Genomic DNA, 115,343 nt, shown 5'->3' with positions numbered 1-115,343 from the left:
GCGGATAAAATATATTTTTACACGCTAATCCACAATCGACCGGTATGGGAAGCGGGTATCAAGGAGTTAGAGGCATCAGGATGCTTGACAGGAATAGAGTTTGCGATGTCATCACAGGACGTGCAGGTGTATCACGATGGAAGGGTTCACATTGTATACTGACTTAGGGATTAATAATCGTAAGACAGTAGCTCTCTATGACCTCTGGTAGTGAGCTGCTAATCTATACTAACTTACACTGGGTTGGAATTAATCAACCCTCATTTGATATTTCTATAAATTCATTTACTTATGCCAGCTCTAGTAGTTGGCTTTTTTGTGTGTTTACCTGATTTATATAAGTTTGACAAGCGTATTGCCGTACTGTATAGTCAAATTATGCATTATAATATGCTGTATATTACGTGAATACGGAGGGCTAATGACTAATATTGGTGTATATCTCAAAGAAAGCAGAAAGCAGGCAAATTTCAGGACACAAGAAAATTTAGCCAATTACACTCTACTTTCCCAAGCACTTATAAGCAGAGCAGAGGCTTCAAAGATTCGCCCCAATGACGAGACTCTTATGATTCTTGCAATAGCACTTAACTTGGACTATAGGGAACTACTCACTAGATCCAAGCCACGAACGGATGAGGATCTCGGAATAATACTTGAACAAGAAAAGATAGACAAGAAATTGTTTGAATCAGTGGTTTCTATCTTCACCTATCTCCTGAAAAATGACGATAGCAAGCTCCAAACACGTTTTTTTAATGGGCCACTAAAGCTAATAAAAGGGGAGATTCTGAACGGGGTTAAGTACAGGTTAGAGAAAGCACAAGAGCACTTGAGAGATACGGCTTCAGTAAAAGAAGAAACATATACTTACATTGCTCGAAGAGAATCAACACGGATGTTTTATTCTGTATCGAGAGGCTTTGCAGAGGGCTTTCGAGCCGTTCTACTTAAAAAAATAGAAGAGTTCACTCAATCAGAATACTCTGATTCTGAACACGTTCCCAAAGAAGTCATTGAGTTAACTGATACAACTAGACTGTTTTCGATCGACGGTGAATTGCTTTCTGAAAGAGAAGTATATTCGATCATTGAACATCATCTAACTTCACGGCGAATTGAAGAAATGTTTGTCCAGAAAAAATGAGGATTAACTTGAGGCGCAGGTTGAGATGCTTACTTCTCAATTAGCAACATTGAGCAAGCTGCAGGAGTGTTAACAAAAGAATACCCTCCCTTGACACGAACAGAATACTTGGTTACTATTGCTCTTGCAAGAAGTCTTATCTATATTCCCTGCCAACGATGTTGGTTGTGGCGATCCTCTGATCGTTTATACGAAACCGTCGTTACCTAATGGTAATTGTACTTGAAGGGCCTCCTTTTAGGGGGTCCTTATTCTATTTATTAGAGAAATTGTATAATGTAAACTAAAGGAAGAAATTAGCCGATATAAATATCGTTATAGTAAAAAGCTCACAAATACGAATTATACCCTGGGAGGTAACATGAAAGACAAACTTAAAGGACTAATTATCGGAATGGCCATTGGCACGGTGGTCACTGGCGCAACGGCGTATGCTGCTGGTGGAAAAATGATTGAAGTCTTCTATAGTGTCAATGACATTAAGGTGGATCACATATCTAAAATGCCCAAAGGCGATCTAAAACCCTTTTTATACAATGGGAGTACATTTGTACCTTTGGCTTTTATGAGTAATGCACTTGGACAGCCTGTGAAATGGGATGCTAAGAATAAGACGGTGCTGATCGGAGAGGACCATGGGGAAAAAATAATATATCCTGGGAAAGATATCAAACCGATGAATACTCAATCTGCACTGGGGATCTATAATACCTTTGAAGTTGTCTATGGTGGACCGACTGTTACAGATAACATCGGAAATGAGTATTCTAACTATCATACATATCGCTTTTCATCCAATCGGGACAATTGGATTTACGACGAATATTATCTCAATGGTCAATATAGCGAATTCAAAGCTACAGCAGGATTATTTGAAAGATTCAAAAATTCACTCGATACGCTTACACTCACAATTACTTTAGACGGGAAGGAAGCTTATTCGCATAAATTTAAAGCTGGAGATCCACCTACTGAAATCAATGTTAATTTAAAGAACGCTTCTAAAATGAAAATTCAAGTATCAAATGGTGATGGTTCCGAGATGTCTGCTTTAGGTCTATTTGATGGCTTTTTTACGAAGTAGCCAACATTAGATCAAACTTTAAATAACACTCTCTCGAGTTCAAAGGCAGGTATAAAACAAACGTGTTGAAACGAGAAGATTTAACTAGACGTGTCCTCTCCTGTATTGGATGGCTTAAAAACTATGTTGAACTTAATAATGTGAACACTCTAACCGACATCAATAAATACTGTGAGGACTTCCTGGTTCCCATACTGAACAGAACTTATGGTCTGAGATTGGTGAATCTGAATCAGATAAAAGTTAATTTTCCAGCTGTGGACTTGGGGGATTACGATTCACGTATTTGCTACCAGGTAAGTTCAACCGTTGACGTGAAAAAGATAGAGGAAACACTAAACACTTATGACATAAATGGTCTTTATAGTAGTTTTGACGAGATCTATCTATTTATGCTGGGTACTAGGAAAAAGTATAGGAAGGAACTGCAGTATGATACATTTTCCTTTGATTACAAAAGGAATATCAAAGACTTCACGGATTTATCGCGAGATATACTCAGCAAAGAAATAGATGAACTTAAAGAAATTGTTGATTTGCTGGAATCTGAAATGTCTGGAAACAACAATATTGATGATCAGATAAAACTCATTATTACTGATGAACTTACTACTAATTATTCAACTTTGTTTAAGCAAGTAATCAGGACTAAAGATGTGGAATTGAGATTTAGAGATGTTCTTAACCTAATTACGCCAGAAGTATTTGGTTCAGAAAAGTTCTTCTTTATGTTGACCTTTATGAGACTGAAAACAACTGTTTATGACAAACATGAGCAGTTACTAATTAAGCATCCGTCCGGTTATACAAGGAAACTAATAGAAATCTATAATCAATTTAGAAAACTCAACTCGTATGATGACCTTTTCCATATGAGGAGAGATGAATACAGAGATCTAGTACGAGTACTTCAACCTATCTTAAATAATTTTATTGTCAAACCCCCAGTGAGCGATTGACTACGGCCGTAAGATTAACACGAATGGTTGGTCTATATACCTAAATAAGTAGGGGTGAGATCGTTGAATAATCATGGTACCGGACACTAAACAGAAGGTTAATATAACACTAGGGGTACTGAGTGTGGAACACAGCTCGTTACATCAAGAAATGGAGGTCGGTCTTAAGCCGGCCTTTATTTCTATTTTGGTGATTAGATTCTGTATCATTCCTAAGGAGGATTAGGCATGTCAAAAGCGGATGATGAGTGTTCGTTTATGGATGAGGTAGCTCAGTATGAGAAAGAAAATCCAATTAATTTCGAATCTATTGGTAGAGAGATGCTTAAACAGGCAGAGAGAAGTGTTAGATCTAGCGGGGAAAAGTATCGATACAAAAATCAATTGAGAAATATTACGCATAATGAGATCCGGGATCATGTTGCGAAGAAAATGAAAAAGTTGTTCTCATCTACACTAGTGGAGATTGAATCAACCCTAGTAAAAGGCAGGATTGACATATTAGCAGTAGATCGGAACAATCGTTATGTGGGGGTTGAAATCAAAAAGTTAGCAAACAAGGCCGAGCTTAGACAATTTCAGCAATATAACAAAGAATTGAGGGAGAAATACGGGCCTGATAGTATGTTAATTGTTCTAGCTTCAGGATATACTCCTGGTTTATTAGAGTCCGATTTGAGTGGAATTCATTTTTGGAGATACGAAATCTGGTGGAAGATCCAAACGTATAAAACTAAAGAGGATAAATATCTGATTGATGAATTGCGTGTTCAATAATTAGAAGAAGATGGGGGGTTAATTAACAAGTTATTTGAAGATAAGATTCGTTTGAAGCAGCAGTCTAATGATAGAGGTTACTGGAAGAAAAGATAGTATAATCGATACCTGTCAAAAGGCTCAGAAGCGTTATTAAGCTGTTTAACCGATTCGGAGTGTTTGGTATAGGGATTGTAATTAAAATCAACGAGACGGGTTGTCGGATCGACTAACAAGCTATTTATAGCAGTTTATTGGATTGAATCATTTATCATACATACACTATTTGACCTTATAAGGGAGAGGATCTGAAATGGAAATAGCCATGTTAGCTAATCAAGACATTGATATTCTAAAGGAATGGTCAAAATTAAGGAGTAATGGACATTCAATAGATTCCGCTATTGATACCCTTGAGGAGAATTATCGAATACATTCTGATAAGCATGGATTTAGATGTAAGTGTTGCGATCAAGAAGTAACCATGGTATTACGCAAAGGTTCTCCACATTTTCGTCATCAAGGAGAACGCTGCCCGAGTGCAGATAATTATAAATCGTATATCAAGCGTGTTAATAACTATGAGACAAAGGAAATTCATACTGTCGGACGTATTATTTTAAAAGTTTATCTGGAAGGGCAGTTAAAAATTAAAGGAATTACCGTTGAAGATGGTTACATGTATCGGACATTACTAAAAATAGTGCCTGATTTTATTATAACATTTCCAGACGGCCGACAGTGGGCTATTGATTACGTGACTGGAAAGAAGCAAGACGACATTTACCGGAATTACATTAACAAAAGGACGAATACATACAAAGAATTTGGATTCACTCCATTTTATTTTATAGACTCTTCGTGGATTGCTGCGCACCCCGAGCATTCCATGATCACGCTCTATTTGGCGGAAAATCAAATGAGGGTAACAAGCTCAAAAGATCGAATGTGGAGTAACTTTATTCAGGAGTACTATGATACCTTTGGGGAGGAGTTTGTGCATCGTGAATTATTTAGAACATCAAGTATCAAGAAACTTGATCCGGATCTTAATATCTATAGCCTAGCTTACGTCAATCCCAATGAAGGCTTAGCATGGATTCAGCGGTTAATCCCGTATTCCAAAAAATTCGGTTATCATGTTCACAGGTCCACATTGTCACTGGATCAAGTGACTACGTTATCTGCAGATATGGATGAGTTTCAATGGTGGGATGAGAATGAAGATCAGGTCATGATTGATACGTTGAATCAGCTAAGTGCAGCATTTGAAAATGAATATGAAATACCTCAAACCGAAACTGAAGCAGCAATCTCATTAGGCGATAATTTTCAGGCGACAGCCGCTTTAGACACTATTAATGGATTTTATTTGAATGGGCTAGCCAATACTCCTTCTTCTTCGGCTCAAACCGTTTTGGAGCTAATCAATGAAAATATGGATGTAACGATGGCCAAAGACCTAGTAGAAATCATTAAAAATCTCAAGTCACAAATGAGTAGAGAAGACCTTGATTTAATCCGAGCTAAAGCCCGTTCAGTAATGGGGAAGTTAAGTGAACATAGAAATCTCCCATGGGAATTAAGGGAGGTATTAATTGAAATTGCACTGATAACTTAATGAAGTATTAATTCAATATAATAGGAGTTAACAGTAGTAAGAGTCAGTGTTTCTGATTTAATTTATGAGTACCTAAATAAAGTTTTTATACAATCTTAAAATAGAGAGGGAATGTTTAGAAAATGAGCTGGGAAAGTAGTGAAACTCGTGAGCCGTGCAAATGAGGGAAGGGATTCAATTGAACACTACTTGGTCAGATGACTGGAATCGATTTGAATATAGCACAAGAATACAATGTGATGAATGTAGAAAAAATTTTACTAAGTACGTTTATGAATATATAGATTCAGGTATGTCAGAGTATTCCACATGTTGGGTTGATAAGAAGCTTTATAGCTTATTTAAGAAGAAAGAAACAGAGTTTAAAGAGTTTAATGACCAAATCATTAAGCAATGTAACGAATATATGCGTAAAGAATATTTAACTAGATGGCTTGCAATTTTTAGTGATGTCCCCCACACAAAGAAAGCTGTTTGGGAATTGTTTAAAAAGTTTTGAATCACTCAATACAGCTACAAAACATTTTGCACTCACACTGACAAAAAATACTTAACAGAATTAATAGAGAGCAAGGTGGTATATGGAAACAAACACATCATCCTTCCAGCGATAGGAATTGAACATGATGAATTTTTAGACAGTTGTCGAGATAAAGTGAAGGAATATCAAAAAGCTAGAGACGATGCGAAAAGAGAAATGATGAAATCTTCATTCAGATAAATATGCTGTCTTATTGTAACGTTCTAAAATTTACTCGTAAGAATGATAAAAATTTTTTATTTTGGGGAGTAAAATATATATCACCTTTATAAGTCGCTTTTTGCGACTTTATTTATTTTAAACAGGAGAGTCTCTCTTCTACTGAACTGGAAGAGTCCTACCGTTACTTCCTTCCTGATGTATGTCTTACCTTCGAAAGTAACAATATCTGCATTAAGCAGCCACAGTAAGATTTTCTTGATCTTGTTCATTATTAATACCTCTTTCATCTATACAAGTTGAGATCCAGGTGGTTTGATTTGTATTCGGATTCTGTTTTGAATGATACGGTTTGGATACATACATACATCATAGAGATCGACGATGGCAATCTTAAGGTGCGCGCTTTGTTGAGATAAACAAATTCTGATTATTTTGTCTTCAAAAGCTTTAAAGTAAATTTATTGTAAAACGGATTATCCTTATTTACAATAATAATTGAGTTGAAAGCTATTATTCGCAGGGGGTGTTTTGATGAAACGAACAGGTATGAAGAGAGCATTGGATCGACTTGGACGTATTGTACTTCCTAAAGAAATGAGGGAGACCATGGATATTCATATTGGTGATCCACTTGAGTTTTTCATTGAAGGACAAGAGTTGATATTAAGAAAGTACAAATCAACAATGTGTGTGTTTTGCGGTGATCCAGGTACAGATATTTACTTTAAGGAGCAATTCATATGCCCGGCGTGTTCCCAAGAATTAAAGCAACCATCTGACAATCCTCAACAATTCCCCATTCAGCCAGTAAATTCATCGGCATCCTCAAAACATTCAAGCCCTAATTTTTATGAAAACAATGGATCTAATTACGAAACAAAAAATATAGAGAAGGACGAATACTCTAAACTCAGTAAAAAAACTGCCATAAAACTTATACAGTTAAAAGAAATTATTGAACATCATCCTTATCTTTCACAACAAGAAACTGCCGAGAGAATGGGTATCAGTCAAGGCCGCGTATCCCAGCTAAAAAAACTTCTTTGACGTGCGAGAATAACTGTTAAAAAAGGAGGTTCATCTTATGAAACAAGTTTTTGTTTATAAGGAAGGCGAGGATTATTCTGGTATCAATATTTTAAAAAAATACACACACATTAGAGCATTCCATGGATGTAGGACAAACAGTCTAAATAGTTATTATACAGAAGGAATTATACCCTTAACAAAAGAAAGGGCATACGAGCAAATTCAAACAATTCTAAAGTCAAAAAAATATATCAGCGAAGAGAGAATTATGACCACTTTCAATCAATTATGGACCGAGCCAAATCGAGTATGGTTTGCTATTACTAAAGAAGAAATTGTTAAAAGATCAGGGCATTATCTACTCTATGGTAGTGAATTTATCAACTCTGTTTTTGCACAGTTTTATCTAAGAGATGAGTTGAAAAAGAATGGAAAACCAACTATCTTTGCATGTGATGTTCCTCTAGATTTTATAGGAAAGCCTTTTATAGAAAATATAATAGATAGTTTAAGAACAAAAGAATCACTAAATCATTTGTCTTTTATGATTTACGGAAAACTATCTTCAGATGATATTGTTTCTCATGAGCATCCTGATAGTAGCAAGATTTATGATCCTTATCCTTATTAGTTAGAATTTACAGCGCATTCCCAATGAGAAAGTTAGTGGGGAAGTTTCTTGCGAGGTAAAGTGAGAGATCGTGAGTGGATGCCATACGCGCATAACATTCTAGGGCAGTAGCTACACCTTTGATTAAGAAAAAAGTTTCGTAGCAAGCGAAAACCCACCTCATAAGGTTGGACGCCTGACGGTGGGTTTCGCTTGAGATATTATATTTAGTTCATGCGCGCCGTGGTAAACCACAGCCTTTAGGGTCTGAAGAGTCTATACCGTTGGTAACTCGGTAGCAGTATAAGTCTTTTTTTTATAACACAGTTTGCAGAGAATTCTATAATTAAAGGTTAGGCTTTCAATTGGATATACATGTGCTTTTATGCCGAGATATCAAAAATAAATGGTATAATTATTATATTAAATTTGCGCTGGGTGTTGGTCGAATTAATAAAACGGGTACGATTAACTAAACTACCACATTCCAATTCCTATCATTCGTATTGTGCAAATCGTAGCGTTATTTAAGCTGAAACGACTTTAAAGAAATAGACGTGCTGTTTTGTGCTGCTTATCTAATTGATCCATTTCATACTAATTTAAAAAGAGGCAGGGTGAAACATATGGTAAAGTATGCTTACAAAGATAAGGCAAGGACAGTGAAAGTCTTAGCGAGAGAGGCTTTGAAAGAAGATAAAGAACGTGAATTCTACTGCCCGAATCATTTATGTGAGGCTATAATGAAAATTGTTATTAAGGAAGGCGTTTCTGCATCTTTTTTCAGAGGACACGGACACTTAGATGATTGCGTCCATTACACAAGATCGAACAGTTTTAAACCGGGTAAGTTTAACGAGCAAGCGTTTGACTTCAAAAATGCACTGATGTCTCTAACCCGTGCGGGAAGATCACAATCAAATAAACTAACCCCCAATAATCACAGCAATGGCCCTGCAGTAGACAAGCCTTTAAGAACCATCCGTCAAATCTATGATATGTGTACGTGGCACAACGATTGTTCTGATACGTACAACGGAGTAATGGTGGGACACATGTTGCTTAATGATGATAGTGCAAAAATGTATACGAGTGGAGTGGAAGGTTTGCGGTTGATAGAAGCCAAAAGAAAGCCGAAGAAATTCTATGTCCCAGAAAAAATGGAAATCCATTTAATTGCACCGATAGCACAAAAGAAATACACATTCATTCTAAAATTTGCTGATGCAAAATTATATAGAGAGATTAAAGACTGGATATATGCCAATATGAATTACATATTCGTTATAGCAGGAGACTGGGCTTCATCAAACAGTTCAAATGTTTTCTCTGCCCATATATCTTCAAAGAATCAGATGACGATGATCAAGTAAGGTAAATCTAATATGCTCATAACTGCTGAGATTGACAGAGGAATGAACACATGAAATTACTTCAACCTCACCAAATACCTAGTTACTATCTTTACTTATTCATGCATAGTTGGAAGAGTGTTTGTGTGTTGATAGATAATTTAAATAATGTTAAAGTTACGATAACAACTGAATATCTATAAATTGCGAAGCACGCGATTATCCTAACATAGGGATAATTGCGTGCTTATTTTGTTTTTATTTGTAGTCAGCAACAACAACAACAACAGCAGCAAACCAAACACCACATCTCATCAGGAAGTAGCAAACGGTAGTCAAAGTTTATCAATACGTCAGAGGGAGGGGATCGTGAGCATGGCAAGGTTGAGGGAGTTTTTAGAATCAGTTGAGAACTCGCAGATGAAGCAGTAATTAGGACATCCTTTATTACAGAAGGGTTTCCAACACAAAATTACTCATATGGTGGCTACGAAAGCCGCGCTATGGGTGGAACGGAGTTAAATATGTACGGTAACGATATGGGGAAGAGTCCTAAATTCACTTTTTTGAGAGATTCACATATTAAGGAAATCACCAATCCGGAAGTGATAAACGATTTAAAAGAGATTGAAGAAATTTTCCGGAAAGAAAATGAGAATTTGGACGGGTGGCGACTAGAAGAGATCCCTACAGCTGGTTGTTATTGTTTCACGAATAGTAAAGAGGAATCCTTAACTTTTGGAAATTATTTCAATGATGACGGTAAAATGGTTCCGTCATATGTAGATTTAGAATCCAATGAACAGGAAGCATCGTCCATAAGAGAATCAATTCTCAAAAACGCATGATTCTTAACATATCGGGAGGAAGGGATGGTCAAAAATGAATGAGATATATGAGAGGGTCATTGAAGAATTTAGTAAACATGAATGTTACGTTGGCGATGATGAATTAATTCATGCTGTTCTCGCAGAATGTGAAATTTCGAATTCCGAACTGAGTGATTTAATGAAGTATTTGACAGAAGAGTATAACCGTTCAGGTAACGACAAAGTAGAGCAGCTGCAGTACGGTATCAACTTTATTTTCGAAGCACAAGAAATGGGTTACACCGTAGGTTATCCATCAATATATATCAAGACCACTGCGAGTGAACCTAATTGATTAGAATGTAATTCATGATCCCTAGTTAAGGTTAGTGCTGCTTATTTTTCCGCTTTAATCTAGTGGATTGGGAACAATTTCAGTAGCTGTTTTTTTATCGCATTATTCCATCGAACTTGAACTACGAAGGTAAGGAGTTAAATTTTAATGATCATTAAAGTTATGAGCAATTATTATCGTGTGGGTAGCAATCCGGAAAATATCCTCTTACAGGAACTAAATAAAAATAGAAAGCGGGTGTATTAAGTTGAATAGATTGAAAAGAGTACTTAACCTGATGCTTGCTTTGATCATTACCGTGTCAGGAATTACATTTTTCCCAAGTAGTACGCAAGCCGCTGTCATGCACAAGTGGGGTAAATACACCGCTAAGGAGGGGTATGTTAGCTCATTAACAAGAACTCAAGCTAGTGCAGGTTACTTTAGCTTAAACGGATATAACTCTTATCAGGTTAATCCAACTACTGGAGAAATCACTCTATCTGGTAGGGGCATTTGGAATAATGGGTACGTTTACGACGATATTGGACTAAAAGATCAGATTGGCTATTTTTGGCTGTCAGGTGATGATAATGGTACTTACGAAAAGGGAACAATCACTTCAAAACTAGCTCCTATAAAAGGCGAGTTCGTGGAGAATGTATATAGCAATAGTCCCAACACGTATCCTAAAGCAGCAAAACATAGTGATGGATTCTGGTATGATTATGTAGGAAGTGTCAACAATACAGCACCTGTAGTCGCATTAACCTCCTCTGGAGATAAGTCATTATATAATGATACAGGTAGTTTCAGTATAACTGGTACAGTTCAAGACGTTGATAACAACACGGTAAACGTGTACGCCTATGTTGGAGGTGTTAAGAAATCTATAGATGTCTCTGATACAGCGGTAGCGAAGACTTGGACATTAACTTGGGAGTCTAGTGAGTTACCTGTGGGTACATATACAACTCCAGCAATATATGCTAACGATGGTATGGAAGTCAAAGCCGTGAACTATGAGGGTAAAGTAATCATACAGCAACAAATCTATTACTACTGGAGCAAATTTAGGGTAACTAAAACCTTACCTTACAGCTGGAGTAAGTGGAACTATGACGCAGAACCAAATATACCAGGATACTACACAGGTTTTTCTGTAGATGAGGGTAGTAGAACTTCCAAAATCGAAGGTACTTACTTCTATCACCTGAGCGCTTCACAACCTGTAGGATATACAACCCACTTTAACAACCCAAACAATATAATCAGATGGACTAGATTAAGTGATAGATCTTACACACAAGAAGACCTGTACTGGACTTCTCAAGGTAGTCAGTCCATTAAAGGTTCTTTAATGGAAGCTAACATTAAGGCAACACAAAATACGTATCCTATAGATGGAGTGCATACCGATGGGTACTGGTACACTCGCGTTGGCTTAATACCTAACACGAATCCAGTGGTTAGTGTAACCCAGTCAGGTAATCAGTCTATAAACTTAAAAACGGGAAATGATACGTTAACTGTTTCAGGTACTGTCTCTGATGTAGATAATGATACCTTATCCATATCCGCGAGCATCGGTGGGGTAGAGAAACAAATAGTTGTAAGTCAAACTAAGGATACTAAGGCTTGGTCTCTTGTCTGGCGTACATCCGAGTTTAGTAATAGTGGTACTTTCAGTAGGCCGGCTATTACAGTGGTGGACGGTAAGGGAGGAGTCTCTACAGCAACATACACAGGAAATCTATCCGTAGACACAAATGCTTTGTACTACTGGGATAAGTATAGTACCAAGAATCAGATAACAGGTTACAGGGAATCTAGAGGTACAACGTATAAAAGTGATATTTCTAATATTTCAGGGTACAGAAACTACACTTTTAATAGTACCACCGGTGATTTTTCTGGTGTGGGTCAGTATGAAACGGCCCCAACTTACCCAACTTGGGCAGGTACTAGATTATTTGCAATAGGTTATAAAAGTATGACAGAGTATGCAGTTACTAATCTAGAGCAAACTCAAGTTACACGCTATGAAGCTGTAGCTAATACAACAGTAAAAGTTAAAGATACCTTACAGCAGAGTAACATACTTGATATTGATAAGACCTATCCTGATGATGGTTTACACACAGATGGGTATTGGTATACCAAAAAGTCAACTACAAATATGCCCCCCGTACTTGTAGTAGATAATTCTGATCAAATGATCGGTACAGCAGCTGAGAAAATCAGCTTGAAGGGTACCGCATTTGATTCAGATGGAGACGAAATTTCCATTTCAGCAACTTTAAATGGAATTACTAAATCAACGAGTATTACAGGGGCTGGAATTTGGCAACTTGATTGGTCAGTCAATGAAGTTCCGGAAGGAACATATACCAATGTAAAAATTAACGGAAATGATGGGAATCAAGGCACGGACGCAATAACCTACAACGGAAGAATCATATTTGATAAAGTAGCTCCTGGAAACCCAGAGGTAACCTTATCTGAAAACACATGGACAAACAAAGATGTGAAGCTGATAGCTAAGCATGGGGTCGATGTTGGCAGTGGTGCGAATTACACGGAATATACGAGAGACGGAGAAACATGGAACCAGTACAATGATCCTGTAGTCATCGGAGATTCCGGAGAATGGACATACCAGTTCCGTACAACGGACAAGGCAGGGAATGTTGGCCAATCAACGGAAGTCACTGTGCGAATTGATAAGCAAGTACCCACAGCACCAGAGTTGATCTTGTCTGAGGAATCCTATACACAAGATCCGGTAACGATTAGCCTGAAGAATGGAACAGATGACCTGAGCGGCGTAGAACGGACAGAGGTTAAAGTAGGGACAGGAAATTGGACATTCTATAATGGGAAAATGATTGTCGATGAGGAAGGAGAAACAGAAGTATTGGCGCGGACGATTGATGTCGCAGGTAATATCAGTCCTGAAGCAACTGCAAAGGTCCTCATCGATCGCACTGCACCGACAGAGCCGAGTTATACTCTCTCAGAGAGCCAATGGACAAACAAAGATGTGACATTCCAACTAAATGGTAGTCAAGATGCATCGGAAGTATATTACGAGTATAAAATTGGCGATAGTCCTTACGTTAGGGGTGACAGTGGCTCCTTTACAGAATCAGGTGAGCATACAATTACAGCTCGCGCCGTGGATGCAGTAGGGCTCATCAGTCCGGAGACTCAATTCGATATCCGAATTGACAAGGAACTACCTGATGTGGATTATGCACCTAATGGACTGCAATGGTCGCTGCAGGGTACCGATGTTCAAATTAAGGCATCTGATAGGTTGTCGGGTGTAATTGAACCGGTATATGTAGAGATTAGTCAAAGCGAACAACCGAGTGAAGCATGGCAGGTAATGCCAGACAACGGCAAAGTGACCATAGAGGACAAAGAAGGCATCTGGTATGTGCATACACAAGTGAAAGACAAAGCTGGAAATATCGGTACACATACGTCCAACCCATATCAAGTACAGAAGGCACCCGATGCCCCAACACTGGAAGCAACAGCAATCAGTGCTTCTGAAGTCAAACTAAGCTGGGATTTACCTGGCGGAAATCGATACACATCAGGCTACACGTATACCATCAAAAACATGAATACCGGTATAGAGAAGATATTGGAGTATCCGGTTCATGAATACGTGGACCAGCAGCTACAAGGTGGTCAAATTTATAACTATCAGCTGACGATTCGAAATCATGTCGGGTCAGTGGAGACACAAGCCTCTGCACTAACATATCCAGCTAGTCCTGGAGTCGAAATCAGCCCTGTCTTTCGGACACCAGGAGAAATGTTGATTAACATAGATCCTGTACCGACTGCAACCAATTATCGCTTGAAGTTGATTGATAACCAAGGTGATATTATAGAAAACGGATTAGTTTCAAGCACTCAAAAAGCATTAACTGGACTAATTCCAGGAAGCAGCTACACGGTTCAAGTATCAGCAATTAATGATAGTGGTGAGGGCTTGGCTACTGGTGTCGGATTTTTAACCCTTCCGGAAACGCCAATGGGATTTACAGCTATTGAAATTAAAGAAGATAGCGTAATTTCAGAGTGGCAGAGCGTTACCACGGCAACCTATTATGATCTTTATCGTAATAACGCCCTCTTGTATAACGGGGGAGATCTAAACTATAAAGATACTGGCTTAACCCCTGGAACAGAGTATGAATACGTAGTGGCAGCTGGAAATGAAACGGGCGAAGGTGATGTCTCGGAACCTTTGAATGTAATGACCTTGCCTGAACAGGATAACTCCCTACAAATGCTCGGTTTTAGTACAACAGGATTCACAGCTCAATGGAACGGCGTACCAAGCGGAATCAAGTATCACCTTCAGGTGTATGATCTCGAACAAAATCTTGTTGCCGAGTATCAAGGTCCAAATCTGGAATATACGGCTTCAGGACTTGAACCAGGAAAGGAATACAGCGTGTCACTGGTAGCTTTCAATCGAACAGGTGCAGGAAAAGCGAAAATTGTAAGGACAGTGACATTACCGAGTAATGTTGAATCTGTACAAGTTACTGGAATTGGAGAAACGGAAGCAGAATTCAACATTTCATCCGTGACAGGTGCAACCCATTATAAAATTGAACTGAATGGAGAAGAATTCCTGACGAATGATCTCAACTATGTTTTGTCACCGCTTCAAGGTAGCACGGAATATAGCGGGACCGTTCAAGCAGGTAATAGCTCCGGTTGGAGTGAACCGACAGCATTCAGCTTCTTGACTAGACCGGTGCGACCAGCATTACTGACGGTGAAGACTTTCAGTGAAACGGGGATGACATTAACCTGGGAAGAAGATAAAACGGCGTCTCGCTACTGGATCACGGATGAGCAAGGTAATACAACGGAAGTAACAGGATCGGAATTTGACGTTGCGGACTTGCAACCAGGGTCAGAATACCGCTTTAAAGTAGCAACCGAAAATGCGACTGGCATAGGTTCTGAATCTGAGATCGTGTGGAGTACCCGAACCGAAGCGCCAGAACTAGAACGAGTGGATGTACAAAATTTAGATGCAACATTAAGTTGGACTGAACCCCATGGAGCTTTGAGATATGAGATTACAGATAAAGCAACAGGTCAAGTGTATTACAGCGGATCGGAACCCGTTGCACTCCTTACACAGTTGCAAGTGGGATATGTGTATAATTTAACGTTATCAGCCTTCAATAAAACGGACCACGCGTCAAAAGGTGTTCTTGTGAAACTGGTGACTCGAGCTGAACTGAACAATAGCAATGTCAAAATTACTAATGTGAAGTCTCACTCCGTAACAATGGAGATCGAGACAGCAGGACAGGAAATCCAAGAGTTCTCCATTTTACGAAATGGTGTGAAAATTACGACGGTAGAAGCAGGAAGCCAAGTGAGCTATACAGACACTGAGGTGGAACCAGGTAAAAAATATGAGTATGAGATCGTGCCAGTAAATGAGGGCGGCGAAGGAAAAGGTGTTAAATTGACTGCATTAACGGCAACGAAGCCCGTGTCAGCTCCAGAGGTGAAATCAGGGGATGATTGGGTAGAAATTAGTTTCCAAGCCGTAGAGCAAGCAAATGAGTATGTGGTCCTGGATAAGAATGGAACCGAATTATGGCGTGGAGATACCTCGCCGATCCGTCTTGAAGGGCTGGAGCCAGGAACAAAAACTATTTTGAACATTGTGACAGAGAATGCAGCAGGGTATCCATCAGCGCCGGTGTCAGTCCCTGTGTGGACTCTACCATCAGTGCCTACGGGTATTGAGTCAAGTGCTTCAGAGAGATCCATTACGCTCATCTTCAGCAATGTGATGAATACAAAAGACTTAACTGAATTTGTGATTTATAAAGCTGGGAAGGAAGTAGGACGTGTAGGTGCTGGGGAAAAATCTTGGACAGATAAAAATCTTACACCTAATACCAAGCATGTATACGAAGTGAGGGCTGTAAATCTTGGAGGAGAGAGTACGAAGGGGATAAAAGTGGAACAAACCACGAAACAGGAACAACCTGTAAATACAGGCAGCCCTTCAGTTCCAACCCCTCAGACAAATCATGATAAAGATTCAGACAAGCCTGAAAACGACAAACCTGATGATGATGTTAAAGGAGATCAGCAGGATAATGAGCAGTCTGGATCGGTATCGGGTGTGTTTAAAGATGTGTCCGATTCAAGTTTTGCTAAGAATGAGATCGAAACCTTAGCGAAAGATGGTGTCATAAAGGGCATTAGCACAAATGCATTTGCCCCGAATAAAGAGATCACACGTATGGAATTTGCTGCATTAATTGCGCGTGTCCTAAACGCCAGTCCTGATGAATCCATCACAATGCCGTTCCAGGATGTTAAAGATACTGCATGGTATATAACTGAACTAAATGCGGTTGTTGTTAATGGTATTGCAAAAGGATTCAATAGCACTGAATTCCGACCGAATGCAGTAGTTAATCGAGAACAGGCTGCAAAGATGTTGGTCAATGTGTTGATTAAGGAAGGCGTAACATCGTCAACTACAGCTCAACAATTTTCTGATAATTCGGATATTGCAGTATGGGCATTAGAAGATGTAAAAATGGCAACAGCGCAGAAATTTGTACAAGGGTATCCGGACAATACCTTCCGGCCGAAACACGGACTGACACGTGCTGAGGCAGCTGTAATGATCTTCCGTTTACGCGATCATTTAAATTCAATTTCAAAATGAAACGAACATGCTACACAAAGAACCATATGGTAAGCTGAATGCACGACTTTGCAGTGAAAGAATGGTTTAGAGACTGGTCTTCGTAGGTTCACTAATCATGTAGATCACACACAATAGGACGGCGACGGCCGTCCTATTTGTCTATCTCTGGAAGTATGATGTCCCCATCACGTGTTGAAACATGGCAAGGGAATGTACGGCCATACCGTCCCTAGAGCTCTCTAAGCGTGAGTTTATAGGATTTATCCACTCAAGCCGGTCGAGCGTAAACATTAGTGTTTATCGATATAATCGGCGTAGCTCTACCGGAGATGGCCAATCCAATCAACTTCAATATATGTTGATAGATAATATATTTAATGTTAGAGTATCTTTAACTGAATAACTAAAATATTGCGAAGCACGCAATTATCCTAACATAGGGGATAATTGCGTGCTTTTTTTGATTATTTTTTTATTTATTATCACTTATCTGTGAAGGAGGTAGGACGTATCAGCAGCTTTATCATGATTTTAATCCAAAAACCGATAGGAGTTAGTACTATGATACAAAAGAAGCAGATCAATGTTAAGGATGTACTTAAGTACTTGTATGAAAGCAAGGACAAGAAAAGGCTTCCTGTTGTACAACCATTGCTTGATAAGAACAAGGAACAGCCCCAGCCTCTACGTAAAATAATGTAAGAAATCATCCAAGATAGGATTAATCTATCAGATAAAATAATCAAAAATTGATGATTGAACTTGTAGTCAATTAGCAGTTAGAAAATAGTACGAGAGGTGATTTATTATGCCCCAAAATATGAAGTTATATGTTTGTCAATATTGTCATGGCTACTGTGACAGTAGAGATTGTTATTTATGTGAGACAGAGTCTGCAGTAATCATTGACCGAGTGGATACATCAGAACTTGATCGAAGCTACATTAGACATTTTTTTACTGATAGGGAGTCTGTAATGTTGGCACTTAGTACTTTTGGAGATGCCCCTGGAATAATCGCCACCATAGAATATCCTCTGAAAGATTTACTCCGTTTGTTAAATCGTAAAAAGTTTGTTCGAAATGATATTACTTCTCTATTAGTCAATAGAGTATGGCGTAATTGCATCGGTATAGCGATGCTAGACCCTGTCAAAATTGATCATAAAGAGATAATTGGTGATGATCAGATTTATGGAATTATGATTTACAAATAAAAAGATGATGAGTGATTCCTGTAAAACCCAATAGGACGGCGGGGTATATTTTGGATAGGGAATTGCGATTCTAGATTCTGGGATTTCAGTTAACCCTCCTATGTTTAAGCTTTTGTTGGACAGAGATATCAAAAGAACAGAACTTAAGCAGTTGCTAGGCTTTAGTCCATCAACCGTCGCTAACTTTGAAAAGAAGAATGTATCTCTAGATGTGATTGATAAAATCTGTACACATTCTGGCGTTCAGCCAAACGACATTTTGGAACAAAAAAGAAGGTGGCGGATTGATTCACATCAATCACATAAAGCTCAATACTGGACATGTGCGTCTGAGCTCACCTGACGAGATTGACAAAGGTATGTATTTTGTTTGCCATCAACAGGATCGTAAATGATTCGTTTGGTCCAGAAGGTACAACTGTACACTGCTTCTTTCAATAGAAGTTTGAGGACTTACTCGTTTTTCGTGTAGTTGATCAGCTGGACATTATTACATAAAAAGTGTGGCGAGGGGAGTTGCTAGAATGCAAGTAGTGAAATTCCCAGAAGATGATGAAACTGAATTTTACATCGTAACTGAGGAGGAGCCTAATGTAAGTGATTTGTTTACTGTTGATGCTAGAACGTGGGAAATCATTTCAATTAAATCAACGGGTCTTTTGTATCGCGGACCCAAATCACCATTTCAAACAATAGGGCAAGCAGTACGCAAAAGAGTATTAACACCCGTTGACACATCTCATTTGAGGAATGGAAATAATCCTATTGATAAAGGGCTTATATAGAAGTTTATTATGGATGGTCTACGCAACAAAAGGATTCAAGTGGTTTCTTGTGGGTGCGGCCCCTGGATTGCTTTATTTTTGTTATCAATCTATAAGTGGCGCTAGTTTGCCGAAGTGGGCTAAAGAACATATCTCTAAAAACAAACCATATTAAGAGTTACGGTAGCGTAGTGGAACCAAATATGATAAATGGGACGTTCCGAAAATACCACTGGCTCGTTCGGTGAGTTAGGGTAACAGACCAATGTATATAAATGCTTCAAAGGTAAGGGGGATTGTTAGTATGGGAAAGTTTAAGGCGCATCTGTGCTTTTGAGCGATAACAATATTAAAAGTGTACAGAGGATCTGGCGAGAAGGGGATTTTACCTTCGAAAGAATAGATATAAACTAATGAAACTTTAGTTTTTTTTCAAAAAAATTTGTGAATGGTATTCCCAAAGAGAGGAGTGTGAATAGTTTGGTTAAATGGTTTCTGTTAGGATTCATTATCTTAATTTTTCTTGTTGTTATGAAAAAAATAAAGAAAAGGAGAGAACGATATAGTACGCGTGTATTTGTACGTACTTTAAGAAATAGTAAGAGGGCTGTGTTAATTAAGGAAAGAAAAGATTAATGCAGTAACTAATTACGGGATAGAAGAAGATTACTACAAAGTCTACTTTTAGGAAGAGAGATGAGACGTAAAGTATAGCCTCTGATTACAATGATAAGTCTTACCATACTCAAATTCGTAAGTTAAAACCTATCCATTTGTTAATCTATTTCTATTGAGGATAGTTTTTAATTACTCGATAATGTTCCAGCCAGTTATAATTTGAATAGAGCTAACAAAACCTATAAGCAGTAATAAAATGAATATATGTAAAGTCTCTTTCCAAGGCTTTGCAAATCAAACAAGAAAGGTACGATATTATAATGCTAGACCATCCTTCATTCCAAAAGTTAGTTTCTACGCCACTAATCATAATTCTAATACTATTATCAATGACAGCGTTAATGTTAAAACTATCAGGAATACCTGCCCCATATTGGTACGTAATTCCTGTGGGGGCATTTGGAGCAGCAGTTATTACAGTTTCAGTAGCTCTAACATTTATAGAAATCAGAAGAAAAAAGTTTAACAATTAACGTGAGGCAAGTAATCTCCTTAACCGGGTAAGGTACCATGAAGTTGCCCAGCTGAAGACAAAAGAGTACTAGAATTCTGATGTAGACTCAATTTCACCCGTTAAAGCCAAGTTCAAGTTATATTATCCGTATAATATTTTCCAGAGGAAGCACCTCTTAATAAGGCATAAGCCCTATATTAAGTAGTGCTTTTTTTGGTTGAAATGGAGAGAATCTGATGAAATATTTCACGAAAGTTATGACACTCAGCACTATTTTTATGTTGGTATTCCAGTCTATAGGTCTGTCTTTTAATCTGATCTCCTTTGCAGAAGGATCGGTCTCCCCCAATTTAGTCATTGAACATGGAAACCCGGATTACATTCTGGTGGGTGAGGAAAGGCTGTTGCAAGCCGTATGGTCTCATGAAGATGGCCATATGGACGATTTGACCTCATTAAGTAACTGGTCCTCTGATGATGACACCATAGCGGCTTTCAATCAGCCCGGTGTACTCCTAGGGAAGTCCGTAGGAGAAGTTACGGTGACTGCAGATGTATATGGAGAAACCGGATCAAGTACATTGAATATCGTTGATTACTTAAGGCTTGAGGCGCAGGTTTCTAATAACGTGTTAACAATCGGTGATTCTATTCAACTCACAGCACAAGCCGTCCTCACAAATGATAAATACATAGCAGATGCTGTCCCCATAGCCACCTTTGATTCACAAGATTCAAGCATTGCGGATGTTAGCGCAACAGGACTGATTAGTGCTATTAGCGAAGGTGAAACATTCATCAACGTCCGAGTAGGGCAGCTTCTCAAAACACTTTACATCGTCGTTTCGAAAGTAGAGGAAGAACCTATCCCACTGATAAAATCAGGGACGGTTTTACCTAAAGATTTGGGGAATATAGATCGAGTTATCGCCAATATCGATAAGCTTGGCTTGAATACGGTAGTTGTCCCGGTGAGATTTGATGTTCCCGATGCCCACAGCCATGAATTAAGCATGCATCCAGGCGATGTGGAACAGGCGAAGGCACTCATTGATGTGCTAAATGATCGAGGCGTAAATGTAATCCTAGAAGCCTTTCCGTGGATCGCTGAGGGCAGTGTTTCGGAAGTGAATTATGATCCGACGGATTTGAACGAATTCTTCTGGAACTATAAATCTGTAGTATGGTCCACTCTGTTGCATGAGATCGCCATCCCTAAAGACGTATATGCTGTTATTGCGGGGTCCAGTTACACCAAGATAGAATCCCACCTTTGGTACTGGCGCGATGTCTTCTCTTTCATCCGTGATGCATATCCTGGTAAGCTTACATATAAAACTTCCTGGTGGATCACGGCAGAGTGGGACCCATCCACCAAGAATCAGTACAATGAAAAGAAGAATAATCTAATCTTTGGATATGTTGATTTTATTACGATTGCTGCGTACTTTGAGTTGAATGAAAATCCAGCTCCAAGTACTGCAGATCTGATTTCTGATTTAAGCAGCTCCAGTATCTACGCAAGACATCAGAATGTCTATGATGAGATCCGGTCTTTTTCAGAAATTTGGGGACGGGATATATTCTTAGGAGAACTTGGAATCCCAAGCGTGAATTATGGGGCTTTTACTCCATGGAATCCGGATGTATCTAGTGATAAGAATGAGGACGTACAAAGCCATGCTTATGAAGCCTACCAAAAAAGTTTCGGTAGCAACAGCTGGTTTAAAGGATACTCTATCTGGCAAGTTTCAAATGATTCGAACAACTATTATCCCGTTGGAAAAAAAGCAGAGTCTACTATTCGTGACTTCCATCCGGAGCTGGCGAGTCCGATCCAGTCATTAACAAGTAGTGCAGCCTCTCTAGAGTTCATTCCAGGAGAGAGCCGGCAGCTTCATATACAAGGGAAATATTCGAACAACGGTACAGCGGATCTGACACGTAATGTGTCTTACAGCTCTTCTAACCCTGATATTGCATCTATCACGCCGTCTGGTATGGTAAATGCTCATCACGTTGGAACGACTACAATCAGGGTGAACTACTTCGATGTTTCACTTGAGATCCTTGTTGAGGTAAAACCAGATACCAGTCAGGACAAGCAGCTGCTTTCGTTCCGGATTAACGAGATTAACGGGAAAATCAATAAAGACTCTCATACCGTTCATGTTTCAATGCTTTACGGGACAGATCTGAGTGAACTGGTTGCAAGCTTTGATATGAAGGGTGTATCTGCCGAGGTGGAAGGACATATTCAGATCAGCGGCCTCACTAAGAATGATTTTACTTCACCTGTGATTTATTCTATTCTCGCTCGTGACGGGTCCGTACAAACATATACCATCATCGTTGAGGTGCTGACAAATGATGACATCTCTAAGCTGCAGATTACTGGATTGCATGAGAAGATGATTATTGGTGAAACTCATACGCCGGTTGTGGAAGCACTCTTTCCGGATGACTCATCCATAGAAGTCACAGAACAAGTTGCTTGGGAAGTATCTAACCCCAACATCATCGGAATAAAAGATGGCCAGCTACAAGCCATGAGAGCTGGCACGGTAAACGTGTCCGCCCAGTTGGGAGGAATCCACTCTGAAGAATATTCAATCAGCGTAGTAGGAAAAACGATAGATCTGCCTTCTCAGCCAGGGGGAGACGGGGGTTACACGACCCCATCACAAGATATAAAAGATTCAGGAACGGTGGCCGAAAACAGCGGGGAGGCTGAAAAAGAGGTTTTGCCTTCAGAAATTGATAAATCCATCTTCACTTATGTGATCAACCGATCAGGCTTAGTACAATCGATTCAATCTGTAATGTCCGCAAGCAAGCCAAGTAGAGTGTATTCGGATCTGCCTGGCCATTGGGGAGAGCGTTATGTGCAGAAGCTCCAATCTGTCCAAGGTGTAACCGGATATCCGGATGGAAGCTTTCGGCCTAACAATGCTGTCACCCGAGCGGAATTTAGTATGATGATTGATCGCGTCTTTTCGCCTTCGGAAGGCAGATCGCAACCCCTAGTGTTTAAGGACCTGACTACTCACTGGGCAAAAGAGGGTATTCTTCATCTCACAGAGCAAGGGGTTATCCAGGGCTACGCAGATGGTACGTTCAAACCTAATCAGTATCTTTCCCGAGCGGAAGCGGTCGAATTGGTTGGAAGGATCGTTGAGCTTAAAAACTTTACAACAACGACGGTCCCTTTCCAGGATATCAATAATACCTGGAATCACGGGAATATCAAATTAGCGTTTGCTGCTGGCCTGATCGAGGGGCGGACCGCTGATCAATTCGTCCCTGAAGGAATGGTTACAAGAGCAGAAGCAACTGCGATTCTTATTCGGATGTTGTCTCTTGATCCAGAACTAAACCCTATGTTCAAATAGAATTGTGGCCACTACAATAGATATGTAGTGGCCACATATTTGTCCCGGGTAAGCCATCCTTATAAATAAACGTTCAGTGTAGTAAATATCTAACCGCTACTTATTGCAAACGATGAAACGTCTGGGAAAACATTTATCCGACCATTTTTGGGAAATTGGTGTACAAGCATTATATCTCGAGCATCGGAGATAACAGCATACAATATATTTTGTTCAGGAAATTGCAATTTTAGATCCTGGGAATTCAGTAAACCCTCTTGATTTTAATTTCGGTTGGACTCAAACCGTATAGAACCATTTTCGAGCCATTTCGAGTTGATAAAATTCTATAATGATTTATACATTATAGAAGAGGAGAAATTATTATGTTTAAATTAGTTTCATTTAAGTTAGTAAGTGATTTTATCCGATTTGCTATTAAAGCAAAGTATGTTTGGGCGTTATGGTTAATTTTATGTTTATCAGGGTTTATTGTTTTTCTGAGATTCCAGGTTGATATTGCTGTCGATCTAATGGTCATTTCACTGGCACTTTTTCTTGTAACGATAGCAGATCGATTTGTATACAAGAAAATAACCAGTTACGTGATAATGAACCGATTTAAGAAAACATTGCACATGAATCTACCAGAACGATTGCCAAAACGTCACCAACTAGAATCAATTGTTTTAGAACTTAAAGAGGCTCTTAAAAAAGAATCTCGCAAATCAACACGGTACTATATGAAAACTCATCAACGAATTTTAGATCAGCTATTAAATGATACGTTTCAAGAAAGCATCTCAGTGGATTATGAATCGACCGGAACCGGAGTGATTTACGAGAAAGTTGTGATGGTATCCTATTCAAGAATTTTGAAAAAGAAAGACAGGAAAATAAGAACGCTCTTCTTATTAGCTCAGGAAAATAAATATGATGTTCAGTTGCGAATTAAATAACATGTTGAATTTAATTGCACCTTAACGAATCTCCCATTATGCAACAAGCTGGCTCAAAGATAGGCCAGCTTGTTTTGTTTCGCCATTCAATAAATAAGAGTTATTCTCTTTACGTTTTTAACCCGCTTGAATTAAAATGTACATGAGTTAATTACTTCATAAATTCATTGTAATCACAGAAAGGAGGCCATCATTATCAGCACTGGAATTATCGTCTTAGTAACAGCTCTACTTGTATTTGCAACGAAAGTACTTGAGCTATACATAGTAATTGAAAAGAATAAGAGCAATAAATAAAATATAGAAATAATTACATAAAATAATGGAATCTGATGTATGTGAGACGATAATATGATATCCAACGGGGTGGCATGCTATACAGGAATCGAATCTAGGACGGCGACAGCTGTCCTATTTGTCGTCCCCGATAGCCCCTTGGACGTATCAAGACTGTCAGTAAATGAGAAGAGAGAGATGATACGATGCTTTAATCTTTTGACTTGTTATTCTTCAGGGATGAAGGCCAATGCTACAGCACACGTGTAACCTACCTATTAGTGTTCTTGACGAGCTATTAAAGTATAGTGTATAAGATACTTACTATCTGAAAGGATGTGGAAGAATGACAGCCTTTGTTTATCTCCCTAATTTTCAACGTGACTTTTATAAGGAACAGCTATCAACATTCGTGACTACCTATTTTGAGAAGCTCTCACCTGTATTTGATAATATTGAGGAAGAAGCTACTAAGAAAGCAGAGGAGGAGTATGAGAGGATTGGAATGAATTTCGATCCGGATCGAAGCGATCCTGCAGAGATGGCTCAACAAGCAGAAGAATTTGGCCAGCGGTATTGGGAAAACTCCAATTTGATGAGATACAATACCAAGTTAATGACCATTTCTACCTTCTATCAGATATGGGAGCAACAAGTAAGAAAGCTATTGTATGAAGAACTTACTCGTCATCATAGTCTAATTGATAAGCATGGAAATGAAATTTCATTTTCCAAGTTCGGCACGCGTGGGATTGATCAGATTAAGGAGGTCTTTAGTCAGTGTGGGGTAGTTCTTGAACAACTAACTTCCTGGGGGAAAATTGATGAACTACGTCTTCTCCAAAATGTTATTAAACATGGTGATGGGAAGGCAGCAGAGAAACTAGAGGGAATTCGTCCGACTTACTTCCGAAGAGTAGGGAATACGAAGGTTATGGATCTATATTTAACAACTTTGGGTGATCTAGTTCTTGATGTAGACGATGATGAACTTAATATCTATTTAGATTCTTTATTGGAATTCTGGGATGATCTACCAGAGAGAATGTATTTCAATCCTTAATAGTAATTTTGATGACTATAAAAGTAGCAAAATACGCCGATCTTGGAAGATAAGTACGGCGTATTATGTTATTGCACATAGTATTTTGAAATTCATTTGTTCCTTCTATCTATTGCTTCGGACATTGTTTTGTCTGTAAGATGAGCATATATTTGTGTCGTTTGTGGAGAGGCATGTCCTAGCTGAGATTGAGTTTTATATAAATCATTAGAGAGGTAATAATCTGTTGCGAAAGAATGCCTTAATTTGTGAACGGTCAGAAAGGGTTTTCCAAATGCTTTGGCGTATTTTATAATCATGTCCTGAATTGCTCTTTTAGACATTCTATTTCCTTCTGATTTCCCATTAGGTAGAGCCAGGAAGAATGCATTATCTTTCTTATTTTTATATTGATGAACGCGGATACTCAAATAGGTACGTAATGCCGGACAGACCTCTTTTCTGAAATTGACAGGGGTTTTGAAGGCTTCATCTGTCCCCCCTTTACGAAAGACGTAAACCGTATTTGTGGTCATATCTATGTCATTTAAATTCAAGTTCACAACTTCTGAAACCCGTAGTCCAGAATGTAAGATCAAACTAACAATACATGCATCACGTACTTTGTTTTGATAATATGAAACCAAAGCACGCTTTTTATCTCCTATAGCTGAAGGATAACCATTAGATATGAACTCGATAAATTCATCAATCTCATTATCTTGAAGTAGTTTACCGGACAAACGATTCGCTGTTTCCTCAGGTTTCTTCATTTTTTGTACCGGAATCTTAGCCATAACGTTTCGTTTAAGCAAAGGATATAAATTCTCATCTTCTGCAAATTGGCTTAGATAACTGAACAAAGAGCGGAGAGAAGAAATTCTTCTCGATATAGTTGATTTAGAAATGGGTAAGGAATCTTTCTTTTTACTAACATTCCTTATAGAGAGATAATGTTTGTACCCTGTGATTGATTCTAATGGAAGTCTTTCTAAAGTTTCAAGTGAAATGTCGCTAATCTTATCGGCCGAAGAAATACCCTCAGCGATTAGATAATTGAAGAAAATTTCGTAGTCTCGGATATACTCAAGTAGTGTTGTTGGGGATCTGTCCGGTAATTTATAGTTAATAAATTGATCGACATACCAAGGCATTAAAGGGAGTTTATCCATAAGTTCTAAATAGTCTAAATTTCTTTGAACCTGGGGCATAAAATTTTCACCTCATAATTTAAAGTTTAAATCTAAATGGAAATGTAAATAATAAAAATTAAGGATCATAATCATGCAGCATAAAACCTTTATTAAATATCTGGATTGACATAAAGTTACCCACCAGACTGGAGAATGACATATGTTGTGCTTCGTTAATAAAAGACAAAGGGCATAATTGCATGAAGGAGGGAACTTTGTGTCATTTTGGTAGGGAATGAGCCCGTTAATGTTAACGTATATAATATCAATTATATGCGGTAACATTTATCAAAAAAATATATCGGTCATGAATAATTCCCCAAGTGTATTTATTAATCTAATTTGAGTTAAAGTCTTGTTTATAGTATAACCCATTGATTTAATTCAATACAACTTACTATAGAAAATCTCGGGCTATTTTCTTGTCAGTTTCGGTAAATCCAGCTTTTATTTTTAGAAAATGAACTTGTAATTTCTTTACAAAGCCTTTGTGTCACATACCTATGACACAAAGGCTCTCACTTTCGAGGATGATGACACAAGATTGGCCACCGTTATAAGGAAGCTGAAATATTTAAAGCTGCTAACACTTTTGTCCAGCAACTGGCCTTCTATGTCTAACCAATAGTGTCTTCTGCTACTACATCACCAAACTCAAATCTTGGCGACATTCCTGCGGGGTTTTCTTCCATCCGGAATCCGCGATATGTTCTCTTTTTTCAAAAACAAGATCTGGAGATAGGACTTTTTCTGCAAACCATGCCTTCACTTGATACCGCAATTCATTTATTGAATGAAAGCGAGACCTTTCTTCAGTAAATACATAATTAAATAATTGACCACTTCCGATGCATACATAAACCACATCTTTGTAGTGGACCTCTCCAGACCGTAATTCTTCCGTGAATTTTAATTTGTTGTTTTCCAAGATTAACATCTCCTTTTTAAATAAAAGTGGAGTTCACCTACTTTCCCACTTATTATGTCCTTGGACAATAAAAATAATTACCCTTAACACCCATTGACCATCCACCATAAATTCGACCTAATTTAAACATGAGCAATACCGGCGCGGCCATAAGCTGAAGCTGACGCCCGGCAAGCGGTTGCTTCCTTCGATCAATAATTGGGAAAAAACCGCTGTGTATTGCGACTCACATTTGATTTTATGTATAGATTACGTCTAACAAGAGTTATGCGTAATTAAGTTTAGGCCTTTTTGTCTCTACTTATTAGTAGACGTCGTGACTCTTTGAACTCATCCATATTGACCATGGCGAGCAGGCAGTCGTGCTTAAGCTGTTTATAAAATAAGCCTCCGAACCGGCCGGAGGCTTATTTTTTCTGACTCATTCATTTTCTTGTGTTAACGTGCTGCTTAATCCCAACTCTTTTCTTGCCCATGCTTCAGGAAATGCTGGTGCATTGCCGAACTGTCTATTTCTCATATAGGTAAAAAGTTTTTCGAGCTTCTGTTTACCAACAGAAGATTTTGCACAATTCCTAGGTGTATCGTTATCCAAAGCGGGTATAGTTTTATCTAACCAATCGTGGTAATAATTATTAAAGTGTGACTGAACAGCTTGTGCCAACAATGTTTCTGATCCTTTTGTTTGTGCTACGCCTGTAATTTGAATATCAGCAAATTGTTTTAAATCGAATGGTTGCTCTTTCATTATTATTCCCCCCTCTTATAATCTTTATTTCCATAATAGATTATGAATATACTTACTAGGAGGATGAAAGAGTTATGCCCTTTGTCTTTAATTAACGGAGCAAATTTAGAACTTGGTTGGCAACTTTATGATGTCATTCTCCAGTCACGTGGGTAACTCTATGTCAACTCCAAAGCTAGTAGAACAACTTCTATCATACCTAAATTAATATTCGTTCTCATATACCATTCTTCATTGAGAATTACAAACACGAGGTTTATAATAAACAAATGATATAATGCAAATTTCAAGGGGGGTTGACCGAATGTTCTCAAGAAGAACCATTGTGGAAACATTTAATTTTGTTAAATTTTCAACGCATAAAGAGATCCAGCTGTTTGCTCTTACATATGAATTAGAAGATGTTGCTTCGGGTTCTTCTCTTCAAGACCGTACGAATAATATAGTCCAATACCTAATTGAGCCGACCACAGATCCAAAGCAAGTAACTGAAATTATCAAAGACCTGGTAAATAAAGAACTGCAGAATATGAAAATAGCAGATGAATATGATCGAAGTCATACATTATTCGAGGAAAAGCATGCAAAGCTACATTTAGCTTTAAGGCAAGATGGATTTAGTGTAGTGGATTATAAATTATTACGACAAATGCCTGAATCAATTAACGCAACCGGCAACCAAGATGAATTATTCACTTTACTTGATAAACATAACTTTTCAGTCTGCAGAGGACATCTTGAGCAAGCACTTAATGCTCATTCATTGGGAGACTGGGCAGCTGCTAATGCACAATTAAGAGCGTACACTGAGGGCTTATTTGATGGATTTGCGGATAAAATATTTGGAGCAACTGTAGCCGGGTACTCAAGTAATGCTAAAAGGGAATCATTAGGTAGAACGTCTCCTCCCTTGTTAGATCCTGCGTTTAATGAATTAGGTCAAGATGGAAAAAACTTTTCTAATGGTCTAATGAAAAGACTACACCCTCAAGGGGCACATGCAGGACTTTCAAACGAAGAAGATAGTACCTTTAGACTTCACTTGGTTGTTCTAACATCATCATATTATTTGAGAAAGTTTGATATGGGAATTTCGTCATAAATTCTATCAAAAAAACGAGCAGATCCAATAATCGGTCTGTTCGTCTTTTATTTTTAATTCTCAAGTTCATGAATAGACTATATGCTTTTTACTCGTGCAATGTATTTATACGAATCCTATCATTTTTTATCCAGTCAACCACTCCATTGCATTAGAAGGGAATTTTTCTTCTTTTATGAAAGCAACATCTTCATCCGTAAGTGCGTAATAATTGGGATTGTCTTTTATCAATCTGTTGGAGAATTGTTTCTTTATAAAACGAACAATAAAATAATGAGTATGACTTGTCTCAAATGTATGAATTATTGCAATAGCATCGCTTTTTGACTTAATATTTGCGATCTTCTGTTCTAATGATAGTGACGTTGTATACGTAAAATAATAACAGTTGTTTGTATCACGATAAAGAACGACAAAGCCTGGCTTGGGAATGGTGCGCTGTATTTTCAGTTTTCGTTTTTGTTCTCTTTTTTCTTGTTCCATTTGGAGATGTAACTCTTGTCTATCTATCAGTTCATGGTTATATTTTCTTATAAAATCATCGTCAATTTCTTCTGCAAATGAACGTATTTCATCAGATAAACTCAACATATCTTTTTTCGTCCACATTTGAGCACTACTTGATTTCCACCATTCATCCTGTTGTTGTGTTACTGCAATACCTTCCTGAAATGGCAGTAATACAACGTAACCCAAGTGCTTTTTGTTGTTATACCCCATATCATTAAACGTACGGATACTTTCCGAAATTCGTTGGCCAATGCTTTTGTTTTCCTCAAGCACTCTACTTAGTGCTTGATATAGTTCTTGCTTATCAATATTATCTCCGTCGAATACAATTTTTTTACGGTCAGCTAGCGACAAGAATACCTGTTTTAAATCTACTATGCTAATTCCAGTCATCTCTGAGAGTTCAGACCAATCGATACTTGGTTGATAAAAGCCTTCATGCATACAATACGCATTCAAAACTATGTACTCATTGTTAGTTATCCCGTATAGTAGATATGCCTTCGCTAGTGCCTGTGACAAATGGATATTATGTAATACTCGATACAAATGGACCCCTCCTACCCTATGTTGGAATTAACATTTTATAATAGCGCATATTAAAGTGCGAAAAGTCCAGCCCTCTTGATTAACGCTAGCTGTTCACCTTACCACTCTTGAAACATCCAGAGGTATTAATCCCTCTGAATGTATTTGTCTTTGTACTCATTCATAAAATTCTTGATTATCTCAGCTGCTGTTTCTTCCTCCATATTAAAGAATGTAGACTCATCTAGATCCTTAAAGATAACATGAATTAACTGATTGAATCTTAGATCTGGAAAGCAAAGCCAGCACTCCTGAAGCAGCGCCATAAAGGGAGGAATTCTATCTGGATTACGCATACAATAATCTCCAATCTCAATCATTTATCACTCTAATCAGCATGAAAGAACTTGCTCTAAAATTAACAGATAATTTAAAGCATTAGTCAACAATGATTCGTTACATGATGTAGACAGACAGTTACCTAAGACCATGCTATAATATTCCATACGAGGTTCAATTGATGTAGTGGAGTTGTGGTCACGGTTTGCCTTCGAAAGGAGGTGACGCTAATGACCACATTTCTTATTGTTGTAAATGTTCTCAAGGGGTGTGCAGCCTTAATCAACATAGGGCTAGGCATAAAGAAAATCTACTTCTTGATCAAACGACATAAGCGGCAAAACAAGAAAAAACCCACCGTTTAATTAGGTTCACCGCCTAACGGTAGGTTTTTTAGTCCACTGCTAACTGGCACTGCCGTGGCTATACATTACATCTTTTGGCACTCATGGGTCTTCACTGTTCCAGCAGTGAAGGCCTTTTTTTATGCTTTTTGCACAGTTTGTGCGTGGCGTGTGCATAAAATGTTGTATAGCATGTGTAATGTATATGTGTATTATACTACCCGTTAGGTTGATTATTCAATCTATAAGACCCTTTCGTGGTAAAAATATCATCTTGAGGATTTTACCTTGAGCTGAGTAAGGCCATAACCTTACAACAAAACCCGCCACCCTAAAAGCGGATCACGGTGTAATGTTTAGATATCCTCCATCACTGCAGCTAATCTTGCTCTTGTCGAATCCCAAAGATAATGGGGGTTATTTCGTTATGAAGCCTTGAGTCTAACCCTGTCCATCCTCGTAAGATTCTCGACATGCTATCTAACTCATCCCTATAAGTCTCTTTGGTGATCCGACCAGATATGAGCGTCCATCCTGCTTTAATAATTTTGTCCTGAATACTATCTCCCTCAGTGCGGCTATACTCTGAAGCCAGTTCATTAATTGCTTCTGCCACCAAAACAGGATACATAAGTCGTTGCTGTCTCAGCTCAAGCTCAGTGGTTTTTGGTCCAACAGAGTAGGTACTGAAATGGACTGCAGCATCTTTGAAAATGATCCCTCCCTCGGCTCGATAAAGATCCCGATACGAGCGTTCAGGGTCATTAAACAGTGCATACGGATGGAGCGTGACCAAGATGCAAGTTGTAACTTGGAATGTCCTCTCTTCAGTGAAGAAATCTCGCAAGATTGTTTCCGGAATTCTGCAATAGGTTCTAGTTCGATAGGAATCGTTGAACTTATGGAGCATGTTGTGTTGGTAGCGATATACGAAATCTTTAAGGTCTACATCACGGTATCGCCAGCGGGCTGTCCCTTTTGGTTTAATTGCATTAATTTCAAAATTTCTTGTCCAATTGCTGAGGTCCGTTGAATTAAGTTCTTTATTGAAAGTGGCCTGGTGCTGATTTAAGTAAGTGAGCGCTTCTTTACTTGTTAGCATGTACTCTTGCTCGGGAATATAAGTAAACATGGAGTGGAATCAACCTCCCTTCAAATTAATAACATTTTATTCCAAGTATATCACCTATCTATTCCCCTAGTAAGGGTATTTGTATCAAGTAACAAAGAAATAGAGGTTAACCACTGATAAATCAGTTGAAATATATTATTAAAAATACACATATCAAAAATATTGAGAATAATATGCCTGGTAATAGATGAATCAAAAAATCTCGCATTTTCCACCGTCCCTCCCTTAGTCTTAAGAACAGAATAAATATGATATATACCACCATTTAATCAATACTAACAAACCATATTATAATAGCAGTTCAGAATATCGAGTAATCAAAGGTGATAGTTAATAAGATTCACGGTAATACATTAGGGTCATTTTAACCAATAAAAAAAGCAACCGATCGAATGATCGGCTGCTGGATTACGTAAAGCAGAATGCTTTTGTGAACCTGTTGAATTAAGAACTTCCAATCTTGGTGTGTTCTCTCTTCTTGATTTTTTTATCAAGTACAATAATGAAAATTATCATTCCCACTATAAATGTGAACATAATCCCTGCTAGTATGTACAATGCATAACCATCACTCATAGCACACAAGGCTATAACGTTGCACATTACAAATAGGAAAATATATTCCCAAGGTTTTCGATTCATAATAAAACCATCCTCACTATTTAAATATTCTATTCAAGTATCAAAGCATCCCTAAAGGCCTGGTTGTTTTGAAGGAATGTTCTTTGAGCAAGTATTTTATCTATTGATTGTGACATTCCATAATAACTCTGTTTGCACTAAGCACGCTTAATTCCTTTTTAACTTCATACAATTACTTCATCGATACGTAATGTAAGGAGGGGTTGGCCATCTGCCACTAAACTAAATGGATATCCCATTTTCCAAAACCCCATTCTCTGTTTATTATATGTTTGCAACCATGTAAAGTATTTAATTCTGAATGAATAATAGTCGGAATCAAAGATAAGGCTGTCTCTTGATGGAATCATGGTAGTTCTGATCGAGAGTGAGCCAAAAATCTGCGGGTGCATTAAATACTTTAGCAAGTTTTTCTGCAAAATCTTGACTTACGGGTTCTTTACCATAAAAGTACTGTATCATCTTTTCATTGCTGTATCCCGTTCTGTCTAAAAGGTCATCCATCTTCATCTCATTATAAGCCAAATATGCAATTACGGTATCTCCTATTGGATTAGCTATTGTAGGTAAATTTTGATTTGTCATTGATTTCGTTCCCTTCGTGTATACAATCATCTTTTATTCTTAGGTGGCAGGATCAATATATAATTATCGAGCCCAACCATCAAGTTATTCGAAGCCAAGATTTTATGAAAACTATTTGATTGAATTTATTGCAGTTTTCTTGGCATCATTATAGTTTCCAAGTTGCGTGGCTATTGTGATACCCTGTGAATTATCTACTCTGAAAAAAGAAATGGATTCACCCATAACCTGGCTGTAAGCCTTGACTATATAGCACGACTCGTCTGATTTTGTGTGGAATACTAGCCAACGGTTTGCATTCTGCTTATGTACCTTAATCATTTGTATACTCTCCCCCTTAATGGAATTCTCATAGATTACTGAAAGAACGCAAAAAAGATGCAATCTTCAAAAATGATTAATCCCGCAAAATTAGTGGAATTGGTCCCAAGGACACGATTAATCACTCTTTGAAGAGGCATCTTAATTTAAATCTCTCGTCTGCGCTTGCATGAGAGTTCTATGAAAATATTTATAATAGACTCATTGTATCAGCCATGGAGACTTTTGAAAAGCTTGGGTACAGTTCTGATGGCACAAGTGCAGTGATTGACTCTGTTACATCAGTTTAAACTCCGGACTGCCTGTACTCTTTGTTCAAGTTCCCAGAGAGAGATTTTATACTTTTCTAAAGAAGATCTGTCTGTTAATGTACCCTCATTCAGTTCTTTTTCTCTTTCAGCTATATTCCGATTTTGTCTATCTATTAAACTCTCTAACCATCTTATTGTATTGACCTTCCCCATCTTATCAAATGAATATTTGTCAGCTTCTAGCTCAGCGTAGTGCACTTCTCCACGAGCAATTGATTCTTCTCTTCCGATGGATTCATATTCTACTAAATGATTTAGCTTAATATGACCCAGTTCATGATAAAAAGTGCTTAAGAGGAGATCTTTGTCCATCTTAATATCATGAAGAACAATGAAAGGTTTCTCCTGTAATTGATCACCATCAATAATTGTTGCCTCAACGAATCTGAATCTATCCATTCCAAAGGAAGATGTGAACTCTGGTGCATTCATGACAACAATATCTTCATACAAAAAGTATTTATATGGACGCCAATTACCATCTTTACCCCTAACAATCATTTCATTATCAAAGTTAAACATGGGTTCCATCTAAATCGCGCTCCTCTATCGAAATGTTATAAAATCGTATCTACTTTTGATAAGGTGCTTGCAGTTGCTACGGGAAGCATGCCTCGACTTATTTTATACTGCGATAGATTGTTTTACTATATAAAGCATGTTGAATTCGCTTCACCAGTAGAAAACCAGTAAAAAAAGCCACCCTGATGAATCAGTGACTTATAATAGAATTCAATATCGTATTGAGGGTTAAGTTGGTAGTAGCTAAGGCAGGCTATCGTAGTATTTAATCACAGATGCTTCCAGCGAGTTTCCCAGTTTCTGACTCAACCAGCCAACCAAAAAGAAACGAAAACAAACTTATAAAATAAATATATTAACAATGCCAATATCACTAAGATAAAATATATCCTATAATTACGTTCCATAAGTCACTCCCCCTGTTTCTGTGAGGTCTTTCATTTACAACTATCGGATGTCACCACTTCTGGTGTTACGTCTTTCCTTGACGTTCCGTGCGGTTTCTATCTTGATCCTCTTCATCCTCTGATCAAGAATAAGGTCTGCAAATTGAGTTAAGGCACCTATTGCCAAAATTGCTGAAACCGCCCATGTAGCGGTTGTTTTGTTTCCAGTACTAAGTGTTAATATATCAACTGCACTGTCAAAGTAATATACTGCTATATCAAGGATTCCTGAAAATATACCAAAGTACCACCCACCGACAACAAAAACTCCCACACTACCATAAGTAAGAAAGCTCTTATTCCATGTTATTTTAATAACCTCCAGTTCGAGCTTCAGAAGATACTTCAATTCTTCACATTGCTTGTACTTATTTTTGATCCGATACATTAATGGACATTATACCACCGAGGGATGTACGGCATATTACATTGGTAGTAGCTCAGGTGGCTTTCCTATTCCCGAGTAATTGAGCATTCGAGTTATGTTAGTGCGTATGGAGTATGCAACTCGCATATAGTCGAACAATAGTGCAGATATATGTTGTTCTTCACTGAATACATATCCATTGATCAACTCAGCTTTATGATGCCTTGAGGCTATTCTGTGATTACCATCAACTGCCCATTGTTCAAGCTCTTGGCCCCCCTGGTACTTGATTATGTATACAGGATCATCGTTGGATTCGGCATGTGCAAGAACTTCTTCTGTTAGTTCTTCAATGTTGATATGCTTCATTAGATCTTTTATGCTATAGCCCACAGTTTTCATCTCACCACTAGCGACAATCTGATCGAAAACGGGAATACTCCAGGTGAATTGGATGCTTCCAATGCCAGATGGGTGAATTCGACTATAAGTTTGAGCACCATAGCGATGTATTGGGTTAACCATAATTGATGAAGATGCAGCATGCTCTAATGCATCATACATATTCTTAAATATGATTTTATTATTCGGAAATTGAATTAATTGGATGTTCTTTTCAAACACTTGTACTTGCTTTTTTACTATTTTAAGCGTGTTGATTTGAAAGAAATGAAGTTCCTCGATGGAGAACGCAATATCTTCTTTAAGCGGTTTATTCATGTGACACTGTTTATACTTTTTGCCACTACTACAAGGACATAGTTCATTTCTTCCAATCATCCCTGGTTGCCTCCCTTAAAATCCTTTGTAGTCTAACACTAGCATATTATCGGATAATTCGCCTATGGAGCTTAACCTAGAAGAAAAATAAAAATCTTCCGGTCAATTTGTATAACCAGTACAAACAAACTACGACCAGGAATAATCCGATAATTAAACTACCATTGATTACAGCTTTCCAATTATACGGTCCTTCACCTTCAGCCCCCTTAACAAAACCTAAAGATATTAGAGCAACTCCTACAACAAAACCTATTTGTGAAAGTATACCTATTATGCCAGCTACCATGTTGCCAACCTCCGATGTGCCCGAACGGGTTTATTGTATGTACTCGGTCCTATTGGTCTCCCAAAGAACAGGCTAACTTGTATCGACCCTCATATTCATCACAAGACCTTCACCTCCCGCCGGTGCGTCATATGGAACAATATCACACATCTATGCCTATACAAGCTTATAGCTTCAATTAACAATTTTTAAAGAGTGTATCAATTCACTGGTATCTTCAAGGTGACTTCGGTTATATTTGGATCATTCTTTAGAAAAATTCGAATAACAGAAGTTATGGATTGTAACAAAGCTTGTATATATGCGATTCCAAGTAAAGCACAGTAAATCCACGTTAGCTCAAGTAGATTAACATACTTAATTAAAATGAAAGCGTAGGAAAAAAGGAATATTAACTTCAGAAGATTTTCTATCTTTAGATTCGATGTGAATAATTTAAAAGCGGAAAATGAAATGTATGGTATTGAAACAAAACCTATCTGAAGTATTCTCTGGTTAACATCATGTTGATTTGATAAAAATAAATAACATGGAACGATAACCAACCAAGCAAAAAACATAATGTTCATGAGTGTATCATCAATTTTGTTTAATGTAGAAAATAAACCTTTCATCTTAAGCCCTCCAGGGTTTACTGAAATCCTTCAATTTCTGATAAATAAAGTGTAACTCTATAAGAGATTCCATAGCCCTTGAGCTGGGCTTGACTCAAGATGTTAATCACCCTATACTGTATGTTACCTTTCCGGAAGAATCAGTTTAATTCCTTTCCCCTTTCCATGTGACCATTCCCAGTAGTGAATATGCTTAATAATCATTTCCAGATCTCTATCCTGTAGTTCTCTAGTAACTTTTCCATAGAACAATTGAGCCATGTGATAAAAGCCTTCCGCTAACGATTGACATACATTATTCCCTCTCATTGAATTACGATGCGATGATATCATTAGAGCATCTCCAACTTGATTCATTTGCTTATTACTTAGGTCTAGCCCTTGGAGAACCAAAAGCTCTCTTGCACGTGATAAGGAATCATATTCTCTTGATCTTATATACCACCTAATTGACAAAATAGTCAGTATCACAAGGGATAAAAATATAGAGAACGATATGAAGACAAGCTTTACTGCTTGAGCTGCCTCGGCAGCAGTAACTTTGTCTTGATTTAAACCAGTGGACAGAATGGTGTTTAGCATTAGATCTGTCATTACAAGCCTCCTAATAAAAAAAATAATGTACCAAAGTGTTTCTGTTCGCAATGAAAGTATTAGTTTTAACATGAAAAATCAAACAAGCTACGATTTTTCGAAAATCTAACATGAGTGGTATTCTCCCTCTCCTTCCTTAACTGTTCTTTCTGATTGTCCCTACATTTTCAGGAAGCACCCTCAATATATAATTATCGAGTCGAGTCTTCAAGTTTCGAGATAGAGTGGTGCTTTGTAATCACCTATCCCCCTGTGAACTACAGCGATAGATGCTACAGTGATTAGTTTACCGATTGCAGAAACTTCTACTTTGTAGCACTTAGGTACCTCAAATAAGGGTGTATTTTGAACGTGTTAATCATCAGAGTGGACCCTAAACAAACTAGTGTAACTCTCTATAGATAAGCTGGTCTATTTGTGTTGTGCATATAACCTTTAAAGATGGATGTAAAGAAAGAAGCCGCTACAATAGCGGCTTCTTTGTCATTAGATATTAGATTAGCAATTTACCATAAATTAATTAAAAGGATCAGGGGAGAGAAGCAATCATTATGGTTAAATCAGACAATCATTTGCATCAAATTCATCAATCGTCGAACCGTCTAATGCAATAAGCTTATATCCAAGCAACTTGTTGTCTTTTCTCCAACTGTCTAGGATGGGTTGAAGCTCTGCAATGCTTTCATATCGATACTGAACATAGTCAGTCTGATAATCTTTGACTTCAACTTCAAGAGTCAGTTTCGTTACAGGCTGATTATCCTTATCAAACTCACCAATAAATGTGTCATCGCCGTCAAAGATTTTGTAGCCGATCAATTGTTTCTTGACTCGCCAAGGGCTCACAATATCCTCAATCTCCATTTTGCTTTTAATTCTATAAGAGATACAGTCAATTATGTAGTTTTCTACTTCAACTTCGAGTCTCAATTATATCATTCATAATCCGTTTCACTAGGAGGATAATCATGAAAACACTATCGAACGTAAGAACCGTTTTGAACGATGTCAGGAACAAAAGAGACAGAAAGCATTTCAGAAAAATTCTTGTCTTCATCCAACATACCTACCAACCTCGTGCTGACAAGAATGGTAAGTATGGAAAATGGGGGATCGACGCAAAAATTCGGTCGACATTCAAACCAAGATGGGCTGAGCCAGTCACATCAGTTAAGTTTTGGGGGAAATAGACAGAGAGGAGCCCGATCGGGCTCCTCCTTTTTTTATTTTTATGAGTGTTGGCTATTTCTTAGTTATGTTTCTTATCTGAGAAATTTACAAACAACCACAACACATCTGCTGCTAATAGTGTGGGGAGTAAGAATGTTAGAATAGCAGGATTTGTGAGAAGAGCAATACCAAAAAGAACAACGGCCGTAGCTCCTACAATATTTTTCGTTGTTTGGATGGCCTTCTTCACATTTTTCACTGTCAGCTCACCATACTGCTTAGCTTTAGAATCAATTTCTTTGATATAAGTGGAAACCGTCTGTGGTATACCAATCCCTGTCCCCACTACTCTTTCAAGGATATCTCCCTTTAGAAGTACATAAGCAATTGCAGTTGTAAGAGACTCAACAGATCGTGAAGGCATACTTCTCAGATAATTCAAACGTTCTTCCTCTGTTCTAAGAAACATCAGGTCACGGATCGGTTTAGGGATCTGTAATTTTGTTCTCGCATTTTGTAGTGCATTTTTCCATTTGAATTTCGACGCCGGCTTTTCAATACTATTGTCTATTTCATGCTGACTTACTGAAATACTTGTGCCATCTCCAAGATCAACAGTGTAGCCATCCTGTGTCTTAGCTACCTCATATTTTCCCATTACAACCTCCGGACAATTTTTATACGTACCTGCCTACAATAATAATTGAATATCTTTCATATTACTGGATGATGTCTGTAGTCGATTGAGTAATATAAGTAAGTTTTCTGGATCTGGTAAAGTGCTTATAAAATTTTTTACCGTAGGGAAAAAAATAATGGAGAGGTTTCATATTTTTTAAGATACGGTACCTGGTATTGGCCATTTTATTTCGTTTATCTTGATAATCTTTGTATGCAGCGTCTCTTTCATCGGATGTCATAGTGAGTAGGGCGAATTCATCAGACGTGTACAGTTTAACATGTAACTTTTCATTCTTTTTGATTTGACGTTTCTTCATAATAGCAACCCATCCTTATTGATTTATTGGGGAATCGTCTAAGCGCGATCCAATACTCTTTCCAGCAATAAGACAATGCTTGTGCGTGTCCAGGTTCTTGTCTACAAGCGTATACACTGAATTGTTAGATTGTATACATCTTTTTACTATAATTGATTACGCATGTAATTAGAGGCTCGCAATATTCCCTGTCATTTGAAGGCACATAACCGAATCCTAACGAAGTATTTCATAATGAGATTTGAATTATGGTTTTAAATTACCTTGCTTAACAGGTTGATTTAGCTTTTTGTTTGTACTTGCTTGCGTATTTTTCCTATATCGTTTAAAAATGAAATACCCAACGATGACTAATAGAATAGGTAGCCCATACTTTAAAAAAATATATGAAATAAACAAAAAGAATAAGGCAATTAGGCTGGACATATCGATCATGGGTTAGCTCCTCTTTTTAGTTTTTATTGGTGCTTAACAATTTCTTCAGATCGTTCCCCCACTTCAATAGATATAGAAGCGATCCAAATAATAGGTTTATTAACAGGCCCAGCAGCAGACCTAACAAAAACAGAGATGAGCTTAGATTTCTTTCAAGTTCAATCTGAGAAGCACTCGGTTTTCTGCTGAGCAGAAATTTCAGTAATCGATTTAGTGCAATGAAAAGATTGAAGATCATGTAAGTAACCATTACGCTTTGTAGAATGTTCAATGCAAATCTCCTCCTCCTAGTTGTCACAGAATAATAAAAGAAAAAAGCACGTAGATATCCAGTGGATAAATGCGTGCTTCGCATGATTATGATTATAATATTTAGACTTTCATATGGTCCTATAAGTTCGGAATGCACCAATCCCATAGTTCCCCATTCGTCTTTTTAACCGTCAAATCTTTCCCTTGAGTATACATTATTTATATATTTTTCTGAATGATCAGTCAACTTTATAGCACATTGTATTCAATGGAGACCCCTGTCTATAAGTACTCTATGTCTTGAGGTGAAGGGAAAAGTTGAAAGGTAAGATATTTGACTAGCACAGTCACTTAAACTTTATGGAATCCAGATACTCAGCATAGTCATCCCAATGCATAACTCTAGTGCTGATTCCCAGCTGCTCATAGATAAACTGCGATCGATCCCTGAATTTGTTATCCCTTGTTACAAAGAGGTGAGTACCTGCAGCATATTTCATGTGCTCATTGTCGTGTGCGCTGCTTCGTCTCGTACGTACTTCATTGTCAGTTTTGTACCCTATGTCATCTAAAGCTTTTACCAAAGCGTGTATGGCCTGGGAAACATAAGAATAGTTTTTTATACGTCCTAACTTATCTAGCATCTCTTTTCTTTCAAAACGCTCACATGCACTAATGACCCATGGATGAGCTGCGACCCTTGTATCGTTTAATTTTCTTGTGTGGTCGTTGTCTTTGTGTTCAGGATAAAATACTTCCCGCGTTTCGGTTTGCAACATACGGAGGTTTTCAACATCTCGAGCGATTTCGGGATTTTTGAGTACCCTTGCCAAACCGAGTTCCGGATCTTCATATGCGAGACTTAATTCATTTCCATTGAAGTTAGAAATAAATAATGAAGAGGTAACCGTCCGAATTGTATTCAGAACATGCTCTTCTTGATTGTGGTCATTCATTCGGTTTATTTCTTCTAGATGAGAAGGACTATACACATATTGAATTTCTGCGTATCCTGGAGATATTCGTTTATTGATCTCGATGTGTTCTATCTTATGGTTACTTATCCAATACATTTTGATCTAAGTAGACAAGCAGCTTATGTTTTTGTGTATAGGGGGAACGGACGAAGTCCCTTGAATGAAGCTCAAACGAATGATTATGCCGAGAAACCTCATCAGAAGCTTTAAAAATATTCACCAGGTGCTTTTGTTGTCTTACCCAAGTGGAATCTCCCTTTTTTTCAAGAAAGCTACCCACTAGTCGCCTGTTCTCGAGATAAGTCAAACAGGCATCACAATCCAGGCAAAGTTGATCATCCTCGATTAGATTCAATTTTTCATAAGTTTCGATAGACACAATAAGTGCATATAGCTCGGGCTGTCGTCCATCTGTAACAATGATGTCAATCGCTTCAGCAAAAAGTTCCCCCGAAATTTTAAAATGATTACAACTCTGCATGGGTATACCTCCAATTATGTACAAGCATGTGAGCAATGATTAATTCTATGATGCATTTTTCTATATTCCCGGAAGATTTGATCCGTACACACTTAATGGTACTCCAGGTTGAATCAAAGGTAAAACGAAAAGCCGCCAATTTAGCGACTTTGAGGTTGAACGAGTTATGTGATTTATGTATATTTTGAATCAAACGTTCCAACTAGTTCATATCATTTGTAGTTGGCCTTATAGTAATCTGTCCAGTCTAACTTCTCAAGAATATAGTCTCCTACCTCTTTGCTGAGAGTTGCATTAACCATCGAATCATGGATGCCCTTCAGGGCTTTCCGATCAACCCCAGCACCTTTTCCTTTACCTGGTTTATTACTTGATTGTTTTGTCATCAGCTCATCTCCTTAAATGTTAAATCTCTGTTATAAACTACTCAAATCGATCCTGTAAATCCCTCCCTTGACAGCCGATGAAAACTATAGAATATATGTCTGTTCCCTTCTAGGGGACAAGAATAGCTCTGAAATTCAGTCATTATTTTGATTCAGCATCAGTTATACTAAACAGTTTTTCTCAATTTATAGAGGCTACGCTCTGCTACTTTATTTACCAAATATTAGGATGAAACCTGCTGCTGTATTGCTGCGTAATTGTTCTTTATGGATCACAGGGAGGATGATAACTTGGTAAAATCTTTATTTAATCAGCAAATGATTGATTTTATTAAACGCTCAGATATAGAAATCTGTTATCCGGAGGTTATTCCGGTTGAACAACATTCAGATGGGACATACACTATTACAAATTCTTTGCCCCAAGTGTACAGCTCAACTGCGACCATTGAAGATAATTTCTCAATAAAAATCTTAATTTTGTTTAGCATCATAGATACCCACGTAGAGAGATTATATCCGGAGTTGGAAGGTAAGAACTTTTTGAGGAAGCTTTCAATATTAGAGAAAAATAGATCTCTTGACGGTCGGGTGCTCCATGAATCTTTCCGGTTATATAAACTGCTGCGTAATGCGACAGTTCACAATGCATCTAGAATCAATATAAACGATGCTGGTGACGTAAAGATTCAATATACGTTCAATGGAACGGAGTATGAGATGGAGATCACGTCAGCTGGGTTAGGGTATCTAAACACTTTACTTTACGATCTAATTGACCCATTTGAGAGGCGATCCACCACTTATGCCACTACTTTCCGGTTGTCATTACTTTCAATGGTTAGGACCGGCATCCCTAAGTTTAAAGACGAAAAGGGCAACCTAGAGGACCTGCCCAAGAGGGATACCGTATCATTAGCGATAGGAAGAAGATATCGACCAGATGAGACGCATGTTGTACGTAGGGGGAATCTTGTGGTGGTGAAGAATCCTTACTCCCCTAATCCATCAATTGCAAGTTTTAGTGGGGTTGATTATACGTTTACTTTTGATGGACAAGCTTACTTTGTTCCCAGTGAAGCTTCGGATAAACACACAGTACCCCTAGAGAAGTTGAAAGATTGGCAGATATACTGAAATAAAATAGAGCCAGGACAAGCAGTTGAGACTAACGGCTTATTCTGGCTCTAAACTATGCTATGAGATTTTAGTTCGTTTCTGCGTCTTCCCTAACAGGAATACAGTTCCAAAGATAAGATTCACCAGAAAATGATACAGAACAATCAGAAATATTTTTGCATCGTGACCCAAACGGTTGATGAATACAGGTGGATCAACCGGTACTTTTTTCTTTTCAGAGAAAAACATAAAAAGTTCGTAAATTGCAATGAATCCATTAAGTATGAAATAGGCGGTAGTAACGTTTTGCATGAGTACTATATTCCCTCCCAAAAGCAATGATCTTCTTTCTTATCTTGCCTTAGAAATACTACAGTATGGTTATCTTCCATAATTATAACTTCGAAAGTATCGTCTGTAGTAATCTCCCCCAACTGTTTGCCTACTGGACTGTCAATGTAAGGAGAAATCCAGTCCCAGAATAGTTGGACTTCCCGACTATAGTTTTTAAAGTTAGATTGCGTATGGATATGATATCTGGTGTCGGTATTGTTTACTTCAGCACAGCTTTCAATATTGATGCTGGAAGAAGTGCTGTCAAATATTTCTTTCCATCGGGGACACTTGAAAAGGCTGTGTTCTGGTAGAGCTGGAATGTCAGATTCTTCATTAGCAATATACTGTAATAAATCGATTATCTCAGTGGGTGTCGTGCATTTTAAATGAAAATTGGTTTTCAACTCAGTATAATCTCCCAATTAGAAAAACCTCCATATGTAGTTTAACGAAGCCAAAAGTATTTTTTTCCAGTGTAACTCTTTTTATAAGGGTAAAAGATCCATTCGATCCCTTTTTGGATAGCGTATACAATGGATAAAGAAATAATAAAAATGAGTATAAGTAATACCTTTTTCCCGATATTAAATCTCAGAAACCAATCTGATAGCATCAAACCTATGTCCATATATGATCTGATCCCCTTCCCCTTCAACCCTAAGTATGCAATCGGAAACTTTCGTTATAATGTTGCCGGCAGCAAGTTAACTCCGGTTACTCTGCTGTGGTTCTCTCTTCTTCAGTCTTTCCACCTCATCCATATCTGTACCTTCTGGATACAAAGCTGTTAACGGTACGTACGACATATCGCCACCGTAGCCCTTCACCCAGTACCCTAGTCCATCATCACTTTTAGTTACGTGTTGATATTTTTTAGATTTTGTTTTATTTGGCACTTTCGTTTTAGAAGTTGGAGTTGGTTTAGAAGTGTTCTGATGCGGACCTCCAGACATAACAATGAAGAATAATCGTAAAGCCTGAATGAATAGAACTATAATAAATAGTCCAAGCATTATCTTAAATAGGTTTATTTCTTCGAACCGCTGCAACATACTATAAACTAAATTATGTAGTTCAGGATCGATAGATGTAATAGATCGTGATTCAGAATATCCTGCTTCACCTTGGAGATGCGCTAACAAAGGATCTGATGATAATAAACGAGTATAATTGTTCACTGATTTCTCCTTTTTCAATTAAATCAAAATGATGTGGCTGACTGGCTTTGTTTGCAACAACAATATATAATTATCGAGGCCAAGCAGCAACTTTCGGCGGGAATAGTTTATAACTTGCAAAAAAGCAGCATTCACAACTTAATGTGAATGCTGCTTCCTTTAGGTTGAGTTGCAGTTTAGTCTCTTTCGTTTTTATGGTGTTTCTTAGAAGATTCCGCGGGAAGAGAAAACAGTTGTTGGATCTCTCGTCATTTCCACATTTTTTTAATTAGGTCTAGATATCGCATCGTCATTGTAAGGTCCCCATGGTCTGTATGAATCTGCTCAAGTGTTCTTATAAACTCTCCAACAAAAGTATCAAATTTCAATAGTTGCATTATGTCCTGAATCTCAATGTACATCATGACATCATATCTTGGATTCCATACAGCAAGTCTTGAAATTTGGGATGTAAATCCTGGGGTTAGTTGACCCAAAATATAATATGTAAGAAGTTGATGCCAAGGATAACTTTCGAATGATAGCCTGGAGTTAACCTTAATGTCTATTAGGGTCTGGTCTATGATGAGGTCCGCGTCAGCTCCTCCAACGAGGTAAGATATTTCTAAACCAAATGTCGGACGGGATATGAATGTGGATTCTCCAATGAATGACTGAGAGGTATCATGTGTTATTTTGATCAGTGACTCCATATCTTGAAAGTCATCGTCTTGAATAGAAAGTAAATCATCAATGTCTAAGCCTGATCGATAGGCTTGATCGATCTTACCGCAAACAATGCTTTGTTCTGTCATATCATGGTCCCATGCTTTTTGGCCTCTAACATAGAGTCCCTGATTTAGTACAGTGTCCATCTGAAAATTGAGTGGTAAATCTAGGGTCTCTTCAAGATCAAGAGGTTCTACTACGTCCTGCAATGAATAATTGAGTCTTTGACAATAGAGTTGAAAAAAGTGGTCATAAGCGTGTCCGATTAATGAGGGGTTTTTGCTTAACAATGGTGCTTTGATTGGAAACTTAGCTAAATCAGTGCAGCTGCTATTCATGAAGCGAATGAGTGGTTTTAGTTTTGGAATGGTACGATAGAGATCCTTCATCGGCTTATTGTACTTAAGCAAAGACGTGATAGATATGCTTCTCTCCCCCTATGGACACTACTGATTCTAAATGTGAATGAAGATGCAATACACAACTCAAAAATGTAGCCATTTCATATCTTGCATTGACCCTAATTCGTATCTTAATGGTTAAATTAACGTCATTGATCCGTGCTAGTGATTATGCTATCCTTAATGTACGCGCCAACGGTAAAGAATCATAAGACTCGAAAGGCTGTGGCACGTCACAGCAATCATGAACTAAATAGTGCTATTCAAGCGAAACCCACCGTCAGGCTTCCGACCTTATGAGGTGGGTTTTTGCGTATCTACTGTGTCAAACATTTTTGTAAACCGTACATGATGCAGATGACCTTAAATTGAGCTGAGAGCTATCTATCTCGTTATTGGAGACCCACAGACAGGACACTTCTTCTTTATTGGTTTAATACGATCCCAGAGATCCGGATTAATGGATCTGCTCCTACGTAACTTTCTTCGCAAGTAAGCATGCCATTCTTTTATATCTACTGAACTCGTTTCAGAACGTGTTACTACGAGGTTTTCATAGTACGGATATGTGATCAATAATGTGGCTACCATACGCTTATACCGTGTATACTTCGTCGTTAGTTCCCCAGGCCCGAACCCATCATCAAAATCATGATAGATTTCTGTCCCTCCATGAACATACTCAGATCTTAAAGTATACATGTCACTCGTTAGTAAAGCCCCGTCTGATTCAGTTAAATCAGGTAATTTAGTTAACCCAGGCATTAAGAAAGACAGCTGAAAACGTTTTGGTGCATTTGCGGGTAAGAGTACTGTCTCTGATGCAATAACCAGGTTCATAACGGGTAATCCCAGTCTTTCAAAGTAATCTCCTCGTTCTTCAGACTCAATAGCCTTCTTGAAAAATTTGAAACCGCTACGAAATTTTGCATGTAAATGGGTAGATCTCTTTTTACTCAAGAGACTTTGATAGAGAGAATCAAACAATTTAATTTTTTTCTTTTCAAGCAGCCAATCCAGATTCAAATCACAGTTAGCATCGATTCTGAATGGGATAATCATATTCTGAAATTCTCTTTTACCAAATAGCATCATGTGATCTGTTTTCTTGTTCCAGAACCGGCTTGTAAGTGGATACGGGTATTCTGGATAGATTTGACCCCAATATATGGCATGGAGAAAAGCGATAGAATAAAAAGCCTGATTCTGCACATCCTGCTGCACACTTTCAAAGTGATCCTTTACCCGAATTGCTAGAATTGGGTGGTCAAAAAAACCAGCCGACTTACGCATCATGTAATTCATGATTTCTTGAGTCTTCATTCTTGAGATTTTACCGAGTTTTCTTAATGTATTCGCCTTTTCCTCAAGATTACCAGACAAGAAGAAGAAATTTTTATACCGGACTGAGGAAGACAGATGGGCATTCCTCAGAGGAATTAAAATCCAGTTATCGATACGATTTTTTTCAAGGTATTGAGATAATGAATCCAGCAATACAACTGCATCATCATTATCAAAGCGCTCCTTTTGTTTGATAGCAGGTTCTTGAGCATATCCACATAGGTAGTTCTCTGTCAGCTCTAAAGAGATACGGCCGGCAAACCTCGGATGAGTAGATAAACTATCTATCAGGTTTTTTAACGGCACATCGTCTAAATAACTAATCTCACTTGAATCTTTTCTTTTACAGTAATTTAAAAAAGCTTTTGCTATGTTGTTTAAAGTGGCCATAAATTATCCTCTATACATAAAAGTTATTTTGAAATAATAGTTTCACTTCAGCCTGGTTCAGATGACTGTTAGTGAGATGTGACTGTCCCAGTGTTTAGCTTGGTTTGTCGAGCAAACATGAAATTTTAAACTCCGTGTTTGGACCTAACAGTTTAAAGTACTTTCTTCCGTGAGTTGGGGAGAACCGAACCTCTTCTATCTGTTCCCTCCATTTGGTTCCTGTACGTATTGATGAGAGCGTTTCAGCTAGGAATCCTTCGGTAATCTCCGAATGATCGTTTGCGTTCCCTTTGTTTGTGCAGCTAACTTCGCTCTCAATTTTGACTCTAGCAGTGACCCCATAAAGATTATATAAGACTGCATGGATTTGGTTAATGGCCATTGCAACGGGCCCATATCGTTTTGTTGAGGTACGAGAAGGAGTATGTGAGTGCTTTCTTTGATCCGTTAGTTTGTAAATCGTGATACAAAGCCCCTTATTTATGTCATGACCAGTAGCCTCAAAACAATGCAGGGTGCCTTTGCCGAGTTTATTGGGGATCTCAAGATGTCCGTACAGCCAATCCTTCTTATGGTTGCCTGTCATATCCTGTAGAACTACACCGGCCAAATGAAGCGTAGAATTCCAATTATGAATTGAAATATTAATGGTCACTTCCAGCCCATGTTGAACAAGAATTTTTTGACGCACTTCGTGTAATGCAATAAGCAGTTTGTTCGGTGTTGATTTCATTGGTGGTTGATTAAGTTTACTAACCATATGGGGTAGGTCCTCTCCTTATAACGATTTAAGAATCATCTGAATAAAAGTTTGCTGAAAAATGATTTCTTCGTTTCTTCTTTAGTTGGTGGGTACTTTTTGTGGAATGAATAGCTAAAGTCTTTATGTATGACGTCAACAAGCGCACTTTTGCTATCAGTAGTCAGCAACATTTCACTTAATTTTTCAGGTACGACCTCGTTGTGCTTCAGATACTCCTTATTACGTTGAACAGCATCACTCAATTTCATTTTAACCCAAGTGAATCTGTCGGTAGTAGATTGCTCATCAAATCTGTACATCGTATGATCAAACGGATTCTCTGCCATTCTGTAATACTTCATAAAGGGTTGTTCATGCTCGTTCACTGCACGGACATAAACAGGCTGATCTGCCGGCATGTAGCCGATGTTTAGGTCATGCCCCTCCCTACTTCCCATAATCCCTTTCGGGCCAAATGCCTTAGTGTCAAATAGATAGAAATGACAATAACAAGCTTCTATAGTTGAGGATTTTGGTGTCAAAAGCGAGTCGGAATCAATTTGAATTTCTACTGGATCACTGTAGTTGACAACACCGTGATATATGTATTCTGAAAGCATGAACTCTTTTAACTGAAATTGCTCGTTTGCGTATCTCACAATTCGTATGTACTTATCTGTATGCGTCAAATGATTTTCTCCTTGATATGATTTTTATTTCGATGCGTATGATTAATTTTACCATAAAAATGAATAGGCAATCGCTTCAAGTGATGTTGAATATCAAGATGGACTGAACCCTGTATAAGAAGTAAATGGCCACAGACTCTCAGAGAGATTCTGTGGCCATCTTTAGTATGATTTTTAGCTTTCTACCTATATTTATTTCATTTTATATTCCTCCTTAGGAAGATATAAAGTTGTATTATAAAAAAAGTTGTTTGAATAGCCAATCTCAGATAATCCTTCTACCCAACTAGACTGAACATAAGGTTTTTCAATATCCAAATATTTAATGTCTCGTATGTTATCTATGATAGCAATAGGCTTATCTACGTTCAGAACCACAGACACACCTTTCTGTGCTTTGAGAGTAAAATCCATAACATAGAATTTTTCTCTTGGTAGGTTGTCTAGATACTGAGCTTGTAGAACATCGATTTTCCAACTATTTTCAATTGATATCTGTTCTGACGGATCTAGTATTACCGGTCTATTATGATCTTCATAAATATTGAGAGAAAAAAAGAAAGCTGAAAACATCGGTAATACAAACCAAAGGAATAGTTGGCTCCAAAGTACAGAGCTTTTCTCTTTCTTAGCTATTATTAGAATTATAAGTACAACGATCAGTATGCACACGCCTAATGATAACCAAACCCAAGACCAGATAGGTATTGTATCGTTAACAACTTGAGGTTGGATTGATTGTTTCATTTGATAGAACGATTCTATTAATTGCTGTTTGTTCATTTGGTTAGTTACCTTTCTTTACAAGCTTAGCTTCTACAGAATAGAAATCTGATTCAATTGAATAATCTTCTAACCCATCTACCCAAACTGCTTCCAGATATGAGTCTTCATCTTCTGTATAGGTGAAATTCGAGAGTTCCTTTATAATAACTGCTGATTCCCCATCATCTAGCACTACGTTCACCTTGCCGTTAGGTTGGACCCTGTAATCTCTAATTAAGACTTTACTCCTGTCTTGACTAGGTAAATACTTATCTACGAAAACTTCTCTGTGCCATAGAAGTTTTGCAAACTCATCTGACTGTTTAACGGTAGGAGAAACAAATACTTCATATAGAATTACAAAGATTAACTGGATACCAATCATGGTTGCGGGTAGCGCTATCATGAATTTGATAGACATTTTCTGCTTATTATATCTGAATATAAAATACCAAAATGCTATTGCCAAAACAGACAATACTACTCCGATGATTATTGATTTCACTGAATAGGAGGAAAATCCTAAAAATACGTCCGAGCTTAGATTAAGACTATTATAGGACTCTATTAGTTCTTCTTTAGTCATTACTAAGTCCCCTTAATTCGATATACTAATTCAAAGATCCGATTAATTATCGACCCCATCATGTTCTCACCACAATCCTGAGATTAACCTTCTTATTTTTTTATGATTTCGAATTGATGTGGATTGTACAAATCTACAGAATCAATGTCTGTCTCAATCATAATCGTTAAATCACTAAAATCTTTGCGAATAATGTCCTTGTATACATAAATAAATTGTTCCAAAAACAAAATAGTGTAGTTCATGCTACTTACCATAAAACCTGACTCTTCATCGTTTGTTTCAAATAACACGAGTTTTGTTATAACCTCATCACCTTGAGTGAACTTAACACCAAATTCCCTTCTTCTTCCATAAGGGAAACTCTCTTCAATTGATGAAAATATGACTATATTCTGATCGTTGAGGGGGATGTTCCTCAAATTCTCGCCCATTATATATTCAAAATATCTTGGAGGAATAACCCTGTAATAATCTCCTTCATAAATCTCGGGAAGTAAGGCGGGTGGCTGCTGAACCTTCCAACCACTTGGGACATTAAAACCAACGATTTCAATGTCTGTACGAATCGAGATATCAAGACTGCTAAAGTTTTGTCCACGTGGGTCAATGGAGTGAAGGATATCCGAAACTACAGCAGTCACAACATTTTAGTGTGTTTTTTCTACGTTCATTTGCCATATCACCCATTAGACAACCATCTCCAGATGAATTGAAGATATGAATACTCTCCTCACCAGTTTCTGAAAGCAATTTAACACCATAACTTATTCCAGGTATGTCAGCTTCATCACCAGGCTCCGTTTTCTCAAAACCGGCAAAAATCTCGATCTTAGTAGATTCTATACTTTTTTGTAGCTCCGGATAAAAAGCAGACAACAAGGAACCGTGCCACAATGTCTCTTCATCCATTCCTAATCTATACTCAATCCCAAGCAAGATTTTTTCCATCTCATTATGAAAATTATCTAGAGGAACTTCTTTATTGGCAAGTTTCAGAGCATTTACATCGGCTCTGCAGCGTAAAAGCTCGTTTTTGATAAATGTTGTCATCGGTTTAGATAATAAATTTCTACTCTCGGTCAACTGTTTAATTTCAGCAAGCCGAACATTAAATTCTCCAAAAGAGTTTCGTGTACTGTAATCTGGTTCTTGCGGTTGTTATTGAACATTTGTAATTTCCCTCCTCAAAATATGAAAAAGCACACAGCTTCCCTACGTGGGGGATTCTGGTGCTTCCAGAGTTTGGTTTATATTTTATTTTTAACAAGAATGAACTTGAATACTGAAAAGGAAGTAAGTTATACCTTCCTAGTCAATAGTGCAACCCCAATTATTTCTCCGCTACCCGGGCCGCTTCCGTAATCACATAAGTGACATCGTCCGGTTTAACCTTTTCTATCTTCTCGATATACTTCTTTCTATCGGGAGCATGTCCCTTGACGTTGATATATATGACGTTTTTATAGGGGTAGTCGGTGTTGATCAGCACTTCCAATTCATCCAATGAGAAATTACAGGACGCTATGAGAAATAGCCTTTTAGTAATTGATTCACTCACTTCGGTTCCACCTCTTTTTGGGTTTTCCGTAGATCTTACGTAAAACCTTTTGTTGTTCTTCTTTTTTCATACCTAATCTATCCTTCATAAGAGTATAAAACTGAGTTATTTCTTGTTTAGATTTGGAATGGATCACCATCAAGCGCTCAATTTCACTGCTTTGTAGATATTGGATCGCCTGTTCATACAAATCTTCTGGAGGATTTTTTAATTGGATCTGATCTGTTTGAAGTGCCCACAAATAGAAATCAAGTTTGACATAAAACTCAAGGGTTCGATCACATTTCTGCAGCTTATTTCTAAGATAGCTTTTATAATCTTTGTTAATTTTGTGTTCTGTGATTATTGCAGCGATGAAGAGAATACCAATGATGATAGTATCAGTGTCCATCAAATTTTACTGCACCTTTCAGGAAGCAAGAACGTCGGAGACTTTTCATGAATATGAAGTTGTCTCAGATCCACAGCATACTTTCGTGGTTTGGTTACGGATTGAATTAATGCTTCTTGTATACGCACTGGTATAGGTCGCTCACTGTGCATTATTCGGCTCCTTTCAACGATTTGTTAGAATATTCCCAACTCATATGCTATCCCTTACTTGTGCCCCACTGAGCAATCTCCAACTCTCTGACTCGGTCGATAAGATTATTCTCCTGCAGTTGTTGCGCTATTCTCAACTCTTCATTTTCTCTTTTCAGTTGTTTAATAGTCTTATCGAAGAATTCGTAATCTTTAATGACCGTATCAATAAACTCATTAACTTGGTCTCGGTCACAACCCAAGACTCTAGTAGAGAATTCTTTGTTGTGGACATCTAAAGCATTCAAATTCGGTTTAGTTTGTATGATCTGATACAAGGCTTTCTTCCTCCATTTCTCAAGATTGAATGTGATCAATCTGCCCACTAGATATCTTAGTCAATACTGTAACAGATACTTAAATAATCGAGTAATGAAACAAATTAATTTTATTATGAATGCAAATAAAGAGTATTTGGTGCTTCTGACATTCGATTCATCTTAATGAGTTGGGTTCGAAGGTTCTTTATCATTATCAATCGTTAGGCCTTTCGATGGCTTAAACTTTGTACCAAGGTAAATAGTCGAGAGTATTACTATTACTCCTATGAAAGCGACCAAAAGGTTATGTTCATATTGAAATGCAATTAGGATAACAGTAATATTTTCAAGAAAAACAATATTCCTAATGAGAGGGCTGATTGTTCCAGCTCGGGCAGCAAAAGCTTCAACCGGCCTTTTCAAAAGAATACCTAGAGCGATTATCAAACTAATACCGATCCATCCAGTGATTGATTCATTATGGGGGAGTCGAAGTGCATCTATTAAGAACAAAGCAAAAATCATGTATATAAGATAATATTTATTAGAAGAAGATTTACTCAAAGCCATCCCTCCTTTAAATTGATGGTGCATTGCAGCAACTAGTTTCTCAAGAGAGAGTCATCTGTCCCTTCTATTTGAGAGCATGAGTTGAAAATCCCCTTACGCTGAATTTTTGTGCAAGTTTGTCTATTTAATCGGGTTTTGTATATAGAATTTGAGGTGCTATTTTGAAAAAGTCCGCTGTTTTTCTTTGCGATTCTATACTCGGTGTAAAATTAGGAGTATGTAAGTATTTTCGGACAGTACCTGGATGCAAATCAATCCAGTGTGCATAATCAGTTGTCGAAATATTGTATAGAATAAGTAAGCCATGAAGTATTTCATTTGTAACCTGACTCCTTGCTGTGACTCCCTTGTGGTATTTTGATGCTTGAGGTATACAAATGATAGGGTGGCTATATTTAATTTCTTTGTTAAACAGAACATGATCAGGATAACCTAGAACAGAGCATACTTGACGTCTTCGTTTCAAACTAGGAATAACTCCATCAATTACCCAGTAGTTTATACTTCTACTAGTGACGCCGATTAAATCGGCCAATTCACTAAATTTGATGTTCTTAGATAGTAATATCGCGTATAAGATTCTGTTTCGTACTTGCTTGTTTGTTTTTCTGAATCTCGTCACTGTAACTCCTTTGCAGAGATAATGCTCAATGTTGTAGGCCATGTGTTTACTCAAATACTCATTCATAGTTATTCCGATTTGCTCCGATCCGTTTAAATTAGGTCTCATATAATTCTACTAGTTACTTTACTCAAATTCATTTATGCAGAGATTTATTTTAGTCTACCTCCGCATAGAATATACGATTTCAAGGAAATCGAGTAATGGCACTAAAAAAAGCCGCAGGGCGGCTTAAGTTAAAATTACTATTTATGTATCTATAGAAGGAACTTAAAAGTGATAAAGCTACTCTTCTTTTCCACTAAATTCATAGATCAAGAAAATGAGACATGTTGCTGGCGTTAAATAGAGATTAAACCAGAAAATGAACCCGAAAATCATGGTCCCTAAGGGTATGATAATTCTCATGATCGCAAATATTCGATGCGAAGTGTTCTTGTTTGTTCCTAGTTTCAAATCGAAAATGTAATGACGTTTTGCTAGGATTAGACTAGCGAATACAATTAAAACTTGTAAAGCCATGAATCCAGTACTAGGGCCAAACTCGCTCCATGTATGTGGGAACTGGGTGTATACATGTTTAGCTGTTATCGTGAGTAAAATAGATGCTATTGATAATATAATCATGCTCGTGCTCAATTTCTTCTGTTCAATAATGTACGTTTTATTCAAAAGTTTCTGTGAGTTTTTCACCTATTGTTCACCCCCTCTCTGCCTACTCGGTAATACGTTTGTACTTGGTTCTCGTTTCTCTTGAGAAAAACAAAATCACAACACTAGGGTGCTGTGATTTTGATCAAGTAATTTAGTTTACTTCCAGAAAACAACCGCAGCCTCCTATGTCGAATAGATCCATCTGCATGTTGTTTTCAACATCATAGTGAAGATCTCTTATTGGATAAGGAGCTCCATTTTTCTTCATAAAACTGTACTGTTGTATTTTCATGTATTCACTAACTGCGCTCCCTGCAGGATGAACATATGTTTTTGGTTTAGGTGCACGATCGTAAAAATAATCGCGGTATGCATCATCAAGTTCTTGAAGCATAATAACTTGGACATCTTCAGGAATACGGTCTTGTTCAGGAACCTTATTATTAATAATATAGCGGTAGGCCGAGACACATATTTTCAGATGGTGCTCTTGTTCCATGATTTTTTTAAAGACATCTGGCATGCGTTCTTTAACTAGCTTATAGTGCCCCTGACCAGCTTTTACACATCTAGCATTACAGTTGTTGTGGGAAAATCCGAAATCGTAAAGAATGGGCTGCTTGATGTCGTATTCCTGAAGCAACTTATCTTTCCATATGTTGTGGGTAATAAGGGGGAAATCTACTTTAAAAGGTGCCCATTTTTTTGTAATAGGCCCTTCTCGATGCATTTCATCAAAGCCTATCCCAAAGTATAGAGTAGCGTTTTTTACGAAATCCTCGTTTATCAGGTATTCTTTGTTTCTCCACTTTTCTATCTGAGGCTTTAAGTGTTTCTTTAGGAAATCAGACGCCACCTTCATTTTAAGAATTTTGCTACAATCCCCGATCATGTTATTAAATATTAATTTCTTCTCAAATTGCAGCATTACTGGATTCAGACCTGAGGAATGTGTCAGCAAGGGTAACTTCAACTTATCTGAGACTTCATTATTAAAACGGTATAGGTCTTCAGATTCCCAAAGTGTGTCGGTAAAGTAGAGAAGGATGTTGTCATTCGGGTGCTTTTTTTTGACCCAGGCAGCAACAGCAAAACTTGCTGTACCTCCACTGAAGAAAATGATGTGGTTTTGAATTTGTTTATTATGTAATTTCATAGTTTCTACACCTGTAGTATTCATTCTGATGTATTCCTCCTAATGTATTTGTTTTTAGACGCAAAAAAGCACATTACAAGTTAATCACAATGGTAAAGTTTCACCGAATGTGGATTAAAAATTATAACGTGCTTGATATGACTCGTTTGCGCATGCATGAGCCTGAATTCTATTCGTTTAATATAGTCATGCTATCATTTTATGAATGAGCCGGCAAATTAGGTATGCTTATAAAAAAGAACAGACCTCTGAAGGTCTGTTCTTTTTTTGATCAACTTAAATACCAGATGTCAATGTGAAAGTAAATGTCGATTTGTACACCCCTGCCATCAATCCAGTATCTTGACCGGGTGCATACTTACTGCCGTCTGAAGACTTAACGACTTTAACACGGTCAGGTACACTCATTGTAAAATTCAATGGAATTTGATAATAACCCATTCCCTCGAATGGATTGGCCAGCGCAAGTACTTGTGCTTCCGTGGAGAATACCTTTTTACCTACATTAGATAATTGGTTTTCTGGTCCAGCAAGGGTTTTAGTAGAACCAACATTCACACTGAATGAATTAGTTGGAATGCTAACGACAAGCCCTTTTTCTTGCGTACTGCTATCGTACATCGGTTCGGATACGAAATCAGTAATCTGTAACGAATACTGCCAACCCCCTGCACGACCGGTACTGTCGTCAATAAATGCGTTAGAGACAGAGTTAATCTGTTGGTAAGGATTTGTAGAGTCGATCACAATGGTAGAAAGATCGATACCTTCAAAGCGGCCACTTAAACCTCCTGAATGTACTGTGAAATCAACATCTTCATCGCTGATTGGTGTAGCGGGACCTGGATCAACAGGTGGTGTAGTTCCACCATCACCAGGATTACTCGGATTAGGATCAGTTACCGTAACTGTGTATGGGCCTCCATTAAATACTGGTGTACCCGTGTTGTCTCTTACTTCAATCTCAATGTTATGTGTGCCAGGATCGAAGTTTACTGGGCCAGTATACTCTACCCACTGATTATTGCTGTCTTTGTAATGCACAGTAACATCACTTGTGTTGATACCCAGATCGATTGAAACCTGGTCTGCATTTACCGTAATTTTCGGCTGAGCGACTGTAGTTATAAACTCTGTCACTTCACTCTCTTTACCAGCTGCGGTCACTACTTTAGCCTGGATGGTATGAGCTGCGTTGGATACGCTGAACGAACCAGTAGTTGCAATCCACTGCCCACCATCAATGGAGTACAGTGCTTCTCCTTCTGAAGCATCATAAGAAATTTCAATATCAAGTCCGAATTGTCTATTAAGTCCTTTTTGCGTGACAGACGGTTTACCAACGGTTACTGGTGCCGAGTTATCTGCTGTTACATTAAAGGACTTGTTGAGTAGCTCTTGATCACGGTCATTTAACAATCGCACTTCGACAGTATGATCGCCTGAAGACAATAAAAGGTTATTGGCCAAATTGAAGTCTTGCCATGCAGCGCCGTCGACTTTGACCTGTACCTTTATGCTTCCTGTTGCTTCAGCGCTGATTTTAAACTCATCCGGAGAAATTTTTTCGATTTTTGGGTGCCCTGTTGTGATGATAATCGGGTCGCTGGTGAGAGTTAATTCTCCAACTTCACTGATGTTTCCTTTACTATCTGCGGATCGTGCGTGAATAGTCACCTTACCAACTTGAGTAACCAGGATATCGCCTGTGTAATCCAACCATCCTCCACTGTTGATTTGATACTGTTTTGTTGCAATGTCTCCAGTAGAACCGAAATTAATAGATACTACAGACTGGTTAAACTTGTCTTGTTCTTTAGCTGATAAAATTGGTTTGTCTGGAGCGGTGACGGGTGCCACATAATCTTTAGACACCATATCAGGTAACACACCTTTACCTAATTCATAGTATCTCTGCCCATCTATAAGATATAATCTTCGGTCTTCGCCGATTCCGAAAATAGTTTTGTTGTACGTGAAGTTCTTCTTTGCCTCGAACAAAGTTAAGAATTTCTTGTCAAAGGTCTTAAAGTTTGTGCTATCCGTCCAAGTAACTACCGAATTGTCGTCCTTCAATGCATAGGTACCGTTATTTCCAACGACTAATTCTTTAACATTTTTCACCTCGTTATTGGTTCCAGTTATCCGTACAGGACTTTCCTGAACTCCTCCTAAAACGCCGAGCCTTCCCCCGGCATTAGGACCGAAACCATAAACGTTATTATTCCTCAAATAAAAGAAATTACCTATTGACGCGTTAGAAACAGACTTGACTCCTGTGGCTATTGTTCTAGGTGTAGCCTCAAAAGCAGCATACCTCCCTCCAAAAGTTGGAGTTGTAGTTCCCCAATAAGTTAATACACCATTACTCAGTTGGGTATAGCCGGTACTTAGAACTTTACTTGTACCAAAGCTGTTGTCTGATATGAAATATGCTGATGATCTCACCAGCTCAGAAGTTTTGATACCTTCAGGAACAGGAATCAAAGATGATTTACTAAGATCTGTCACAGCGTCATTGTTAGCTGGATTCTTCTCTTCTTCGAATAAGCTAGTCATTACATATTCTTTTCCTTGAATAGTGAATATCAGTCGCTCTGTTGAAGACAATCTATCAACGTTATAATATCTCTCAACGTACGTTATAGCGCTAGCAACATTCTCCATAAACTTTAACTCAAAATCTGCATTTTGGAATGCAGGGAAGAAATCAAGCTTTAATGGTTTTGCTCCTGAAAAGGAATCCTTCCCAAAGGCCCTACCAATTAAGTAAACTTCTGTGTCTGTGACCAACAATACTCCTCTATTAAATGCGTGATCTTTACCTAATTGGAAGATTTTACGCACATTTTCAATTGGATCTCCTGTTGCGGGGTCTACCACTTCCGTTGGCACGGCCTTATCTTGTTTATACCCAATGCCCAGTTCTCCTGCAGAACCTCTCCCCCATGCTTGTACCGTATCATCGTTCATAAGGGCGTAGAAACTAGCATTAGCCAGAGAATACTCGCTTGGTAACATCTCGAAATCCTTAACACCTTCTAAGACCTTTTTTGGTGTACCATTTGGACCTTCGGTTATAAATAATTCTCCACTGTGGGTCAGTTCTACGGAGTAAGTCGTTCTGGAATCGATCTCTTGGGTACCTGCACGCCGGTATTTCTTCACGTTCTTACCGATGACTTTAATATCGGCAACTGCATAATAGGGCAAAATAAAACTACTACCATCATCCAGTTTAGCGATGTATTGTGTAGCATCCGTCCCACCACTGTATGAGCTTCTATAGTCAAAAGATTCTAGTCCTACAATCTTTGAATATTCAGCCGCTTGAGCTTTAGGACCAGAATCAGCAAAGGAAAGACTTCCTATTAAAAGTGCTGCGACCAACGTTACGCTCAGACTTCGCTTCCATCGAATACTGAACTTATTTTTCTTTTTCTTCTCATTCTTTTCCAAGAGATTTACCCCTCCTTAAATTCCTGAAGTTGCTGTGTAAGTGAATTTAGCTTTATAAGTACCTGCCAATACCCCAATTTCTTTTCCATCAGCAGATTGAATCTTTTGTGGAAGATTCAGAACGTAATCAACCTGAAAGTCATAAGCACCTTGACCAAATCCAGGATCTACCTTAAACATGGTTCTCGGTGTGTCCGATAGCACTTCATTGTTAGCCAAAACACCATTAGTAGTAAAATCTACTGGAACACCTGTGATGGTATCTTTTAACGAAGTGGTGAATCGGATAGATGAAGCCGGAATTCTGAACTTCTGTGTTTGTCCATTAATAGTAACTTCCGTTTCAAAATCGGTTGCTGCAACGCTATATCCGTATCCAGCTCCATTTCCTCGATTATCAATGACGTGAGTGAGACTCGAAGCAAAGGATTTTTGTTGATCTCTTACTTTCAAGGTTACGTCTGAAAACTGGAGCTTGGTCTGGGTGACCTGAAGCGAACCACCAGATACTTGAACTTCTTTTTCTACCTCTTCAGCTGAAGCAGAGACGGCTGGCAGTGCCATAAGTACAGCTAAAGCGGCCGAAACTAACATTTTCTTCATTGCTTTTATTACCTCCCAATTTTATTTGTTAGATTTTTAGACATGTTCTACACGGTCATCACCCCCTTTACCTTGTAGTAACTACTAGGCATGCTGTGAAGTGGGACTAGGTTTCTTTTTATCTTTTTCTTTTCTTCGTTTCCATAACAGAATGATGAGGAATAACAATAATCCAAGAATTAGAAGCACAACAAAGATAAACAGATACATCACCCACATATGTGCTTTCAGCCAGTCTCCAAATGAATTGTTGATCTGAAGAGAACCGGCTAGTTGTCGATTTTCTAAAGACCGCTGATTCTCCTCTTCTGTTACTGTGAAATCAAAAGTTCTACTGATTGTTTGTCCAGCAAATGTTGCTTCGTAGTACGCGGTGTACTGCCCTGGCCAAAGAATACTATCATTTAACGAATAGACCATTTTTGCAGTAGTTTTGCTGTATATTGAATCCGCGTTATATCCTTCGCTGAAAACAACACTATCTTTAGAGTCTTTGACAATAATGCGGCCAACTGGCCTTTCCAAAATGGTTCCCTTATTAGAAAGCTGAACGGTAATCTTGGAAGAACCATCCGTTATGTACTCATGTGTAAAGGTGTCAATAGACATTTCGTGATGAGAACTTTCTTTTTGGTATTCCATGATCATTTGTACTCCACGGCGATTATCGATATCGGCAGCAAGTTTAGCTTCCTTGGCATCAGCAGTAACGCTTTGACTTTCTGCTAAGGTAGACTCCTCCACGGCTGCTACGGCAATGTACTGCCCTGGTTCTAAATCTTTTGGCACGTTTACTTCGAAACTAATCTGTTTCTTTTCTTTGGGCTTAAGCTTGAATTCCTGGACGCCTTGTGGGGACATCCAAGTTCCCATTGCTGTTGGCTTTTTATTACTGAGTGAGAATCCTCTGCCTCCATTTTCATCTGGAAGGACATCTGCTGGATAACTCTTTAAAGTTATGGTTTTCTTAGATATGTTGGTCGCATAGAAGGTATATTTTCTTTGCGTACCTGGCGTAATCTGATCTACATAGTGCCCAATGGATTGCTCTGCACTCTTGATCGGGGACAAAATGAAATTGGTTTCAGGTGTCAAAGATAGTGCGTAAGAGTAATTGGAAAATAGTGAGGTGAATAAAAGTACTAAAGACATCATTGCAATGGATCGAGCGAATAAATTTTTCATGGTAGAATATATCCCTTCTGAATTTGAATATTGTGTTGAAACAAATAAAACAAAAAAAGCACCTCAAATCACACGATTATCGCGTAATTTGAGGTGCTTCCTCTTTGTGGACAGTCTTCAATTAAACTTATTATACGAGTATTCAAAGAATGTGTCTATTTTTATGCACGACAAAAAGAACCAGGTTACATCAGAGTAACCTGGTTCATTAAAGTTTATTTTACGAAGAACGGTTTTTGATCATTTACCGGCGCACTAAACACTTTTATAAAGGTTTGATCTGTATCACCAGTGGATGGTCCAGAGTATAGCGTACGTCCCTTAGAAAGAGTAGCCATTTCTTTGATAGAAACTCTCTGTATTTTTTTACTACTAGACTGACTAAGTTTTCCGACGTACCGGCCCTTGCTGAATACGGCTACCGTTTGTTTTTGCTTGGTCTTTTTCTTCATATTACTCTCCTCCAATCATGTGTCGGATTGTATTTAGTAACAAGTTATTGTTCTCTACAATTTCAATGAAGTTATGGTCAATTAAGTTTTCTCTCCCGGAGATATGGACAGAGAGAACATGTTCTTTGCCTAAAGGATAACATAGAACTGATACAGCAGCAATTCCTGGAGTATTAAAAAATGTGTATGTCTTGGTTTTTAAACACTCCAGAACCATGATGGATTTTTCTCCATCGCTCTTGTTATCATTATCATTTAAATGATACTCCCGATTTCGCCCAACATTACCCCCAACTTGTCTCATGAACTCATCCGACTTCTTCCATACGGCTGCTCCCGTTACTTTGAATCCGTCAGGAGGGAGAAATGAGTTGCGTATCGCATCTGCATAAGCATTATATGTATCATGCTCACTGAGTAAATTTACCCCTTTGAAATAATCCCAAAAAAACTGTAGTACACTATGGTTCCTCTGCTCCTCTTGCTCAGGGTCTTTAAAAAGACTCTCCTTTTTGATGGCATAGATGATATCCGAACATGCTGTTTGAACAGCTGCGTCTAAGTTTCCATCAGACCGACCTGCATCATAAGAAGGTAAGGTTAATCCGGATAGATCAGACATGATGTGAAATTCTGCATTTGGAAGCAGTTCAGATTTTGTCTTGAGGTTTTTAGGAACTATTCCAAATACTCTGTTGCGTCCTAATCGTCCCCAAAAAAGTCCCATTTCAAATAATGTATTATCGCGGGTGATAAATACGGGCTTATCTCGCATTAAGGCTATATCATCTGGAGCAAAAACAAATACACCAAAATCATTTGTTTTTAAGTTGCGATCAAGAGCTTCCATGGTGTAATCGTTCACATTAAAAACACCTGCATACCATGGACTTACTTCAGTTTCGGCATGTTCAAGTGCCTTTGCAATGGCGTTAGCGTAAGGAATTGCTTCTCTAGAACTCCCAATAAAAACACGGGGTTTTCTGTTGTTCATATATTTAGATGTCTCCTTTATGATTACATTGGATTATTGTGATGAGAAAAGTCTACTTTTGATTTTTAGCACTCCATTTGGTAAGTTCATTTTTCATAACGTCTGTCTTGAAATCGGTGGAAGGTAGTGTTTCTTTGACTCGGTCATCTGGGTGAGTTTGTTTATTAACCCAGTACTTATTTGTCATAAGCCACGCTTCTCCTTGATCCGTTTCGATCAGACCTGGACTATAATCAACGACAACAATCTGGTTGCAGTGAACGCACCCACTCCGAGTGCTCCTTCTGAAATTGTAAAATGTATATTCTTCGCCACATTTACATTCCACTTTAAAAAGAGTCTCTTTTTTATGAAATATCTTCCCATTAGAAGTGTCTGTTTTTTCTTCGGTGATTGTAGGTCCGGTTTTTAAAGGGGGAGTCTCATTCTGAACTGAAGATTCAGGATTATTTTCTTTCGTGGTGGAGGGTACCACTCTCTCCTGTTTCACAATAGGTTTCCCGCTTTCCCAGGTGATATCTGCAACACTGGTACGTTTCATTGATTTCAAATCAGGAGAAACCCCTGCAATAGTCCAATCAATTATCTTAGAGGGATTAACTCCTCTGATTTGATCACTAAGATAAACTATGAATGGTTTATGGTTTTTGAAACACTCAAACCACTCTTGGATTTGTGGAACGGTTAGAGGAATCGTTAAAGTTCTTCCCAGATCATCGGTATACCTCAAAACTGCTAATTCAGATGCCAATTCAATCGCCTCGCTTTATAATTTCAAATTCAATTTCTTTAAGAAGTTGCTTATTAGATCTTCGCTCTTCTTCCAATAACTAAAAACGATTAATAGATAAAGTGCTGATAACGTAGTTCCTATGAATATCAATATGTAAATATTATTGAATGTACTTAGAACGATTGTCCAAATGCCCGCAAACGACAAGAGCACAACACCAGTTAAAAGCAATTTTCGAAAAAAATGCGTAATTAACGGCTGTTTAAGCTTGTCTTTTGAGAATGAATGAAAGCTAAATCCGATGATAATAACTAATGCGATCAGTGTAAAGGTAGGAACAGGCCAATACAAAAGAAACACTCCTTCAAGGTTGGATTTATACAAATATCTTCTCTCTTTTTTCATATATTGCTGCTCTTATCACTACACTGAAGTATATCACAAACATAAATAATGGTTATTTTTCTTGAAATGAAAAAGAGTGTGAGCCCTAAAAATTCTGTGGCTCACACTCTTTTTATCTTGAATAATTTTCAATCATCTGAGACATAAGTTGAGTATTAAATTCAGTTCCCCATTGGCAATATAGAATTCCCAGGTAACCAACAGTTGCTAGCATTGATACCTTTAAAATATAACCCATAACAATTCCACTTTTTTTACGCATAATTAAATTCCTCCATTTTAAATAGTAGTTTTCTAGTGTTAGCGATAAAAAAAATACACTTTTAGTTTGTAGTAATCCCTGAATTAAAAATCTCCACAGGAAACACAACGAACAAAAGTGTATTTTAGAAAATGAACAGGCATGTGAGTCGCATGACGATGCCTAAAGAGAGAATAAAGTTTGTATGATGGCATTATAATTGAAACCTCTCTCTAAAATCAACTAATTCTTTACGTCATGTTTTCTTTGTTCTCTCGTATCTAGAAATTCATTGAACCCGTTCTTGAGGTGTGGGTAAAATGAAACTTTGAGATCTTCGATGATAAAATTTACGTATTTCCAATTGATTCTTTGAAGGAGAAGGCTCACAAACAATACAAAAAACAAGGTGAAACCAATTTTCGTCTCTAAGGTCATTACTAACATGGGGAGACTTAAAATAGGTCCTATTAGAGTGTATAGAGATGCTTTTAAAAATTTCAATCGATTGGTTCCGAACATGTGGTACAAAAACAGCACGATACCATGGAATAATACTCCTCCAGCATATGATATTAAGAATGCAACAATAAAATCCTTAAGATCACTCTTCAGGTATATCGGTGCAAGTATGTTGTACGTTATTTGGATACTACCCAAGCATAAAATCCAACCATAGATTAAATTTATTCGTTTCCAGATGATCATTTCGCACCTCGATATTGTTTATTTTTACTAATAGTATAATTTCGATGTATTCCAAAACTAATTGTAGCACTAGATATTTCAGGAGAAGAGCTTTGGAGAAGCAGAAGCATCTTCTGAAGAGACAACGAATGCGATCTTGAGATTTTTAAGAACATCTTTATATTCGTTTATAAGATTGTACAAGGATTCAAAGAGGTATTGATCATTATTACCTTCGTCGTAAATCAGATAAATTTCAGACAAGGTTTCAAGTAATTTATCGTCTTCATTAAGTAGTAACATCCGATTTTTAAGCACCCTAGTTAAATCTTCAATAACTAGTTGAGAATTATCATTATTATATACAATAAGATTTTGATTATTATTTATAGCTGAAAGCTTTTCGCCTTTTTTAGTAAGGTTTACATAGTGAACCTGATTCCCCTCCCTGGCTAAATCCAAAGCATAGAATATTAGGTTGACTCTTCTTCTACCAGTACCAGTGCTGCCCACAATGAAAGAATGTAAATCACGCGAAGAAAATCGTATTTTAGATTTTTTCTTCTTTTTTTCTCTAACGAAGTCGAAAATAAGGTAAATGATATATAAAACGGTAAGGGATATAAATGGCCAAAAAGAGAGTGTTGCATTACCCACGCCATAATATGTGGATACGCTGTATACTAGAAAACTTCCGGTGAACAGTCCAAAGAGGAAAGCTACAAAATACTTTCTCCGAAACAACTTTAACGTAATTGCTATCACAACAAATATTGTAGTGATAATAGTTGGTAACTCTAAAATGATAAATCACTCCTCTATTTTTAGTGGTAATTATATCAATCTAATTTTAAATCGAGTAATGATTGAAAGAATCCTTAATACACTCATATAACTCCTTCATCACTGATACTGTCTTCTGTGCAGCCTGATATTGTTCAAAGGAAACGCCGGTATTCTCGTAAACAGTGCTGTAAGACTTCAGTGTGAGGTTAGGGCCAAGTACATCGAGTAAAGTTAACTGATAATCGTAACTTTCAATTTCTAAAGGGTTATAAAGAGAGGTCTTCATTTCACTTGGAAAATGTGTCAATTCCCGATGGATTAAAGATTCTTTCACTAACTCTTTACCTTCTGTCGTATTCATATCGATTAATAATGTACATTCATTTTCATTTGTTGGGTTGAGGCTTTCATCGCCCATTTGAAACATCCTCTCGGGAGTTATTCGTATTACTATTCTGGGGTTCGGTCGGTCCTTTTTATTGGTTTTTTCGGCAGGTATAATTCCAAGATTTCAATCCTATTAATCTTATTATGAGAACGTAGTAAGTAAAAAGCTTCTTCAGGGAAATCATTTAAATCGCCAAGGTCTCTTATCACTGCATAACCCAGATCTTCTGGGTCAGATGGCTCATAGAATGAAAAATCGGTGTTACCTGAGTAGATTTTTCTCTTAGCAGTGACATCTAAAATAACGGATAATCTCGCTTCTTCAGTCCACATTTTATCAATAATCGAAACTTTCTTCTGTTCCAGGTTTTCAATATAAGGCGTAAAGATATCAGCATACCATTGGTCGCGTTTCTCACCATTCATAATGCTGAGTTGCGGGGCTATAGCAGTAGCAAAAGAAATTATGATGATCAGTGCAATAGTCGATGATGCAATGCAAGTACCTAAACTTAGCCTGTTTTTCTTTTCAATACGAAAAATAACCGATCCTATGATTAGAATAACTGCAAGAGGCATTAAGTATGCATAAATACCAATGTCTAAATCTTTAGTTACCGGAAAGGTACTAATTACTTCTTCTCTAGTCATCTGAGACCCCCATATGTATCTTTGATTAGTTGTTAAGCATTTTAGAATTATATCAACTGTTATAAGAATCGAGTAATGAGCACTCTTTGATTGATAACTCCGAAATGAATGGGTACGCCGTAGATATTGAATGGAAAATTAGTATAGAATGGATAAATAAAGGAGTGGATTTTATGAGTAGAATAAGAATGATGTTTACTAATAGTTTTGAAAATGAGACATATAGGTGTAGGGAGTGTGACAAAGACTTGGAAGACACAGAAGTCACAGACAAATGGACATGTATTCATTGTGAGCAACGAGTTATTATTGATGCTCCAATACTGGATCAAGAGATCGTGCGGAAGTTCCCAGACGAGGTTACAACTCAAGATATATTTTTGAAGCAAGACCACCAGTCTCACTTAATCCATGATATTAAACAAAATAAAAGTGGTGGTTACGATTATGTTCTTAAAGGATTTGGTACTCATAAACAAGACAAAAACAAATTTGCCCACATACTATATTAATAAAGTAGAATCTAAGAGTGATAAGAAGTGGAGTAACATAAATGATCTGAATGAGGTTAATCTGCTTTAATTTACCTTTCATTCTGGTCAAGGCAGATCCAGAGGGATACTTTTCTTGAAACTACAAACTACTTTAGCACTTTAATCTATAAAATGAAAAAGGCTAGAGACAACATGCTTTCACATGATGTTCCTAGCCTTAGATACAAGTTGTCTTCCAGCATTGGTTAGAGTCCTAAATCATTAGCAGCATTCTCCATAAATAACGTGGCATTGACTATATATCTCCGAAGCATCGCGTCTGATTTATGTCGAGTTTGCTCTTTAATAGACCGTTCACTACTCCCTCTCATTGCAGCAGTGGTAGCGAATCCTTTTCTTAGGCTGTGCCCAGCGTACATGGCTGGATCGAGGCCTACAGCTTCTACATAACGTTTGACGATCAAAGCGACCGATTTATCAGAGAGCCTCTTCTCTGATAAATGGCCAATTTTGTTTATGGCTCTAAAGACCGGCCCAGACTCAATACTAGATACATTAAGCCAATTCTGTATTGCTAACACGGGACACGTATCTTGACTTTGACCGTAAGGGATAGCAACAAACTCACCTTTTCCTTCCTGGTCCGTTTTTGAGTACTTTATTCGTACAGTGTATCCTTGCTTACTTAATCTAAAATCAGAAACATCTAAGTTAACAAGTTCACTTCTACGGAAAGCCCCAACAAAACCGATTAGGAGCAAGGCCTTATCTCGGCTTCCCTTCATATTGGCAGGGGCTAATTTCAGCATTTCGAGCAACGTTTCGATAAGAATTGGTTGTTTCCCTTCTTGATAGGTCCCAATTTCTTTTTTTATACCTGACCAAACTTCCTTTATTAATTTTGTCGATGGCGTATCGAAATTCTTCGCATAATGAGCCTGAGCAATTGAACTCATTCTGCGCTGAATCGTACTTGCTTTTAAACCATCCAGAACCATACTCGAAAGATACAAAGCATAGGTTTCATTAGTTGTCGGCATATATGGAAGTTCAAACCTTGTACACCAATCTACAAAATGAGACCAGTCCGATTGATAGGATTTACGGGTTGATGTAGATTTTGACTTTTCGATAAATGCAGTAGACATCTTCAATAGGATCTCTAGCGTACCCTCTGCCTGCTCTAAATTCGTCCCAGAACGTGGTATTATATCTCTTTCCATGAAACCTCCTACTTATTTACATATCGCTTTACATAATAATTAATAAGTTTCAAATTTTAATGCCATGATTTCTGAGAAACTCTCGCTTAATATCTATAGTGACATCGTTTCTACCCCTGTTGGATTGTTCCAGTCTAGATCCGAACGTACCGAACATTGTTCCAGGAGAAGTAAAGGCAATATTACTATTATTTTGGGCCAATTTATAATCGAATTTCCATTCATTTTGTTCCAATCTATAGATCACTTTTAAGAAAGCAGTTGCTGAAAGATATTCCAGTTCATCAACAAGCTGCAGATAATTATGCGCCGCCTCTTTACTTATGTTCTCAGCAATGCCTCGATAAATTTTATCTAAGATCTTGCTGTTCAGATCAGATAATGTTGCTGGTCGCCCAGAATAATGTGAAGGTTCCGGATGGACTCCGGATAATGTGAGTATTTCTTTAATTGTTAATTGGTTCATCGCTTTCACCCTTTGGTATTAATGGTTGAAGAATTTATTGTGTTCTATCTCTATATAAGTGGTCTCTGCAGCGATTGAGCTCAATTTTGAGCTTATCCGTAAGATACGCCATACGTCTCGGATGCAGACTGCTATCGAATAGATAGTTTTTAAAAGGCATATTTGGGGCAAGCCTTGTCTTATTCTCGAGATAGTGGAAAAGAGGTCTGGCATTCTTTCTTGAGATCAATTCCATTAACATTTCGTACTCTTCAATATCTAAATGAAAGTGGCCTTTAACGGGTAAGTTGAAGTCAGGCAAATTACTTTGTATTTTCTTTTCAAAAGGGTAAAGGGTAGGAAAGTGGCCCCAAGTCACTGACATCAGATATATCTCCTTTACGCCTTCAATGGAGGGGTGGTTGATGGCGAAAATCTGCTCTAATCGCTCATTCAACTGTTTTATTGGTTTTACTGCCATACGTTGAGTGTCTTTATCTACCGTATCTTTTACGCCAAACATCGAATCCATTTTTAACCGAAAGACTTTTGCCTCAACTGCAAAGAGAGTATCACCTAGTCTGATAAGTACATCGGGCGACTTTTTCTCTCCTTTATGTTTATGCTTAAACCTGAACTCTTCAATAAACTGATAATTTAGTCCGTATTGAACTTTTTTCTTCACAGCTTCCATTGTAATTTTCTCAACATACTTTTCAAATACTCTTCCATAAAAACTGATAACTTGTGTACTATCACTAGGGAAAGCGTGTCTAATTTTAAAGTAGAGCTCACTAAATATTGCATCATTTAATAACTTTGTACTGATAGGATAAAAGTTTTGGTTTTCTAATAACAACAATGGTTTGCTTCTGAAGAGTGAATAATCCCAAGGATCATTCACACAACCAGCAGCCCACTCTTCTCCTTCGCTTAAACTGAATGATAGTTCACGTACTATAGAGTGGGCTATATCGGATAACTGTGTGTTTTCAAATAAATTCAAACTCTTATTCCATGTAGGATTAATCACATTGCTCGTTTTAAAACCAATAATGAGACCAAGTATAACGCTGAAATAATCTTGTAAAGAGTATCCATATCGCTCAAGAAATTGTCCAGACAGATCAATATACTCTTTTTCTTCGAATAGAGATGGGTCACTAGCGATTTCAGAAAACATTAAAGACGCACGTGCAAAGTCAGACCCTAAGTCATTGTTAGTATTAAATGTTGAATTAGAAAAAACAGAGTAACTCACAGATTCTTCATCAACACTATCTTCTAAGTAGTCCGACAGTAATATGCATAGATGAATTATTTGATTCACACCTATCATTACGTTTTCAGATTCCGATATTTTATTATGATCCCCATAGGCAAGCACCCACTTCCATAGATAGAATAATCCCTGGGCTGAGTGTAATTCTTTATCTTCAATGAACTTCAACAGGTCACGGTTTCCAACATCCTGGTTTACTTTTCGAAACATCTCACCAGTAATCTTCTTCAGACTTTTATTAGAAGACGTCATCTGCGATAAGATCATAAGTATCCCACCAAGGTTCAACGATCTAATTTTCTCAATTATCAAATCAACCTCAGCCTTTTCCCCAGCAAAATCTGAGAATGTTGCGTAGGTGAAAATATGTTTTTCTGGATTAATCATTTTGAATACCCCTCATTCATTTGGTGTATGTATTTTTTGATCAAGATTTAATTTTCCTTCCGATCTGTATCAATAATGTTCTTTGTGGGAATAATGAAGTGAGATTCATGTACTACCACATATACATCTCTCAAAAATCAAGAAATTATTCTCACTAATTATGACAACGCACACCACCTCCCTCTTTTTCTACATATGAGACCCCAAAAATAGGTTCCGATAATTATATCTTATCGGAACCTACTTTGATAACCCTATTCTACCACGTGAATATCATTCGTATCTAGTAATTTCCTCCTCATTTTATGATATAGTTAACTTAAATATGTTTGTTAACACGTTAACATGCCTATAAATAAGGGATTATGTGTTAACATTAAATTGGAGGAGATCGTTTTGGATAAAGAGGAAAGAAAAGAAAAAATAAAGGGATTCAGAGTTGAGGAAGATTTTTATAGGGAGATTAACGATGTTATCAAGGGTTCTGGCTTCAAAGACTCTGAGTGGCTGAAGTCTGTAATGAATTTGAGTATGCTCCATGACATTAGAGCCAATGATCCGTCCATAGAAAATGACTTAGATGATCTAGTAAAGGTTTTTAATCGGGCCTATCACATTGTTATTCGACAGCATCAAAGAGCAGCTGATCAGATTGATGAGGTAAAAGATAAGAACCAGGATGATACAAAAAAGCTTGAGGATGAATTAAAAACTCTAAGAGAAGAATTAGCCGAGCAAAAGAAGGTGACCAAGAAACAGTCCGATGAACTTGATGAAGTACGGTTGAAAAACCAAGAATTAAATGAACGTATTAACCACTTTGATCAAGTAACCATTTCAAACGCTGAAAACATTCAGCTTAAAAATGAGAAGATTGAAAATTTAGAAACGAGGGTGCAATTGCTTATCGCTTCAGAGAACGAATTATCATTACTAAAAGAAGAAGTTCGTGTCTTAGTCTCTGAGCATGCTAGTGAAATGGCTACCTCTAAAGAGGTTGAGAGCACTCTACGAGCTGATGTGGAGAAGATGTCTCAGGAAATAAGCAAACTGAGTTCAGAGAGTATAAGAGAGCTGCAGAGGAAGGATGAGGATCATAAAAAGGAATTAGAAATGCAGGAGAAAGAATTAAGGATGGAGATGAGGTCTGCTCTACTCACTGAGAAGGATATAACCAACAAAGCAATTGAAGAGTTGAATCAAAAGCACAACGCTGTTATAAAAGAACTACTGCAGAGTTTTTCCAAAGAAAGCAAACAAGAAGATAAACAATAAAATATTTCATCCTGTTAACATCACAAATAATTAAAATAATGAACCCACCATTTGGTGGGTTCTTGTTTCAATACCTTAAAGAATAATCAATAAATGTCTTCCATTACCACCCTCTTCGTCGCCAATCAATACCAGATTGTGATCATCCAGGCCACATAAATCACAATATCCAAACCCATAATACACATAATTACTTCGCTAGGATCTTCCTAAAGTTTTCTTAACCAATAAGCCAGGATAAACATAATCACCAGAATAATACAAACCCCGAGTAACGCTGTTTTTGGATCGGTAAAAGTATACTGAATCACTCACAATAACCCCCTCCTACACGTGGTTATATCGTATAGAGATAGTATATTTCCATTGCTTCTCACTCCCCGGCTGATCATAGAGCGATTCCGTAGGCGTTCACTTTTCTTATGCAGCCTATCAATTTCATCGGCTTGATGTTGGTGTCCCTTTACTCACTCTTTTTTAGAATTAAATTCTGTATTAATCTTTTTGTTTGAAATTTCTCGACTTGCGATATTACAAAAAAGGATGAGACACTTCCCAATATGAAACTGAAAATATACTCAGGATAATTAGATAGTAATATTATTACATATAAAATCAGTGCAATTTGGAGAATTTTTTGTACAGAAGAGAGATTACTTATGAATCCAATCAGCTTTTTCTTACATGAATCAATCATATTAAACTACCTCCAGCCTTAGCGTGACTATTCATTTTAATTTTAAATATTAGATAAATTTGGGTCCGACGATTTATACGGTGGAACGAAGATGCAGATTAGTGATAATAATTCTTGGTAATAGAAGTGTTGTCCATCATTTGTATTTCTTCGGATTTTCGTGTTTTTCTTTTAATCGAAACCCTTTCTTCTAACTCTTCGAGATACTCATCAATAGTGCCTCCGTCATATTCAACACTAGCGATAAGTAACGCAGCTAATAGTTCTTCTTTCTCTACGTGAGTAAGCGATTGAATAAATTGAAATGCCTTATTTTGATCTTTATGAAATTTTTCTTCTCGAATCTCTTTGTTTATCTGGACAATTTGAACAAATAAATTTTTAATCCCCATGATCTAACCCCTTCTTCTTTATCGATAGCCAGCAAGTTTTAAATTTCAAAGCAAAATACGTTACATTACTAAACAGAGTGTTATTCCTCTAGTGTTTACCGGATGCTAGGGTATGTATAGGGACCGGCATTAATTACAGACGGTTAACCCCATAAGAGCAGTTTCTTGAAGAATAGATAAACGTTCAATTATCTTTAAAAAGATCTTTTGATTTATAGGTTGTAACCTCTATTAATTGATTATATTTTTTGTAACGCGTCACAAGGTGCTCATCATTGTCTTTTCTGTATATTTGGTGCATCTCATTCACTTCAAGCTCAACATCATCCCCGCGTCTGATTAGAATTTTCATCGTTCGAATCGGGTTTTTGTGATAAGAGGCGACGGCTAAAAAAGCAACTAATGCTGAGAAGAATAAACCTATAGTTAATCCTACAAAAAGTCCCAACATCACAAACTCGGAGTTTATTTGTTCATTCATATAAACACTTTCCTTCCTACCTACTTGATGGATGGCGCAATAAAGGCCGTATGTCAGACTCCCGTACTGGGATGCTTTCCTTTTTTAAAGCACCAATGAAGAACGGCTCAAGCCACTTCTTTTTCCCGATTCGCAAATAGAACAGTTCTTGTTCTTTCTAGATTCATGTATAGGCAATTTTGAAATTCCATTACCGATTCACTCCTATCCAATAAGTAGATTGATTTCGAGCACCCGCGTAGTAACTGTGAAATATTTTATTTGCTAAAGACAATAGTCCAGCATCAGTGAATATAACAAAATCTGAACGAGTGGTAAAATTTCAATTATGTTTGGTATCCAAGATACTCGTAAATGATTTGCTTGTGTGAGTCCATATTGGTGACAATGCTGAAATCTCACTCTAGGTGTGACCCAATTTTTCTTTCTGAAAAGAGAGTATTATTGTGCGTTGTTTCCTTTTTATGAATGATGAACCTTGGCCTTAAGCTTTGCCAGATTAAATATAAACTGATGAATAATTTCGTTCACTAGAGAGTCATTTAAAAGATCAACATCATAATCAGCCTCAGCATTCCTAATATGCTTAATTATGTTGCTAGCCATAATGGAGGATTCTTTAGAAGTTCGGCTCTCATCAAAGGATTTACCCGTGATGAGCCAATCAATGGAAACTTCAAAGTATGCAGCTAATAATGCGATTGTATTAAGGTCGGGTTCTCTTTTGTTTGTTTCATACATTCCAAGAGTAGACTTACCTATCTTTAAACTCTTTGCTAGTTCATCTTGGGTCATATTTTTAGTATTTCTCAAAGTGGCCAATCTTTCTCCTAATGTCATTTGATTCTCCTCTGATGAAATATTGTGGTCCCATTCTGTTTTTAAGAGATTGAGGTGTAGAATCTGTTCTGGTAGAGAAGGTTCTACGAGAGGTTATAAAAACAGCTCAAACGGAGCAGCAGCAAATACGCTACTGCTCCAATTTATTTGTTCTGATGTATTTCGAAAAAAAATTCGGTTTCAGGTGAACGCCAACAGACCTTATTCTATAATTGAACAGGAATAATTTCCTTATTTCGTCTCTTACCTTCACAGGCCACTTTTCGAATTATTTCCCATAGTTCATAGTTAGTAAGTTCTTGATAGGCATCTATCACTTCCTCCGGAACAGTTTCAAAACCTTCATTAATTTCATGTAATCGATCAATAAACGACTGTTTCACTGTGAATGGTGTCTCGGCCATAAGATAATCTAATACGATTTTTGTATGATTGGCCACCTTCTCGCCCTCCCTCCAAGGTTGAATTGATCTTTATTCAAACTTAATAAAAGTCCAAACCTTCAATTGTTTGTGATTGTTCAAGATAGTATGCATTCTCAATTAAATTAAATCTGGTATAAACATATGCACCTGCAGTTCCTTGATGGAAACCATTAAAATCAGCAGATACATATATCTTACATGTGATAAAGCCACCAATCATTTTACCAGTTTCGTTCTTCAAAGGACTTTCAGTAATGACCGTGTAATCATCTCCGAATACCAAATCCAAAATATACTTAAGTTCTTTTAAGTTTCTTCTTCCTTTGTAATATACACGCTCACCGATGTCGTTCTCTCTGAACTTATCTGAATTAAAGTAATTTCTAAGGTTTTGTTTCTTTTCTTCATATTCCCTTGAATTCATAACTGCTACCTCCAAACATTGATTTTGTTTAATATTCTTCGGCAGCGGCTTCAACTGATTCATCATTGTTCAATTTCAAATCTATCTCGCTGTAATCCATGTTTAGTTGATGACTAAGAACTTCTGCAATGTCATCTCGATCTCCAATTTCACCACTCCAGCCTTGCTTGCTTACTCTTATTGCGATCTGTGCAATTGGCTCCATTTTATATCCGTACCACTCACACATCTTATCTGCAATATCACCAGGATAAATTGTAATATCATCTTCTCTGTTATTGTGAACACGAATTAAGGTGTTTGCTAAATCTTGTTTAAAATCATCAACGTTTTTCCGATGATGCTTCAGCCGTGCAGTGATTACACCATCCTCGTTTTCTTCAATAATCTCAAAACGCTCATCCTTCTTTCGCTTCCACGCTTCTTTTGCAGCCAACACAGATTGTTCATCAGAATTATGTTTTCTACCTAATCCAACTCGAATTAGTTCCCTAGCAAACCGCTCATCTGAATCACTAAACCTCTCTCCAGTTATATGTAGATACCAATGCACTAACTCATGTAACAATGTACTCTTAATAGCCTTTTCACTTCTTCTAGCATTCACATGACTATTGAATGCGATTGTTTCAATGTCACTGCAGTAGTATCCAACATAATTATCCCAATCTAGACTGTCACGGTCTAAATCGATTACGATCGCAGGGATGTGATTCAACCCCCAATGCCTTCTCACAAGGATTTTTGCATGATTGTTTAGCCAATCGATTGATACATTTGGCATGTTGTTGCTCCTCCTCATCTTCAATTCAAAAAATCAGTGATCTCGTTATGATAAGCATGGCATAACGAGAGTGAAATCACTAATTTTGAAAGGTTTTTCTGTCGTGAGGAGAGAAGAAAGGTTGCTGAAATTGTATAACGACAAACTACAAAGAAAAAGACCGTTATAGAGGGACAAGGCCGGCCTTCTTCATTTTTTTGAAAGTGCGCTGGAAGTTACTCAGTAGAGATCGAAGTTCCAATTATGAGGGCGTATTTTCAATTCGAAACAGATCACTCGCCGGCCCTAACTTCTCTTCTAGCCAAGCAGTATTAAACAGATCGACCTGGTTCCATTCTGTTATTTCTACAGAAGTCAGTAAAGGTGTCTCAGGTACAGGTGATGTATCAAAAATATTAGTCGAAAGTGTCTGGCGCTTTATCACTTCTCGTACTGGAAACTCATTGTTGCCGTAAGGTAAGTACCTCGTCATGGTTACAGAACGAATTATTGATGAGTGTGTTCTTACCTGCTTTATAGTGAAAGGAAAGTATCGATATTCATCGCCAGCTGTGAGATTTTCAGGATCAAAGGTAACGTTTTGGTTATTTGAAGGCGAAAAATCACTATTTGTCGGGTACACAGGGATTCTTGTACCAGTATCATGGTCTATCAGAATAGCTTCGCCTTCTCTTCTCCTCTCAATAGAGTAGTTTGCTAATTTATATTCGCCCTGATTGTTAAAGTAACCCGTTTCATATTCACTGGCTTCAATCCTTAAATGAGCATTTTCAATGATAACAGGCATCATCACAGGACTGATTCCTAGAAGGCGATACACTGAAGGACCTAACGAACGAAGTCTTGTCTTAACATTAGAAATTATAGCGTTAGTTATTGTTGAAATATCATAGGTGTTGTTCTCGTTAATAGCTTTTTTAGTGTTTGAGTATCTTAAGCTTAAGCCCATGGAAAATTGATTGTATAACCCTAGTGGGTCAAATGAAGGGAAGAACTCTGGCAACGATAAAATCTCTCCTGACCCTATGATCTCAGACTCAAAATCAGCATCACGAACATAACTAAAAGACCAGGTACTGTTACTGCGTTCAAAACGTGTATCAATTCGAAACATCTTAAATGAGTTTGAATCTTGATCTAAGTAAACTCCAATCATTGGGGATTCATATGAAGCTGGTTTTCCTCTAAAGACGATATCTAGCACATTCTTAAGTGGACCTTCTTCATCATCAACATTCTCAAAAGTTAAAGTTCTCATTATAGATGGTAATTGTTCCTGAATCTGAGGTAGCAAAGCCACTGTCTTTCCTGCCATTGTCAAGAATAGCCTGTCGTCAAAAGAAATGTATTTCATCGCTATATCTGATTGGTCACCGGTCCGGACATTCGTTATTCTAAAGTCACTTATTAGACAACCTCTATTACCGTCTTTAATACCAATGATTAATGTCATTTACTGGGTCCCTCCATTTTCGCATTGTTTGAAATACTTTATCATATTACCTATGCATAGAGTAGTTCTAGGGTATTTAGATAGACCAAAAAACCCGTGAACATATTCATGGGTTTTGTCGTTCTCCATTTGAATTGTTATTACATGAGTTTAGCACATGCTAACATGGGGTCTGCCGACATTTGCTTTTGACTTCATCAATCTGAATATCTAATCATTAGTATAGCTTTACATATAACAAGAGAAAATGTATTGGCAGAGACCTTACCATTGAATATATTTGAATTAGGTTTACCTGTATAAAATGTATAAACCTTTTCCGTTGAGTCCCAAGTGAGCTGAAACTGAACTTCGATATCTTCGATTATATCCAGGAGCATTGTTGCATCTGAGTCACTTCGTGAATAGTGATTATATCCATTGAGTGATTCATTCATAAAAATAAACTCTTCAATAAATTTATCTAGTATCGGGCTTGAATAGACCTGCTCAATTTCTTCGGGGAGTATTTTTAGCTTCCCCCCATGTCTTCGCTCCAAGAGTAAATTCATCATCGCACTATCCAAGTAACTGCTCCTTCCCTAAAATTTGAAGTGTTCTTTAATTTTAATTTGTGCGCTTTCGTTGTGACGCTTCCACTCTTTAGCATCTAATTTATCTTGTTCACTGATCTTGTCTGATTCCATGAAGCCTTCAATGTTAGCAACGTTCTTCCCTAAAGCTCTCGAATTTCTGCAAGTTCAGGCTCACGGAACTGATCTATAAAAACTCAATATCTTTTAGTTTTTCTTTCAAAGACGGGCTTGCCCCAGGAGAAATGCTATTAATGTAATTGGATAATTTTTCACTCATGATTACTACTCCCTCTAGAAATTGGTTTATTCAATTATACTACGTAGAGGGTGGATATCTTCAATCTGTGGAAAACCTTCTAAAACAAATCAAACTTGACCAACAGAGCAGCCTTACAACGCATTTCAGGACTTGCTTGCATCAAGTCGTATACTTCACACACACCTTGTGTTTCAAGGTAGAACCATGTGATTGTTTCTATATAGCGCGAGCGATAATCCTCTGAGCCCATTATTTTTTCGACATCCATTGCATCAGAGATAGATTCGGAAAAATTTCGATAAATTTCTCGCCGTACCATTTTAACTTCACCATCAGGCCATTTTTTTGTGTCATACTCCCACACGATTTGAGGCATATCGTTGGCTATATAATTCCCCACAAGTGCATCTAATTCGTATCCTGGTTTTAATCCAAGGATAAGATCTTTTGTAACGTTTAGTGCTTGTGTCATCTATTAGACTCCTTATCTCGTATGAACGATTGATATGCTCATGAGTGAACACGACTATTAAAATTTTAAGTAGTCCTATTAGCATCGTGTCCCCCCTTTTTGTTGGTTCAACTTCGAACCCTCGCCTTCTAGAGATACAATGCGAAGTATCAATTCATTAGGTTAATTAATTTCAAATATCAAGAGTGTGCTTTATAGTCACTGACCCAAACTATTTATGATACTCTTTTAATCGTTCCTCTAGTTCTGGATCATCAGGATCTACGATACATTCATTATCTCCGCAAGCGCAGGACCAAGTAATTCTCACTTCACTTTCACATACCAAGCATTCAGGTAACTCAGAAGAAGTATCGCTCGAAAAGGGAGGATCATCTTTATATAGTGGGTATACCCTATCGAACCACCTTTTAACTTCCCTATCAGTGAACATATACATTTCTTTTATATAATCCAAGCCCTTTTTACTCTCTAACCATTGGAGCCTTGACTTCCTGTTTAACGGCTTCAAATTTATACTCACCTCCAAATAATTTTATCTATTTAATAAAGTTATTGGCTGGATCATCCCATCTCGTTCAGGCCAATCTTTTTTTGCAATACTCCAATACGATCTGAGGCGTTTCGCTTGCTATATATTTTCCCACGGTAGCAAGCCCTAATTTTTTCCGCAATTAGATCATTTGTAACTTTGGTATATCCCTAAAATATCGATTCTAGAATTGGTTCTGAAGCGATATAAATGAACACCAACATACCGATTATAATTATCGTCCATTGCCACCAACGAAAAGGATTGAAGCTCATGTGTGTTACATCCCCTTACTAAGGAGAGGACATCCTCAACCTTTAAATTTATCTCGTATCCATTGAACTGCCATTACGGTTATCGCCAGCGGAATCAACCATATTTTGTGATACCATGGGAAATCATCAGGATCGATCAGGTTCATGGTTTCACTCTTCTTCCTGGCCCAAAACTGTTTCCAGTACAAGCAACAGCCGTTCGATATCCTCCATGTCAACCGTATTGTCTGATTCTCTTAGGACTTCAACACCTAACTTTTCCAATAGCCTATAATCTATCACCCATCTACCTTCGCCCCCTGGTTGCCGTGGGAATTTGATCTTCCGTGACTCTTCAAGCTCCTTCTGGAACCCGTGTGCCGCCTCTAACGCCTCTCTATACATCCGATGAAGTTCATTACGACTCTCGTCCGTGGTCTTCAACAAAGCACGCTTTGACTCGTATTTACTACGCCATTGCTCTGCTTCATGCCCTTTTTCTACAAGTTCATTACGAAGTCGATTAACGTGGTTTTCCCCTTCACGTTCTTTCTCTTCAAGCACCATACGGAGTCGAACAGCTTCGTTATTCCAAATCCCTGCCTGTTTCTTGGCATACTCCAGTTCTCGAACAGCCACATTTTCTACATCAACCAATGCCAAAACATCATCAATTACGTTGTTACCATCAACCTTAACAGCAAGTGCATTGGGGCTCTGACGGAGCTCCAAGAATTCCTTACATACCACCAGTTCGCTCCCATCCAATAGCTTGTACACACGTTTACTCATAGCCTTTCTTTCCCTCCCTCAAATTAAGTGCAAATGAAAATTTCCCAATCAGCCGTTCACAATATCCGCAATTTATATCAAAGTAACGAAGTTCATCCGTTGAATTCTGAATTTCTTTTGGTGAATCGCCATCTTTGCTCCACACACACAATTCACATTGAGTGACAGATGCAACTGTATATCCCTCCTTGGTAAGGGGCCGTCAGCCTCAATCTTCTTTTTCTTTTATGTCCGGTACCCAGACGGTGAAGCCTGCGATCAGAAGAAATTAATGAGTAAAAACCATCATCTGTATCAATTCCTTCAGGTGCTACCGGCAACCCCTCTTGCTATGTGGCATCGAAATCGGACTAAAAGAAGAAAGAGGAATTTTGAGTCGGAGGATGGGCCTGAATCAGATTGTTATTATGTTGTCGTGGGAATACCCCTAAACCACATGTTTCGGTTATCAGTTTCCAGGGACCTTTTCATATTCTCCCAGTGTGTTTAGACGGTCTGGACACTGCCTTTCGGGTGTTTCTTTTTCAGAAAATTTCCGCAATGTTCTGCTTTATGAAACGTTGTTACGTGCAGATTTTCGTTCGCATCTTCCCATCTGCACCCAAATTTTCTTTTAATGCAGCAGCATACACCCAACAGGGGATGAATCCTATCACACGGTGAGTTTTCTGTTTCTTCCGCATATGTGTCCTGCCTCATTAAGGGGTCAAGCCGAAACTTGTTTTAATCCAATGAATCAATGATTACTTCTGGGCCACTAAACTTCCAATATCGATTTTTACCGAACATCCTATCAAGCACAGATTGGAGCTGAGCAACGTCTTCTTTGGTGATTTTACCTTCAACCTCAACATCCCAATCCTCATACATCTCTTCGCGTTCTTGCTCAATATAGCACTTGATCATATGATCAGCATTAGGGCTCCAAGTAGTAGGCGTACATATTTGCCAATCATGGAGTGCGAGATCTCCATCATTACGAATCATCTCTCTTACTCTTTCAACAGGGTATGTGCAATTAGCACCCTCATAACTCAAATGCTCATCACTGGACACCTCAGATATTTTCAGTTTCCGGATTGTCTGTGTCATAGTGCATTCCTCCCTAAGAATCTTTGTTTAAAGCGTGTTAAATACTTATCAGCTCCTGGATCTACCTATCATAAAGCTAATGAAAAATATAGAGAGAGCAACAATGGAATATGTTAAAACTTCATCAGTAAATACCATGCGAACACGGATATCATCTAACTTTTTGGTGACTTGCATTAACTGATAATCAAGAACGGTTTGATTCCATAAATACAAGCTAAAACAAACTCCGATTAATAGAATGCTAAGTATTATCCTGATAATTGAAGATCTATATAAAGAAAGTTTGACTGGATTTTTCTCATTAAAAGATAATACGAAAATAGCCACTAAAACAGGAAGCGATGTAAATAGTAAAATCACAAAAATATTTGTTAGCATTAGGTCCCTCCGTCCGATATATGAACCTTATTCATAACCAGGATCTACGCAGCTCTCCTGCTGATCCAATGGTATTTCCTCTGGTGGGGGATGAACTACAACCTCTTCAATATCCTTTTTAGCCGAAGTAAACCATTCAATTAGACCGCCATAATCACTTACCTCACCCATAATACCGCTATGCATTGCAAGTAAATGATCAAAGGTGTACCAGTTGGATAGAGGGACGTGTTCTTCCCTCACATCCGATACATAATCACATTCACCCAGTTGGATAGTACCGTCATCTTCATAAGGTATCGTGTCATTGGAACAATAGACATAAGCTTCAGTCCCTTCCTCATAACATCCCATTTCGGATTCCAAAGTTGGCTTCCCACACTTAGGACATATAGAGGCAAGTTCTACATCAGCTTGTAGTTTAAGTTGATGATTGCACCAGATACGTGCCAGCCTTTCTGTGATCCTTACCTTTCGTGCATATAGAGCGGGGTTTTCATATATACTCATTTGTTCCTTTCTCCTTTCCGGACGAAGGTTGAACGATAGGTTTTAATGTATTGACTAAGTCTCTCTAGTGCATTTAGACTCGATTCGAGGTGAGTATATGATAGTTTATGGTATTGAAAATAAGGATGGCTTTTTTTACAACTTTGTTTTACATGACTGGTCCACATGGTCAGAACATTGCCAATTACCCAGCAAGGATCTTGCCGACAACTTATTAATGCTGTATGAGGACAATCCAACATTTTGTCTAACCAAGGTAAGTCCCGTTAGTCTTGAGAATATCTGATATTATGAATACGGATGATTAACGAGTTCTGGGCGAACACGATAATACCTACGCCGATTTATGATCGTCGATTCACACCAATCTTTCTCAAATTTGAGTAAGGCTGTGCCTAAACTGGATTTGGGTGAAGAATAATGAGTTGTACATTGGTCCAGGATCACATTCATCGGGGTCCACCCATCTTGGATCTCCTTTGAATACTTGAGCCTGACTGAATCATAACGATCATGCATTCTCATAAGAAATTCACGAAGCCTTAACATCGTTGTTCGGTATGTAGTGATATATCCTCCTCCACTCGTACCCCCTTCAGGTGAAAGACTCTCGTGATACTCATTAATGCTTTCTGGGAGCAATGAAGTGATCCGCCGGTTTAAACGTGGACGTAATACAATTTCAACTTGTCCCATTTCCCCAACATATAATAAGCCTATTCCATACTGGCGCATGATGCGTTCGGCAAACTTGTGGATGTGTTTACCATGAGAAAGCTTCATACGCTTGTGTTGGATCGGTTCTGGTACTGCTGCGTAAATTAAATGTGCGTGGGGTTCCCATTCTACACACTGGCCCATTACATCTAAGTTAAGAGACTTTTTGAGTTCAACAACAGTGACAATATCACCATGAAGACCGAGTACGTCAGCCCGTCTTAATGTGCCCCTGTGGGGTTGTATTTCTGAATACACAATACTTCCTCCATGTTCTAACCAAGCCTTCACAGGAGCAAATAACTCAGTTTCTTTCAATGCAGTTCCCCCTTTAAAAACTATGAAAATGTAGAAGAGTGAATGTGACAACCTTACTTTTCACTCGATTCAGTGGTAACTACACGTACCGCCCATTTTGCGAAGTTCCCTGAGTAGCATGACTTCTCTTTCTTTTCCTTTCCGTTGCGATCGATCGGGATATAAAAAATATCTCCAAATAGTCCTGACCCATCTACTCCACAGATACGGAAGCGAGTCACCCTTCTTTTAAGCCCGCTCTTACCCATATATGTTCTATGTCTTTTAATAGCTGAAGGTTCCACCTTGTTTATTCACTCCTACTAGTAGGTGGGAGGCGTAAAATAATATAACAGCTCCCTCCACTCTCATATTAAAAACCAGGTATCTAATACTTTTTTGACTTCACGATATTGGCGGCGGTTTATTACAACACTATTAAACCCTTTTTCACGAATATAGAATTTCGTTCCCTCGGTATAGATAGGCCGTTTTAAAACTTTTTTCCAGGGATTTGAACCGGGTTGCTTAATTTCTGCTTTTTTAAGGTGCTCAATCATGTTAAATACCTCCTTTGGTAGTTATTTATCCGGAGTACAGTGCATCCAATTGTTTAACGTCAAGGTTAAAGGAATTTAGATCTCTTAGAACACTAAGCTGTTGTTGCTTAGTCATTCTTTCAAAGTTGCTTCTAATGAAATTCAATTGCTCTTCTGTAGGCTCTTCCCAAATGAAACAGTGACAACCTCCATCACCTTCTTTACCAACCCATGGATGACAACCGAATTTAATAAAAGAAGGTATCTCATTGCTGCTTCCGTGAAACTGGATCTTGTACTCCACTACAAGTTTGGAGGCCAAGCGTTGATGTTCTTGGTACTTGCATTCGAAAAACTGTCCATCTGGAGCTAAAAATCCGGACAACCCAAAGTTTATTTTCACTGCTGTACACCTCACCTTTTTCAGTTTGAAGACTAGATATATTTACTACTCATAGTCTGTCAGGTTAGGATGTTAAAATCGAATTTGCAGCGTTTTATTTTATAATTCCAAAGAAAAATCCCTCTCTTATCCAGTGAGGGATCTCGATTACGAATACCATATAATAATCGATGCCAAAAGAGAAATTTATCTACCGACCGATTAGTATTTCTATTTCGGTTGTCTTGGACGTCTTCGACCAATTAATCTTCGGTATACCAAACATCATTATCTTTGAGCTCCCTAACCGATTCATGTTGAGACTCACCTTCACACTCCGGACAGTTTACCCAGCAGACTAAAAGATTGTCTACCCACTTGTTACCACAAGTAACGCATATCCAAGGCAGTATCCTCGGCACGTCTATCCCTCCTATTTTCAATTAATAGATCTCTTAAGGCTAGCTGAGAAATGTTTCAAAGCCGGTAACCGGTATGTTTTCGCTTGTTTGTCATCTAAGGATATTCTCTTCAGCGCACGAGATTTTGGCCTACAATGTATTCTTATGTGGTCATTATTGTCATATTTATTTGTGGGATGAGAGTGTACAAAACCGTACCAAGATGGTTTATTAAATCTGGGTATTGAGAAGTTGCTAACGATACCATAAATACTAAAGTGAATTAACCAGGTCATACTATGCCTCCCTAGTAGAGATTGAAATTCAGCAGAAAGGTACTTTATTCACTTTCTGCTTTCTGATGAGATTTAACTTCAGAAAAGTTAGTAAAGCTGCTTTACACCGCTGTGCAGGAGTTGCGTGGACAATTTGATAGATGCTATCCAAAGTAGGTGTTGTTTCAATCAAGTTCAGTTCTAATACATTCTGTAACTCAATCGCGTATTGCTCTCGAATCTTGGGGTCTTGATCTAGGACCGATTGCATTTTCCATGTGGCTGAAATGTCCTCTCCATACCTTGGGCAATCCAACCAAGCATTTTCATCACTGTTCCGCCATGAAGCATTTTCCCAACGCTCACCGGATAGGGGTTGCCATGCTTTATAACCGAAGTGCCCAATCAATAATCTGGAATCTGGGCAATCTTCCTTTCTAATCACGTTCGCTCTGAATATATGTTGAGCCACCTCTATTCCAAGTTCTAGCGGCTCCATCTCCAGCACTTGCTCTCTAGTGAACAATATTGCTTCTTGCGTCATCTTATATGTCCTCCTATAGGTGCTGCATTTTGAGTCTATCTGTGCATTATGCAATATTCCATCACATAAAGAGTACTACCTGATTATCAGACCTAGGGATTGCAACTGCATAACCCATTCACCACGATAGAGTGTATATTGTTCATGTTTTGGTTAGTTCAACCCTTAATTTTATGGTTTCTCCATTGATAAACCACAACGATTAACACTCATAGGTAGAATCCATAGTTTGTGGTACCAAGGGAAATCGGACAACTTAATTAATCAGGTAAAGGGTTTCCTCTCCCCTCTCTGTTCCTCTTACAAGCCATCAGTTGCTTCCAGTCAAGCAAACTCATTAGCGTAGGGATTTACGATTACCATACAATAATCGATGTAAGAAGGGAATTTTTGACGAATTCTACTTAAAATAAGTCGGTTCTCCACTCTGTAAATCATTCGACTGCTCTATCTTTATTGATTACAATTCTTAAATGTGGCCACGAAGGGATTAATATATCTTGTACTCCTACATGCTGAACGCCATCTGTCCAGGTTCCCTTTGTGCGTATTTTTCAATCGTTAACCTGTTGCCTGATCCCATACAAAGTTCTGGCACATTAGCCTGTACTAATACTTTAGCGAATGGTGGAGGTACGGCATTACCACAACGAGCAACTTGATCACTTTCACTTATTTTCTTTCCGTTTAGATCTCTATCAATAATGTATTCTTCAGGAAAACCTTGGCCTCTAAACAATTCTCTAGATTTAAGCATCCTCATACGGATATCAATAATTCGGTATTCAACACCATGGATGTTAACCAAACCGAGTTTTTTCTTATCAAAGGTGGGGTTCTGCCCTTTTGCAACACAGCTTTCATAGTATCTCTGTAAAAAAGTCTGTACTTTTCCAAAGTGGGTGCCACCCGCTGTAATCGTTTGAATCGGTTTCTTAAGTGGTTGACCGATATTTTTGCCGCGCATCTTTATGATATGAGTGGCCACTAATGTTTCGTGAACGGGTGGAGTATCGGATTTTGCTAGGGTTGGGTAGATTAGCATGTGCTGAGTGCCCGTCGTAATTGTGCGTAAAGGCTCCAAAGCTGAACTACCAGGATGACCGGATGTGTTCACACCAAGAATAGGAGTAATAAGCAGATGCTCTGCTTTTGATGTAATGGTGGTTAAAGGATCTGTGATTCTATATTGCAATCGATCTTTTGCATATCCCGTTTGGCCTATCCTTGCGATAAAAGGAGTCAATAAACCCGAATTACTTTTATTCATGTAAGATTCTATAAATGCTTGAATATCCTCTGATCTATCAAAATCTGAATTAGTGATTGTATAAGGCATAACAAAAGGGTTTGGATCTTCAATAATGAACTTCTGTATTCCTCTAGCGATTCGGCTTAATGTATTATCTGCTAAAGGACGTACGGCTCTAACTCCGTAATTTTCTTTTATTTCTTCTGAGGTATCAAAGATCGATGTGGCAGGAATTGTCCAATCTATTATTTCTGCTGCAGGGTGCCATGGTTTCAAATTTCCAGATTTAAACTCTTCGCTTTCTGGATTACCATGAGTTGGTTTTGGCCAAACGATTGCTCTTCCGTCATTACGCGCAATCAGAAAGAAGCGATTGCGGCTTGTCGGTGCTCCATAGTCACATGCTAGCAGTTCCTTCCACTCCACATCATAACCAAGGCGCTTAAATGCATTCACAAAAGATTTGAACGTTTTACCTTTCTTCTGCTTATCCGGATATCCATCTTTCGTCAGCGGACCCCAAGTCGTAAATTCTTCAACGTTTTCCAGTATGATCACTCTTGGCTTAACTGTGGCGGCCCAACGTACTGCTACCCAAGCAAGCCCACGAATTTCTTTCTCTACCGGCTTCCCACCTTTTGCTTTGCTAAAATGTTTGCAATCTGGTGAGAACCATACTAACCCTACAGGGCGGCCTCTAACTAGCTCTCGAGGATTAGCGTCCCAAACTGATCCACAGTAGTGTTCGGTATCAGGATGGTTTACTTTATGCATTGCAATAGCGGCCTTATCATGATTGATAGCAATGTGTGGGCTGTATCCTAATGCTAATTCCATACCAGTGGAAGCTCCCCCTCCACCGGCGAAGTTATCGACAATAATTTCTTGTAGCATAGTCTGAGCTCTCCTATTGATAGATATAAGCTAGATTAGACTAGCTACAATATAGTTTGTCATTTAAAGTAGATTGGGGTCGAATTTCCAAAGATATATTTGAAAAATAAAAAAACGAAAAAATCCCTCTCTTTTACAAGGAGGGATTTATGATTTATATGATCATGCGAAGTGGAAAATTAACCAGATACTATTTTAAGATCTACTGCACCGGAGGGGCTAGAAAATTGCACACTATTTAAGAATGTCACTTCAACACTTTTAGCAAGCATTGCGATAACCTCGTATTCAAGTGAACTCAGTGCATCAAGATGACTCTCCGGAATAACATGTATCAGCTCTTGGAGCTTTTCTGCATAGTTACTATGTATCTTTTGAAAACTAGGATTCCTTTCAAGTCTTTCTTGCAAACGTGTAATTTCGTTATTTGATTTATCATCCATCTTATTTTGGTTCATTTTAGCTTCTCCTTTAATTGCTCCAGGTTGTCATATTAATGTATAATCGCTACATCTCTGTATTAATGAGGTGAACTATGGCTCTTCAACGAGGGAGATGCCGTTTAGACGAGTTGCTTGGTGGTTTAGCACCTGCAGAATTTGCTCGGCGTATGGGCGTAAACGAATCCACCGTGTCCAGATGGAGAAGTGGAGAACGTTTGATGTCCTACGAAAGTGCAGTAGAAGCAGCAGCTATTCTAGGTTGTCATGCTGAAGACCTTTACTACTGGATTTAAACGGTATTAAATGAGTAGGTACTTTCTACTCTTCCCTCGGCAGAAACTTGCCTATACTGGCAAGTTTTCAAGGAAGAAAATGATCTATATCACGTGCAAATGCACTCGCTCTGGTTCCTTTGTCTTAGTTCCATGTTATATATTTATAAAAAGAAAGTAAAGCTGTATTCAAATTCTGAATAGGCGACATCAGAAACCATATTTCGACATATAATGACACTAAATGCATGATAAACCCATCAATTTATCTTCATTAATGGGTTTTTTTTACGTAATTATTGTATCACTTTAGCAATGTCTTCCTTTCACATCATTCAACTTCTTCAGCTTTACAGGAGGGGTGTTTTTTCTTTCTAGTTTGAAAGCGTAAATCAATTGATGCCAAAATATCTTTCGCCAAGCGTTGAATCATCTCGATATCTCGTATAGACCTTGTTGACAACAATGCACACAAGTCGATCAGAACTGTCTCTTTCGCTTTTTCATTTTCGGAAAAATAATTGTCATTGTAACTTCTGAAGAATTCGCCAAGAGAGACGCCAAGTGCCTCTAGTAAACGTTCCAAGGTATCTAATGATATATTTCTCTCACCACGTTCTATGCCTCCAATATAAGGCTGAGGCAGACCAACCTTCTCTCCTAATTGTTTCTGAGTGTAATTCTTACTTTTCCGAACAATTCTTATTCTTTTTCCTACATATCCATTAATTTGAGTTCCCAGAGTAACCACCTCTCTTAATAGATTTGGCTAGTTGAAATCATTTTATACTTCTACCTATGCCGTACCGCTAAGTTTAAATCCCTTCTCAGTTCAAGGATGTCTATCCAGAGATAAATTTTGCGTTTAGTCTGCATCTTCAATAAATCGTTCCAAAAAATTATGTAGATGTCCAACCTGTCGAACTGAAAATGTAGCTGTGTGGGACAGTGGACTTCAAGATTTACTAATTTTGTTTAGTCTAACTTGTGTCTAAGCGGATCTGGAGTACAACATTAGATAACATCTTAGGAAAGCTTAAAGACTATCTAGTCAAGAATCGCATCCGACAAATCTTTCCTACATCAAATGATAATAGGAATCAAAGGAATCAAAAATTTAGACACTTCCCTATCAACCACATTTGTCATAAAGTATCATTATTAATATAAAAACACTGTAATTATAGTAGGAGTGATACTTCATGTCAGACCGAACAAACATCCCCCTCACGGTATCTCATAGCATTATCGCAGCAGAGTGGGATTCTGAAAGAAATAAGAAGTTAACACCAGATAATGTCCATGCTGCTTCACATCGACGGGCATGGTGGGTTTGTGAGTACGGACATGCTGAATTCAACCCGGTACGGATCAGAGTACGTGACATTGGTTGTGCAGCATGCAAAAGCGCTCGATGGAAGAAAGAAATGGCTGAACGCATCAAACAAAGACATGAACTTGAGGGTTCTTTCAAGGATCTGGAGTATCGTCCGGAAATGAGTCTAAAAGAGATACTCAAAGTAACTACTGCTATCGAGGGAAGTCTTGAGGACTTAATTGATAAGAAGAATGAGGTACGCATATATAACTGCCTTAAACGAACAGGGCTCACCACTATCGATGATATTCTAGAATTGAACTATGAGGAATTGTGCCGTGTGAGAAACCTAGGGGATCTATCGCTCGGAAGATTGTATGAGATATTGAAAGATTATACGTCTAATTATAGTAATTAATCGGTCATGAAAAAGTGAAACAGCAATTTTACACTTTTCTTTTGAACTGTCTAATTTGAAATGGACTTTAATAACGTTGGATATAGTAAAAATCCGACACAGTTCAGGTTCGACTGGTCGGATTATCACGTATATAACTGTTATATTTCATCGTAAGTTCAACAAATTCATCATATCGAGCTTTAGCGATATAAATATATTTAGAATTTTTATTTGGTACTTCATCAAAGTATGCTCTGAACCATTTTTTATCAAATTTTCGTATTTTCCCGATATCGGGGATGTCTCCTCTATCAGATCGAACAAAATGACAATCACTCGCCCAAAGTGTATTTAAAAACCTTTGAATCTTTTCACCACTGATGAGATGAAGAAAATCATCACTTGTGTGAGCTTGCAGTTCTCCTTTTACAATCCGGAAGAATAGAATCTTATCTACATGAAGAGATTCGAACCCTGTTAGTCCTTCAGGATGTCTGCTTACTTGTAATGTTCCATTCCATTCCATGATGTGTCCTACTTTTCCTTCTGAGATTGATTTTGTTTAAGCAACTCAGCCGGTGGCTTTGGTGAATGAATCCACCCTATGCAACTAAGCACTTTTACTTTTTGGTCCGCAAGTCCTCCAAGTGCATTTGTAACTTTACTTAGGTCCATTTTATCCAAGAGTAATCACCTCCTTATGTGACAAACGAATGAGCGAGATGGATTGCAGCGCAAATGTTACTGCAAGAACAGGCGATAAGAAAATGAAATTAAAGAAAATGATTTGTACTGATAGAATACGTAGATATTTATATTCGCTTTTTGGTATAACGGTATCTAATTCTATTCGGGATGGTGCAAAGATAGCAGCAAGTATTGCACTGAGTCCGGTAAGTATTAACACAGTATTTGTAGACAGATGAATGTAAGGTATTACGTTTGACAAAATAACTGTAGTAACAATGCATTTCCAAGATTTAGACATATGGTAGCCGCCTGAGTATTGTCTTAATATATACGAGGCAAAGAGAATAACGGCAGTCTCTATGAAGTGTCCTAATATTAAGGCAATTGGAAGTGAAATAAAAATAGTGAGTAGAACATTAAGTATGATGATAAGAATGAATTCGATTGTTGCCACTGAATATCGGGCATTGGGGCTCCGGTCGATGAGCCATACAGCCATTTTATTTGCCACTTTTGAAATCATAAGCTCTCTCTTTCTTAACAGCGAAATAGATGAGAATGCATACTAACAAGCTAAGTGCTAAAAACGCCATTACGAGGTCATTCTGAATGAATACATAACCAAAGCCGGCGAATAGCAGAATACATAAGGGGAGGCCAATGACAGTATCTAAGCTAAATCTGAGTTTTGTGAAATCTGCAGAATAACCGATCCCTTTATTAAATAGATAAAGTGAGGGCAGAGCGATCACTATGGCTGTAACTGTTTGTCCAATGAATTGATCTAAAGAAGCACTCTGTGCTTTTTCCAAAGAGATGACGGTGTTGGTCAAGATGAGTAGAAGCCCAGTTTGAATAATGAAAAAGAGTACATACGTTGAGAATGCTATGATTAGCCCCCACCAAAATGGTGCTTTAACAACGAGAAGTTGGAACGCTGTAAAAATGATAAGTACGATGATTGGGAAGATCTGTTTGAGGTCAACTGCTTCTCTCATAAAAAAGGATAAGAGCGCCACAATAAAACTTACTAAAGAGATTTCCTTTAAATAATGCTGAGGCACTAATCTAACGGCTGCTAAAGCGAGAATGAAATAAGAAAATGTCTCTATGAACGAGAAAAATATATATCCTATGTGCAGGATCATTCGTAAACTGCTCCGTTCTAATTTTGATTTTCTATTGTAAGAATAAGAAAAAAACGACCACCATACAACTTTACACAAACTAATTTTGAAATGAACGACAGGTAGCTAGTACTTGATGTAAAAATTTCTTATAGTGATCTTCCTTTCAAAAAGCAAGAAGACCATTTGAAATATAGGCATGAATACCTGTTTCAAATGGGCCCACTTTCGATCATGTTAATTTATTGGAAAAATCTATTTATAATATATATGCTTAGATTATTTTTGTAAATCAAAAGAACTACATCCTGTCATGATCCTGCATATAACCCCTACAATAGTATCTGATTATTTTGTACCAGGTGATTCATTACTCGATTTTTTCCATCTGACTTATAATACGTTTATTAACCGAGAGGAGATCAATATTATGGATCAAACTATTTATTATGGTACTAATTTTGAAGGTAAAGAAGTAGCAGTTAATCACAAGGAGCGTTTCATTCACACATTAATTACGGTTGAATCCAAAGAACAGCGAGATGAAGCAATGGTTAAGCAAGTTAGCCAGGACTTAGATAGACTTGCTTCAGGTCAAGCGTCTGTAACGATTTTAATCACCGAATCAGATTCTCAACTGGCTCTAATACATTCACTAGCTTCGAAGTATAAGGTATCCATGTACACCGTTGATGCCGCTAATGTAACAGATCCAAATGATCCCTCTTTAATTGAGATTTATAAGTCGGGCGGAATTATACTGGTGAAATTCAATGTACCGGAAATTGCTAAAGAGGCGTATTATGAGGAATTCTTTAAGAATAATATCTCATTCATCTTTGGCAGCAAGAGGGATGATTTGATTCCTACCTTCATAATAATTGATCAGTCTATTGGTTACTTGTATAAGGAGAATAGCACTCATTCTAAAAACGGACTTACCACCTTATTGATGATTGGGAGAAGTAAATTCATTGGTGTGACTCTATTGCTGGGTTCAGACATCAACCTGTCATCAAATATAAGAGCAAACATTTATAACGTCATTGAATTTAACTCGGAGCATCAATGTACGTGTCAAAAGTTTTAATACAAAAACACCAGGATCATTGACCCTGGTGTTATCTTTTGTTGTTGATGTCTAGAGCCGTTAAATTGTGATTTTTAATAGTACATGTACTTGTCCTGCGATAAGTTTATTTAGCGAAGGAGTATTTACTATATTTTTCTCCAGCTAACTCATTTATGATTTCAATATGGATGTTTTGGTCTTCGAAACTTGGACTGTATCCAAGGAACCCACCGCCAGCATTAAAACCAAACACTTTGCCATTCAGTTGAACAGCAAGATCTAAGTCTTGATCGATTATAACGGCCATAACATGTAAAGCTTCCATTTCACGATTATAGGGAACCGTGAATAGCCATGCACGTTCTTCAGGCGGGAGAGAGTAACAATGTACACCATTGATCATCATATCAAATCCTTGGTCCGGATTACATGGATAGTAAGTCTCATCATTGATACAGACCTCTACCCTCTTATTTCTTTTCATTGATTTGCATAATCTGATTTTGATGTGTACTTCTGGATAATCACTCATATTATCAACCGCTTCTATTTGTTTAATGGTATCTACAACATTGCTATTGTCTATCTTAGCAAAACATCTATCATTCCAAAATCGACCTTCGTGAGCTATATATTCTTCTGAAAGCCAACCTGCTTCTTTTAATTTGAGATCCGTGTAGTTATTAATTGCTTCAATATATGTTTCAGGGTTACCGATCTCAGGATATCCTTTTGGATAATCAAAATCAATTCCACCATCAAATTTATCCTCAAACTCCTTAGCCCAAACGATAACCGCTTGTCTGATATCAACTGAATCAAGATCAAACTCTTGCTGAGGGATTGAAGCTCCTTCTATTAAAGCGCCAATCATCAACCCCATTTCAGCTATATTTTCATGCACCATATCTATTCTTTTTTCTGGGGTAAGTGTTTCATTACTGTTAGTCATCATTTTTCCCTCCATATGTGAAATTGCTATTATTCTAACTTTTAATATGTTTATTTCTTTTTGCGAGAAGATTTCCGTTTCATTCAGCGAGGCTTATTCTTATGGAATAGAAGTCATAAAAAAACGTCTCTTATTTTGAAATTAGTTCAAAACAAGAAACGCTTTAATATTAGGAATCAATTCTTTGTTCAAGAGTATAAATCCAATCATAGCAAAATGACTCTTCTGGATATTTCAACTGAAAGCCATGTTTAATACAGAAAGCGATCATTGAATCACTCATCACAGATTCAACCTTTATGATTGGAATTCCATTATCGATGCAGTAATTTTTACACCATTCAAAAATTGAAGTTCCAATACCCTGACGTTGTTTCTCCAAACCAACGTCAATCGTGGCGATGGTTAACCACATGTTAGGCATTAACCTTAAGTAAAGTTCAAGCTCTGGGGACTTTAGCGTTACGTTGTTACTGAAGCCTTTATAGACCTCAATGGGATGCTGATAGATTTTCTCCATCAAATTCACCAATTCAACGTACCAATTTGGAACTGTTTTTAAATTCAAAATAATCTCTCCTTAGTGCTATCAAGACAATTAATCCTGATGAATTAAAAAACGAGTGGCAATTCAGGTATTTTGAAACGATCTTTTATTTTCTCAACATTCTCTTTTAAAATTTCAAATAAGACAGCTATGCGCCCTGTTCTCATAGCAGCGATACCCAGATTCCCACTGCCAGCGCCCTGGTCAATTACGACTTCTCCAGGTAAGGTGATTGCATGCAAAATAGCTTCATAAAGTTCTATTGGTTTCTCAGCTTGGTGAACTTTATGCTGGGGAGATGCCGGCTGAAATATAAATTCAGTTGGAAGAAGATACGCTGTTCCTGACATCAACCGAGTTCCATTTCCACGTTGCTTATCTAATCGCAATGATCGTGCTTTTCCTTTGACAAAAAACATGATGTCTTCTGTATTCTTTGACTTACGGCCAGTGTTCCAGATCCGGACCCCTTTTTTCCAGGGTACTTTAGCATAATATAGTAACCCACACTCTTTAGCCAAGCATTTAATTTGATACAGGTAATCATAATTATTTTCATTTTCCGCAGGTAGAAATTCTACCAAGAACCCCTCAGGTTTGAGTACCCGAGCTTTTTCCTTAAAATCTTCGAGTTCATACCGGAATGTGGTTTGTTCGTATGGTTTTACAAAATTGCGATTCGTACCTACATTTGAAGCTTTATCCTCGTATGCATGATCTGTGACGATTGCATCAATGCTGTTGTCAGCAAAGGTGCTAAGATCACGACCGTTTCCTTCGACTAAAAGAGCAGCTCCATCTTCAGTAGTAAAACAGTACACCCCACGAGATACACGTTCACAGCGGGTTTTGAGTTCTCGATATAGCCTGCCGCGAACTGTACTCTCCGGTTTGTCTGGGAAGTGTGCGGCAATCTCCTTAATATGCATAGGACGTGCATTTCGCTTTAAAACTTCAGCGATTCGGTTCGCTAGTATTTCTTTCATGATAATCTATCTCCTTTTACATAGTTTGGGTTGTGACTAGAGGCACAAAAACGCCCCTCTCAATAAAATGTATAAGACATTTTTATTCAGAGGGACGTTCTTATAGGTTCACAATAAAGAACCGAGCATTCATCGGCCCTTTATTGTGAATTATATTAAATAAATATTACTTGCTCATAATTTTTGTAATCACTTGGAATGCCTAAAGCAGCGGTATACTCCTCTGCAACTAATCTGTCTTCTAGCGTATTGAGATTCATTTTAACAGTTAAATTACCGTCAGAACAGTTAGTGTATATCCCAGGGTGCATGTTACCATCAAGTGACTTATTTAATGGATGGACTTGAGCGGGATATTTATTTGAATAGTAATTGTTTACTTTATTCGCCAAGTATTTTTGATCAGAATAACGTTCTTGTAATCCATCTTTAGCTTCAAAGTAGGATTTTTCCACATAATCGTATTCATCTTGCTCTATATGGATGTCATCCATACTCGTCTTGTACTCTTCAATCATATTACGAAAATTTGGAATAGAAGAACGAAGAGAGCTAAGTTCACAAGTTGGACATATGCCCATAACATCAATACAGCCAATCTCTGTCTCTGGACCAACACCGGTACACCCCAAAACAGACTCTTTATAACAAAAATCGCAAGTATCAATAGTTGCCATAATGAAAAACTCCTTCTACTAGTTAGATTTATCTTGTAGGGCGACTTCTCCCTCATCTTCAGCACTAAAAAAGTCTATACCCTCTTGAGCAATTCCTAATTTATATTTCAATGCGAATGTATATCCCATATCTTTTCCAAAGGAAAGCCAATCTCCTAAAAAATAAATGATCTTCTTCATTAGTAATTGTCCTCTCTCATTCAACCTAAATTTTATTTAATGAGCTGCATAAAGTACTTCATTTGCTGCGGCGTGTCTTGTTGAATTAACCCATTCTTTCATAACATAAGAAAAGTGCCGCTCCATCTTTTGAAGGTTGGATACAATCAAATCTTTGTGTCCAGTAACTGATGTAACGGGTACAACAAAGGAGAGCTGCTCAGTCATTGAACTGAATTGAATCATCACGCAAGTTTCTTCATTTGTCTGTCCTTGAACACTTTTCACTTCAGCCCATTGATCTCTTAAAGCTGGAGGACGTTCAGAATATTGCAATAGCAATTCAGAAAAACATTGCACCCTAAAGAAGAGAGATTCTTGCACTAAGGGAGGTATTGCTAAAAAGACCTCAGCGTGTGCCTCTTCTAGGCCTAGAATATCTGCAATTCTTGAGAAGTTGATTTGAGATTTTGTCATGTTAGTTTCTCCCCTATTTAAATATAATGTTGAACTTCTTTTGGATTCTCTCCATTTGTCTCTGACTTCTGTTTACATCAATAATTGGCGTTGGTTTAAATCGATCGGGATGTTCATGCAACTGAAACCTAACCATTTTTTCTCTAAACATGCCCATTGAATTAAGTTTTGCTAAACAGTCTCTTAAAGAAGATCGAATTAAATCGGACCAGGGTTCAAAGACATCAGTGTAATTGTTAAAGAAAAATGTGGTTACTTGATAACTGCCGGTACATTTAGCTCAAAGGCTTAATATTGCTCTCGATTTAAAGTTTCCAGGTATGTAGTAGTGATAAACAAACATCATCGCTCCCCCTAAATTTGCTTTAAAGCACAAAAAAATGCCCCTTATAGGTTGGAAATGTGATTTCTCATCATTTGTCCTATAAGAGGCATTTAGTAAGTTAAGATTCCATATGTCGCGTGACTGGAATAAGTGTGTCAAAGATATAATAAACGAATTATAACACTTATCTTTTAAGAATTCATCTATATTGTTGTGTGTTCTTTCGCGTTCCAAAAAAAAATTTGCAGATAATACCTCTTGCATATATACGGGATTGTGGGTATATAATAAATGTACATACAGAACTTATGTTCGCGTTCGGAGGTTGATTGTAATGAAAGAACGAGTTATTGCACTCATTGACATGCAAAGTTTTTATGCGAGTGTTGAAAAAGCAAAGGTTCCTTCATACCGTGATAAACCCCTTGTTGTCGCAGGAGACCCAGCCAAGAGATCAGGGATCATTTTAGCAGCATGTCCATTAGCCAAAAAATTTGGAGTAACAACAGCTGAGCCCCTGTGGAGTGCTCTTCAAAAATGTCCGGAATTGATTGTTGTACGTCCACATATGGCTGAGTACATTGATGTTTCAATGCACATTATTAGGATTATCGAATCGTTTACTGATCTGGTAGAATATTACAGTATAGATGAAGCATTTGCCGATTTTACAGGGAGTATGCATTTATTTTCTAATAATATCTATGACCTCGCTGAACAAATAAGAAGAAAAATATATAAAGAAACCGGAGTTATATCAAAATATGGATTTTCAGAAAATAAGATATGCTCGAAATTAGCACTTGATTTACAAAGTAAGAAAATACCCTCTGGGATTTTTCATCTTCATAAATCTGAATTGAATAAGTATATCTGGGATAAACCTGTACGGGATATGTGGGGAATTGGATCGAGGATGAATAAACACTTGTACAAAATGGGTATCCATAGCATTGGCGACTTAGCAAATACCCCACTATACAAACTGAGAGATAAATGGGGAGTCAATGGTGAAGTCATCTGGCGGACAGCGAACGGTATGGATGATTCTCCTGTAACTGTGAGCACTCACAATATTCAAAAAAATATTGGGAATGGTACCACGCTTCCTAGGGATTTTACTGAAGGCTGGCAGGTAGAGACTATACTCTCAGAGCTTAGTTCGGAGGTTACACGCCGGGCCAGAAAGAAAAAAATGATGGGAAGCGTTGTGTCTGTTGGAATTTCGGGTGCTGACTTTGACCACCCCACCGGATTCCATAGACAAATGAAAATTGCTGATCCCACAAATATCACCTCGGAAGTGTATGAAGCAGCCAAATTGTTATTCTACAAACATTGGGATCGATTACCCGTCCGGAGGGTCTCAGTATCTCTTTCAGACCTGGTTGATGCTGATACCTATCAGATGTCCTTGTTTGATAACAAAGAGCAGCAGCGAGCTTTAGACAAGGTTATGGATGATATTAAAGACCGATTTGGTGAGATATCTATTTTGCGTGCTAGTTCATTAACAACTGCTGGACTGGCTAGAGATCGAGCTTTAAAAATAGGGGGGCATGCTAAATGAGAGCAAAGAAACTTACTGCTAATGGATTATGGGAGTCTAGCCGCATGATGTTACCTCAACACAGTGAACGAATTGTCGCTCATCATGAAGAGCCTAAAAAGATAAAGATGCCCGTAATCCATGAGGATGAGAAACAAGAATTTATGTATAAGATTAATGAGTCTCTTTATTGTAAGGATGCACTCAAAATAGAAACCATCAAAAATGGAAACCTTTTGACATTCCGTGGGGTTGTAATTGGTATTCAGAAAGAAAAGATTAAAGTGGAGATTGAGGCCGACTTTGACTGGGTGGATTTCAACAAGATTATTCGTGTTGATTTTTTATGATGTCCGAAACCGAAGAAGAACTTCTTTTGGTAAAAAACTATGTTGAACTCCCCTTCCTTTTAAATGTCATTGAACATGACAGGAAAAAGATTCTGAACAGCAATATTAAACTTAAAGAAGTCTATAGTTCACATTTAGAAGAGATCCAATCTCAGATACTAAACGATTTAAAAGATCTGAAGATGAAAATGAAAAACCATGTAATTTATGTGATTAAAAAGGAAGAACATCATGATAGATATATCATCAAATACAAGAATAAGGGCTACGTTCATTATATGGAATTAGCAAGAACTAAGATCAAGTATGATTTGTTAGAACTGATGAATTCCTATGAACAAAAATTTAAACCAAATGATTAGTTGATGTATGTGTGTAATATGGAACAGTCTTTTCAGACACCAGTGGTATGGTAGAGCATCAAAAGTATTGAAAAAGAAACAGCCTATCAGACAGGCTGTTTCTTCTATGGTAGCTAGAATTTAACACCACAACTACAATCGAATCTTCTACCCGTGATTTATCTTGATCACACTTACAATAGAGCTAAGATAGCAGCTTTGCAACGTTGCCCAGGTGTTGCTTGCACTAGACTAAACTCTTCTGCACCAATTATCTGTAATTTCAACTCCATTGTAAACCGGATCATAATCATGTTATCGTTCAAACTCCTGAGGTGTTCACCGAGTGCATATGCAGCTGAAATGTTGGTTGAAAAATCCCCGTCTCCATATATAACATGCTTATATAGATCAATTTCAGAATAACGAATAATTGTATACCGCTCTTTGTGTTCCTCCCAGTCTTGAAACTTCTTAAACGGTTCTTTCTCCCCAGGTTTTTGAAACCTAACTGATTCAAATTCATTACGTTTTTCTAGCCACGGAATCCATCCCAGAATGAATTCTTGAACCCACCGGTTTATTTAAGTGGTAGATTCCTCACCTAACACTTGCTCACGAGTCAATTCTGTTTTAGTCATTTACTTCTCCTCCAGGCCTATGTATTCGAAAAATTATAAGCATAATAGCAATTAGGGAGGTCCAAGATTAATTATTGAGAACCCAAACATGATTACATACATCATTTTCAGAAGGTCGTTTCCAAGTTTGTTTACAGTGTTCACAATATCGGCTGTAATCTACAGTCAATTCAACCTCTACGGGGTCAAGTACGTTGAACATATTCCAGTAAACCTGATAAGCATTGTTATCCTGGTCTACAGCACCAGCATAATAGTTCAAGGTTCCGGCCATCTTCGCAAATCTCACTGGTCTATTCAGTATAGTCAATACTTTTTCTCCTATTTGGAAAGTTTGATTGAGGTCGATCAACGATGGACCAGTAAAATAATTAATGGTTTGTTTAGTATAGTTACTTTCTAATCGGTAAGCATGCGGTGCTGGCCATTCGAATGTTTTGTTCTCTTCAGCGTGAATAAAATCACCAAAATCCCAGGTTACTCCATAATGATTCGCTTGTTCCCCGATTTCCACTTCATTAACATAGAATTGTGTAACCTTGTGGTCCGTATCTTTTTTGTCGCCAGAAAAACCCGCGTTGACTAATGTTTTACCCTCAAATTCAACCTTTTTAATTGTCTCCCAATTTGTTGTCATGATATAAACTCCTCACATTTTTTATTTGTAATTATTATACAGCTATCTTAAGTAATGTAGCTATTTTTCAATGGATAAATTCTTCTGTCACTACTCGATTATCGGCATCTGAATTATACTTAGGGCCAATCTCAATTTGGCATAAGGAAGGAGCTGGTAGTATGAATATTTCCTCTCTGTTATCATCAAATTACGCAGTGTATTTCACACTAGATGATGAAAGAATGTTCCAATTAAATGCAGTAGATGGAACCCGTAAAGAAGTCTCGACAATTCCAATCTTAGACCGAAGTATACCAATTATGGTCTTACACAAAAATCAGTTTGATTTCGTGAAACAATATCATTTGAACCCAGACAATCCAGATAGAATCAGTTTATCAAGGGCAGAATTATATAACCAAATCGGGTTCATCAGTGATGAGGAATTGATGACATTCTCCAACTGTATCAAAGGTTCTGATACTGCATCGGAGCAATAGTAAATAGAAAAGAGAAACAGCCTCTGTGAAGGATCTGTTTCTCTTCTACTGTCCTTTAAAATACTGTGGAGGGGAATAGATACTAATCTTCCCAAACTTCATCAGCTAAGCGTTTAATCCGTTCCTCAGCCGATTTAGTAGCAGCTTTATCGGTAATCCATCTTCCATTTTCTAACTTAACCACATCTCCAGTCTTTACGACCGGATCTACTTGGTCCCTAGGGATATCCTCACACGCTCCATCTATTTCGATAACCGCAAATGGACCTTCGAATCGATCAACGATACCTTTCATATAAACAACCCCTATCGTTCTGTTTTAAACTCCCATTTGTCTCCATTGGTTGTGGCCAAAATGGAGCCTTGTAAGTCGTTACGAAACACTTTAACCTTCTGTTTTTCTAGACGCTTCAATACTTTGTCCGTAGGATGGCCATACTTATTATTAGCCCCCACTTGAATGACGGTGTATTCAGGGTTTACAGCAGAAATAAACTTCTGTGAGCTGCTGCTGCTTGACCCATGATGTGGTTGAAGAATGAGCGAAGCTCTAAGATCTTCACCAGACTTAACCATGTCCATCTCGCTTTCATACGAAGCATCACCAGTCAAAAGAACGGACTGATTCTTATAGGTTAATTTTACAACAACACTGTAGTCGTTCAAATCATCATATTTCGATTTAATAGGGGCTAATACATCAACAGAAATGTCTTTTCCAAAGTCTATTGTGGTTCCTGCTTTTGCGCTAGTTATCTTCAGACCTTTTTTCTTCGCAGACAGTAACACAGACTCAAACGTTTTAGTATTTGTGGTCACTTTTGGCATGTAGAGCTTCTTCACATCAAAGTTATCAATTACAGCATCAAGTCCTCCGATGTGATCTGCATGAGGATGACTACCAATTACAACATCAATTTTCTTAATATTATGATCTTTTAGAGTCCGAACCATCAATTCTTCTTTATCATTATCACCCGTATCGTAAAGTAAATAATTACCATTTTTCTCAATGAGAACTGATGTTCCCTGTCCAATATCAATGAAAAGAACATTTAATTGGCCTTTTTTAAATTGAAGCTTCTGATCTGAAGAAGAAATATTAATCGTCTCAATCCCGTCTGCCACTGCTTGGGCAGATTTAATAAAGTTCTCTTGGTTTATTGAACACGATGTAAGCAGAACGGATAGAATGATTGATGTAAGTAAAATCTTGAATAGTTTCATGGGTTACCTCCAGGTTATAATTTTGCTGTCAATTCTACTTTTAAGTAACGAACTTGAGCACCTCCTGTACATGATTTCAGTTTTACTTCTCTGGATGAATGCAGCGTAGAGGCACAAAAAAATACACTTTAACCTGAATGACAAATGTCTAGTAATCATTAGACGGGTTGCCACCAATTTAAAGTGTATTTATAAAGTGTGATCCTCTCGCGCATGCAGAAGATTTAATCGTTTAAGATAAGGTAGAATAAACTTATCTTAACATTATATTCCTATGTTGAGAAGTACTCATTTTGTACTTATGATGATATGTCGTCGGGTTTATTAGGACCGATTATGGTGACCGTATATCCTTTTTTTCTGCCGAAGAATTTCGCATAGTCTTCACTTTCAAAATACACATCTATTTTCTTCCCTTTAATAGCTCCTCCTGTATCTTCGGCCTTCCTGTAACCCAGACCATCAATATACACCCACCAGCCCATGGGGATCACGCTTGGATCAACAGCAATCGTCCTACCTTCCATCACTTTTGTTCCAGATGCTGTAACCCCGTAATCCGGATCTCCCTCATGCTTACCTGTGGAGGCGTAATGGGCTGTATAAGCCGTTAGTTCGAATCCAGTTAATGTTTCTTGGCTTTCACCGTCATAAGGTAACATAGATTGATTCTCGGTTGCCTGGATTTCCTCCACTAAGGCACTCGCTCCTCCCTCTTCCTGAGTGATAAGTAAATTGTCCTGAATAGCCAGTACTTCGATATCTGGTTCAACGTAGACGGGTTCTGGCTCTTTCGTTCCTACAACTACAATCTGGGGAATCCCTTCAGTCTTTACGATGGACTCGTCTGAATCTTCGTTCAGTGCATATCCATTCAAATACGTTTTCTGAACTTGTTTCTGTATCGTTGGGGGAGTACCCTTCTGAGCTATACGACTCTGACCTTTTAGTAAGGTATCGTCATAGATTGTAATGGTTTTTAGTGGCTGATCCTCAACGGTTTCCTCCATATTCTTAACATAATTCAGGATCATAATATCATCGTTTGCTATCAGAGTTGATTTTCGCGAAGGTGATGTTTCATCATCATCCGATAGCGCTATACCAACGTCCTCTAAAGCCATTTCTACGCTTTTTGCAGTGGATGAATAGTGTGTTGTTTGACCTTTACCAGTAATTGTAAAAGTCTTAGCATAGCGTATCTCGATGTTTAACCCATCCTCAATCACCGTCTGCAGGGGGACAGAAATATAATCACGCTTGGCTAACGGTATCATCTCATCTTGAAGCATATCTTCTACAGTCGTACTCTGTGTATCGACCTCAAGAGATTTTCCATCGACATGCAGTACAATCGATGTGGTTATGGGACGCCGGCTTTCTATAAGATACATACCCATGACAACCAGGCATATGGCCGCACAGACGAGCATGCAAACAAACCACTTCCGTTTCAGTAGAAACCTAAGAGAGGCGAGAGACAAATCTAATCTTTTAAACATCAAAACCTGGTACCCTCCTTCTGAAAATAAAAAAAAGCACCTCAATGCAAGCCTACCGGCGCATTGAGGTGCTTCCTCTTTCATGTCTTATAATGTTAGGACTATTATTATATTTTTAGCACGTAAGGTCAAATATTCAACAAGTACAATACGCTTAGTATCTTGGCTCTGGCAGTAAATTTTGAAGATGGCCAAAAATCTGATTGTGATCTAGGTTATTAAGAGCTGCATGCAGTGTCTGCGCAGCCTGTTTGAAAAGACTATTCGATGATCCCTCTTCAATCTCAGCAAGAGCGTACATAATTTTGCCTAATTGTAGATGATCAGACTGATCAACATACTGAGACGTGCGATGCAGCATCTTTGTTTGTTCCGTGATGTTTCCTATTGCTTTGTAATATAGTGAAGCAAGCCAGAACGTATTTTTGTTAATGGAGTCAGGCATTTCATCGGCAATCTCTATACAATATTTTACGTGCTCTAGAACATCCTCAGATCGATTCTCTTTTAACATCAACTCTATCCAATTATGTAGCAGTTCAATGTGAAATATTGATTGTGTATTCATTGCAGACAGAAAATCGCCATCAAAAAACTCTTCAATTAGTTTGTGATTCTCCGGATCTATTAAATATAAGGTATAAAAACATTTGTACATATTTGAAATCGTTGTGGAATCACTGGTCTTTTGATAATAGGTTAATGCTTCTGTAATATAATCTTTTGCTTGCTGAATATCTTCTTTAATAAATGAATAAATGCCGAGAGCAAATTTAATTTCTGTTTGAAAGACAGTATCTGCATCTGAAAGCAACGCTGCATCTTTAGCATGCATCATGGCAACATCTGTGTATCCTATAAAGCTATACAATAAACTTAGATTATACAATGTATTCGATTTCACTTCGTCAGATATGCGGTTTTCATCGCTATAGCGCAAAGCCTCTCTTGAGTATTTAAGGGCTTCACTTATTTCCTTAGAACGATACAATTCACAAGAAAGAGCATTTAATGATCGTACCTTGTAATGACTGAGTATTGAATGATTTCCTGAAAGTGCTGAAATTTCTTTATAATTGTCTATAGCCTTCTGTTTATCACCCCTGGATTTAGAGATCTGGGAGTCGATAAATAAAAAAGCAGGTAGAAGCCATTCTAGTTCTTTTGAAGTAACAGAATTACGTATTTTTAATTTCATTTTTTCGGCTTTGTCTAAGAGACCACTTTTAACAAATTGTAAAGTTAGATCAATCAATGAAGTAAACTTTTCTATAGGTGGTGTTAATAATGTATCTTCACTGAGAATATCTGTAATGTCAGCTTCTAGTGCTTTAGCTATTGTTCTAATTTCCGAAAAGTGCTCTTTTGAAATCTTACCGTTCTCAAGGTAAGAAATTTTACCAGAAGAAATGTTCGTATCCACAGCTAATTTTGAGATTGAAATGCGTTTTTTTTGTCTAATTGTACGAATATTTAAGCCTATCTTAATTGGATCATATTCACGTAGATTGAATGAGTATTTTTCCACTATGGTTCCCCTTTTGTTAATAATCCAATAGGTATAATGCCCTATTGGAAGTATTATAAACTAAATTATGTATTTTAAGAAGAAGAGAAAATATGTATCAATATAAAATGGGAATATTAGTTATATAGAACCTTTTCTATAACTAACATTTTCTCTTCAGGCATCGGTGTTGTTATCCCAAATCACTTGTTGAAAGTGATCTCATTTGTAAATTCACTAACTCTTCTAGCCGTTCTTTAGTGATATTAAGATCGTTTTGTGCTTGAGTAATTGCGAATGGATGCACAGACTTACCTACATGTGATTTGAAGAATTGAAAAGCCTTCTTTGTTTTATTTCTTAATTCAAAGTTATTGCTAATACTAGCATTACACATGAGACTTAGCTCAGCAAGCAACTGTGCAGCACCTGGCTTTGAGAACCGGGTCCAAATGATTTGTGGGAGACGATCCTCAATTCCCAACTCATTTATTCTTGCTTGAACACTTGGAAATTTTGAGGTATCTATTTGTTTAGCACCTTTAATTGGTTTCGTCATGTAGCTCTCTCCTTTATCTACTTATTAAAGAATCATAATCAGGATTGCCATTATATTAATCCTATAGTTTTCACCAGCGAAGATTTTACATTTATCACTTCTCATTGAATCAGAGTACTGGACTATTTGAATGTTACTTTAGTCTCACAATCCTCCGGATGTGCATTGGCTCAGAAAGTAAGTTTACTATTAGAACTTGTAATGTAATTGTACAAATAAAAACACCTGGTTGTCTAAATTCGAGCATACATATTAAATATTGATCTGTATGTAAGGGCACCGACAACCAGAGGATGGTATAGTTTTGTTGGATGTTCTTTAATTACTTAGTGCATCCAATTCATTAAATAAAATCGCGTCCGTACGTTCGATGTCGTTTAACGCATGCTGCAAATCTTTAGCTTTTAGTTTCAATTGTATCCTTAAAGCCTTGATCCCTTCTTTGTTAGAACAATAGTATTGAATATTATTGCAAGTAACCCCCACTAATTTTACGTCTTTGAGCGCCATGTAGCTCACAAGTTGAGTGTCTTCTTGCTCCATTTGTATCAAACCCTCTCGAATGAGCTCCGATGCAAGAATAGACAGTCTCTCCTCCTCATTTGGAGGGAATGGTATACTCATTTCTCTACGGGTTTCAGTAGAAATAAATTGCGGATTAAATATAGCATTTCTCGCAGTTGAACGCCCAAACTTTTTTGCAATCTGATTATATAGCGATTCCTTTAATTCAGAATCCTCAGTAAGATTTTTCAATGTCTTCTCTACCAGGTCTTCACACCTTAAGTTCAATTGAATTCCGTCGGTTTCTAGAAGATAATGATATTTAATTTTATTAAATTGAAACGCGCCTTTTCCTAGTAACTGCATGTTGTCATCTCCCTTGTAAAATCAATATAAAATCTAACTTGAATATGAGATATGTTTTTATACATTCTTTCGTTTAACACTTTTTAGAAAAAAGATGCAATTCAATGCTTTCTCTTTTTCTTCTGGAGTAACCATTTCATCATCGATGAACAGGTCGATTCTGTTCAAAGGAGTTATTAATTGGTTGTAAGGTTTTGGGGTACCTGTTTGAATCATTTTTACTTGATCGAGGTCCGCTATAAACCTAAACCCTTTCTCATATAATCCATTAAATGCTTCAATTAATGAAAAATCAAGATTATCGTTTTCCATAATATTTCCTCTTCTCTTATATCTCTCCTTAAAACATTAAAGTGCATATTTTAAGAGGGAACGTTAATTCTATTTAACCCCTTGTATATAAAAAAGACAACTTTGCAGGTAACAAACAAAGTTGTCTTTTGAATAAAATAGTATTGTCATAAATGATATGGGTTCTTTTGAGTAATGTATCTCATTACATTTTCAATTTCTTCATCTGATACATACGCAGATACTAAACGTTGTCTTGGCCGGTCCTTAGGTTTGAAGTACATATCACCTTGGCCAAGTAGATCTTCTGCTCCTGGTTCATCTAGAATGACCATAGAATCATTAGTTGCAGATACAGCGAATGCAATACGAACCGGCATATTACTCTTGATGTTGGGTGAGATGAACGCTTTGGTAGGTCGTTGCGTTGCTACTACTAAATGAATTCCTGCTCCTCTAGCAAGTTGAGAAAGTCGTTGAATTTCGTCTTCTACATCTCTAGGTGCTAACATCATGAGATCCGCCAATTCATCAATAATGAGTATAATGTAGGGCAATTTTTCAGCTTTTGGATCTTGTCGTAAAAGCTTTTCATTATACATTTTTATATTACGCACTCCGCCCATTTCAACGAACATAGCGTATCTTCTGTCCATTTCCCTGGTGAGTCTCTGCAGTGCTCTCAGTGCTAGTTTTGGGTCAGTAATAATCGGACAGTATAGATGTGGTAAATTTTCGTACTTGGATAACTCCACCATCTTTGGATCGATCATCATGAACTTCATTTCCGCTGGAGATTTTCTAAAAATTAAACTTAGAATAAATGAGTCAATATAAACCGATTTACCAGCTCCTGTTACACCAGCAATAAGTAAATGTGGCATTTTCGCTAGATCAGCATATTGAGGAGATCCGGTCATATCTACACCAATTGCGAAGGTCAAATCACCTTGATCGTTTATAAAGGATGGATTTTCCAGCATACTTCTCAGGTTAACGGTATAGGGCTGTTTATTTGGAATCTCTATGCCAATATACTTGGACCCTGGGATTGGCGAATAAATTGTAATTGTTTCTGCCTCAAGAACAGCCTTAAAATTGTCTTTATAGCGACGATACTTTGATATGTTGATATTCATAGAGACCGGTAGCATTTCAAATCTAACGACTTTTGGACCGTAAGCAACATGTTCTACCCTTGCCGGCATCTTCATCATTTCTGTCGCTGTCTCGATCCACTCGATCTCTTTGCTGCTATCTTGTGAAAGCTGATCTAAGGATTGTTTTTTTAAAAGTGCCCCTGGCAGCAGTAACTTTCTAGGTTCAGGTCTTTTAAAATCAAGTTTACCCTCATTACCCAATGTCATATAGGCATCAAAAGGAGTGTTACTCTTCTTTGAAGTAAACCCGCGCTTCAGACTAGTTTCACCTTTCAGGAGTAGTGTTTGTATATCCTCTCTAGTGATGTCTACCCCCATAATTATTTTCCCTATAGTGTAGTCACAAGCGGTTTGGTGATAGGCACTACAGCCATAGAATTTCCCCTTATCCGTGATATGTCCCGAAGCACATTTAGGGCAAAGACCTAAGTCATTCATGTTGAGAGAAGGCTGTTGTGAAGGTTTCTGCTGGTGTCGTTGAACGCTCCCCCCATTACCTGCAGGTGGATAGTTCTGTTGCACTTTTTTGGGTTGTTCCGGAAAATCTACTTTTGCTTGGGGTGCAGAAGTATTAATTTGATGCGTTACTTCTGGATTAACTGATCTTGCAGGTTGGTCAGCCGGCTTTTCGGCAGCAACGCTAGGCTGAGGTTTCTCGTCCGAAACGATCGGAGCCCTCTCCGGTTCACGGACAACGGGTGCTACAGGAGCTTCTACTTTTCTCATGAATAAATGAGGATACTTTTCCTGAAATTGCGATGTATTCATGTAGACTTCTCTCGGCATTGACCCTAAAAATTTTGAAACCACACCGAGTGCTTCCAGGGCATCGATGAGTTTGGCAGCTTCAGTATAACCGACCCCTAATTTTCTTTGAATCAATGATACAGAACCTTGTTTAGCTTGAACAACCACCCACATCGCCTTTAGAGTCATTTGGTCAACCACAGGACCTGGGTTGGGCTCAGACGGCTTAGATTGGACTGAGCGTGGCTGCTCCGGACTACTGGCTTGTTGCACAACGGTTGGTTTAGACTCGATTACAGGTTGGACTCTGGCAGGAGGTGGATCAGTTATAGGAGTGCTTTGATGTTGTTTATCTGTTATTTGGGTGCTTTTACCTTTACCCAGGTACTCCATCGTTGCGCTGTATCCAGATCGGACCAATTCTTTAGTCTGCTCCTGTACCTCTTTAACGAAAGCCTTGTAAGGATATTGTCCATTACTAATGTCTCTTAATTTGGTTTCCCATTGAGCTGTCATTTCTGCACTGGTCAATAATGAGGGTCCAATGGCTTCAACCAGCAATTTGCCTTTCTCCGTTGTGAACACCTTATTCTTTTTAACTTCAATGTATTTCTGGGATTTAAGTCGATCAATCATACCAGCGCGAGTAGCCTCTGTCCCTAATCCACCGGTGGACTGCATGATATTTTCGTAATCTTTGTCATCAATATGCTTGCCAGCGTTTTTCATAAGAGAAATCAGATCACCTTCGGTGTAGCGTTTAGGGGGCTGCGTTTTCCCTTCCTTCACCTCAGTGTGTATTACGGTACCTTTTTCCCCCATAGCCAGCTGAGGTAAAGTTGTCTCATCATCATCCGTCAAACCATCTTCAGAAGATGTTGGCAGAGGAGAAATGACGTTTTTCCAACCCGAGGCTACTGTGACCTTGCCTTTAGATAAAAACGAAAACTTAGAATCGACATACGTGACAATCGTTGTGTAATCAATGATTGCATTGGGATAATGTGCCGCGATGACGGAACGAACAATCATATCGTATAAGTTGCGTTCCTGTTCATTTAAATCGGTAAGATTAGGGACGTTTTCCGTTGGTATAAGTGCATAGTGATCGGTTACCTTATTCGGATTCACATAACGTGTATTTCCTATTAGATCTGGTTGTGGAGCCGGCAACAAAGGAGCATACTCTTTTAATTCTTGGAGTTTACTTAAAATGCTTGGAAACTGCCTTGCTTCCCCTTCAGTGATGTACTGTGAATCAGTTCGAGCGTAACTAGTAATCTTTCTTTCATAAAGGCCTTGTAATACTTTTGTTGTCTCTGCAGGAGAATACCGGTACAGTTTATTTGCTGCAGTTTGAACTGAAGACAAGTTGTGCAACAAAGGAGGCTTATACTCCGTTCTATTGAACTTCACATCTCTTACTTCTGCTGGCTTGTTTTTACAGGCTTGTGCCAGCTCCTCAGAGATCTGCCGTGCGGGTAAATCCGTAAGATCATCCTTAAACCATTTTCCTTTGTATTCTTTACCATCAATCAAAAGAGTAGCATATACTTGCCAGAATGGTTTAGGAACAAATTTACTGATAGCCACATCTCGTTCCACTAACAGTGAAAGTAATGCACTTTGTACTCTGCCTGTTGAGAAACTGCCTTCAGCTTTTCCTCGAAGTAAAATACTATACAAGCGAGATGTATTCATGCCGATCAACCAATCGGCACACTGTCTGCTATATGCTTCATAGAATAAATTTTCCTTCACTTTCCCAGGCAGCAGGTTATTGAAAGCATCTTCTACTGATTTTTTGGTTAATGAAGATGTCCATAATCGTTTGGTCGGCTTTTTATTCCCCGCTTGTTGTAGGATAAGACCGGCAATGAGTTCACCCTCACGCCCTGGATCAGTAGCGATAATGATTTCGGAAGTTTTTGGGTCCTTCACAAAGCGTTTAATTACAGCAAACAACTTAGACTTGGTTCGATCAACATGATATTTGAATTCAGTTGGGATGATCGGCAAATCTTGTAGGTCCCATTTCTTGAATTTTTCATCATATTCTTCAGGCTCTAAAAGAGAGACTAAGTGTCCTGAAGCCCAGACCATTACCCCACCTTGAGGAAATGTCGAACAGGGTGATATCTCTATATATCCTTGGGCCATTTTATGCGGAAAGGGTTTCGCTAACTCTTCAGCTTGTATTTTTTTTTCGGCTAGAACAACTTTCATGATAACCTCCCATAAATCAGGCAATAAAAAAGCACACTTTCCCCAAATTAGGAAAAGAGTGCTTCTCTTTGTTTTCATTATTCTTTGTTTACATTATACCAGTTTTAATTCAGTGATAACAGATTCCTAAGAATCATTTGATATGTCCGAATTGGAGAGGCTGGTAAACCACGAATGCGTATGTAACATATCTCAATTAAGGATGCATTTCATCTTTTGCATTCATAGCAATCTGATATCTAATAAATTCTTCGGTAACGACTCCATCTAGATAATTCTCTAAAGTATATAGAGCATCAATCATGTCTACTTCACTTGTGAATTTAAACTGCATGGAACGCGAAAAGTCATTACTTTGTGAGTAGACGATATTCTTCAAAGGGATTGATTCCAGAGATGCTTGCCATGTGAAGGTAGCTTCCTTAAACCATTTTTTATTTTTAATTTTACAAACTTCCAAGCTCTTATACTTATATTTATAGTATAACCTTTCATAAAAACCCTCAAATCCTTTTGAGAATTTCACTGTAAAAATATACGGATCAGGGAAAATCGGCTGTACACGTTTTTCGATTGTAAACAGTCCCAATTCATTCATAGTATAAGCCTCACTCTTTATTATTTTTAATCAGATGAACATTGAAGTGCTCCCTATTCACCATATCTATTTTCCTGCCTGTGATCTCTATTTAATGATTCTGATCCCTACAAATAACTCCTTAAAGGTCCCTGTCTAGATAGTTTGCTGCCTTACACGCCATATCAAATTTAGGAGTTGAGTTGTTATAAATCCATTGGTCTACAGATCGTTGACACACCCCAGCAGCATCTGCTTAATGCCACTCCTAATCAAGATATTGAAAACCTTCGCCTCAGTGTATTATTTCCATGGTCCGGTTGTTAGTCTTTTTTGAAGAAACTATCATTCCGAGCAAGTTCTATAGATTTCTACAAGAAATATCAATCTCTTTAGACAGACAGTTATTATCATGTCATTACGTAATGCTTCTTCTCGTTGCCAATCCGGATCACTTTGAAAAAGTGCATCTTTGATAAAGAGATCTCGAAGATTAGAATTACTGACTGATATTAGCTTAGAACGTAACGAGAGCCACCCTCCAGAACTATGCAGCAATTCATAAGATGCACTAACAATTTGGTTAAAGTTTGTCAAATCATTTTCACTTGAAACATAGAGTTGAACAACCGATAGTAGGTGTTTCTCTTCTTGTGTCCAGAAGTCCTCAGTTATAGAAAGGTGTTTAGTAAGATTCATTACCTTTTGTCCAAATTCCGTAACTATTGCAGGAAATAAATGTTCAGTACTCATAATTATTAAGCCCCTTTTCAATGACAAAGCTATTAGAATACGTTGTAGTATATCGACAGCATCATTTTATATTTTGCCTATCATTGGCCACCTGATGCTTGACTGGATCTATCCATTAAATACAGCAAAACTGGAACTGATATTATAGGCAGCAATACTCTCCAGGATTGAAGTAGAATTAAAATATTTTTATATGAGGCAGTATCTCCCCTAGTGAATGTTAAAAAAATTATAAACATGAGCCATCCCATACAACCAACTAATAAAAAGAAACTCATAACAAAAACAAGACCGCCTATTAACGAGAATGTCTTAAAGAAACTACCGATACCTTCATGTAATTTTTCCAACATATTGGATTCCTCCCCCTTCCACGATAACCTTAATTTTCAGGCAATTGATACGCCATAAATCACTCTCAATTCGTTTTTTTATAATAAGGATAGCGATAGTTAATGTGATTAAAAATGATATGTGATTGCCATTGAGAAATATTCATCTATCAGACGAATTACGACAGTCAAAACAAGGAGAAGAGTAACCTTTTTGATCAGTTGCTTTCTTTTCTTTGAGATTAGAATGGCGAGAAAAATTGGAAGGGACAGCAATAGACTGAAACATATAAAGTTATACACCCATGGATGTGTCAGTAGCTTTACCACAATCAGAAAAAAATCTATAACAGAGCTTTGGATCTCATGTAATTTTCCGCTTGTATTGTTATTTAAATAGCGTAAGAGCACTATTATAAACAGAGCTTCAACATATGACTTAAAAAGTCTATACGATCTATCTTCTATGGAATGCGTATTGGTTTTTTCCATTAGTCATTCTCCACCTTAACTATGAATTATTTTTTTGTGTAAAACTCGTGAGTGTCTTGCCAAGCGCTGTAGAAGATTTTCTATTGAAGCTCAATTTGTATTAAATAGTTCCAATACATTGAAATAGTAGTTTGTTATTCGAATAGCAATGGTACATACAATGAGTAAAACAACAAATCTGATTTTTTCGATCTCTTTTTTAACATTAAATATGCAAGATAGAGGGGAAGGACGATAAGTAGGACATTAGACATCATGTTAAAAATCCAAGGGTGAGTCAGTAATTTTACAATTTCTAAAATTAATTGACGGAATGAGATCTCATGCTCCCTACTAAAACTGTTAGCTATGTATCGAAGTTGTGCTAACAGAGCCAGGGTTATTACTGATTTCTAAAAAAAAAACAACATTAAATCCTTATTCTGATGTGAGCTAGTATTCTCCATTAAAGTCCTTCTTTCTCTATGGATTGCTTTCATTAGCTTTATGCACTAAATTTTCGCTTGATACGATGAAATTCGGGGTACTCATATATTTGTGTAATTAATGGATGATCATCATATGTAACAATAATGTCAGCACACGGTGTTTCTAAGTACAATGATTCAAGAAGAAATTGAAGATTATGATGATCCTCTTCTGTATAGTAATGCAGGTAAAGTTGCTCACCTGCAGTAACATAAGGTGGATCAACCAGGCAGGTGCTGTCATCTTGAAAAAAGTGGTTTTCAATGAATTTCAGTGCATCTATGTTCTCTACAGAATACCTATCGGCCAAAGCATGAATAGAAGATATTCGTTTGCACAAGTTATCGGGATTCCATCGGGACAATAGGTTTTCCTTGTTTCCCCGAATACCTCCCAAAGGATTCGCTTTATAGATTCCTGAATATGCTAATCGGTTAACCACCAAGAGGCACCAGGCAGCCTCAAACATATCGCAGTCCTTATAGTAGCTTTTAATTTTTGTCCTAGCTCGAATAAAATCCTCATGTGTTGGTGTCACAGACCTTAATTTATTTATTAAGAGATGGGGTGCAGTTTTTATAAGCTGGAAGAGGGAGTACACTCCGAAATCATAATCGTTAATGATGAGTCTTTCCACGAGACCTGCCTCAAGTAGACCAAACTCTGCGCTACCTCCCCCAACATAACCACTAGATAATACTTTCGACTTTTCTGGCCGTAAACGCGCTTGTATAAAATGAGCTACTTTACTCTTCCCACCTGGATAACGTAAAGGTGATAAACGTTTTTTTAATTTAATGCTTGGTTTTTGCAAAGCTACTTCGTTCGTCTCGTCTTTACTTTCGAGGAACATCGTGAATTGTCGATTTGCTGCTTCATCTTCTGGATTAAAGAAGGTGAAGCCCTGGCAGTGATCGCACCAAAACCCCTTATTCTCGATTTGGTCCACTGGTTCGAGATCTAGATCATATTCCTCACAACAAAAGTTACAACAAACCAGATGATTATCAGTCATGTTCTCACCTTTCAATTCCTATAAATATTGAGCATTATTTCAGCTGGATTTATGTCTGAGGTGCAACTCCGTATATTCTGTATATAATTGTGATGTAATCGCACCGAACGCATAGTAAAAGTTAAGCCTCCCTACATCAATTGTTGAAGGACTTTGTTTCCAGACATCAAATAAAAGTTCAATCTGCTTATCATCCATGATGTAGACAGGAATTCCTTCGCGGTTGTATTCGGATTTCAGTTTTTGAAAGGTGTCTAGTGATATCTCTTTTCGT

The 115,343-nt window shown here is 37.7% G+C and carries 120 protein-coding genes (1 of these 120 only partly in view); 31 read left to right on the top strand and 89 right to left on the bottom strand.

Annotated features, from left to right (window positions below; genetic code table 11):
• The 20 genes from ACX9NY_RS31100 to ACX9NY_RS31005 form a co-directional block, all read left to right on the top strand.
• On the top strand, positions 1-162 hold the end of the coding sequence (locus tag ACX9NY_RS31100) for a hypothetical protein (RefSeq protein ID WP_472480181.1). 174 nt of this gene lie to the left of the window's left edge; the window shows 162 of its 336 coding nt (coding positions 175-336); the start codon falls outside the window, past its left edge; its stop codon occupies positions 160-162.
• A 259-nt stretch (positions 163-421) separates the two neighbouring features.
• Positions 422-1,147: a helix-turn-helix domain-containing protein gene (locus ACX9NY_RS31095; protein WP_472480179.1), complete on the top strand. Its 726-nt coding sequence runs from the start codon at positions 422-424 to the stop codon at positions 1,145-1,147.
• A gap of 361 nt (positions 1,148-1,508) precedes the next feature.
• On the top strand, positions 1,509-2,231 hold the full coding sequence (locus ACX9NY_RS31090) for a stalk domain-containing protein (protein ID WP_472480177.1): 723 nt from the start codon (positions 1,509-1,511) through the stop codon (positions 2,229-2,231).
• A 62-nt stretch (positions 2,232-2,293) separates the two neighbouring features.
• Positions 2,294-3,190, top strand: coding sequence for an SMEK domain-containing protein (locus tag ACX9NY_RS31085; RefSeq protein WP_472480175.1), 897 nt, complete (start codon positions 2,294-2,296; stop codon positions 3,188-3,190).
• A 228-nt stretch (positions 3,191-3,418) separates the two neighbouring features.
• A complete protein-coding gene (locus tag ACX9NY_RS31080) occupies positions 3,419-3,967 on the top strand; it encodes an endonuclease NucS domain-containing protein (RefSeq protein ID WP_472480173.1) in 549 nt (182 codons plus the stop codon).
• 292 nt (positions 3,968-4,259) lie between these two features.
• A complete protein-coding gene (locus ACX9NY_RS31075) occupies positions 4,260-5,567 on the top strand; it encodes a hypothetical protein (protein ID WP_472480171.1) in 1,308 nt (435 codons plus the stop codon).
• A gap of 178 nt (positions 5,568-5,745) precedes the next feature.
• Positions 5,746-6,066, top strand: coding sequence for a hypothetical protein (locus ACX9NY_RS31070; protein ID WP_472480169.1), 321 nt, complete (start codon positions 5,746-5,748; stop codon positions 6,064-6,066).
• Positions 6,067-6,801: 735 nt separating this feature from the next.
• Positions 6,802-7,317, top strand: a complete 516-nt coding sequence (locus tag ACX9NY_RS31065; RefSeq protein WP_472480167.1) for an AbrB/MazE/SpoVT family DNA-binding domain-containing protein — start codon at positions 6,802-6,804, stop codon at positions 7,315-7,317.
• Positions 7,318-7,354: 37 nt separating this feature from the next.
• Positions 7,355-7,930 (top strand): hypothetical protein, encoded by a 576-nt coding sequence (locus ACX9NY_RS31060; protein ID WP_472480165.1) that lies wholly within the window; start codon positions 7,355-7,357, stop codon positions 7,928-7,930.
• A 605-nt stretch (positions 7,931-8,535) separates the two neighbouring features.
• Positions 8,536-9,282 carry a hypothetical protein gene (locus ACX9NY_RS31055; protein ID WP_472480163.1) on the top strand — a complete coding sequence of 249 codons (747 nt, stop codon included), beginning with the start codon at positions 8,536-8,538 and terminating at the stop codon, positions 9,280-9,282.
• Between the two features lie 503 nt (positions 9,283-9,785).
• Complete coding sequence (locus ACX9NY_RS31050) at positions 9,786-10,109, top strand: hypothetical protein (RefSeq protein WP_472480161.1); 324 nt, start codon at positions 9,786-9,788, stop codon at positions 10,107-10,109.
• Between the two features lie 34 nt (positions 10,110-10,143).
• A complete protein-coding gene (locus ACX9NY_RS31045; RefSeq protein WP_472480159.1) occupies positions 10,144-10,425 on the top strand; it encodes a hypothetical protein in 282 nt (93 codons plus the stop codon).
• Positions 10,426-10,672: 247 nt separating this feature from the next.
• On the top strand, positions 10,673-17,146 hold the full coding sequence (locus tag ACX9NY_RS31040) for a fibronectin type III domain-containing protein (protein WP_472480157.1): 6,474 nt from the start codon (positions 10,673-10,675) through the stop codon (positions 17,144-17,146).
• 543 nt (positions 17,147-17,689) lie between these two features.
• On the top strand, positions 17,690-17,830 hold the full coding sequence (locus ACX9NY_RS31035; protein ID WP_472480156.1) for a hypothetical protein: 141 nt from the start codon (positions 17,690-17,692) through the stop codon (positions 17,828-17,830).
• Positions 17,831-18,104: 274 nt separating this feature from the next.
• Complete coding sequence (locus tag ACX9NY_RS31030; protein ID WP_472480154.1) at positions 18,105-18,344, top strand: hypothetical protein; 240 nt, start codon at positions 18,105-18,107, stop codon at positions 18,342-18,344.
• A 100-nt stretch (positions 18,345-18,444) separates the two neighbouring features.
• Positions 18,445-18,687 (top strand): helix-turn-helix domain-containing protein, encoded by a 243-nt coding sequence (locus ACX9NY_RS31025; RefSeq protein ID WP_472480152.1) that lies wholly within the window; start codon positions 18,445-18,447, stop codon positions 18,685-18,687.
• Between the two features lie 181 nt (positions 18,688-18,868).
• Positions 18,869-19,129 (top strand): hypothetical protein, encoded by a 261-nt coding sequence (locus ACX9NY_RS31020; protein WP_472480150.1) that lies wholly within the window; start codon positions 18,869-18,871, stop codon positions 19,127-19,129.
• Between the two features lie 1,347 nt (positions 19,130-20,476).
• The gene (locus ACX9NY_RS31015; protein ID WP_472480148.1) at positions 20,477-23,632 is read left to right on the top strand and encodes an S-layer homology domain-containing protein; all 3,156 of its coding nucleotides are present in this window, start codon (positions 20,477-20,479) and stop codon (positions 23,630-23,632) included.
• 365 nt (positions 23,633-23,997) lie between these two features.
• Positions 23,998-24,570, top strand: a complete 573-nt coding sequence (locus ACX9NY_RS31010; RefSeq protein ID WP_472480146.1) for a hypothetical protein — start codon at positions 23,998-24,000, stop codon at positions 24,568-24,570.
• A gap of 622 nt (positions 24,571-25,192) precedes the next feature.
• The gene (locus tag ACX9NY_RS31005) at positions 25,193-25,909 is read left to right on the top strand and encodes a hypothetical protein (RefSeq protein WP_472480144.1); all 717 of its coding nucleotides are present in this window, start codon (positions 25,193-25,195) and stop codon (positions 25,907-25,909) included.
• Between the two features lie 92 nt (positions 25,910-26,001).
• Here ACX9NY_RS31005 and xerS read toward each other — a convergent pair whose 3' ends face one another.
• From xerS to ACX9NY_RS30990, 3 genes are all read right to left on the bottom strand, one after another.
• On the bottom strand, positions 26,002-27,099 hold the full coding sequence (gene xerS / locus ACX9NY_RS31000; RefSeq protein WP_472480142.1) for a tyrosine recombinase XerS: 1,098 nt from the start codon (positions 27,097-27,099) through the stop codon (positions 26,002-26,004).
• 622 nt (positions 27,100-27,721) lie between these two features.
• On the bottom strand, positions 27,722-28,009 hold the full coding sequence (locus ACX9NY_RS30995; protein ID WP_472480140.1) for a hypothetical protein: 288 nt from the start codon (positions 28,007-28,009) through the stop codon (positions 27,722-27,724).
• A 421-nt stretch (positions 28,010-28,430) separates the two neighbouring features.
• On the bottom strand, positions 28,431-28,757 hold the full coding sequence (locus ACX9NY_RS30990; protein ID WP_472480138.1) for a hypothetical protein: 327 nt from the start codon (positions 28,755-28,757) through the stop codon (positions 28,431-28,433).
• Positions 28,758-29,061: 304 nt separating this feature from the next.
• Between ACX9NY_RS30990 and ACX9NY_RS30985 the strand changes: the two genes are divergently transcribed.
• On the top strand, positions 29,062-29,859 hold the full coding sequence (locus ACX9NY_RS30985; protein WP_472480137.1) for a hypothetical protein: 798 nt from the start codon (positions 29,062-29,064) through the stop codon (positions 29,857-29,859).
• A gap of 126 nt (positions 29,860-29,985) precedes the next feature.
• Here the strand turns inward: ACX9NY_RS30985 and ACX9NY_RS30980 are convergent, their stop codons facing one another.
• From ACX9NY_RS30980 to ACX9NY_RS30910, 15 genes are all read right to left on the bottom strand, one after another.
• Positions 29,986-30,918: a hypothetical protein gene (locus ACX9NY_RS30980; RefSeq protein ID WP_472480135.1), complete on the bottom strand. Its 933-nt coding sequence runs from the start codon at positions 30,916-30,918 to the stop codon at positions 29,986-29,988.
• Between the two features lie 125 nt (positions 30,919-31,043).
• A complete protein-coding gene (locus ACX9NY_RS30975; protein ID WP_472480133.1) occupies positions 31,044-31,253 on the bottom strand; it encodes a hypothetical protein in 210 nt (69 codons plus the stop codon).
• 706 nt (positions 31,254-31,959) lie between these two features.
• Positions 31,960-32,712, bottom strand: coding sequence for a hypothetical protein (locus ACX9NY_RS30970; RefSeq protein ID WP_472480131.1), 753 nt, complete (start codon positions 32,710-32,712; stop codon positions 31,960-31,962).
• A 960-nt stretch (positions 32,713-33,672) separates the two neighbouring features.
• Positions 33,673-33,939: a helix-turn-helix transcriptional regulator gene (locus tag ACX9NY_RS30965; protein ID WP_472480129.1), complete on the bottom strand. Its 267-nt coding sequence runs from the start codon at positions 33,937-33,939 to the stop codon at positions 33,673-33,675.
• A gap of 602 nt (positions 33,940-34,541) precedes the next feature.
• Entirely contained in the window at positions 34,542-35,102 is a 561-nt protein-coding gene (locus tag ACX9NY_RS30960) for a hypothetical protein (RefSeq protein WP_472480127.1), read from the bottom strand.
• Positions 35,103-35,540: 438 nt separating this feature from the next.
• Positions 35,541-35,927 carry a hypothetical protein gene (locus ACX9NY_RS30955; protein WP_472480125.1) on the bottom strand — a complete coding sequence of 129 codons (387 nt, stop codon included), beginning with the start codon at positions 35,925-35,927 and terminating at the stop codon, positions 35,541-35,543.
• Positions 35,928-35,963: 36 nt separating this feature from the next.
• Entirely contained in the window at positions 35,964-36,686 is a 723-nt protein-coding gene (locus tag ACX9NY_RS30950; RefSeq protein WP_472480123.1) for an SEC-C domain-containing protein, read from the bottom strand.
• Positions 36,687-36,762: 76 nt separating this feature from the next.
• Positions 36,763-36,975, bottom strand: coding sequence for a hypothetical protein (locus tag ACX9NY_RS30945; RefSeq protein ID WP_472480121.1), 213 nt, complete (start codon positions 36,973-36,975; stop codon positions 36,763-36,765).
• Positions 36,976-37,712: 737 nt separating this feature from the next.
• Entirely contained in the window at positions 37,713-38,183 is a 471-nt protein-coding gene (locus ACX9NY_RS30940) for a hypothetical protein (protein WP_472480119.1), read from the bottom strand.
• Between the two features lie 555 nt (positions 38,184-38,738).
• A complete protein-coding gene (locus tag ACX9NY_RS30935) occupies positions 38,739-39,029 on the bottom strand; it encodes a hypothetical protein (RefSeq protein WP_472480118.1) in 291 nt (96 codons plus the stop codon).
• Between the two features lie 403 nt (positions 39,030-39,432).
• Positions 39,433-40,011, bottom strand: coding sequence for a hypothetical protein (locus tag ACX9NY_RS30930; RefSeq protein ID WP_472480116.1), 579 nt, complete (start codon positions 40,009-40,011; stop codon positions 39,433-39,435).
• 791 nt (positions 40,012-40,802) lie between these two features.
• Complete coding sequence (locus ACX9NY_RS30925; RefSeq protein ID WP_472480114.1) at positions 40,803-41,057, bottom strand: hypothetical protein; 255 nt, start codon at positions 41,055-41,057, stop codon at positions 40,803-40,805.
• A 328-nt stretch (positions 41,058-41,385) separates the two neighbouring features.
• Positions 41,386-41,994 carry a hypothetical protein gene (locus ACX9NY_RS30920; RefSeq protein ID WP_472480112.1) on the bottom strand — a complete coding sequence of 203 codons (609 nt, stop codon included), beginning with the start codon at positions 41,992-41,994 and terminating at the stop codon, positions 41,386-41,388.
• 100 nt (positions 41,995-42,094) lie between these two features.
• A complete protein-coding gene (locus tag ACX9NY_RS30915) occupies positions 42,095-42,496 on the bottom strand; it encodes a hypothetical protein (protein WP_472480110.1) in 402 nt (133 codons plus the stop codon).
• Between the two features lie 212 nt (positions 42,497-42,708).
• Complete coding sequence (locus tag ACX9NY_RS30910) at positions 42,709-42,882, bottom strand: hypothetical protein (RefSeq protein ID WP_472480108.1); 174 nt, start codon at positions 42,880-42,882, stop codon at positions 42,709-42,711.
• A 291-nt stretch (positions 42,883-43,173) separates the two neighbouring features.
• On the opposite strand from ACX9NY_RS30910, the gene ACX9NY_RS30905 reads away from it, so the two are divergent.
• Positions 43,174-44,019: a hypothetical protein gene (locus ACX9NY_RS30905; protein WP_472480106.1), complete on the top strand. Its 846-nt coding sequence runs from the start codon at positions 43,174-43,176 to the stop codon at positions 44,017-44,019.
• Between the two features lie 299 nt (positions 44,020-44,318).
• Here ACX9NY_RS30905 and ACX9NY_RS30900 read toward each other — a convergent pair whose 3' ends face one another.
• From ACX9NY_RS30900 to ACX9NY_RS30780, 25 genes are all read right to left on the bottom strand, one after another.
• Entirely contained in the window at positions 44,319-44,759 is a 441-nt protein-coding gene (locus ACX9NY_RS30900; RefSeq protein WP_472480104.1) for a hypothetical protein, read from the bottom strand.
• Positions 44,760-45,041: 282 nt separating this feature from the next.
• Positions 45,042-45,515, bottom strand: a complete 474-nt coding sequence (locus ACX9NY_RS30895) for a hypothetical protein (protein WP_472480102.1) — start codon at positions 45,513-45,515, stop codon at positions 45,042-45,044.
• 248 nt (positions 45,516-45,763) lie between these two features.
• Positions 45,764-46,309, bottom strand: coding sequence for a hypothetical protein (locus ACX9NY_RS30890; protein ID WP_472480100.1), 546 nt, complete (start codon positions 46,307-46,309; stop codon positions 45,764-45,766).
• A 699-nt stretch (positions 46,310-47,008) separates the two neighbouring features.
• A complete protein-coding gene (locus ACX9NY_RS30885) occupies positions 47,009-48,358 on the bottom strand; it encodes a hypothetical protein (RefSeq protein ID WP_472480098.1) in 1,350 nt (449 codons plus the stop codon).
• A gap of 94 nt (positions 48,359-48,452) precedes the next feature.
• Positions 48,453-49,118, bottom strand: a complete 666-nt coding sequence (locus tag ACX9NY_RS30880) for a hypothetical protein (RefSeq protein ID WP_472480096.1) — start codon at positions 49,116-49,118, stop codon at positions 48,453-48,455.
• A gap of 35 nt (positions 49,119-49,153) precedes the next feature.
• Positions 49,154-49,789, bottom strand: a complete 636-nt coding sequence (locus tag ACX9NY_RS30875) for a hypothetical protein (RefSeq protein WP_472480094.1) — start codon at positions 49,787-49,789, stop codon at positions 49,154-49,156.
• A gap of 192 nt (positions 49,790-49,981) precedes the next feature.
• Positions 49,982-50,572, bottom strand: coding sequence for a hypothetical protein (locus ACX9NY_RS30870; RefSeq protein WP_472480092.1), 591 nt, complete (start codon positions 50,570-50,572; stop codon positions 49,982-49,984).
• 4 nt (positions 50,573-50,576) lie between these two features.
• Positions 50,577-51,140, bottom strand: a complete 564-nt coding sequence (locus tag ACX9NY_RS30865; RefSeq protein ID WP_472480090.1) for a hypothetical protein — start codon at positions 51,138-51,140, stop codon at positions 50,577-50,579.
• A 92-nt stretch (positions 51,141-51,232) separates the two neighbouring features.
• Positions 51,233-51,784 carry a hypothetical protein gene (locus tag ACX9NY_RS30860; RefSeq protein ID WP_472480088.1) on the bottom strand — a complete coding sequence of 184 codons (552 nt, stop codon included), beginning with the start codon at positions 51,782-51,784 and terminating at the stop codon, positions 51,233-51,235.
• Entirely contained in the window at positions 51,747-52,226 is a 480-nt protein-coding gene (locus ACX9NY_RS30855) for a hypothetical protein (RefSeq protein ID WP_472480086.1), read from the bottom strand. Before ACX9NY_RS30855 ends, ACX9NY_RS30860 begins: the two co-directional genes overlap by 38 nt.
• Before the next feature lie 247 nt (positions 52,227-52,473).
• Positions 52,474-52,701, bottom strand: coding sequence for a hypothetical protein (locus tag ACX9NY_RS30850; protein WP_472480084.1), 228 nt, complete (start codon positions 52,699-52,701; stop codon positions 52,474-52,476).
• Positions 52,694-53,095 (bottom strand): hypothetical protein, encoded by a 402-nt coding sequence (locus tag ACX9NY_RS30845; protein WP_472480082.1) that lies wholly within the window; start codon positions 53,093-53,095, stop codon positions 52,694-52,696. Before ACX9NY_RS30845 ends, ACX9NY_RS30850 begins: the two co-directional genes overlap by 8 nt.
• Positions 53,096-53,291: 196 nt before the next feature.
• Entirely contained in the window at positions 53,292-53,561 is a 270-nt protein-coding gene (locus tag ACX9NY_RS30840; RefSeq protein ID WP_472480080.1) for a DivIVA domain-containing protein, read from the bottom strand.
• A gap of 162 nt (positions 53,562-53,723) precedes the next feature.
• Entirely contained in the window at positions 53,724-54,107 is a 384-nt protein-coding gene (locus tag ACX9NY_RS30835) for a hypothetical protein (protein ID WP_472480078.1), read from the bottom strand.
• A 1,433-nt stretch (positions 54,108-55,540) separates the two neighbouring features.
• Positions 55,541-56,569 (bottom strand): phosphoadenosine phosphosulfate reductase domain-containing protein, encoded by a 1,029-nt coding sequence (locus ACX9NY_RS30830; RefSeq protein ID WP_472480076.1) that lies wholly within the window; start codon positions 56,567-56,569, stop codon positions 55,541-55,543.
• A gap of 252 nt (positions 56,570-56,821) precedes the next feature.
• The gene (locus ACX9NY_RS30825; protein ID WP_472480074.1) at positions 56,822-60,004 is read right to left on the bottom strand and encodes a hypothetical protein; all 3,183 of its coding nucleotides are present in this window, start codon (positions 60,002-60,004) and stop codon (positions 56,822-56,824) included.
• A gap of 15 nt (positions 60,005-60,019) precedes the next feature.
• A complete protein-coding gene (locus ACX9NY_RS30820) occupies positions 60,020-60,607 on the bottom strand; it encodes a hypothetical protein (protein ID WP_472480072.1) in 588 nt (195 codons plus the stop codon).
• Between the two features lie 84 nt (positions 60,608-60,691).
• Positions 60,692-61,792, bottom strand: a complete 1,101-nt coding sequence (locus tag ACX9NY_RS30815; RefSeq protein ID WP_472480070.1) for a COG1361 family protein — start codon at positions 61,790-61,792, stop codon at positions 60,692-60,694.
• A gap of 215 nt (positions 61,793-62,007) precedes the next feature.
• Positions 62,008-62,244: a hypothetical protein gene (locus tag ACX9NY_RS30810; RefSeq protein ID WP_472480068.1), complete on the bottom strand. Its 237-nt coding sequence runs from the start codon at positions 62,242-62,244 to the stop codon at positions 62,008-62,010.
• A 1-nt stretch (position 62,245) separates the two neighbouring features.
• Positions 62,246-63,238 (bottom strand): TIR domain-containing protein, encoded by a 993-nt coding sequence (locus tag ACX9NY_RS30805; protein WP_472480066.1) that lies wholly within the window; start codon positions 63,236-63,238, stop codon positions 62,246-62,248.
• 52 nt (positions 63,239-63,290) lie between these two features.
• Positions 63,291-63,989 (bottom strand): hypothetical protein, encoded by a 699-nt coding sequence (locus ACX9NY_RS30800; protein ID WP_472480064.1) that lies wholly within the window; start codon positions 63,987-63,989, stop codon positions 63,291-63,293.
• A 499-nt stretch (positions 63,990-64,488) separates the two neighbouring features.
• Positions 64,489-64,638, bottom strand: coding sequence for a hypothetical protein (locus tag ACX9NY_RS30795; RefSeq protein ID WP_472480062.1), 150 nt, complete (start codon positions 64,636-64,638; stop codon positions 64,489-64,491).
• Between the two features lie 765 nt (positions 64,639-65,403).
• On the bottom strand, positions 65,404-65,961 hold the full coding sequence (locus ACX9NY_RS30790; RefSeq protein ID WP_472480060.1) for a hypothetical protein: 558 nt from the start codon (positions 65,959-65,961) through the stop codon (positions 65,404-65,406).
• 193 nt (positions 65,962-66,154) lie between these two features.
• Entirely contained in the window at positions 66,155-66,508 is a 354-nt protein-coding gene (locus tag ACX9NY_RS30785) for a hypothetical protein (protein ID WP_472480058.1), read from the bottom strand.
• Positions 66,509-66,540: 32 nt separating this feature from the next.
• Complete coding sequence (locus ACX9NY_RS30780; RefSeq protein ID WP_472480056.1) at positions 66,541-67,128, bottom strand: hypothetical protein; 588 nt, start codon at positions 67,126-67,128, stop codon at positions 66,541-66,543.
• Between the two features lie 173 nt (positions 67,129-67,301).
• Between ACX9NY_RS30780 and ACX9NY_RS30775 the strand changes: the two genes are divergently transcribed.
• Positions 67,302-67,640 (top strand): hypothetical protein, encoded by a 339-nt coding sequence (locus ACX9NY_RS30775; RefSeq protein ID WP_472480054.1) that lies wholly within the window; start codon positions 67,302-67,304, stop codon positions 67,638-67,640.
• Positions 67,641-67,867: 227 nt separating this feature from the next.
• Here the strand turns inward: ACX9NY_RS30775 and ACX9NY_RS30770 are convergent, their stop codons facing one another.
• Genes ACX9NY_RS30770 through ACX9NY_RS30760 form a run of 3 tightly spaced genes read right to left on the bottom strand, consistent with a single transcriptional unit; the run spans position 67,868 to position 70,959 of the window.
• Positions 67,868-68,845, bottom strand: a complete 978-nt coding sequence (locus ACX9NY_RS30770) for a site-specific integrase (protein WP_472480052.1) — start codon at positions 68,843-68,845, stop codon at positions 67,868-67,870.
• Between the two features lie 49 nt (positions 68,846-68,894).
• Positions 68,895-69,311 carry a hypothetical protein gene (locus ACX9NY_RS30765; RefSeq protein WP_472480050.1) on the bottom strand — a complete coding sequence of 139 codons (417 nt, stop codon included), beginning with the start codon at positions 69,309-69,311 and terminating at the stop codon, positions 68,895-68,897.
• A 34-nt stretch (positions 69,312-69,345) separates the two neighbouring features.
• Entirely contained in the window at positions 69,346-70,959 is a 1,614-nt protein-coding gene (locus ACX9NY_RS30760; protein WP_472480048.1) for a hypothetical protein, read from the bottom strand.
• A 396-nt stretch (positions 70,960-71,355) separates the two neighbouring features.
• Here ACX9NY_RS30760 and ACX9NY_RS30755 point away from each other — a divergent pair, with 396 nt between their 5' ends.
• Positions 71,356-72,234: a hypothetical protein gene (locus ACX9NY_RS30755; protein WP_472480046.1), complete on the top strand. Its 879-nt coding sequence runs from the start codon at positions 71,356-71,358 to the stop codon at positions 72,232-72,234.
• A 795-nt stretch (positions 72,235-73,029) separates the two neighbouring features.
• Here ACX9NY_RS30755 and ACX9NY_RS30750 read toward each other — a convergent pair.
• From ACX9NY_RS30750 to ACX9NY_RS30660, 19 genes are all read right to left on the bottom strand, one after another.
• A complete protein-coding gene (locus ACX9NY_RS30750; protein ID WP_472480044.1) occupies positions 73,030-73,323 on the bottom strand; it encodes a hypothetical protein in 294 nt (97 codons plus the stop codon).
• 184 nt (positions 73,324-73,507) lie between these two features.
• Positions 73,508-73,804, bottom strand: a complete 297-nt coding sequence (locus ACX9NY_RS30745) for a hypothetical protein (protein WP_472480042.1) — start codon at positions 73,802-73,804, stop codon at positions 73,508-73,510.
• A 462-nt stretch (positions 73,805-74,266) separates the two neighbouring features.
• Complete coding sequence (locus ACX9NY_RS30740) at positions 74,267-74,644, bottom strand: helix-turn-helix domain-containing protein (RefSeq protein WP_264932382.1); 378 nt, start codon at positions 74,642-74,644, stop codon at positions 74,267-74,269.
• 206 nt (positions 74,645-74,850) lie between these two features.
• Complete coding sequence (locus ACX9NY_RS30735; RefSeq protein WP_472480040.1) at positions 74,851-75,084, bottom strand: hypothetical protein; 234 nt, start codon at positions 75,082-75,084, stop codon at positions 74,851-74,853.
• Positions 75,085-75,127: 43 nt separating this feature from the next.
• Positions 75,128-75,493 (bottom strand): hypothetical protein, encoded by a 366-nt coding sequence (locus ACX9NY_RS30730; protein WP_472480038.1) that lies wholly within the window; start codon positions 75,491-75,493, stop codon positions 75,128-75,130.
• A gap of 28 nt (positions 75,494-75,521) precedes the next feature.
• The gene (locus tag ACX9NY_RS30725) at positions 75,522-76,277 is read right to left on the bottom strand and encodes a SprT-like domain-containing protein (protein ID WP_472480036.1); all 756 of its coding nucleotides are present in this window, start codon (positions 76,275-76,277) and stop codon (positions 75,522-75,524) included.
• Positions 76,278-76,518: 241 nt separating this feature from the next.
• Positions 76,519-77,730, bottom strand: coding sequence for a hypothetical protein (locus ACX9NY_RS30720; protein ID WP_472480034.1), 1,212 nt, complete (start codon positions 77,728-77,730; stop codon positions 76,519-76,521).
• Positions 77,731-77,927: 197 nt separating this feature from the next.
• The gene (locus ACX9NY_RS30715; protein ID WP_472480032.1) at positions 77,928-78,296 is read right to left on the bottom strand and encodes a hypothetical protein; all 369 of its coding nucleotides are present in this window, start codon (positions 78,294-78,296) and stop codon (positions 77,928-77,930) included.
• A gap of 365 nt (positions 78,297-78,661) precedes the next feature.
• Positions 78,662-79,036 carry a hypothetical protein gene (locus ACX9NY_RS30710; protein WP_472480030.1) on the bottom strand — a complete coding sequence of 125 codons (375 nt, stop codon included), beginning with the start codon at positions 79,034-79,036 and terminating at the stop codon, positions 78,662-78,664.
• Positions 79,037-79,993: 957 nt separating this feature from the next.
• Positions 79,994-80,614 carry a hypothetical protein gene (locus ACX9NY_RS30705; protein ID WP_472480028.1) on the bottom strand — a complete coding sequence of 207 codons (621 nt, stop codon included), beginning with the start codon at positions 80,612-80,614 and terminating at the stop codon, positions 79,994-79,996.
• Between the two features lie 723 nt (positions 80,615-81,337).
• Entirely contained in the window at positions 81,338-81,706 is a 369-nt protein-coding gene (locus tag ACX9NY_RS30700) for a hypothetical protein (protein ID WP_472480026.1), read from the bottom strand.
• Positions 81,707-81,754: 48 nt separating this feature from the next.
• On the bottom strand, positions 81,755-82,087 hold the full coding sequence (locus ACX9NY_RS30695; RefSeq protein ID WP_472480024.1) for a hypothetical protein: 333 nt from the start codon (positions 82,085-82,087) through the stop codon (positions 81,755-81,757).
• A gap of 27 nt (positions 82,088-82,114) precedes the next feature.
• Positions 82,115-82,597: a hypothetical protein gene (locus ACX9NY_RS30690; protein WP_472480022.1), complete on the bottom strand. Its 483-nt coding sequence runs from the start codon at positions 82,595-82,597 to the stop codon at positions 82,115-82,117.
• Positions 82,598-82,885: 288 nt separating this feature from the next.
• Positions 82,886-83,632, bottom strand: a complete 747-nt coding sequence (locus ACX9NY_RS30685; protein ID WP_472480020.1) for a hypothetical protein — start codon at positions 83,630-83,632, stop codon at positions 82,886-82,888.
• A gap of 347 nt (positions 83,633-83,979) precedes the next feature.
• Positions 83,980-84,171 (bottom strand): hypothetical protein, encoded by a 192-nt coding sequence (locus ACX9NY_RS30680; RefSeq protein ID WP_472480018.1) that lies wholly within the window; start codon positions 84,169-84,171, stop codon positions 83,980-83,982.
• A 25-nt stretch (positions 84,172-84,196) separates the two neighbouring features.
• Positions 84,197-84,553 (bottom strand): hypothetical protein, encoded by a 357-nt coding sequence (locus tag ACX9NY_RS30675; protein ID WP_472480016.1) that lies wholly within the window; start codon positions 84,551-84,553, stop codon positions 84,197-84,199.
• Positions 84,554-85,257: 704 nt separating this feature from the next.
• A complete protein-coding gene (locus ACX9NY_RS30670) occupies positions 85,258-85,752 on the bottom strand; it encodes a hypothetical protein (RefSeq protein ID WP_472480014.1) in 495 nt (164 codons plus the stop codon).
• 508 nt (positions 85,753-86,260) lie between these two features.
• Positions 86,261-87,898, bottom strand: a complete 1,638-nt coding sequence (locus ACX9NY_RS30665) for a DNA cytosine methyltransferase (protein WP_472480012.1) — start codon at positions 87,896-87,898, stop codon at positions 86,261-86,263.
• 179 nt (positions 87,899-88,077) lie between these two features.
• Positions 88,078-88,356 (bottom strand): hypothetical protein, encoded by a 279-nt coding sequence (locus tag ACX9NY_RS30660; RefSeq protein WP_472480010.1) that lies wholly within the window; start codon positions 88,354-88,356, stop codon positions 88,078-88,080.
• Between the two features lie 77 nt (positions 88,357-88,433).
• Here ACX9NY_RS30660 and ACX9NY_RS30655 point away from each other — a divergent pair, with 77 nt between their 5' ends.
• Positions 88,434-88,634, top strand: coding sequence for a helix-turn-helix domain-containing protein (locus ACX9NY_RS30655; RefSeq protein WP_264932424.1), 201 nt, complete (start codon positions 88,434-88,436; stop codon positions 88,632-88,634).
• Positions 88,635-88,944: 310 nt separating this feature from the next.
• On the opposite strand, the gene ACX9NY_RS30650 is transcribed toward ACX9NY_RS30655, so the two are convergent.
• The gene (locus tag ACX9NY_RS30650) at positions 88,945-89,364 is read right to left on the bottom strand and encodes a helix-turn-helix domain-containing protein (protein ID WP_472480008.1); all 420 of its coding nucleotides are present in this window, start codon (positions 89,362-89,364) and stop codon (positions 88,945-88,947) included.
• A 451-nt stretch (positions 89,365-89,815) separates the two neighbouring features.
• Between ACX9NY_RS30650 and ACX9NY_RS30645 the strand changes: the two genes are divergently transcribed.
• Positions 89,816-90,349 (top strand): zinc-ribbon domain-containing protein, encoded by a 534-nt coding sequence (locus ACX9NY_RS30645; protein ID WP_472480006.1) that lies wholly within the window; start codon positions 89,816-89,818, stop codon positions 90,347-90,349.
• A gap of 103 nt (positions 90,350-90,452) precedes the next feature.
• On the opposite strand, the gene ACX9NY_RS30640 is transcribed toward ACX9NY_RS30645, so the two are convergent.
• Genes ACX9NY_RS30640 through ACX9NY_RS30625 form a run of 4 tightly spaced genes read right to left on the bottom strand, consistent with a single transcriptional unit; the run spans position 90,453 to position 92,169 of the window.
• Positions 90,453-90,857 (bottom strand): hypothetical protein, encoded by a 405-nt coding sequence (locus tag ACX9NY_RS30640; RefSeq protein ID WP_472480004.1) that lies wholly within the window; start codon positions 90,855-90,857, stop codon positions 90,453-90,455.
• Between the two features lie 8 nt (positions 90,858-90,865).
• Entirely contained in the window at positions 90,866-91,015 is a 150-nt protein-coding gene (locus ACX9NY_RS30635) for a hypothetical protein (protein WP_264932430.1), read from the bottom strand.
• The gene (locus tag ACX9NY_RS30630) at positions 91,008-91,520 is read right to left on the bottom strand and encodes an accessory gene regulator B family protein (RefSeq protein ID WP_472480358.1); all 513 of its coding nucleotides are present in this window, start codon (positions 91,518-91,520) and stop codon (positions 91,008-91,010) included. The genes ACX9NY_RS30635 and ACX9NY_RS30630 overlap by 8 nt, the downstream gene beginning before the upstream one ends.
• 1 nt (position 91,521) lies before the next feature.
• Positions 91,522-92,169, bottom strand: coding sequence for a hypothetical protein (locus ACX9NY_RS30625; RefSeq protein WP_472480002.1), 648 nt, complete (start codon positions 92,167-92,169; stop codon positions 91,522-91,524).
• A gap of 409 nt (positions 92,170-92,578) precedes the next feature.
• On the opposite strand from ACX9NY_RS30625, the gene ACX9NY_RS30620 reads away from it, so the two are divergent.
• Positions 92,579-93,238 (top strand): hypothetical protein, encoded by a 660-nt coding sequence (locus tag ACX9NY_RS30620; protein ID WP_472480000.1) that lies wholly within the window; start codon positions 92,579-92,581, stop codon positions 93,236-93,238.
• Between the two features lie 106 nt (positions 93,239-93,344).
• Here ACX9NY_RS30620 and ACX9NY_RS30615 read toward each other — a convergent pair whose 3' ends face one another.
• From ACX9NY_RS30615 to ACX9NY_RS30590, 6 genes are all read right to left on the bottom strand, one after another.
• Positions 93,345-94,175 carry a hypothetical protein gene (locus tag ACX9NY_RS30615; protein ID WP_472479998.1) on the bottom strand — a complete coding sequence of 277 codons (831 nt, stop codon included), beginning with the start codon at positions 94,173-94,175 and terminating at the stop codon, positions 93,345-93,347.
• Positions 94,176-94,341: 166 nt separating this feature from the next.
• Positions 94,342-94,740: an N-acetyltransferase gene (locus tag ACX9NY_RS30610; RefSeq protein WP_472479996.1), complete on the bottom strand. Its 399-nt coding sequence runs from the start codon at positions 94,738-94,740 to the stop codon at positions 94,342-94,344.
• A 44-nt stretch (positions 94,741-94,784) separates the two neighbouring features.
• Positions 94,785-95,705 carry a DNA methyltransferase gene (locus ACX9NY_RS30605; RefSeq protein WP_472479994.1) on the bottom strand — a complete coding sequence of 307 codons (921 nt, stop codon included), beginning with the start codon at positions 95,703-95,705 and terminating at the stop codon, positions 94,785-94,787.
• Between the two features lie 155 nt (positions 95,706-95,860).
• Complete coding sequence (locus ACX9NY_RS30600; RefSeq protein WP_472479992.1) at positions 95,861-96,382, bottom strand: hypothetical protein; 522 nt, start codon at positions 96,380-96,382, stop codon at positions 95,861-95,863.
• A gap of 18 nt (positions 96,383-96,400) precedes the next feature.
• Positions 96,401-96,562, bottom strand: coding sequence for a hypothetical protein (locus ACX9NY_RS30595; protein WP_472479990.1), 162 nt, complete (start codon positions 96,560-96,562; stop codon positions 96,401-96,403).
• Positions 96,563-96,598: 36 nt separating this feature from the next.
• Entirely contained in the window at positions 96,599-97,018 is a 420-nt protein-coding gene (locus ACX9NY_RS30590; protein ID WP_472479988.1) for a hypothetical protein, read from the bottom strand.
• A 659-nt stretch (positions 97,019-97,677) separates the two neighbouring features.
• Between ACX9NY_RS30590 and ACX9NY_RS30585 the strand changes: the two genes are divergently transcribed.
• From ACX9NY_RS30585 to ACX9NY_RS30575, 3 genes are read left to right on the top strand one after another with little or no spacing between them, the layout of a single operon-like run.
• Positions 97,678-98,913 carry a DNA polymerase IV gene (locus tag ACX9NY_RS30585; RefSeq protein ID WP_472479986.1) on the top strand — a complete coding sequence of 412 codons (1,236 nt, stop codon included), beginning with the start codon at positions 97,678-97,680 and terminating at the stop codon, positions 98,911-98,913.
• The gene (locus ACX9NY_RS30580) at positions 98,910-99,242 is read left to right on the top strand and encodes a YolD-like family protein (RefSeq protein ID WP_472479984.1); all 333 of its coding nucleotides are present in this window, start codon (positions 98,910-98,912) and stop codon (positions 99,240-99,242) included. The genes ACX9NY_RS30585 and ACX9NY_RS30580 overlap by 4 nt, the downstream gene beginning before the upstream one ends.
• Entirely contained in the window at positions 99,239-99,604 is a 366-nt protein-coding gene (locus ACX9NY_RS30575; protein ID WP_472479982.1) for a YhjD family protein, read from the top strand. The genes ACX9NY_RS30580 and ACX9NY_RS30575 overlap by 4 nt, the downstream gene beginning before the upstream one ends.
• Positions 99,605-100,291: 687 nt before the next feature.
• Here ACX9NY_RS30575 and ACX9NY_RS30570 read toward each other — a convergent pair.
• Entirely contained in the window at positions 100,292-100,861 is a 570-nt protein-coding gene (locus ACX9NY_RS30570) for a hypothetical protein (RefSeq protein ID WP_472479980.1), read from the bottom strand.
• A 161-nt stretch (positions 100,862-101,022) separates the two neighbouring features.
• Here ACX9NY_RS30570 and ACX9NY_RS30565 point away from each other — a divergent pair, with 161 nt between their 5' ends.
• A complete protein-coding gene (locus tag ACX9NY_RS30565; protein WP_472479978.1) occupies positions 101,023-101,343 on the top strand; it encodes a hypothetical protein in 321 nt (106 codons plus the stop codon).
• A gap of 82 nt (positions 101,344-101,425) precedes the next feature.
• Here the strand turns inward: ACX9NY_RS30565 and ACX9NY_RS30560 are convergent, their stop codons facing one another.
• From ACX9NY_RS30560 to ACX9NY_RS30505, 12 genes are all read right to left on the bottom strand, one after another.
• Positions 101,426-101,638, bottom strand: coding sequence for a DUF3006 domain-containing protein (locus ACX9NY_RS30560; protein ID WP_472479976.1), 213 nt, complete (start codon positions 101,636-101,638; stop codon positions 101,426-101,428).
• An 11-nt stretch (positions 101,639-101,649) separates the two neighbouring features.
• The gene (locus ACX9NY_RS30555; protein WP_472479974.1) at positions 101,650-102,570 is read right to left on the bottom strand and encodes a ComEC/Rec2 family competence protein; all 921 of its coding nucleotides are present in this window, start codon (positions 102,568-102,570) and stop codon (positions 101,650-101,652) included.
• Positions 102,571-102,869: 299 nt separating this feature from the next.
• Positions 102,870-104,072, bottom strand: a complete 1,203-nt coding sequence (locus ACX9NY_RS30550; protein ID WP_472479972.1) for a 3D domain-containing protein — start codon at positions 104,070-104,072, stop codon at positions 102,870-102,872.
• Positions 104,073-104,226: 154 nt separating this feature from the next.
• Positions 104,227-105,600, bottom strand: coding sequence for a helix-turn-helix domain-containing protein (locus ACX9NY_RS30545; RefSeq protein WP_472479970.1), 1,374 nt, complete (start codon positions 105,598-105,600; stop codon positions 104,227-104,229).
• Between the two features lie 172 nt (positions 105,601-105,772).
• Positions 105,773-106,138 carry a hypothetical protein gene (locus ACX9NY_RS30540; protein ID WP_472479968.1) on the bottom strand — a complete coding sequence of 122 codons (366 nt, stop codon included), beginning with the start codon at positions 106,136-106,138 and terminating at the stop codon, positions 105,773-105,775.
• A gap of 318 nt (positions 106,139-106,456) precedes the next feature.
• Entirely contained in the window at positions 106,457-107,008 is a 552-nt protein-coding gene (locus ACX9NY_RS30535; RefSeq protein ID WP_472479966.1) for a hypothetical protein, read from the bottom strand.
• A 57-nt stretch (positions 107,009-107,065) separates the two neighbouring features.
• The gene (locus ACX9NY_RS30530; RefSeq protein ID WP_472479964.1) at positions 107,066-107,320 is read right to left on the bottom strand and encodes a hypothetical protein; all 255 of its coding nucleotides are present in this window, start codon (positions 107,318-107,320) and stop codon (positions 107,066-107,068) included.
• Between the two features lie 146 nt (positions 107,321-107,466).
• Positions 107,467-111,432 (bottom strand): DNA topoisomerase 3, encoded by a 3,966-nt coding sequence (locus tag ACX9NY_RS30525; protein ID WP_472479962.1) that lies wholly within the window; start codon positions 111,430-111,432, stop codon positions 107,467-107,469.
• Between the two features lie 196 nt (positions 111,433-111,628).
• Positions 111,629-112,030 (bottom strand): hypothetical protein, encoded by a 402-nt coding sequence (locus ACX9NY_RS30520; RefSeq protein WP_472479960.1) that lies wholly within the window; start codon positions 112,028-112,030, stop codon positions 111,629-111,631.
• 324 nt (positions 112,031-112,354) lie between these two features.
• Entirely contained in the window at positions 112,355-112,762 is a 408-nt protein-coding gene (locus tag ACX9NY_RS30515; RefSeq protein WP_472479958.1) for a hypothetical protein, read from the bottom strand.
• 80 nt (positions 112,763-112,842) lie between these two features.
• Positions 112,843-113,115, bottom strand: a complete 273-nt coding sequence (locus ACX9NY_RS30510) for a hypothetical protein (RefSeq protein ID WP_472479956.1) — start codon at positions 113,113-113,115, stop codon at positions 112,843-112,845.
• Between the two features lie 955 nt (positions 113,116-114,070).
• The gene (locus ACX9NY_RS30505; protein WP_472479954.1) at positions 114,071-115,069 is read right to left on the bottom strand and encodes a DNA adenine methylase; all 999 of its coding nucleotides are present in this window, start codon (positions 115,067-115,069) and stop codon (positions 114,071-114,073) included.
• Between the last annotated feature and the right edge of the window lie 274 nt (positions 115,070-115,343).

This window comes from Paenibacillus sp. CB74 (genome assembly GCF_055687625.1).
The sequence above is the reverse complement of the archived record's forward strand: the minus strand, read 5'-3'. Positions and strand labels throughout refer to the sequence as shown.

Coding starts and splice junctions, on each gene's coding strand:
- ACX9NY_RS31095 (WP_472480179.1), top strand. CDS start 422: ATGACTAATATTGGTGTATATCTCAAAGAAAGCAGAAAGCAGGCAAAT.
- ACX9NY_RS31090 (WP_472480177.1), top strand. CDS start 1,509: ATGAAAGACAAACTTAAAGGACTAATTATCGGAATGGCCATTGGCACG.
- ACX9NY_RS31080 (WP_472480173.1), top strand. CDS start 3,419: ATGTCAAAAGCGGATGATGAGTGTTCGTTTATGGATGAGGTAGCTCAG.
- ACX9NY_RS31075 (WP_472480171.1), top strand. CDS start 4,260: ATGGAAATAGCCATGTTAGCTAATCAAGACATTGATATTCTAAAGGAA.
- ACX9NY_RS31065 (WP_472480167.1), top strand. CDS start 6,802: ATGAAACGAACAGGTATGAAGAGAGCATTGGATCGACTTGGACGTATT.
- ACX9NY_RS31060 (WP_472480165.1), top strand. CDS start 7,355: ATGAAACAAGTTTTTGTTTATAAGGAAGGCGAGGATTATTCTGGTATC.
- ACX9NY_RS31055 (WP_472480163.1), top strand. CDS start 8,536: ATGGTAAAGTATGCTTACAAAGATAAGGCAAGGACAGTGAAAGTCTTA.
- ACX9NY_RS31050 (WP_472480161.1), top strand. CDS start 9,786: ATGTACGGTAACGATATGGGGAAGAGTCCTAAATTCACTTTTTTGAGA.
- ACX9NY_RS31045 (WP_472480159.1), top strand. CDS start 10,144: ATGAATGAGATATATGAGAGGGTCATTGAAGAATTTAGTAAACATGAA.
- ACX9NY_RS31035 (WP_472480156.1), top strand. CDS start 17,690: ATGATACAAAAGAAGCAGATCAATGTTAAGGATGTACTTAAGTACTTG.
- ACX9NY_RS31030 (WP_472480154.1), top strand. CDS start 18,105: ATGTTGGCACTTAGTACTTTTGGAGATGCCCCTGGAATAATCGCCACC.
- ACX9NY_RS31025 (WP_472480152.1), top strand. CDS start 18,445: ATGTTTAAGCTTTTGTTGGACAGAGATATCAAAAGAACAGAACTTAAG.
- ACX9NY_RS31020 (WP_472480150.1), top strand. CDS start 18,869: ATGCAAGTAGTGAAATTCCCAGAAGATGATGAAACTGAATTTTACATC.
- ACX9NY_RS31015 (WP_472480148.1), top strand. CDS start 20,477: ATGAAATATTTCACGAAAGTTATGACACTCAGCACTATTTTTATGTTG.
- ACX9NY_RS31010 (WP_472480146.1), top strand. CDS start 23,998: ATGTTTAAATTAGTTTCATTTAAGTTAGTAAGTGATTTTATCCGATTT.
- ACX9NY_RS31005 (WP_472480144.1), top strand. CDS start 25,193: ATGACAGCCTTTGTTTATCTCCCTAATTTTCAACGTGACTTTTATAAG.
- xerS (WP_472480142.1), bottom strand. CDS start 27,099: ATGCCCCAGGTTCAAAGAAATTTAGACTATTTAGAACTTATGGATAAA.
- ACX9NY_RS30990 (WP_472480138.1), bottom strand. CDS start 28,757: ATGAAAGAGCAACCATTCGATTTAAAACAATTTGCTGATATTCAAATT.
- ACX9NY_RS30985 (WP_472480137.1), top strand. CDS start 29,062: ATGTTCTCAAGAAGAACCATTGTGGAAACATTTAATTTTGTTAAATTT.
- ACX9NY_RS30975 (WP_472480133.1), bottom strand. CDS start 31,253: ATGCGTAATCCAGATAGAATTCCTCCCTTTATGGCGCTGCTTCAGGAG.
- ACX9NY_RS30970 (WP_472480131.1), bottom strand. CDS start 32,712: ATGTTTACTTATATTCCCGAGCAAGAGTACATGCTAACAAGTAAAGAA.
- ACX9NY_RS30965 (WP_472480129.1), bottom strand. CDS start 33,939: ATGACAAATCAAAATTTACCTACAATAGCTAATCCAATAGGAGATACC.
- ACX9NY_RS30960 (WP_472480127.1), bottom strand. CDS start 35,102: ATGGAACCCATGTTTAACTTTGATAATGAAATGATTGTTAGGGGTAAA.
- ACX9NY_RS30955 (WP_472480125.1), bottom strand. CDS start 35,927: ATGTATCGGATCAAAAATAAGTACAAGCAATGTGAAGAATTGAAGTAT.
- ACX9NY_RS30950 (WP_472480123.1), bottom strand. CDS start 36,686: ATGATTGGAAGAAATGAACTATGTCCTTGTAGTAGTGGCAAAAAGTAT.
- ACX9NY_RS30945 (WP_472480121.1), bottom strand. CDS start 36,975: ATGGTAGCTGGCATAATAGGTATACTTTCACAAATAGGTTTTGTTGTA.
- ACX9NY_RS30940 (WP_472480119.1), bottom strand. CDS start 38,183: ATGACAGATCTAATGCTAAACACCATTCTGTCCACTGGTTTAAATCAA.
- ACX9NY_RS30930 (WP_472480116.1), bottom strand. CDS start 40,011: ATGGGAAAATATGAGGTAGCTAAGACACAGGATGGCTACACTGTTGAT.
- ACX9NY_RS30920 (WP_472480112.1), bottom strand. CDS start 41,994: ATGAATGACCACAATCAAGAAGAGCATGTTCTGAATACAATTCGGACG.
- ACX9NY_RS30915 (WP_472480110.1), bottom strand. CDS start 42,496: ATGCAGAGTTGTAATCATTTTAAAATTTCGGGGGAACTTTTTGCTGAA.
- ACX9NY_RS30910 (WP_472480108.1), bottom strand. CDS start 42,882: ATGACAAAACAATCAAGTAATAAACCAGGTAAAGGAAAAGGTGCTGGG.
- ACX9NY_RS30890 (WP_472480100.1), bottom strand. CDS start 46,309: ATGACAGAACAAAGCATTGTTTGCGGTAAGATCGATCAAGCCTATCGA.
- ACX9NY_RS30885 (WP_472480098.1), bottom strand. CDS start 48,358: ATGGCCACTTTAAACAACATAGCAAAAGCTTTTTTAAATTACTGTAAA.
- ACX9NY_RS30880 (WP_472480096.1), bottom strand. CDS start 49,118: ATGGTTAGTAAACTTAATCAACCACCAATGAAATCAACACCGAACAAA.
- ACX9NY_RS30870 (WP_472480092.1), bottom strand. CDS start 50,572: ATGAACAAACAGCAATTAATAGAATCGTTCTATCAAATGAAACAATCA.
- ACX9NY_RS30865 (WP_472480090.1), bottom strand. CDS start 51,140: ATGACTAAAGAAGAACTAATAGAGTCCTATAATAGTCTTAATCTAAGC.
- ACX9NY_RS30830 (WP_472480076.1), bottom strand. CDS start 56,569: ATGAATACTACAGGTGTAGAAACTATGAAATTACATAATAAACAAATT.
- ACX9NY_RS30820 (WP_472480072.1), bottom strand. CDS start 60,607: ATGAAGAAAATGTTAGTTTCGGCCGCTTTAGCTGTACTTATGGCACTG.
- ACX9NY_RS30815 (WP_472480070.1), bottom strand. CDS start 61,792: ATGAAAAATTTATTCGCTCGATCCATTGCAATGATGTCTTTAGTACTT.
- ACX9NY_RS30810 (WP_472480068.1), bottom strand. CDS start 62,244: ATGAAGAAAAAGACCAAGCAAAAACAAACGGTAGCCGTATTCAGCAAG.
- ACX9NY_RS30805 (WP_472480066.1), bottom strand. CDS start 63,238: ATGAACAACAGAAAACCCCGTGTTTTTATTGGGAGTTCTAGAGAAGCA.
- ACX9NY_RS30795 (WP_472480062.1), bottom strand. CDS start 64,638: ATGCGTAAAAAAAGTGGAATTGTTATGGGTTATATTTTAAAGGTATCA.
- ACX9NY_RS30785 (WP_472480058.1), bottom strand. CDS start 66,508: ATGGGCGATGAAAGCCTCAACCCAACAAATGAAAATGAATGTACATTA.
- ACX9NY_RS30780 (WP_472480056.1), bottom strand. CDS start 67,128: ATGACTAGAGAAGAAGTAATTAGTACCTTTCCGGTAACTAAAGATTTA.
- ACX9NY_RS30775 (WP_472480054.1), top strand. CDS start 67,302: ATGAGTAGAATAAGAATGATGTTTACTAATAGTTTTGAAAATGAGACA.
- ACX9NY_RS30770 (WP_472480052.1), bottom strand. CDS start 68,845: ATGGAAAGAGATATAATACCACGTTCTGGGACGAATTTAGAGCAGGCA.
- ACX9NY_RS30765 (WP_472480050.1), bottom strand. CDS start 69,311: ATGAACCAATTAACAATTAAAGAAATACTCACATTATCCGGAGTCCAT.
- ACX9NY_RS30760 (WP_472480048.1), bottom strand. CDS start 70,959: ATGATTAATCCAGAAAAACATATTTTCACCTACGCAACATTCTCAGAT.
- ACX9NY_RS30750 (WP_472480044.1), bottom strand. CDS start 73,323: ATGGGGATTAAAAATTTATTTGTTCAAATTGTCCAGATAAACAAAGAG.
- ACX9NY_RS30745 (WP_472480042.1), bottom strand. CDS start 73,804: ATGAATGAACAAATAAACTCCGAGTTTGTGATGTTGGGACTTTTTGTA.
- ACX9NY_RS30740 (WP_264932382.1), bottom strand. CDS start 74,644: ATGACATTAGGAGAAAGATTGGCCACTTTGAGAAATACTAAAAATATG.
- ACX9NY_RS30730 (WP_472480038.1), bottom strand. CDS start 75,493: ATGAATTCAAGGGAATATGAAGAAAAGAAACAAAACCTTAGAAATTAC.
- ACX9NY_RS30725 (WP_472480036.1), bottom strand. CDS start 76,277: ATGCCAAATGTATCAATCGATTGGCTAAACAATCATGCAAAAATCCTT.
- ACX9NY_RS30720 (WP_472480034.1), bottom strand. CDS start 77,730: ATGACATTAATCATTGGTATTAAAGACGGTAATAGAGGTTGTCTAATA.
- ACX9NY_RS30710 (WP_472480030.1), bottom strand. CDS start 79,036: ATGACACAAGCACTAAACGTTACAAAAGATCTTATCCTTGGATTAAAA.
- ACX9NY_RS30705 (WP_472480028.1), bottom strand. CDS start 80,614: ATGAGTAAACGTGTGTACAAGCTATTGGATGGGAGCGAACTGGTGGTA.
- ACX9NY_RS30700 (WP_472480026.1), bottom strand. CDS start 81,706: ATGACACAGACAATCCGGAAACTGAAAATATCTGAGGTGTCCAGTGAT.
- ACX9NY_RS30695 (WP_472480024.1), bottom strand. CDS start 82,087: ATGCTAACAAATATTTTTGTGATTTTACTATTTACATCGCTTCCTGTT.
- ACX9NY_RS30690 (WP_472480022.1), bottom strand. CDS start 82,597: ATGAGTATATATGAAAACCCCGCTCTATATGCACGAAAGGTAAGGATC.
- ACX9NY_RS30680 (WP_472480018.1), bottom strand. CDS start 84,171: ATGATTGAGCACCTTAAAAAAGCAGAAATTAAGCAACCCGGTTCAAAT.
- ACX9NY_RS30670 (WP_472480014.1), bottom strand. CDS start 85,752: ATGACGCAAGAAGCAATATTGTTCACTAGAGAGCAAGTGCTGGAGATG.
- ACX9NY_RS30665 (WP_472480012.1), bottom strand. CDS start 87,898: ATGCTACAAGAAATTATTGTCGATAACTTCGCCGGTGGAGGGGGAGCT.
- ACX9NY_RS30660 (WP_472480010.1), bottom strand. CDS start 88,356: ATGAACCAAAATAAGATGGATGATAAATCAAATAACGAAATTACACGT.
- ACX9NY_RS30655 (WP_264932424.1), top strand. CDS start 88,434: ATGGCTCTTCAACGAGGGAGATGCCGTTTAGACGAGTTGCTTGGTGGT.
- ACX9NY_RS30645 (WP_472480006.1), top strand. CDS start 89,816: ATGTCAGACCGAACAAACATCCCCCTCACGGTATCTCATAGCATTATC.
- ACX9NY_RS30640 (WP_472480004.1), bottom strand. CDS start 90,857: ATGGAATGGAATGGAACATTACAAGTAAGCAGACATCCTGAAGGACTA.
- ACX9NY_RS30630 (WP_472480358.1), bottom strand. CDS start 91,520: ATGGCTGTATGGCTCATCGACCGGAGCCCCAATGCCCGATATTCAGTG.
- ACX9NY_RS30625 (WP_472480002.1), bottom strand. CDS start 92,169: ATGATCCTGCACATAGGATATATATTTTTCTCGTTCATAGAGACATTT.
- ACX9NY_RS30620 (WP_472480000.1), top strand. CDS start 92,579: ATGGATCAAACTATTTATTATGGTACTAATTTTGAAGGTAAAGAAGTA.
- ACX9NY_RS30615 (WP_472479998.1), bottom strand. CDS start 94,175: ATGATGACTAACAGTAATGAAACACTTACCCCAGAAAAAAGAATAGAT.
- ACX9NY_RS30605 (WP_472479994.1), bottom strand. CDS start 95,705: ATGAAAGAAATACTAGCGAACCGAATCGCTGAAGTTTTAAAGCGAAAT.
- ACX9NY_RS30600 (WP_472479992.1), bottom strand. CDS start 96,382: ATGGCAACTATTGATACTTGCGATTTTTGTTATAAAGAGTCTGTTTTG.
- ACX9NY_RS30595 (WP_472479990.1), bottom strand. CDS start 96,562: ATGAAGAAGATCATTTATTTTTTAGGAGATTGGCTTTCCTTTGGAAAA.
- ACX9NY_RS30590 (WP_472479988.1), bottom strand. CDS start 97,018: ATGACAAAATCTCAAATCAACTTCTCAAGAATTGCAGATATTCTAGGC.
- ACX9NY_RS30585 (WP_472479986.1), top strand. CDS start 97,678: ATGAAAGAACGAGTTATTGCACTCATTGACATGCAAAGTTTTTATGCG.
- ACX9NY_RS30580 (WP_472479984.1), top strand. CDS start 98,910: ATGAGAGCAAAGAAACTTACTGCTAATGGATTATGGGAGTCTAGCCGC.
- ACX9NY_RS30575 (WP_472479982.1), top strand. CDS start 99,239: ATGATGTCCGAAACCGAAGAAGAACTTCTTTTGGTAAAAAACTATGTT.
- ACX9NY_RS30570 (WP_472479980.1), bottom strand. CDS start 100,861: ATGACAACAAATTGGGAGACAATTAAAAAGGTTGAATTTGAGGGTAAA.
- ACX9NY_RS30565 (WP_472479978.1), top strand. CDS start 101,023: ATGAATATTTCCTCTCTGTTATCATCAAATTACGCAGTGTATTTCACA.
- ACX9NY_RS30560 (WP_472479976.1), bottom strand. CDS start 101,638: ATGAAAGGTATCGTTGATCGATTCGAAGGTCCATTTGCGGTTATCGAA.
- ACX9NY_RS30555 (WP_472479974.1), bottom strand. CDS start 102,570: ATGAAACTATTCAAGATTTTACTTACATCAATCATTCTATCCGTTCTG.
- ACX9NY_RS30550 (WP_472479972.1), bottom strand. CDS start 104,072: ATGTTTAAAAGATTAGATTTGTCTCTCGCCTCTCTTAGGTTTCTACTG.
- ACX9NY_RS30540 (WP_472479968.1), bottom strand. CDS start 106,138: ATGACGAAACCAATTAAAGGTGCTAAACAAATAGATACCTCAAAATTT.
- ACX9NY_RS30535 (WP_472479966.1), bottom strand. CDS start 107,008: ATGCAGTTACTAGGAAAAGGCGCGTTTCAATTTAATAAAATTAAATAT.
- ACX9NY_RS30530 (WP_472479964.1), bottom strand. CDS start 107,320: ATGGAAAACGATAATCTTGATTTTTCATTAATTGAAGCATTTAATGGA.
- ACX9NY_RS30525 (WP_472479962.1), bottom strand. CDS start 111,432: ATGAAAGTTGTTCTAGCCGAAAAAAAAATACAAGCTGAAGAGTTAGCG.
- ACX9NY_RS30520 (WP_472479960.1), bottom strand. CDS start 112,030: ATGAATGAATTGGGACTGTTTACAATCGAAAAACGTGTACAGCCGATT.
- ACX9NY_RS30515 (WP_472479958.1), bottom strand. CDS start 112,762: ATGAGTACTGAACATTTATTTCCTGCAATAGTTACGGAATTTGGACAA.
- ACX9NY_RS30510 (WP_472479956.1), bottom strand. CDS start 113,115: ATGTTGGAAAAATTACATGAAGGTATCGGTAGTTTCTTTAAGACATTC.
- ACX9NY_RS30505 (WP_472479954.1), bottom strand. CDS start 115,069: ATGACTGATAATCATCTGGTTTGTTGTAACTTTTGTTGTGAGGAATAT.